Genomic DNA, 112547 nt, shown 5'->3' on the forward strand with positions numbered 1-112547 from the left:
CTCGGCCACCGCGCGGATGTGGGCGTTGACGCCGAAGATTTCCTGCAGCAAGAGCAGGGCGGGGCCGTGGCCGCTGCGCGGCAGGGCCAGGAAGGCGTCGAAGGCGCCGTCCGGGCCCTGCACCGTGACCCATTGCGTGCTGAGGTCCATGGCCTTAGCCGCCTTGCTGCGGCCGGGCCAGCGCCTGCAGGCAGGCATCGAGGTCCTGGCGCGCAAAGGCCGACACGTTCTTGGCCACTTCGGCCGTGACCAGCTTGCGGGTCTGCTTGTCCAGGCTGTCGCGCAGCAGGCCCAGGAAGCGCGGCGCGGCCACCAGGGCCAGGTGCTGGAAGCGGTCCTGGGCGGCGGCCGTATCGAGCCGGTGCCCGATTTCGCGCGCGAACTGGCGCACCTCGTGCTGCACCGGTTCTTCCACCCGCGGCGCGGTGTGGCCGCGCCCTTCGGGGCCGAAATACTGGCCGTGGCCGTCGGAAGCCAGCTGGCGGTTGTCGGCGCGTCCCAGCGGGTTGGCCAGGTCTTCGATCTCTTCGGCCGGCAACTGGCCGTCGCGCAATTGGAAGATGCGGGCGTGGCTGCTGTCAGCCACGACGATCCAGGTGTTTTCCATGGTCGCCTCCTCGTGGTGTGGGCAGCCCAGTATAGGCCGCTGCCGCAGCGCTTGGCGCGCGTGAGCCGGGCGGAAAATGTTTCCATATGGCATTAAATGGCCGACCGTGCGACAATGGTAAGCTGGCAAGGCGAAGGCAGGGACACGATGGACGATCCGATCAGCGCAGCATCACGGCAACCGTTCCGCACGCGCACGGCGGTGCTGGCGCTGCTGTGCGGCTTCGGCCTGACCGGCGTCCTGTTTGCCGGCGTCAGCCGGCTGGAGGCGCAGCGCGCGCAACTGGCTTTCGAGCAGCGCGTGCAGGCGCGCGCTTTCGTGCTGCGCGAGGGCATCGGCAGCGCCCTGGCCAGCCTGCATGCGGTCAACCAGCTGTTCGTGGCCCGCCCCGGCGCCAGCCGCGAGGAATTCCATCGCTTCGTCACGCCGCTGCTGGCGCGCCGGCCCTATGTGCTGGGCATCAGCTACCTGCGCTACATCGAGCACGCCGAACGGCCGGCCTTCGAGGCCGGGCTGCAGGCGGTGCAGCCCGGCGCCACGGTGCGCGAGCTGCGCGCTGGCGCGGCGCAGCCGGCCGCCGAGCGGCCGCGCTACCGGGTGATCGACTACATCGAACCGCTGGCCGGCAACGAAGCGGCGCTCGGCCTCGATACCCTGTTTCCCGGCCGCGACGACGGCGCGCGCCAGCGCGCCTATGCCAGCGGCGCCCCGGCGGCCGGGCCGCTGGTGCAACTGGCGCAGCGCGACGGCGCGCGCCAGCGCCTTGGCGTGGTGGTGGCGATGCCCTTGTACGCCGGCGCCGCGCCGGGCGGCACGGTGATTGGCGAGACGGCACTGACCTTGCAGCCGGGCGCAATGATCGAGAAGATCTTCGCCAGCGCCGGGCCAGACGCCGGCGCGCTCGACCTGCAGGTGTATGCCAGCGCCGAACCCGATCCGGCAGCCCTGGTGTACGATGCGGCGCCGGCCCCATCGCATGGCGGCCTGTCCCTGCCGGCCTGGCTGTACCCGGCCCGCACGGCGCCGCTGCAGCTGGCGCTCGACGTGGCGGGCTCGCGCTGGCTGATGGTGGCCACGCCCGGCGCGCGCATCCTGGCCAGCGAGCACCTGGCTTCGCTGTCCACGCTGGCGCTGGGCGTGCTGATTACCCTGATCGGCTCGGCCTTCATCGACTCGCTCAAGCGCCGCAAGCTGCTGATCCAGCAGCGCGTGGCCACGCGCACGGCGGAACTGAAGGCGGCCAACCAGGCCTTGTTGCTGCGCCAGCGCGCCATCGAGTCGAGCACCCATGCGGTGATGATCACGGCGGCCGAACCGCACAACCCAATCGTGTACGTGAACCCGGCGTATGAACGCATCACCGGCTACCGCGCGCAGGAAGCGCTGGGCCGCAGCCCGCGCGTGCTGTTTGGCGATGACCTCGACCAGCCCGGCATCGACGAGCTGCGGGCGGCGATCCGCGAGCAGCGCGACGGCCACGCGGTGCTGCGCTGTTACCGCAAGGACGGCAGCCAGTACTGGAACGACGTGGTGATGTCGCCGGTGCGCGACGAGCACGGCGTGGTGGTGAACTTCATCTCGATCCAGCACGACATCACCGCCATCAAGGCCTATGAGTCGGAGCTGGAACACCGCTCGACCCACGATGCGCTGACCGGCCTGCCCAACCGCGTGCTGCTGCAGGACCGGCTGGCGCAGACCATCCAGCACTCGGGACGCAAGGGGCATGAACTGTGGCTGGTGTCGATCGACCTTGATCGCTTCAAGTTCACCAACAGCCGCCTGGGCCACAAGGGCGGCGACCGCCTGCTGCAGATCGTGGCGGCGCGGCTGCAGGCGGCCGTGCGGCCGGTCGACACGGTGGCGCGCCTGGGCGGGGACGAGTTTGCGCTGCTGCTGTTACCGGAACGGGGCGGCCTGGCGCCGCGCGCCGAACAGCTGCAGCGCGTGCTGGACAGCCTGGCGGCGCCGCTGGTGCTCGATGGCACCGAGCTGTTCCTGACCGCCAGCGCCGGCATCGCCGTGTTCCCGACCGACAGCAAGGAACCCGGCGTGCTGGCCGAGCGGGCCGACATCGCCATGTTCCGCGCCAAGGAAATGGGCGGCAACCAGTACCAGTTCTACACCGCGGCCCTGAACGAGCGCCTGGGCGAGCGGCTGCGCATCGAAAGCGCGCTGCGCACGGCGCTGGAGCGGCGCGAGTTCGAGCTGCATTACCAGCCCCAGGTCGACTGCGCCAGCGGCCGCATCATGGGCATGGAGGCGCTGATCCGCTGGCGCCATCCGGAAATGGGCATGGTGGCGCCCAACCGCTTCATCCCGCTGGCGGAGGAGACCGGCCAGATCCTGGCCGTCGGCCACTGGGTGCTGCGCACCGCCTGCCGCCAGCTGCGCGACTGGCAGCGCGACGGGCGCAAGCACTTGCGCATCGCCGTCAACGTCTCGGCGCGCCAGCTGGCAGAGCCGGACTTCGTGCAGGGCGTGGCGGAGGTGCTGGCCGATACCGGCCTGGCGCCGCACTGCCTGGAGCTGGAACTGACCGAGAGCGCCGTGATGAACGACGTGGCGCACGCCATGGCCGTCATGCACGCATTGAAGAAGCTGGGCGTGAAGCTGGCGATCGACGACTTCGGCACCGGCTATTCCTCGCTGGCGCACCTGAAGCGCTTCGAGATCGACGTGCTGAAGATCGACCAGACCTTCGTGCGCGACCTGACGGTCGATCCCGACGATGCCGCCATCGTCACCACCATCATCGCGCTGGCCCGCAACCTGGGGCTGGAACTGATCTCGGAAGGGGTGGAGACGCAGGAACAGCTGGACTTCCTGCGCCGCCATGGCTGCCGCCACATGCAGGGCTACTTCTTCGGCCGGCCGCTGCCGGCCGAAGGCTTCCTCGCCCTGCTGCAGCAGGATGAAGCGGCGGCTAGCGCTTCACAAAGCTGAACGGGTCGCCTTTCTTCCAGGCCGGCATGGCCTTGCCGTTGGCGACTTCATAGCCCAGGTTCAGGGTGAACTGGGCTTGCTGCACCATGCCCGACAAATCCCAGCTGGCATGGTATTCGTCCTTGACGCTGTGGTAGTCGCGCTTGAAGGCGACGATGCTGGCGGCCGAGGCATCGTGCGCATGCTCGAACTCGAAGTGGCCGTCGCCGGAGAACACGGCGGAACCGACGTTAAAGGCCGGCACGCCCGCCTTGGCGAACTGGAAGTGGTCGGCGCGGAAGTAGGCGCCCGACAGGTCGGGGATCGGCGGCGCCAGTTTCAGGCCCATCTGCCTGGCCACCTTGGCCGCGCTGTCATGCAGCGAGCTGCGCTCGGCGCCGGCCACGCCGATGTCCCTGGTGCGGCCGGCAAAATTCATCGAATCGAGGTTCAGGTCGGCCAGCGTGCGCTTGAGCGGGAAGGCCGGGTTGGCGACGTAGGCCTGCGCGCCGTGCATGCCCACTTCCTCGGCGGCCGGCCACAGGAAGACTTGCGAGCGCTTGGCCGGTTTCTGCACCGCGGCGGCAGCCATCGCCAGCAGGGCGGCGGCGCCGGAACCGTTGTCGATGGCGCCGTTGTAGATGCGGTCCGTGCCGTCGGCCTTGCCCAGATGGTCCCAGTGCGCGGAATAGACCACCGCCTGGTCCCTCAGTGTCGGGTCGCTGCCGGGCACGATGCCGACCACGTTGAACTGCTCGACCTGGCGCACGCTGGAGCGGATTTCGCTGTGGGCGCTGATGTTCAGGACCACCGGGCGGAAGTCGCGGCGTTCGGCGGCGGCGCGCAGGGCGTCCAGCTCGAAGCCGGCAGCCCTGAACAGGGTGCGCGTGTAGTCTTCGGACAGCCAGCCTTCAACCAGGTTGCCGCCGCCGGGCGCATGGAAGCGTTCCAGCGAGAAGCTGGTGGCGGGGACGTTCCAGCCATAGGCGGCCGATGGCGTGGTGTGGATCAGCAGCGCGCCGGCGGCGCCGCGGCGCACCGCTTCTTCGTACTTGTACATCCAGCGGCCGTAATAGGTGTAGCCTTTGCCGGCAAAGCGGTTCGGTTCTTCGGCGGTGGGCTGCGGGTCGTTGACCATCATGACCAGGATCTTGCCCTTGACGTCGGCGTCCTTGTAGTCGTTCCAGTTTTCCTCCGGCGCGATGGCGCCGTAGCCGACGAACACCAGCGGCGCATCGAATATCACTTCGGCGCGGCCGCTGCCGGTGCCGATCAGGACGTCCTCGCCCAGGCGCGGCTTCAGGGTGCTGGCGCCGGCAGAGAATGTGATCGAACTGCCGGGCTGCAGGCGGGTGCCCTGGAACCTCACCGGCTGGCGATAGGAGCCGTCGGCCAGCGGCTGCAGGCCGATGGCCGCGGCCTGGGTCTCCAGGTAGCGCACTGCCAGGTCGCCGCCGCGCTGGCCGGTGCCGCGGCCCTCGAGCAGGTCGTCGGCGAGGAAGGAAAGGTGGGCGCGCAGCGGCGCTTCCTTGACGGTTGGCGCTTGCTGCGCTGCGGCAGAAGCGGCCGCCAGCAGCAGGCTGGCAGGGATCAGGTACTTGGTATGCATGGCGGGGATCTTACCCCATAATGGAGCGCATTCCCGGCGTCGAAACAAAGGAGATACATGGAAGTCATTATCATCACCGGCGCATCCGACGGCATCGGAGCAGAAATGGCGCGCCAGCTGGCGCGCACGCGCGGCAAGGATGTGGCACTGGTGCTGGCCGCGCGCAACGAGGCCGCCCTGCAGGCGGTGGCTGCCGACTGCGGCGGCGCCGGCGCGGCAACGCTGGTGGCGGCCACCGACGTGGCGCAGCAGGACCAGTGCCGCCACCTGGTAGCTGCCGCGGTGGAACGCTTCGGCCGCATCGACGCCCTGGTCAACAACGCCGGCCGCTCGGCCCACGCCCTGTTCGAGGACGTGACGGACCTGGGCTGGTATGAAGACCTGATGAAAGTGAACCTGTGGGGCGCCATCTGGTGCACCCACGCCGCGCTGCCATACCTGAAGGCGTCGCAGGGCAGGATCGTGGCCGTGTCGTCGCTGGCCGGGCTGGTTGGCGTGCCGGGGCGCACGGCCTACGGCGCCACCAAATTCGCCATGGCGGGCTTCTTCGAGGCACTGCGGGCGGAAATGAAGCAGCATGGCGTCAGCGTGACCACCGCCTATCCGGGCGTGGTGGATACCCAGATCCGTTATCGAGGTTATAACGCTGCCGGCGGGGAACTGGGCAGGAGCAGCCTGCGCGAGGACGATGCGATGCCGGTGGCTGAATGCGCGCAGCTGATTATCGATGGGATGGCGGGCCGCCGGCGCGAGGTGGTGATGACGGCCAAGGGCAAGCTGGGACGCTGGCTCAAGCTGCTGGCGCCGGGGCTGATCGAGAAAATGGCCCTGAATGCGCTGAAGGATGATGTGAAGCCGCACACCTGAAAACCGGCAAAGCGGTGTCTGACCCGCAGGGTCAGACACCTGGCCTGCGGCGGCCGCGTGTTGGTGTCTGACCCTGTGGGTCGGACACCGGGGTGCCGGTTTAAAAGGGTAAAATAGCGCTTTCCGTCGCATCAGGCGATACAACAATAACCTCACGAGTGCCGCCATGTCTGACACCCTGTTTACCGATTTGAACCTCAGCGCCCCCATTTTGAAGGCGCTGAAAGAAGTAGGCTACGAGACCCCGTCTCCGATCCAGGCCTCCACCATCCCGTACCTGCTGGAAAACCGCGACGTGCTGGGCACCGCGCAAACCGGCACCGGCAAGACCGCCGCTTTTGCGCTGCCGATCTTGTCGCGGATCGACATCAAGCAGGCCGCGCCGCAGGCGCTGGTGCTGGCGCCGACCCGCGAACTGGCGATCCAGGTAGCCGAAGCCTTCCAGCGCTACGCCACCCACATCCCGAAATTCCACGTGCTGCCGATCTACGGCGGCCAGTCCTACGGCCCGCAGTTGCAGGCGCTGCGCCGCGGCGTGCACGTGGTGGTCGGCACCCCTGGCCGCGTCATCGACCACCTGGAAAAGGGCTCGCTCGACCTGTCGCAGCTGAAAACCCTGGTGCTGGACGAAGCGGACGAGATGCTGCGCATGGGCTTCATCGAGGACGTCGAGCGCATCCTGCAGGAGACCCCTGAATCGCGCCAGACCGCGCTGTTCTCGGCCACCATGCCGGCCCAGGTCAAACGCATCGCCACCACCTACCTGAACGACCCGGCCGAAGTGATGGTGGCGGCCAAGACCACCACCAACACCAATATCCGCCAGCGCTACTGGCTGGTGTCCGGCATGCACAAGCTGGACGCGTTGACCCGCATCCTGGAAGCGGAGCCGTTCGACGGCATGATCATCTTCTCGCGCACCAAGATCGGCACCGAGGAACTGGCTGAGCGCCTGCAGGCGCGCGGCTTCTCGGCCGGCGCCATCAACGGCGACATGCAGCAGGCGGCGCGCGAGCGCATCATCGGCCAGCTCAAGGACGGCAAGATCGACATCCTGGTCGCCACCGACGTTGCCGCGCGCGGCCTGGACGTGGAGCGCATTTCGCACGTGGTCAACTACGACGTGCCGTACGACCCGGAAAGCTACACCCACCGCATCGGCCGCACCGGCCGCGCGGGCCGCAGCGGCGAGGCGATCCTGTTCATCACGCCGCGCGAGCGCAACCTGTTGAAACTGATCGAGCGCACGACGCGCCAGCCGGTCACGCCGATGACGTTGCCGACGCTGCAGGCGGTCAACGACGTCCGCATCAGCAAGTTCAAGGACCAGATCACCGACACCCTGGCGCAGGAAGGCCTGTCCTTCTTCGAAAACCTGGTGCGCGAATATGAGGCAGAACACAATATCCCGGCGGTGGAGGTGGCAGCCGCGCTGGCAATGATGGCCTGCGGTGGCAAGCCGTTGCTGCTGGACAAGTCGCGCGAAAAAGGCTGGCATGAAGACGGCGCGCCACGCCAGGAAGGCCAGGGCCAGGGCCGCGAGCCGCGTGAACCGCGTGAGCCACGTGAGCCGCGTCCGAAGAAGGAGCGCATCGAGCGCGAGCCGGAGCAGGGCATGGCGACCTACCGCGTGGAAGTGGGCTACCAGCACGGCGTCAAGCCGGGCAACATCGTCGGCGCCATCGCCAACGAAGGCGGCATCGATTCCAAGTTCATCGGCCGCATTGAAATCTACGACGACTACTCGCTGCTGGACATGCCGGCCGACCTGCTGCCGGGCGACATCGATGCGATTGCCGCGCTGCGCGTTGCAGGCCAGGCATTGCGCATTCACCGCGACGGCGAAACGCCGCCACCGGCGCCAGCCGCCAAGGCGCCACGCGCAGCCAAGCCTGAGCGCGCCGAGCGCCCGGAACGCGCCGCGCCACCGCTGTCCGAACGCGCCGATGACGACGAGCCGATGTTCGAGGAAGCACCCAAGCGCAAGAAGAAGGACAAGGCCGCGGCAGGCGAGGGTGCGCCAATGCCAATGCGCGCCTACCGCGTGGAAGTCGGTTCGGGGGATGGCGTCAATGCCGGCAATCTGGTTGGCGCCATCGCCAATGAGAGCGGCCTCGAGTCGCGCTTCATCGGTCGCATCGAAATCCTCGAAGACCATGCCTTCGTCGAGATGCCGGACGGCATGCCGGACGACATCTTCAAGCACCTGCGCAAAGTCTGGGTCGGCGGCAAGCAGCTGAAAATGTCGCTGGCCGACGCCATGCCGCCGATGTCAGGCAAGCACACCCCGCCGAAAAAGCCGGTAGCCAAGCCGAAGCGCTGATCCACGTCGAAACGACCGGGCCTGGCGAGTCGCCTGGCCCCCTTCTCTGGAGCCCCTGAACCGCGCCGACAATAGCGGCGTCAACCAGGCTTGTTGCCGAATTGGCCATCCACAAGCTATGCTGCTGGCTGTTCCGGACTTCACCGAGATAGCCATGCACAAACTGATCCGCCATTCCCTGTGCGCCGCCGTGGGTGCCGCCGCTGTCGGTGCGTCCGCTGCGCCGGCCGACGCCGTGGTCACCAAGCCCATGGACTTGCAGGATTACCTCGCGCTGAAGGGGCCCGCGCCGGACAAGCGAGTTATGTACGGCCCCTCGCCAAGCCAGTACGTTGAGCTGTTCAAGCCGGCAGGCCCCGGCCCGCACCCCGTCGTCGTACTGATCCACGGTGGCTGCTGGACTGTGCACTTCGGCGGCATCGAGCAGATGCGCAATATGGCGGGCGCGCTGACCCGGCAAGGCATCGCGGTCTGGAACGTGGAATACCGCCGCTACGATGAAGACGGCGGCGGCTATCCCGGCATGTACCAGGACGTGGCCACCGCTGTGGACTTGCTGAAGCACGAAGCCAAGTCCAGTGCCCTGGACCTGAGCCGCATCGTCGCAGTCGGCCATTCCGCCGGCGGCCACCTTGCACAGTGGGCGGTCTCACGCCACAAGCTGCCCGAGTGGAGCCCTGCCTGGGCGCCGCAGCCGCTGAAGATCAACACCGTCATCAGCCTCGGCGGCCTGGCCGACCTGCGCAACGAAGCCGCCCTGATCCGGCGCACCTGCGATCGCGAGACCGCTCAGATTGCCGGCCTGCCGAGCGCTTCGCGCCCCGACGTTTTCGCCGACACCTCGCCGGCTGAAATGCTTCCGGCCGGAGTGAACACGATCCTGATCCACGGCGAGCATGACGATATTTCGCCGGCCGTTACTGGAGAAAACTACGCCCGTCGCGCCAAGGCTGCGGGCGACTCAGCGGAGGTGCTGGTTCTGCCAGGCGGCAGCCACTACGACGAAGTCTCGGCCGACTCGAAAGCCTGGGGAATCGTCAATGCACAGATCCGCAAGGCGCTGGGATTCTGATGGAAGCGATCATGTTTGTCGGCATCCAGGCCTCCGGCAAATCGACCTTTTATAAAGAGCACTTCTTCAATTCCCACGTCCGCATCAGTAACGATTTGCTGAAAACGAAGAACAGGGAAAAACTGATGTTCGCGCTTTGCTTCGATACTGGAATGCCGCTGGTGATCGATAACACGAATGTCAGCAGGGAAGTGCGGGCGCGCTATATCGCGATGCTGAAGGAGCACGGCTATTGCATCAGGTGTTATTACTTCAAGAGCGACCTTGACCGGTCGCTTGAATGGAACGGCCAGCGACAAGGGGCCGAATGCATACCGCAGGTCGGCATCTTCAGCACTCACAAGCGGCTGGAAATCCCGGCGCGCGAGGAAGGCATTGATGAACTGTTCTACGTCGACTGGATTAACGGAGAACGTGTTGTAAAGGAATGGATTAGTGAAGTTTGATGAACTCGACGAATCAATGCGGGTGTATGAAACCGCGCATGACCAGTGCGTCCTGCCGGGCATCTATATGGTCGCGAGGATCGACGGCCGCAGTTTTACGCGCCTGACCAAGGAGCTTGCCGGCTTTGAGGCCCCGTTCGATGTCCGCTTCCGCGACTTGATGATCGAAACCACCAGGCATTTGATGAACTGCGGTTTCAAGGTCATCTACGGTTACACCGAGAGCGACGAAATCTCCCTGCTGTTCGACCCGGACATCAATGTCTTCGGCCGCAAGACCCGGAAATACAACTCTATCCTCGCCGGTGAAGCGTCCGCCAAATTCAGCCTGATGCTGGGGCAGTTGGGCGCCTTCGATTGCCGGATTTCGGAACTGCCCACCAAGCGCCTGGTGGTCGACTACTTCCGCTGGCGTAACGAAGATGCGCACCGCAACGCATTGAACGCCCACTGCTATTGGATGCTGCGCAAGGAAGGCGTGGAGCCGAACAGCGCCGCCGCAACGATTGCCGGCAAATCGCTCGCGGACAAAAACGAGCTGCTGTTTAGCCGCGGGATCAATTTCAACGAACTGCCGAACTGGCAGAAGCGCGGCGTAGGCCTGTATTGGGGCGTCGAAGAGAAAGCGGGTTTCAACCCGAAGGACAATGTGCCGGTCGTGTCGCACCGCCGCGCAATTGTGACGGACCTTGAACTCCCGATGCGCGACGAGTACAGCGCCTTCGTCGCAAACCTGATTGAAGGCGCATGATCCGCCAGCCTGGCATTTTTTGAGCTCAGGCGGAACTTCCGCCGCCCCCTCGGTTCTAAGCCCTTGCGAACAATCGGACGACTCTGATGGGCTCCTCTCAATTCCGAGGCCGGTCAACTTTGTTCGCAAAGCAGCTCAATGCTGCTTATCGCTGCTCATTCATTGCTCAAAGTTGCTCGTTCAATGCACGTTTTAGCTCGTTCGCTGCATATTTTTGCTCGTTTGCTGCTCGTTTTTGCTCTGAGTGCCGTCGAGTCATCTTGAGCACGATTAAGCGGCACTGGCGCAGTCAATGCGCGAGTAGCCGCTGTAGTCGCTGTGGCCGGTCAACTCTTTGGCGTTGGGTACTTAATGGCATTGAGCTCGATCTTTTCCAACGCCGCCGCGTGCAGGTCGACATCGAGCTTGTCGGCGATCTGCACCAGGTAAAGCAGCACGTCGGCCAGCTCATGGCGGATCGCCTCATGCTGGCCATCGGCCAGTTCGCCGGCGCGGCCGGTTGGCAGCCACTGGAAATGTTCGGCTAGTTCTGCCACTTCCACCGACAGCGCCATCGCCAGGTTCTTTGGCGTGTGGTACTGCTCCCAGTCGCGCGCAGCGGCAAAGGCACGGGTGCGCTCGCGCAGGTCCTGCAACGAGTCGCTCACGCCGTTTTCTCCATGAACACGCTCAAAGGATCGTCGCGGTAATCGCCATATGGCCCGCGCACACGGTAGCCCAGGCGCTCATACAAACCGATCGCTTCCGGCTGCGAAGGCCCGGTCTCCAGCATGAACTGGCGGCAGCCGCGCGCCAGCGCTTCCGTTTCCAGCATCCCGAGCAGGCGCTGCGCCACGCCCTGGCCGCGCGCGGACGGATGCACGAACATGCGCTTTACTTCCCCGTACTCCGGCGTCACCACGATGGCGCCGCAGCCCACCGCAGCGCCGTCGAGATTGCGCGCCACGGCAAACAGCACATTCGGCTGCAGCAGCGAATTCATGTCGAGCGCATACACGCTTTCCGGTGGATACAGCGACAGCTGGTAAGCATCCAGCAGGTCGATCAGGGCCACGACTTCGGGCTGGTTGGGGGTCTCGAGTTTGATGTCCATCGCCCAATGGTATCATCCCTGCGCCACCTGACCGGGGTCGGTCCGGGGCGAGACATGTCTAAGGATAACCATGAAATCGCTAGTTCCTCATGCCATTACACTGGCAGTCAGTGCTCTTGTCGCCACCAGCGGCATCGCGGCCGACAATAGCGCCATTACCCCGCGCGCTGAAAACCCTTACCTGAGCCAGGTCGATGCTGCCGCCCGCTCGGCGCGCGTGTCCAATGTCGCTTATGTCCTCGACTTCACGCTGACCGGCCAGGAAAGCTTCAGCAACACCACCACCGTCGCTTTCGACCTCAAAGACAACGCGCAGCCGCTGACGCTGGACCTGGACAAGGCCACCATCAAGCGCCTGGTGGTCAATGGCAAGCAGGTCGCCGCGCCGCAGTACAACAACTGGTTCATCACGCTGGCCGCCGCCGACCTGAAGGCAGGCCGCAACAGCGTTACCGTGGAATTCGAGCGCAAGCACAGCACCAATGGCGAGGGCCTGCACCGCATGGTCGACCCGGTCGATGGCCGCGTCTACACCTACTCGCACTTTGAACCGGCCGCCGCGCACCAGATGTTCGCGCTGTTCGACCAGCCGGACCTGAAGGCCACCTACCAGGTCAACGTCACCGCGCCTGCCGACTGGACCGTGGTGTCCACCACGCGCGAATCCAAAGTGGAAGACGTAGCCAACGGCAAGCGCTGGACCTTCCCTGTCTCCAAGATCCTCAGCCCTTACAACTTCTCCATGCACGCCGGTCCGTACAAGGTGTGGGAAGACGCTACCAGCGCCAAGTACCCGATGCGCCTGTTCGCGCGCCAGTCGGTGGCCGACCAGGTCGACCCGGCGCCGTGGTTCGAATACACGAAACAAGGCCTGGCCTGGTTTGACGACTACTTCGGCATTCCTTACCAGTACGGAAAATATGACCAGCTGCTGGTGCCGGACTTCCTGTATGGGGCGATGGAAAACGCCGGCGCGGTCACCTTCGCCGAACACTCCTTCCTGCACAAGGACAAGATGACCAGCGCCGAGAAGCACGACCTGGCCAGCGTCATCATGCACGAAATGGCGCACCAGTGGTTCGGCGACCTGGTCACCATGCAGTGGTGGAACGGCCTGTGGCTGAACGAGAGCTTCGCTTCCTTCATGGGCACCCTGGCTACCGCCGAAGCCACCGAATACAAGGACTCCGCCTGGCAGTATTTCTATTCGCAGGGCAAGTCGGACGCCTACGTGCAGGACCAGCGCGTCACCACCCACCCGATCGAAACCCCGGTGCCGTCGACCGCCAACGCCTTCGACAACATCGACGCCATCACCTACTCGAAAGGCGCTTCGACCCTGAAGCAGTTGCGCCACCTGCTGGGCGAAGAGACCTTCCGCAAGGGCGTGCATAACTACCTGGTCAAGTACCAGTTCAGTAACGCCAGACTGGATGACTTCATCGGCAGCCTGGCCGAAGCGGCCGGCCGCGACCTGGGCCAGTGGACCCAGGACTGGCTGTACCAGCCGGGCGTGAACACCATCACCGCCAACTACAGCTGCAAGGCCGGCAAGATCGACGCCTTCAGCCTGCAGCAAACGGCCGTGGCGCAATTCCCGACCCTGCGTGAACAGCGCGTGCAACTGGCCCTGATGCAGAAGCAGGGCAAGCAGCTGGATATTGCCAAGGTGCTGCCGGTGACCTACAAGGGCGCCAAGACGGACGTGCCGGAGCTGAAGGGCGCGGCTTGCCCGGACCTGGTCTACCCGAACTACCAGGACTGGGGCTTTGTGAAAGCCAAGCTCGATACCCGCTCCTTTGCCACCGCGCGCCAGGACGTGAGCAAGGTGGAAGACAAGCTGCTGCGCACCATGCTGTGGCACAGCATGTGGGACAACGTGCGCGACGGCGCGCTGCCGCTCAACGAATTCCTCGACACGGTGCTGGTCAACGCGCCGCAGGAAAAGGACTACGTGCTGCTGGGCGACGTGCTGGGCAAGATGGCCCAGTCGATCCGCTACCTGCGCACCATGTCGGCCGACGGCGCCTACACGCGCACCGTGGTAGGGCGCCTGGAAAAGATGGCGTGGCTGCAGGCCAAGGCCAGCAAGGGCGACTTCCAGCGCCGCTGGTTCGGCGCCTACCTTGGCACTGCCGGCAGCAAGGATTCGCTGGAGCGCATCGCCGCCATGCTGGACGGCCGCGAAAAGCTGGCCGGCCTGACCCTGAGCCAGGACCTGCGCTGGGACATGATCGCTGTCCTGAACCGCAAGGATTATCCGGGCGCCGAGGCGCGCATCGCCGCCGAGCAGGCCAAGGACAAATCCGACAGCGGCGAGCTGGCTGCCGTGGCAGCCCAGGCCGCACGCCCGGATGCCAAGGTGAAGCAGGAATGGCTGGCCAGGATCGGCGACACGCAGACCAAGCTGCCGTTCTCGCGCATCCGCACCGCGATGCATGCGCTGTATCCTTCCTCGCAGGTGGCGCTCAATGAGCAGAGCGCTGCGGCGCGCCTGGCCCAGTTGCCCGTGCTGGACAAGTCGGCCGGCCCGGTCTTCATGCGCGACTATGCAGGTGCCATGATCCCGGCCACCTGCACGGCGCAAAGCGTGCAGCGCCTGTCCGATACCGCAGCTGCCAACCCCGGCCTGAGCGCCGGCACCCGCCGCTCGCTGCTGGTGGCGCACCAGGAAGACCAGCGCTGCGTGGCGATCCGCAAGGCCCTGACGGTGAAGCTCAACTAGACGGCAGCCCCGGTGGAGAGCGCGGCCTGCGCAGCCAGCAGGTCGAGCAGCGCCGGCAGCGGCGCCGGACGGCCCAGCAGGTAGCCTTGCAGTGCATGGCAGCCGTGGGCCGCCAGGAAGTCGGCCTGGGCCTGCGTCTCCACCCCTTCCGCCACTACCCGCAAGCCCATCTGGCCGGCCATGGCCAGGATGGTCTGCACGATCACCACGTCGCTGGCGTCGTCCGGCATGTCCATGATGAAGCTGCGGTCGATCTTCAGCTCATACAGCGGCATGCGCTTCAGGTAGGCCAGGCTGGAATAGCCGGTGCCGAAATCGTCGATGGAAAAGCGCACCCCGAGCTCGGCCAGCTCGTTCATGCGCGCCACGATTTCATCCATTTTCTCCACCAGCAGGCCTTCCGTCACCTCCAGGATCAATAGCGCCGGTTCCATGCCGTGCTCCTGCAAGATCGTGCGCACCTGCTGCACGAAGTCGGCCTGGCGGAACTGCTGCGGGCTGACGTTGACCGACAGCGGCAAGGACAGGCCCAGCACCGACATGCGCTGCTGCGCCAGGCAGGCCTGCTTCAAGGCCCATAGCCCGAGAGGCACGATCAGGCCCGCTTCTTCCGCCAGTGGGATGAAGATGGCCGGCGACACCATGCCGCCCTCGTCGCGCTCCCAGCGCATCAGCAATTCGGCGCCGTGCAGCCGCCCCTGGCAATCGAACTGCGGCTGGAACACCACGTGCAGGCGGTCCTGCTCGATGGCCTGGCCCAGCTCGCGCTCCAGCGTCAGGCGCCGCTCGACTTCGGCCTGCATGGCCGCTTCGAAGAAGGCAATGCCGTTGCGGCCGGCGCCCTTGGCGCGGTACATCGCGGTATCGGCCTCGCGCAGCAGGTCGTCGGCCTGCTGGCCGTACCGTGGCAGCAGCGTGACGCCGATGCTGGCCGAGCAGCCGTAGCCCTGGCCGGCAATCTCGAACTCCTGCGCCAGCGCGGCGCGGATCTTTTCCGCTACCGCTTGCGCCGCATTGCCGGCCGCGGCCAGGTCGGGCGCCAGGTGCGCCAGCAGCACCACGAATTCGTCGCCGCCGATGCGCGCCACGGTGTCGCTCTTGCGCACCGCTTCCGACAGGCGCTGCGCGGCCAGCCGCAGCAAATGGTCGCCGGTGGCATGGCCGCGCGCATCGTTGATGGTCTTGAAGCGGTCGAGGTCGACAAACATCACGGCGCTGAACACCTGCTGGCGCTCGGAACTGGCCAACAGCCCGGCCAGGCGGTCCAGCAACAGGCGCCGGTTCGGCAGCCCGGTCAGCGGGTCGTAGAACGCCAGTTGCTCGCCTTCGGCCAGCGAGCGCGCCAGGTGGCGCAGCAGCACGCCGCAGCTCAGGGTGAGGATGCCGGCAATGAACAGGTAATTGAGCGCCACGATCGAAGCGCGCAAGGCGGCGTCGTCGGACAGGCCGACGGCTGCCGGATCGGGCGGCGGCGCAAAGCCGGTCAGCACGATGGCGACGGCGCCGGCCAGCAGCAGCCAGATGGCCGGCTTCAGGCCCACCAGCAGCGCGGCCAGGCAGGGCACCGCCAGCAGGTAGGTGTGCGCCACGGGACCGACCTGCAGCATCAGCGCCACGCCGACCGCGAAGGTAATCAGCAGGAACTGCATGGCGCGCACCGGGTAGGACACTACTTCCTGCAGCCGCCACAGGGCAGTCAGCCAGGACAGCGCAACCGCGTCGACCACCACCACGCCCCACAGCCCTTCGCGCAGCGATTGCACGATGCTTGGAATGGCCGTGGCCAGGCCCAGTACCAGCACAATCTGGACCAGGCGGGCAAAGATTTTTTCGCGCCAGTGGGTGATCTGGTCGGGGGCAGCCATGGGCTAGCTTCCTTGCTCTTCGGAACCTTGATGGTACGCCCAATGGCGGCTTGTGTCACGGCAGCCTCAGCGTGACTATTTGATAGTTTTTCTGGCATGCCTTTCTTATAAAATCGGCCGTTTCATCCAAAAATTAGGGGATCTACGTATGAAGACCAAACTGTTCGCGGCCGTGGCGGCCCTGGCGCTGGCCGGTTGTGCCGGCACCCAACCAACCCTCGGCGGCGGCAGTACCGTGGCCACCGGCAGCGCCGGCGGCGCCACCGCCGCCAATGCCAACACCCAGCTGGAAAAATGCGACCGGCCGCTGGGCACCCTGTCGGTGGTGGAAGACCGCAGCATGCCGTGGTTCCAGCAACTGAGCCAGTACAAGCTGGGCTCCACCACGCCGGTGCTGCGCATGATGATCCAGCAGTCGAACTGCTTCGTGGTGGTGGAGCGCGGCGCCGCCATGGACCACATGATGGGCGAGCGCGCGCTGGAAAAATCGGGCGAGATGCGCGCCAACAGCAACTACGGCAAGGGCCAGATCGCCGCTGCCGACTACACCATGAGCCCGACCATCACCTTCAGCCAGAAAGGCACTTCGGGCGTGGGCGGCGCACTGGGCGGCTTTGGCCTGATCGGCAGCGTGGCCGGCATGGTGGCCGGCAATATGAAGACCAATGAAGCGTCGACCATGCTGCTGATGATCGACAACCGTTCCGGCGTGCAGCTGGCGGCAGCCGAGGGCAGCGCCAAGAACACCGACTTCGGCGCGTTCGGCGCCCTGTTCGGCGGCGGCGCCGCGGCCGGCGCCAGCGGCTACACCAACACCCCGGAAGGCAAGATCCTGGTGGCGGCCTTCATGGATTCGTACAACAACGTGGTGCGCGCGGTGCGCAACTACAAGCAGCAGGAAGTCGCCGGCGGCCTGGGCACCGGCGGCGCGCTGGGCGTGCAGGGCGGCACCACCGCCGCTTCGCAGCAGCCGGTGGCCGCGCAGTCGCAGGTGCAGGCGCCTGCTGCCAAAGCCAAGGCCAAGAAGAAGTAATTCCACCCGTTTGCCGGGCGTACAGCACGCCCGGCAAATTGCCAGTCCCGCCATCCGTTGTTATAGTTCCCCTTGCAGTCTTGCGCGGAGCTATACCTTGAACACCCAGACCATTCCAGACACCGCCGCGCCAATCCGGGTGCTGCTGGTGGACGACCATCCCATGCTGCGCGCCGGCCTGGCCGATGCGATTGCCGGCCAGCCCGACATGCAGGTGGCGGCCGAAGCCGGCGACGGCCGCGAAGCCGTTGCCGCCTGGGCCTCCGTGCGCCCCGACCTGGCCATCATGGACCTCGCCATGCCCGGCATGTGCGGCCTTGAGGCGCTGCAGGCCATTCGCGCCCAGTTCCCGGCGGCGCGCATCGTGATGCTGACCACCTTCGGCGGCGACGCCCAGGTGCGGCGCGCGCTGGAGGCCGGCGCCAGCGGCTTCCTGCTCAAGAGCAGCTTGCGCAAGGAGCTGGTGGGCATGATCCGTGCCGTGCACGGCGGCCAGCGCTACATCTCGCCGGAAATCGCGCAGCAGCTGGCCAGCCACCTGGGCGCCGCCCTGCTCAGCGAACGCGAGGCCGAGGTGCTGCAATGCGCGGCAGCCGGCAACGCCAACAAGCGCATCGCCAGCCAGCTGGCGATTTCGGAAGAAACCGTGAAGGCGCACATGCGCAGCATCCTGGCCAAGCTCGGCGCCAACGACCGCACGCACGCCGTCACCATTGCCTTAAAGCGCGGCATTATCGGGCTTTGATGGCTGCTGCCCGGCCAGCGCCGCCATTGCCAGCAGCAGCGCCACGGCCGGAAGCAGGCCGACGCCCATGCCCCAGCGCGATGCCAGCGCGCCCGCCACGCAGCCCGCCGCAAAGGCCAGCACGCCGCCGCCCAGCGCCGCCAGCGCGGGCCGTTCTGCGCCGCCCACGCGGTCCAGGCAGTCGATCACCAGTTGCGTGACATTGCCGGTCATGACCGTGCTGGCCGGCAGTTTCGCCAGCAGCAGCTTGCCGTAGCCGTTCTGCGCTCCCATGGCGGCAGCGCACAGCAGGCCGGCAGCCATGTCCCAGCGCGCGCTGGCCGCTGCCGCCAGCATCAGCGCCGCCTGCAGCAGGTGGGCCGGCCGCAGCGCCTCCCTGCCGCCGCCCTGGCAGCGCCGCACCAGGGCCCGCACTGCCACCACGCCGCCGACGAAAGCAGGGAAGGCGAGCAGCTTGAGCAGCACGTCATTACCCGGCGACACCACCTCCCGTCCGAGCAGGACGAAGTTGCCCGTCACGTGGGCCGTGAACAGGCCATGCAAGGCCACGAAGCCAAGGGTGTCGACGTAGCCGGCCAGGAAACTCAGGGTCGTTCCGCGTGCCATCTGCCCTCCTTGCGTGTCAGGTCGTGCCAGGCCACCAGCAGGAAGCCGCCAGCCAGGCCGAGGTGCTCGTAAAAGCTGTTGGCCGCCATGAAGCGTTCCATACCCGCCATTTCCCAGTAGCGGTTGGCAATGAAGCTGGCTGCCACCGTGAACAAGGCCAGCCAGGCGGCGCCCAGCCAGCGCAGGCGGCCGCTCAGGATCATCGCCGCCGCACCCAGCTCGCCGGCGATGACCAAGATCGCCAGCGGCGCCGCCGGCTGCAGCCCGAAGTGCTGCATTTCGCCGACCGCGCTGCCGAAGTCGAGCAGCTTGTTCAAGCCGCCCTGCAGGTATGCTGCGCACAGCAGGAGCAGGGCCAGCCAGTGCAGGGCGCGGATGCCCGCGCCGGGCCTGTGCGGCGCCATGTCACACCGCCCAGCAGGAGCAGCCCAGCGCGCCCCAGAACGACTTCAGGTCCGCAATCGGCAGGGAGCGGGTCCAGGCCGTCGCGTGCTGGTGGCCGTGCATGCCGCATTGGCTGGAGCAGCCGCAGGCCGCCGCCGCTGCCATGGCGGCAGTCCTGGCGTGGCCTGCCGCGCCACCCTGCGCGCCGCGCGCCACGGCGCCCGGCATGGCGCCCCAGGCGCCGTAGCCGCCGTACTGGCGCACCGGCGACCAGTCCGGCATGGCGGGCGGGGTCGGCGGATCGTACTGGCCGAACGGGCCGGCGCCGTACACCACCTTGCCGCCGACCACGGTGAGCAGGGACGTGGTGTCGGCAATCTCGTCCTCCGGACAGCGCAGGAAGTCACGGTCCGGCACCATCAGGTCGGCCAGCTGGCCGACGGCGATGCGCCCCTTCTTGCCTTCCTCGTTGGAGAACCAGGTCACGTTCTCGGTCCACATGCGCAGCGCCGCTTCGCGGTCCAGCAGGTTGCGCTGCGGGTAGAGCCGCATGCCGCCCACGGTGCGACCGGTGGTCAGCCAGGACAGCGAGACCCAGGGGTTGTAGGAAGCCACGCGCGTCGCGTCCGTGCCGGCCGACACCTTGACGCCGGACTCGAGCAGGTACTTCACGGGTGGCGTCGCTTCCGCCGCTGCCGCACCGTAGCGCTCGACGAAATACTCGCCCTGGTAGGCCATGCGGTGCTGCACCGCCACGCCGCCGCCCAGCGCTGCGATGCGGTCGATCGATTGCGGTGAAATGGTTTCCGCATGGTCAAAGAACCAGTGCAGGCCATCGAGCGGCATGTCGCGGTTCACCTTTTCGAACACGTCCAGCGCGCGCGAAATCGTTTCGTCATAGGTCGCATGCATGCGCCATGGCCAGCGGTTCTGCACCAGGATGCGGATCACGCCTTCCAGGTCGTCTTCCATATTGGCCGGCATATCGGGGCGCGGCTGGCGGAAGTCCTCGAAATCGGCGGCCGAGAAGGTCAGCATCTCGCCCGCGCCGTTGTGGCGGAAGTAATCGTCGCCCTGCTGGTACTTGCTGCTGGCCGCCCAGTGCAGGAAATCGTCCTTTTCCTGTTTCGGTTTTTGCGTGAACAGGTTGTAGGCCAGGCGGATGGTCAGTTCGCCGGCATCGGCCAGTTGCTGGATCACCTGGTAGTCCTCGGGGTAGTTCTGGTTGCCGCCGCCCGCGTCCAGCGCGCCGGTCACGCCGAGGCGATTCAGCTCGCGCATGAAATGGCGGGTCGAGTTGAGCTGGTATTCCGGCGGCAGCTTGGGGCCCTTGGCCAGCGTGGCGTACAGGATGGATGCATTCGGTTTGGCCAGCAGCAGCCCGGTGGGGTTGCCGGCGCTGTCGCGCAGGATCTGGCCGCCCGGCGGCTCCGGCGTGTTGCGGTCGTAGCCTACAGCGCGCAGCGCGGCGCCGTTCAGCAGGGCGCGGTCGTACAGGTGCAGGATGAATACCGGCGTGTCAGGCGCCACGGCATTCAGTTCCTCGATGGTCGGCAGGCGCTTTTCCACGAACTGGTGTTCGGTGAAGCCGCCCACCACGCGCACCCATTGCGGCGCCGGGGTGATGGCCACCTGGGCGCGCAGCATGGCCATGGCGTCGGCCAGCGAGCGCACGCCGTCCCAGCGCAACTCCATATTGAAGTTCAGGCCGCCGCGGATCAGGTGCAGGTGGTTGTCGATCAGGCCGGGCAGCACGCGCCGGCCCTGCAGGTCGATCACGCGCGTTTGCGCTCCCGCCAGCGGCAGGATCTCGCGCGCCTCGCCCACACGGGTAAAACGGCCGCCGGTGACGGCAACCGCATCGGCCTCGGGCTGGCTCTTGTCCAGCGTCGTGAAGCGGCCGTTGTGGAGTATCAGCTCCGGAGCAGTCATTGCTTCTCCTCGTTCTTTGCAGCGCAAGGCAGTTCGCCGAAACAGTGCGGCTTAACGTGTTCTTGCAGCCATGATAACTGCTGTTCCTTCGGCGCCAGCCACTGGCGGACCAGCGGCGGCACCTGTTCTCCCAGCAGTATGCCGAGCAGCCCCACCAGCGCCACCACGGGCGGCGCCGGCGAGCGCACGTTCAGCACGCCGTACAGGATGCCGGCCAGCAGGCCGGCACCCAGCGAGAGAAGATAAATCTTCACTGGCCTTCCTTGGCGTGGAACATGGTCTGGGCGTAGATGATGCCCAGGCCGTAGGCGCCGCCGAATTTCTTGGCGATGCCGGTGGTCAGTTCATAGGTGTCGGTGCGGGCCCAGTCGCGCTGCAGTTCCAGCAGGTATTGCAGCGAGGTCATTGGGCGGGCGCCGGCCTGCACCATGCGGTCCATGGCGCGCTCGTGCGCTTCGGTGGACACGTCGCCGCAAGCGTCGGCGATCACGTACACCTCGAAGCCCTGGTCCAGCGCCGACAGTGCCGGGCCGACGATGCAGACGCCGGTCCACAGGCCGGCCAGCACGATGCGCTTCTTGCCGATGGCGTTGACGCGGCGGATCACGTTCTCGTCTTCCCAGGTGTTCATGGAAGTGCGGTCGGTGATTTCCGCGCCCGGGAAGGCGTCCTTGATCTCGTCGAAGACCGGGCCGGAGAAGCTTTTCTCGGCCACGGTGGTGACGATGGTCGACACGTCGAATCCGGCGGCGGCGTGCGCCACCAGGGCGGCGTTGTTGCGCAGCTGGACGGCGTCGATCGAGTGGGTGGCGAACGCCATCTGCGACTGGTGGTCGATCATGATCAGGGTGTGGTCGCGCGGCGTCAGCAGCAGGGAACCCGGGGTGGCTTTGGCGTTAATGGTCATGTTGTTTCCTTTTAAGTGAGTTACCAGAGTGGGCGCAACTTGTCGAGCGCGGCGGACACGCCGGCGCCGTAGGCTTCATCGGCCTTGTTGCAGTTTTCAATGTGGCGCTGCTGGATGTGCAGCGGCACGCCGGCCAGCGAGCGGGCCGTGTTGTCGAACAGGGCTTGGCGCTGCCGCTCGTCCATCAGGCGGAACAGGGCGCGCGGCTGGCTGTAGTAGTCATCGTCGGCGCGGTGGTTGTAATGCGCGGCGGCGCCGTCCAGGGACAGGGGCGGCTCGGCGTAGGCGGCTTGTTGCTGCCATTCGCCCTTCGAGTTCGGCTCGTAGCCGATGGTGGCGCCCTGGTTGCCGTCGACGCGCATGGCGCCGTCGCGGTGATAGCTGTGGAAGGGGCAGCGCGGCGTGTTGACCGGGATCGCGTGGTGGTTCACGCCCAGGCGGTAGCGCTGGGCGTCGCCATAGGCGAACAGGCGCGATTGCAGCATGCGGTCGGGCGAAAAGCCGATGCCCGGCACCACGTTGGCCGGCGTGAAGGCGGCCTGTTCGACGTCGGCGTGATAGTTGTCCGGGTTGCGGTTCAACTCCAGCACGCCCACTTCATGCAGCGGATAGTCCTTGTGCGGCCAGACCTTGGTCAGGTCGAAGGGATTGAAGGCTGCCTGCGCGGCCTGCTGCTCCGTCATCAGCTGCACTTTCAGCGTCCAGCGCGGGTACTCGCCGCGCTCGATCGCTTCGAACAGGTCGCGCTGGGACGATTCGCGGTCCTTTGCAATCAATTCCGCAGCCTCGGCATCGCTCAGGTTGACGATGCCTTGCTGGCTGGTGAAGTGGAACTTGACCCAGTGCCGTTCACCGCCGGCGTTGATGAAACTGAAGGTGTGGCTGCCGAAGCCGTGCATGTGGCGGTACGAGGCGGGGATGCCGCGCTCGCTCATCACGATGGTCACCTGGTGCAGCGCTTCCGGCAGCAGGGTCCAGAAGTCCCAGTTGTTCTCGGCGCTGCGCAGGTTGCTGCGCGGGTCGCGCTTGACGGCGTGGTTCAGGTCTGGGAACTTCAGCGGGTCGCGCATGAAGAACACCGGGGTGTTGTTGCCCACCACGTCCCAATTGCCCTGCTCGGTGTAGAACTTGACGGCGAAGCCGCGGATATCGCGTTCCGCGTCGGCCGCGCCCCGCTCGCCGGCCACGGTGGAAAAGCGCGCGAACACCTCGGTCTTCCTGCCCACGGCGCCGAACAGCGCGGCTTTGGTGTAGCGCGTGATGTCGTGCGTCACGGTGAAGCAGCCGAAGGCGCCCGAGCCCTTGGCGTGCATGCGCCGCTCAGGGATCACTTCGCGGTGGAAGTGCGCCAGCTTTTCCAGGTGCCACACGTCCTGCAGCAGCATGGGGCCGCGCGGGCCCGCGGTTTCCACGTTCTGGTTGTCCGCAACCGGCGCGCCGGCCGCGGTAGTGAGCTTGCGTTCCATTGCTTAGCCCTTGATGAAAGCCAGCAGGTCGGCGTTCAGCTTGTCCTTGTGGGTGTCGGTCAGGCCATGCGGCGCGCCAGGGTAGACCACCAGCTTGGCATTCTTCAGCAGCTTGGCGGCGGACTTGGCGGCAGCGTCGATCGGCACGATCTGGTCGTCGTCGCCGTGCAGCACCAGCATCGGGATGTCGATCTTTTTCAGGTCGGCGGTAAAGTCGGTTTCGGAGAAGGCCTTGATGCAGTCGTAGGTGTTCTTGTGGCCGGCCATCATGCCTTGCATCCACCAGGCGTTAATCATGCCTTGCGATGGCTTGGCGCCCGGGCGGTTGAAGTTGAAGAACGGGCCGGAAGCGATGTCCAGGTAGAGCTGCGAGCGGTCTTTCAGCGAGCCGGCGCGGATGCCGTCGAACACTTCGATCGGCAGGCCGCCCGGATTGGTGGCGGTCTTCAGCATCAGCGGCGGCACGGCGGAAATCAGGCCGGCTTTGGCGATGCGCTTGCTGCCATGGCGGCTCAGGTAGCGCGCCACTTCGCCGCCGCCGGTCGAGAAGCCGAACAGCGCTGCGTTCTTCACGTCCAGCAGGTCCAGCAGCTGTGCCAGGTCGTCGGCGTAGTGGTCCATGTCGTTGCCGTCCCAGGGCTGGCTGGAACGGCCATGGCCGCGGCGGTCGTGCGCGATGGTGCGGTAGCCACGGTCGGCCAGGAACAGCATCTGCGATTCCCAGCTGTCCGAATTCAGCGGCCAGCCATGGCTGAACACCACTACCGGGCCGTTGCGCGGGCCCCAGTCCTTGTAATAGATTTCCACGCCGTCGCGGGTGGTGAAGGTGCCGGAAGTGCGGCCGGCGGCGGCGGAGGCCCTGGCGCCGGCCGGTGCGGCGGCGGCGCTGGAAGCGGAGAGCGAGGCGCCGGCGGCGGTGGCAGCGCCCAGCAGGACGTTGCGGCGGCGGTTGCTGATAGGGGATGGCATGGTCGGTTCTTCTTTCTTCAAGTGGTTAAACAGCAATTGAAAGAATAGCCAGCCGATGCCGCAGCCGAATCGCCCATCCGGGGGCGCGCCGCCTACCTCTTTTGGGGGAGGGCCGGCAGCGCCGGCTTGTCGGGCAGCCAGCGCCACAGGCGGCGCAGCAGGCTGTCGCTGCGCCGTTCGGCATAGGCCAGCTGCGCCGGCATCTGCAGGCGCACCGCGGTGCCGCCCTGCGCCGGCGAGACGATGGTGCAGGTGGCGCCCAGCGCTGCGGCGCGTTCCTGCATGCTGACCAGGCCGAAGTGTCCGGGCAGGGCCGGATTGCTGCCGATGCCGCCGCCGTTGTCGCTGACTTCGAGCTGGAACAGGGTGGCGCCGTAGTCGATCAGCAGGTCGACCCGCGTTGCCTGGGAATGGCGCGCCGCATTGAACAGCGCCTCGCGCGCGATGACCAGCACCTCGCAGTGCACATGATCGAGCAGCGGGCGCGCCGCCTGCGTCACCGACAAGTGGAAGCGCTCGTTCAGCAGCACCGTGCCGTACTGGCGCAGCACCTGGGCCAGGTTCTCCGCCTCGCCGTCGCCGCGCAAGTCCATGATGTAGTTGCGGCCCTCGGCCATCAGCTGGTCGGCCAGCTCCAGCGTCTGCTCGATCCTGGCCTTTTCCTCGCTGTCGCGGGGCAGCAAGGCAGCCTGGCGGTCGAAGAACATGATCAGCCCCTGCACGCTTTGCAGCAGCGTGTCGTGCAAGCCGCGCGCGATGCGGGCGCGCTCGGCCAGGCGCTCCTGCTGCAGGTCGCGCATGCGTTCCGTCAGCTGGCGCACGCGCAAGGCATACAGCGCCAGCAGCGCCAGTGCCGCTGCCGCCAGCAGCAGGGCGTCGAACCAGCCGGTCTGGGTGAACGATGGCAGGATCTCCAGCTGCATGCTGGCGCCGTCTTCATTCCACACGCCGTGCTCGTTGGCCGCCGTCACGCGGAAGCGATAGCTGCCCGGCTGCAAATTGGTGTAGAAGGCCTCGCGCCGGCCTTGTACCTCCTGCCATTCCTGGTCCACGCCCTCCAGTCGGTAGCGGAAGCGCACCCGTTCCGGCATCGACAGGGTGAGCGCCGTGAAAGCGATGGCCAGGTCCTTGCTGCCCTTGGGCAGCTGTAATGCAGGCAGCGGCAGGTAGGATGCGCCGCCCGAACGCAGGCCGCGGATCTGCACCGCCGGCGCCAGCGTGTTGCGCGCGATGTTGGCGGGATCGATGCTGGCAATATTGTTGGCGGTCGAAAACCACAGCTTGCCGTCGCTGCCCTGCACCAGCGAGGGCAGGGGGCGGAACTGCTCCGCGCTGCCCAGCAGGCCGTCCTGGGCATCGAAGCGCTCGAACTGCGGCAGGTAGGCCGGGTCGGTCAGCAAGCGCGTGAGCTGCGCGGCCGACAGGCGCGAGATGCCGTCGATGCCGTGCAGCCACAGCTCGCCATGCGCCGTGCGCGCGATGCCGGAAATGCCGCGCAAGCCGGCTTCCACCGCATGGTAGCCGGCGCTGTCGAACCAGCCCAGGCCGAACTCGCCGCCGGCCCACATGCGCGGGCCGTCAGCCTGCAGCGCCAGCACGTTGCCGATGCCCACGCCCTGCTCGGGGCCGAAGATGCGCGCCCGGCCATCCTCGATGACGGCGATGCGGCTGCCCAGGTAGCCGACCCAGATGCGCCCTTGCTCGTCGCTGGCCACGGCGGGCGCCAGGCCCTGCGGCAGGCCGGCCACGCCGCCATCCTTGCGCCAGTTGTTGCCTTCGGCCATGAACAGCCCCTTGCGCGAAAGCGACAGCCACATGCGGCCCGCGCGGTCCAGCGTCATGGCCTGCACGTCGTGCTGCGCGTGTTGCGGCGGGTGCGGATAGCGGGTCAGCAGGCCGGAGGGCGCGCGGCGCCAGCGCTCGCTGTCGGTGCCGAACCAGAGCGCGCCGTCCGGGGCGCGGTAGCCGGCGGTCATGCTGCCGGCTTCGCGCCGCAGGCGCAGGCCTTCGCTGCTGTAGCTGTAGACCGCGCCCGCCATATTGCTGACCAGGATGCGGCCCTCGCTGTCGGCCAGCATGCCCGGATGGTCCAGTTCCTCGGGCGTGGCCAGCAGGCGCAGGCGGTTGCGGCGCAGCCGGTCCAGGCCGGCCGAGGTGCCGATCCAGATATTGCCTTCGCGGTCTTCGAACCAGGTCTGCGGCAGGCCGCCGCTGATGCCGCTCTCGCGCGTCAGCTGCTGCGCCGCATCGCCTTCGGCAGCGCCGTCGCCGGCCAGGCGCTCCAGCGCGTGGGCCTTGAGCAGCCACATGGTCCCGTGGCGGTCGAAGTGGATGCCGTTGGCCGCCACTTCCGCCTGCGGCGCGGCGCCGCTGGCCGGGGCCCGGTCCTGCAGGCGGTAGCCGCGGTCGTTGCCGTCCGTGGCCCACATGGTGCCGTCCGGCCCTTCGGCCAGCGACATCAGGTCGAGGTAGGGCCAGGCGCGCCGGAACTGCAACTGGCCCGCCTCGCGCCAGTAGACGCCGCCCCGCACCGACACCCACTGCCGCCCGTTGCGGCTGAACAGGATCTGGCGCGCGCCGCCGTCCGGCAGCCCGCTCTCGGGCCCGACCCGTTGGAAGCGGCCGGCGCCGGGCCTGAGCTGCGCCAGGCCGCCGCCGGCCGCGACCCAGATGGCGCCGTCCGGGCCCTCCGTCAGGCTCAGCACCGCCGATGCGGGCAAGCCTTCGGCCGGCGTGAATTCGCGCACCTTGCCGTCCACGAAGGCGGTGACGCCGCCGAAGCGGTGCCCGATCCACAAGCCGCCGTCGCGGGTGGCCAGCAAGCCCATGGTGCTGGTCGACTGCAGCCGGTGCCCGGCCAGGCTTTCGATGCGCTCGAAATGGGCGCCGTCGAAGCGGTGCAGACCGCCGGGCGAGGCGATCCACAGCCAGCCGTCGCGCGTCTGGGCGAATTTGACAACGTCGCTGGGCGCGCCCTGCAGGCGGGTCCAGGCGGTATGGGTGTAGTCGGCCAGCAGGCGCGCCGGCGCGGCCTGCGTGGCGCAGCTTGCTGCCAGAGCGAGGGCAGCGATCAGGGAGCGGAGAAACATTCCGCTAGTGTAGGTGATTCGCGCCCGCCCTATAAACGCGAAAGGTCGGGCCCGCCGCTGGGGCCCAGCCAGGTGGCGGCGAATCGCTTGTGCGCAGCGGCGGCGGCGGCCTTGTCGCCGCGTTTCTCGTACACCGCGGCCAGGCCGCGCAGGGCCCAGCCATTGCTCGGCGTTTTGGCGAACGAGGCGCGGAACGCCGCTTCCGCTTCTTCCAGCTTGCCGGCCTTGAGCAGCGCCGCCCCCAGCGACTGGCGCACCGGGTAGTACCAGTACGGCGGCTCGGTATAGGGCAGCGCATCCTGCGCCGCCACCGCCTGCGTGAACAGGGCGATCGCGCCGGGCAGCTCGCCCTTCGCCTCGGCCAGCTTGCCCGCTGCCACCAGGCGCGCGGTGCGCACGATATCGGCGCCGGGCACGCCCCAGTCCTGCAGCGGCTTGAAGTCGGCCTGTTGCTCGATGGCGGCAATGCGGTCGACCTCGCGCTGGCTGTCGTCCCACATCGCCGTGCGCGCAAAGCCGACGGCGCGCGCGTAATGCCACATCGCGCGCAGCAGCACGAATTCCTCGGCCGGAGCCGGCAGCGCCAGCAGCGTGCCGGGGCTGCTGAACTGCACGTGGGCGAAGTAGGGCGCGGCGCGCACCGGCTGCAGCGGCGGAATCGCGCGCAGCTGTTCCGGGCTGATCGACTGCTCCAGGCGTTGCGTCGCCTGCAGTGCGGCCTTGCCGTCGCCGCCCATCAGCGCCGAGACCATCGCGAAGTGGATGTTGTGCGGATAGTAGGCGCCCTTGTACATCGGGTCGCTGGCGGCGCCGCGGAAGTAGGTTTCGTCAATGGCAATGGCATCGAGATTCGCCTGCAGCGCGTCCTTGTACAGGCCGACGCGGTAGTAGATGTGCGACGGCATGTGCACGATATGGCCGGCGCCGGGCATCTGCCTGGCCAGCTGGCGCGCATGGGGCAGGGCTTTTTCGGGATGGGTCGAGGCTTCCATCGCGTGGATGTAGTAATGGATGGCGCCGGGGTGGCTGGGATTGCGCTCCAGCACCCGCTCCAGCGCATCGACCAGCTCCTGCGTGCGGCCTTTCGGGCTGGCGCCGCCCGCTTCCCAGTAATCCCAGGGCGACAGGTCCATCAGCGCTTCGGCGAACAGCACCTGCACCGTGTCCTCGTTGGGGAAGCTGCGCGCAGCGTCGGCCATGGCGGCGGCATAGGCCTGGTCCAGCGCTGCGCGGTCGGCTGGCGGCTGCGCGGCGTAGCGCCGGTTGACGGCGCGCACCAGCGCCTGTTCCACCGGGCTGGCGCTATTGGCTGCCGCCGCTGCGCGCTCGGCTGCCGCAAACGCCGGCCCCGCCATGTCGGGAAACATCGGCGCATTGATGTTCGGCCCCAGCACCAGCGCCTCGCCCCAGTGGCACATGGCGCACTGCGGGTCGGCCTGCTGCGCGGCGTGGAAGGCGCGGGCCGCTTCCGCGTGGTTGAAGGCGAACAGCAGGCGCAGGCCCTGGTCGAAGTAAGCCTGCGCGCGCGGGCTGCGCGTGGTGATCGAGAAATGCAGCTTGCCCAGGTCCTTGTACAGCGGCGGCGGACCGCCTGCCTGCGCCTGGCGCGCCTGCTGCGCCGGCTTGAAGGGCGCCGTTTCGGCCGGCGCCGCCAGCGCCAGCAACAGCGGCCGGCCGCCGGCCGGATTGGCGCATAGCGCGCCATCCAGCAGCGGATCGAAGGCCGGCTCGCGTACTGCCTGCGAGCCGGCAGGGAGGGCGCCGGCCGCCAGGCACAGCATGAAGGGCAGGGCACGGGCGGCCGGCATGTCAGCTCTCCTTGTCAGTGGTGCAAGGGCTTGCCGGCAGCCTGGCCGGTGGTGGCCGGGTGCAGGGCATGCTCCAGCTTGCTGGTGTCGTAGTAGGCGCGCAATGAAGCGACTTTATTGTCGCGCATCTTGAAGACGTGGACGAACGGATTCTCGTAGGCGATACCCGTGCTGCGGGCAATCCAGCTCGAGTCGCCGGTCACCACCACGGTATCGCCTTCCTGCACCATGGTCTTCGGTTCGAGGTAAGTGCACTGCGTGGTCTCATTCAACTTCACGAAGAATTCGGCTATCTGCTGCTTGCCTTGATAGCTGCCACCTATGGGCAGGTAGTCGGAGTCGGGATTGATCATCTCCGCATCGTCGTTATAGCGTTCGAGCAGGCCTTTCAGGTCGCCTGCCGCGAATAGCTTGTAGCCTTCACTGATGAACTTTTTGGTGTCCATGACATCCCCCAAACACCGGCACCTGCAGCGGCATGCCGCAGGCTGCCGATCAGATAAGCCTAGTACGCAGGGGGCAGATGTCAAGCTCAGCGCGGGGCGCCGAATACCTGGGTCCAGTAGGCTGCCGGGCGCTTGCCCTGGCGGATGGCGACGCCGGCGCCGAACTCGGTGAAGCGCGGGTTCATCAGGTTCAAGCAATGGCCGGGACTGTTGATCCAGCCGGCCACGGCCTCCGTCGCACTGGACTGGCCGCGCGAAATGTTTTCGCCGATATGGCGCCAGCGGTAGCCTTGCGCTTCGGCGCGCTGTGACACCTCGTTGCCCTGCTTGTTCTTATGGGCGAAGTAGCCTTGCTGCGCCATGTCCTGGCTGTGGGCCAGGGCGGCCGCTGCCAGGTCCTTGTTCCAGGCCAGCGCCGGCGCAGCGTCCATCCAGGTGTCGCCGCATTGGCGCGCCTGGGCGCGCGCCGCATTAGTCGCCCTGAAGACCTCCCGCGCTGCATCGGCCATATCGGGCAGCAGCATCAGCGGGTTCGGCGCCGGCACCGCCAGCACGATGGTCCATTCATTGCCTGAGCGGTGGGCGCCGATCTCGCGATAGCGCGCGCTGCCCAGCGTGGCGCAATACGAGTCGCGCAGGGCCTCGAAGGCGCTGCGCGCGTCTGCGGGGCCCTCCACATTGACCGCGTCGGCGACTTCCGGGTCGTAGCCGGCGCTGTCCAGCGCCGCCAGCAGGATCATGCCGGGCCGCAGCGCGATGCGCGACAGTACCGGCTTTGGCGCCAGCACCGCTACGGCGGGGCGCTGCTTGCCCTGGCAGGCGGCCGGCGCGGCACGCCAGGCGTTGACCATCGCCACAAGTTGTTCGGCATCGCCGGCATGGGCAGGCGGCAGCAGCGTGGCGAGCGCGGTTGCGAGAATAGCAAGTCTCTTCATGCAGGCACTATACGCGCTCTGCTAAACTTGCGGGCAACAAAGGAGTGTGACAATGGTTTCATTGCAAGAACAATTGATGAAGGCTGGCCTGGTCGACAAGAAGAAGGTCAACAAGGTGCAGCAGGAAAAGTCCAAGCAGCACAAGGAAGAACTGCGCAGCGGCACCAAGGCCGTGGACCAGACGCGCGAGGCGGCCCTGGAGCAGCAGCGCAAGAATGCCGAGCGTGCGCGCGAGCTGAACGCGGCGCGCGACGCGGCTGCCACCCAGAAGGCTATCCTGGCCCAGGTGGTCCAGATGGTGCAGCAGCACCGCCAGCCGAAAGGCAACGGCGATGTCGCCTACAACTTCACCATCGGCAGCAAGATCGAGCGCATTTACGTATCGGATAAGGTGCAGCAGCACCTGGTCAACGGCCGCCTGGTGATCGTGGTGCTGGACGGCGTGGCCGAACTGGTGCCGAAAGTGGTGGGCGAAAAGATCGCTGAACGCGCGCCGGAAGTGGTGGTGGCGGTCAAAAAGGCCGCCAGCGAGCAGCCGGCGGAAGACGATCCTTACGCCGACTACAAGATCCCGGACGACTTTACCTGGTAAGCAGCACCCCGGCTTCGGCGGACACGGTGAAAGGCACCGTCGCGCCGCCATAGCCGGCCCAGTTGCGCAAATCGAAGCTGCCGCCGCCCGACATGCGCTGTCCCTGCAGGTTCAGGTAGGTCAAGGGCTGCTTTGGCTTGCACACTTGCGGCAGGCCGACCGATTGCAGGAAGGTGACCGAGCCCGTGCCCACGCGCGTGCCCTTGCCGTCTTCCACCAGCAGCGCCGTTTCCACGTCCACCCCGATGCCGCGCGCCATGCCGGCCCAGCCATCATTGACGATGCGGGCGATGAAGGCCACCAGGCGACCCATGCGGTCGCGCGTGTCGAAGTGGGCGTCGGTAATCACGCTGCCCAGGTCGGGCAGCAGCAGGAAGTCGCGCTCAAGCGTCATGCGTTTGTCGTAGGGATTGGCCAGTGCTTCAGCCGAGGTGATGCTGCCGTTCAGTGCCGCAAAGCCGAAGCGCCCCATCAGGGCCAGGCCGGCGCTGGTGCCGCCGATCGGGATCTTGCGCCCGGCCAGTTCCTGGATCGCAGCCTGCACTGGCGTGCCCTGCCAGAAGTTGATGTAGTCCGACTGGTCGCCGCCGGCGATGAACAGTTCTTCCGCATTGCGGATGCGTTCGGCCACGAAGGGATCGTTGGCGGCATCGCGGCTCGGGATCACCAGCGTTTCCACCGATTGTGCCCCGCCCATGGCGAAGATATAGGGGTTGTAGGCGTCGGTGCCGCGGCTGCGGATCACCACGAAGTTGCCGCCGCCGCCTTTCTGGATCATCCAGGCAAAGACGGCATCGACGTCCGGCCCGCCACCCATCAGCACCAGGCTGGGTTTTTTAGGCTGCGGCAAGACGACGTTGGTGGGATCGCCCACCGCGTAATACTGGTAAGGCTTGCCGGCGTGGGCGGGTGCTGCCAGCGCGGCGGCCAGCAGCAGGAAGACAGCAGACAGGCGGTGGAGGCGTGGCATAGCGATGCTCCCGGGCTGGTGGAAACCTGCCCAGCCATTGTACGCCCGTCACTTGCAGGAATTTAGCTGCGGGCTGGAATATTCAGGCCGCGCGCCACAGCCGGGCGGTCGAGGAAGGCGGCCAGCACGCGGCGCACGTTGGCGAATTTCTCGAAGCCCACCAGGTCGCCGGCGCCGTAGTATTCCACCAGGTTGCGCACCCACGGGAAGATCGCAATATCGGCGATGGTGAACTGCTCGCCCATGATCCACTTGCGGCCTTGCAGGCGCTGCTCCAGCACGCCGAGCAGGCGCGCCGATTCGTTGATGTAGCGGTCGCGCGGGCGCTTGTCTTCGTATTCCTTGCCGGCGAACTTGTGGAAGAAGCCCACCTGGCCGAACATCGGGCCGATGCCGCCCATCTGGAACATCACCCACTGGATGGTTTCGTAGCGCGCGGCCGCGTCCTGCGGCATCAGCTTGCCGGTTTTCTCGGCCAGGTAAAGCAGGATGGCGCCCGATTCGAACAGCGGCAGCGGCTGGCCGCCCGGACCGTCCGGGTCGATGATGGCCGGGATCTTGTTGTTCGGGTTAAGCGACAGGAACTCCGGCGACATCTGGTCGTTGCTGTCGAAGCTGACCAGGTGCGGCTCGTAAGCGAGGCCGGTTTCTTCCAGCATGATCGATACCTTGACGCCGTTCGGCGTGGACAGGGAATACAGCTGCAGGCGTTCAGGATGTTGGGCGGGCCATTTGGCGTTGATGGGAAAGTCGGTAATGCCAGTCATGCTCAATCTCTCGCGGTTGGACAATGAACCGCGATTATGGGGCAATCCGGTTTTTCATGCCCAAGCCGGGTTATTATTGCCAAGCAATTAACTTTGCGCATACCGATAACTAGGAGACAAGATGAGACAGCATGTTTTATCCCGTATTCTGACGTTGGTCCCGTTCGCGCTGCTGGCGGCCTGCGGCAGCAGCAGCGACGATCCCCCCGCGGCGCCCACTCCCCCACCGATTACCGGCACCACCTATGTCGCATCGATCCGCTATACCTCCTACGGCGTCCCGCACGTCAAGGCGGAGACTTTCAAGGGAGCCGGCTATGGCTACGGCTACGCCTTCGCCAAGGAGAACATCTGCCTGTACGCGGAAGAACTGGTGACCCTGCACGGCGAGCGCGCGAAATACTTTGGCGGCGCCAGCGGCTATCTGGGCCAGCTGGGCGACACCTTCGGCAATATCGATTCCGACTTCTTCTACAAGCTGCAGTTCACGCCGGCGCTGGCGGCCAAAATCAAGGCCGCCTCCAGCCAGGATGCGCAAGACCTCACCGCCGGTTTCGTGGCCGGCTACAACCGCTACCTGAAGGAGACTCCGCTGGCCAGCCTGCCGGCAGCCTGCAACAGCGCCGTCTGGGTGCAGCCGATGACGGAGGATGATGCCTACCTGCGCTTTGCCCAGGCCGCGATGGCCGGCAGTTCGCTGGCCTTCATCAAGCAGATCGGTTCCGCGCAGCCGCCGAAAACCGCCACGGCCGCGCTGCTCAAGCGCAGCAAGCCGCGCCTGCTGGCCGCCTCCGATTACGCCAATTCCTCGATTGCAAAAGGCTTGCAGGCCATCCAGGAGCACACCATCGGCTCCAACGGCTTCGGGCTGGGCAAGGACGTGACGCAGTCCGGCAAGGGCATGGTGTTCGGCAACCCGCACTTCCCGTGGTGGGGCGCGTTGCGCCTGAACCAGCTGCACCTGACCGTCACCGGCAAAGGCTACGACGTGTACGGCGCCACGCTGCTTGGCGTGCCGCTGCCGCTGATCGGCTTTAACGACAAGGTGGCGTGGACCCACACCTTCTCCACCGACAACCGCTTCACGCTGCGCTACCTGGCGCTCGACCCGAGCAGCCCGACCCGCTACATCAAGGACGGCAAGCCGGTGGCGATGACGGCGGTGCCGCTGACCATCAGCGTCAAGGGCGCCGACGGCGCGCTCACCTCGCTGTCGCGCACCCTGTACACCACCGAGTTCGGCCCGATGCTGATGGACAGCTCCTTCGCCTGGGGCACAACGTCGGCGTTTGCGATCCAGGACGCGAACCTGGCCAACCATAAGCTGATCGACCAGGTCATCCTGAACGGCAAGTCCACCAGCGTGGACAGCCTGCGCACGGCGGCGGCAACCCATGTCGCCATGCCGTGGGTGAACACCATGGCCGCCGACAAGGCCGGCGATACCCTGTACGGCGACTTCTCGGTGGCGGCCAACGTGCAAGATGCCCAACTGGCCGGCTGCGTTCCCGGTGCGGCGCAAGGCGCGCCATTCCAGGACATCATGGCCACCACCGGCGTGGTGGTGATGGCGGGGACGACCTCGGCCTGCGACTGGTCGGGCGCGATCGGCGCCGCCCAGCGGCCCTGGGTCAAGCGCAGCGACTACATCCTGAACGCCAACGACAGTCACTGGTGGCCGTCCGCCAGCACCTTCCTCACCGGTTATCCGAAGATCATCGCCACCGGCCCGAATGTGGAAGGCGCGCCGCAGAACAACCGCACCCGTACCGGCCACGCCATCGTGCGTGACCGCCTGGCCAGTGCCGACGGACTGCCGGGCAACCGCTTCACCATGGCCAACCTGCAGCAGATTTACTTGCAGGCACGCTTCTTCAAGGCGCAGAAATGGCTGCCGGAATTCACCGCCGCCTGCCTGGCTTCCAGCACCGCCACGGCGGCGGCCAAGGATGCCTGCACTGTGCTGCAAGCATGGGACAAGACCCATGCGCCAGGCAGCGCCGGCGCCATCCTGTTCTTTGAGCTGTATGCAGCGCTGGGCGAACTGAATGCGGCTTCGTGGTGGAGCGTGCCGTACAACCCGGCCGACCCGCTGGAGACGCCGCGCGGCGCCGCAGGCATCGCCGCCGCCATGGCGAAGCTGGAGGCGCTGGTCGCCAGCAGCCAGTTCGATACCGCAGCCAAGCGCCGCACCCGCCCGGAAGAAGTGCAAACCCTTTCGCGCCCCGACGGCAGCCTGGCCGTGCCGGGCGGACGCTATACCTTCATGAACTGGCGCGGCGTGAAGAACCAGATCTATCCCGGCATCTGGATCTACACGGCCGATTCGAAAACCAACGCCGGCGCCTACGGCAACAGCTATATCCAGTTCGTCACCTGGGACGATAGCGGGCCGGTAGCGGAAGGCATCCTGACCTACAGCCAGTCCTCCAACCCGGACAGCCCGCATTTCAATGACGAGACCAAGCTGTACGTGAAAGGCCAGTGGATCAAGCTGCCCTATACCGAGGCCCAGATCACTTCCGACCCGGGCTACAAGCTGGTTGAGATCTCGGAGTGAATCTCTTTACCCTGATTGGCCAGGCGGCGCCCATGGATTAAAAACGGAGACGCCTGCCGCTTGGTAAGGAGCCGTATCGCGGAACGCCACAATGAAGTTGCGCGATGCGGCAATCGCAGCGATGTAGCCGACCGGCGTGGGAAATCCACGCCCGGCGGATTTTGCTGCCGCGGCCAGTTCCGCATAATGCCGGGCGGCTTCGATATCGAAGGGAAGGATGCGGCTCCTGAACAAACCACATTGGTGTCGAGGACGATCATTCGAGCGTCAATGGCTCGGCAGGTTTGCTGTCACGGGCTTGAGCTATGGTTTCGATGTCCTTGTCTGTAATGCCGATTTCGCGGCCGAGTGCAGACAAGGCTTCGCCCATGCGGATTCGCGTTTCCGGTTTTACTGCGCTGGCCAGAATTTCCCGCACTTCAGCCTCGGTGCTGCGCCCATTTCCGGCGGCACGCACCCGGAGCGCCCGGTGGACTTCATCGGGAAGGTTGCGAATTGTTAACATTGCCATCGAATCCCTCCGACAAATGCTGTGGATGCATTCATCCTAAACAGATGAATGCAAGCTAGCAAGCGCCGATTGCAATGAATTACGCGGCTCGGCGCGCGGCGCGGCAGGCTTCGAGCTGGGTGCGCAGCTCGGCGGCTTCGGCCAGGTAGTTGTCGCGCGCCGTGGTGGCGCCGACCAGCTCCATTTCCGCCGCCAGCTTGGCATCGGACAGCGTGGCCGCGATGGCGACGCTGCGTTCGAGCTGGCCGCGCAGGTCGGCGATCTGGGCATCCTTGCCTTCGATCGCCAGTTGGTCCTTGGCCTTGCCGACCAGGGCGTCCGCCGCGATATTGCGGGCGTTGCGCAATTCCCCATTCAGGCGCGTGATCTGGTCTTCGTTTTCTTCCAGCGTGGCGTGGGCGGCTGCCAATTGCGCACGCAGTTCTTCGATCTCGCTGCGCAGGGGGCTGCCCGCTTCCTGGGCGGCTTGTTGCACCCAGTTGCTCAGCGCCGCCTTGACCGATTCGGGGATTTCGAGTTGGGGGATGTCGTGCTCTGCCATGTCCGGCTCCGGTGAGGTGTCCACAATCCAGACACGATACCCCTCGATTTGCCGCAGGGCAATGGATGAAAGGAAACTGAAAGCTCCTGTTTGTTACCCTGAAATTTGCTTCTTGGTAACAAGCCAGGGCTAACAATAATAGGGAGACAATCATGGGCTGGTTCTACCACCTGAAGATCGGGAAGAAGCTACTATGCGCGTTCAGCCTGGTCATCGCCTTCACCTGCGTGATGGGGCTGTTCTCCATCGTCGAGCTGGTCAAGGTCAGCAAGTCCTCGACCGACATCGCCACCAACTGGCTGCCGGCAGTACGCTGCGTGGGGCAGGTGCAGACCTCGCTGGCCCGCTACCGCATTTCCGAGGCCAGCCACATCCTGGTGGATGAAGGCGAGGAAATGAGCACCATCGAAAAATCGATGGCCGGCCGCCTGGACACCATGCGCAAGCAACAGGAATTGCTGGCCGCGCTGGTGACCGATGCCGAAGAGTCACGCATTTACGCCGACCTGAAACAGGACATCGATGCCTACCTGGCGCAGAGCGCAAAATTGGCCGCGCTGTCGCGCGCCGGCAACAAGGAAGAGGCGCGCCTGCTGTTCCGTGGTGCTTCCAACAAGATTTACCGCAAGCTCAATGAGCAGTTCGAAGCGCTGTCGAAATATAACGACGAAGGCAGCAGCGGCGCCGAAAAAGCCGCAGCGGAACGCTTCGAGATGTCGCGCAAGCTGATCATCGGCATGCTGGCCGCGCTGCTGGTGGTGGGCGTGCTGCTGGCGCTGTGGGTGGCGCGCATCGTGGCGGCGCCTTTGAATGAGGCGGTAGCGGTGGCGCAGCGCGTAGCGGGCGGCGACCTGAGCGCCAGCATCAAGGTCGAATCGCGCGATGAGACAGGCGCGCTGATGCAATCGCTGCGCGAGATGAACGATAGCCTGGCGCACGTTGTGGGCCAGGTGCGCGGCGGCACCGATGCCATTGCCACCGCCTCGGCGCAGATCGCCAGCGGCAACCTGGACCTGTCGGCCCGCACCGAGAGCCAGGCCAGCTCGCTGGAAGAGACGGCATCGGCCATGGAGGAGCTGACCTCCACTGTGTGCCAGAACGCCGACAACGCGCGCGAAGCCAAGCAGCTCGCGCAGTCGGCATGGAACGTGGCCAGCGATGGCGGCAAGGTGGTGCAGCAGGTGATCCTGACGATGGAAAACATCAGCGCCGCCTCCGGCAAGATCGTCGACATCATCGCGGTCATCGACGGCATTGCGTTCCAGACCAACATCCTGGCTCTGAATGCGGCGGTGGAAGCGGCGCGTGCCGGCGAGCAGGGACGCGGTTTTGCCGTCGTCGCATCGGAAGTGCGCAACCTGGCCCAGCGTAGCGCCTCGGCGGCCAGGCAGATCAAGCAATTAATCGACGACTCCGCGCGCGAGGTGAATACCGGCACCCGGCTGGTGCAGCAGGCCGGCAGCACCATGGAACAGGTACTAGCCAGCGTGCGCCGCGTCAGCGACGTGGTGGCGGAGATCTCGGTCGCCAGCGCCGAGCAAAGCACCGGCATCGATGAAGTCAACCGCGCCATCGGCCAGATGGACGAAGTGACGCAGCAGAACGCCGCCCTGGTCGAACAGGCCGCTGCTGCAGCCGGAGCGCTGCAGGAGCAGGCCGACCAGCTGGCGGGCGTGGTCAGCCAGTTCCGCCTGGCCGGCATGCCGGGCCGGCAGCTGGCGCTGCGCTAGGCGCCTCCCTGCATAATGAAAACCACCTTCGGGTGGTTTTTTTTTGTTTTTCGGGAACGCAGGCGCAACGCGCGACATCCAATGTCTTGAAAACAGCCAGAAACGGGGAGCCCCATGAACGACCTAGCCGCATTCGAACAGCTGATGCGCCGCCATAACCGCGCCCTATACCGCACCGCGCGCAGCATCGTGAAGGACGATGCGGAAGCCGAGGACGTGCTGCAGGAAGCCTACCTGCTGGCTTTCCGCGCGATGGCCGACTTTCGCGGCGAAGCCAGCATGTCGACCTGGCTGACCCGCATCGTGATCAATGAAGCCATCGGCCGCACGCGCCGCCGCAGCGCCGAGATCATCCCGCTTGACGTGGAGGACACAATGGACGAACACCAGGAACGACCGGAGCAGGCCTTGCTGCGCAGCGAGGCGCGGCGCCTGATCGAGCGCAAGATCGATGGCCTGCCCGACAGCTTCCGCACGGTGTTCGTCCTGCGTGCGCTGGAGGAAATGACGGTGGAGGAAACCGCCGCCTGCCTCGCCATCCCGGAAGCCACCGTGCGCACGCGCTATTTCCGCGCCCGCGGCCTGCTGCGTGAAGCCTTGTCGCGCGAACTCGATGTCGCGCTGGAAGATGCGTTTTCCTTCGACGGCGCACGCTGCGACCGCATCGTTGCCAACGTTCTCGAACGGCTGAAAAACTGACCACCCACCACAAGGAGAAAACCATGTCCTTCCTGATTTCCCTCGACGACGCTGCACAGGGCACGCGCCGTTCCTTCCTCTCCAGATCGGGGCTGCTGCTGTCCGGCGCGGCCGTGGCGTTGCTGGCGGGCGAAGACGCCCTGGCCGCCAAAGGCGACAAATCGTCCGACGAAGACGTGCGCATCCTGAACACGGCGCTCGGCGCCGAACTGGAAGCGATTGCCGCCTACCAGCTGGGCGCGGAAAGCGGCCTGCTGCAAAAGTCGGTTCTCGACCTGGCGGTGACCTTCCAGGGCCACCACAAGGAGCATGCCGACATCCTCGCCAAAACGATCGCCAAGCTGGGAGGCAAGGCCGTTAGCGCCAAGGCGAAATATGCCTTCCCGACCGAGAACCTGACATCGCAGACGGACGTGCTGCGCTTTGCCGCGGCACTGGAGAAGGGCGCCGTCAGCGCCTACCTGGGCGCCGTGCCGCTGTTCGGCAACCGCGAGCTGGCCAAGGCGGCCGCCAGCATCCTCGGCGACGAGGCGATGCACTGGGCGGTGCTGCGCAACGCCCTCGGCGAAGCGCCGGTGCCGTCGGCCTTCATGTCATGAAAACCCCGCTTGCCGCACTGGCGCTGGCAGCGTGCAGCGCCACCACGCAGGCCGCGCCGGCTGCCAGCGTGGCCGCTGGCAAGGTGGTCTACGAGCGCTGCCTCGCTTGCCACGCGCTGGCCTACGACCGCACCGGGCCGCGCCATTGCGGCCTGTTCGGCCGCCGCGCCGGCAGCCTTGCAGGATTCCCGTATTCGCAGGCGATGCGGCGCTCGCGCATCGTCTGGAACGAGCAGACACTCAACCTGTTCCTGGCCGATCCGCTGAAGACCGTGCCCGGCACGAGCATGGGCTATGCAGGCGTCAAGGACGACGCCGAGCGCGCCGACCTGATCGCTTACCTGAAGCAGGCTTGCCGATAAACTTGTCCATGGCTTGTTTTGCGGTATCCTCGTTGGATGACCGATGCTTTAGCGCGCCTGCCGGAGCTGTTACTGGACGCCGTCTTCATGGTGGACGAGGGCGGACGCATCGTGTTCGTCAACCCGGCCTGCCGAGCGATCTTCGGCTACGCGCCGGAAGAAATGATCGGCCGCATCATCCTCGACTTCATCCATCCGGATGACAAGGACAGGACCGTGGCTGAAATGGGACATGTGCTGAACGGCCGTCCAGGCCTCGGCTTCGAGAACCGCTACCTGCGCAAGGATGGCAGCGTGGCCCACATCATGTGGACCGCGCGCTGGTCGCCCGAAGACCGCTTGCGCATCGGCGTGGCGCGCGAGATCAGCGAGCGCAAGCTTGCCGAGCAGCGCCAGGCCGGCATGCTGGCGCTGGCCACGGCCGCCCATGGCGCCGACAGCCTGCCCGAACTGTTCCGCAGCTTCGACCAGATCCTGCAAGGCTTGCTGCCCTTGCGCGGCATGGTGGCCGTGTTGCAGCCGGGCGAGCGGCTGGCCTATGCCAGCACGCCGGAACGGGCCGCGCGGCTCGACGCGACAGGCTGGCACCACGTCACCTTGTCGGGTTCCGGCATCGCGTTCGGCGAATTGCGGCTCGACCTGGGCCAGCACGGCGCGCTGTCGGCGAGGGAAATCGATCTGCTGGAATTTACTGCCGGCCAGGCCGGCGCCGTCATCGAAAGGCTGGCGCTGCATGCCGACCTGGCCCACGCCGCGCGCTACGACGAGCTGACCGGCCTGCCGAACCGGCGCCTGTTCCAGGACCGCATCCTGTCCGCCATTGCGCGCTGCCGGCGCGGCCAGTCGCGCGGTGCGCTGCTGTTCATCGACCTCGACGACTTCAAGCAGGTCAACGACCAGCATGGCCATGTGGTGGGCGACCAGCTCTTGCATGCCATTGCCCGCCGCATCACGTCCTGCGTGCGTGAATCCGATACGGTGGCGCGCATCGGCGGCGACGAATTTGTCGCCCTGCTGGAAAACGTGGCCGGCCATGCCCAGGCAGAGGCCCTGGCCAGCAAGATCCGGCAAGTGATTGCCACGCCCCTGGTGCTGGCCGGCCGCACCCTGCAGCCACACGCCAGCATTGGCATTGCCCTCTATCCCGAACACGGGGAAGTCATCGACCAGCTCATGCGCCATGCCGACCAGGCCATGTATGTGGCGAAAGCCGCGCGCAAGGCCGCGGCGGCCAGTTAGCGAAAGCACTCGCCGGCCCGTTCGGGCTGGTACAGCACTTCCAGTACGCGCACCGTTGACAACTGGCCATCGGGGCGCGGCCAGTGGATCGTATCGCCTGTTGACAGGCCCAGCAGGGCCGCGCCGATCGGTGTCAGTATGGAAATGGCGTCCGGCACCTGCGCCATGTCCCTCGGATAGGCCAGCGTCAGGCAATGCGCCTCGCCCGAGCCGTCAATGGCGAAGCGGACGGTGGAATTCATCGTCACAACGTCAGGCGGCATGTCCTCCGGTGCGCGGATATCGGCGCGTGCCAGCTCGTCCAGCAGGGCGGGACCGATGCCGGCCAGAGCTTCAATGCGCTCGGCGTCGAGTGATGAAATGGTGATATTGGGTTGCATGCGGAATTCTCCTGGTTTTCGGTTCAGCTTGTTGAGGGAATCGGAGCGGCTCGGCGGGGTGGCGGTGGCCGGAACAATCCGGTCCGGACCCGACCGAGCCTAGGAAAGCCAGGTGGTGACAGGTGTGCGCGATGCGCTCCCGTGCAGGGAAGCAGCGCTGCAGCGTCCTGGGAAGGGGGCCTTGATCATCATGTCAGCGAGTATAGCGCGTTGTGCTGGCTGAAAAGAGCATGCCCCCGCAACTGGGCTGGGTTATCATAATGGACTCGGCCGGGCGCATGAATTCAATGTCCGGCAATTTGCATTAAAGTATCTTGCTGTGCCATTAAATAAGAGTGAATTGTAATAGGGCATTTGCCGGACGCTTTTATTCACTAGAATTGCGGATGTCTGTAATTTCAATTTGTTCAGGCTGTGAAATGGAGGAAAGTTGGTGACCCAACTTTGTATGGAAAACGTTGGTGCACCGCTGGGGACGAAGCGTGTGGACCCTAAAGTGGCGATCCTGTTGGGCACCTTTTGCGGCCAACAGTATCTCGCGGAACAGCTCCGTTCATTTGAATCCCAAACCCATTCAAATTGGGAGGTCTGGACATCGGACGATGGCTCGACAGATGATACCCTGGCGATTCTCGAACGTTTCAGGGGCGCATGGCCTGCTGGGCGATTGTCGATTCATGCGGGCCCGGCTAAAGGATTTGTTTCAAACTTTCTGGCCTTAACTTGCAATGCAAAGATTCAGGCGGATTATTACGCATATTCGGACCAGGACGATATCTGGGAATTAGATAAACTCGAACGCGCCCTGCGGTGGCTTGAAGGCGTTCCGGCCAATGTTCCAGCCCTGTATTGTGCACGCACCAGGCTAATCGATTCCAATAACCGGGAAATTGGACTGTCTCCGTCATTTGGTAACCCTCGCTTTGCCAATGCATTAGTGCAAAGCATTGCCGGCGGTAATACTATGGTTTTCAATAATGCTGCCCGCTCATTGCTCATGCGGGCAGGTGCGCAACTGCCAGTAGTATTCCATGACTGGTGGGTCTATTTGGCGGTGACGGGATGCGGCGGCGAGGTTTTTTACGACCCGGTTCCTACGTTGCGTTACCGGCAACATGGGGCAAACGTGATAGGGGTAAATTCAAGCTGGGGGGCGCGCCTTCAACGCTTGCGAAAATTTTTGCAGGGGCAGCATCGGAAGTGGTACGAGGACAATATTGCAGCGCTTAGGAAGCTGGAAGACCAGCTAACGCCAGAGAACAGGAAAATATTGAGCCATTTCGCCAAAGCTCGAAAAAAAGGCTTAATTTCACGCCTGATTCACCTCAGCCACAGCGGAGTAAGGCGACAAACTTGGCTGGGCAATATTGCACTGTTTGCTGCGGTCTTCTTTAAAAAACTCTAACCTGACGGCGCAATTTAATGAACATACTCGTGACAGGCGGCGCCGGCTATATTGGATCCCATACCTGCGTGGAACTGCTGGCCGCCGGGCACACGATTGTTGTATTTGATAATTTCAGCAATAGCCATCCGGAATCCCTGACCCGCATCGAACGTATCACGGGGCAGCGCCCCATCCTGGTTGAAGGAGACATCCGCGACCAGACCGCCATTGAGCGGGCCTTGCGCCAACATCGGTGCGACGCGGTCATCCATTTTGCCGGTCTGAAGGCGGTCGGCGAATCAGTAGAAAAGCCACTTGCGTACTACGACTGCAATATTGTCGGTAGCCATCGCCTGTTGTCAGCAATGCAGGCTTGCGGAGTTCACACCCTGGTTTTCAGCTCCTCGGCGACCGTCTACGGCGAGCCCCAGCGCTTGCCGCTTACTGAAGATCATCCACTGTCCGCGACCAATCCTTACGGCCGCAGCAAGCTGTTTGTTGAAGACATGCTGCGCGACCTGTATCGTGCTGACCCGAGCTGGGGGATTGCCCTCCTGCGTTATTTTAATCCGGTCGGTGCCCATGAAAGCGGCCTGATTGGCGAGAATCCACAAGGCATCCCCAACAATCTAATGCCTTTCGTAGCCCAGGTCGCGGTGGGCAGGCGCGAATACCTGAATGTCTGGGGTAACGATTATCCGACCAGCGACGGCACCGGCGTGCGGGACTATATCCACGTGGTGGATCTTGCAATCGGGCACCTGAAAGCCTTGCAACGACTCAATACGCCCCAGTGTTTGGAAATCAACCTGGGCACAGGAAATGGTTACAGTGTCCTAGAGGTAGTACGTGCCTTCGAGCGCGCCAGTGGTCAGACCGTTCCGTATCGCATTTCTCCGCGTCGTTCGGGGGATGTAGCGGAATGCTACGCCGACCCAGCGCGGGCCGAGCGCGATCTGGGGTGGAAGGCGGAGCGTGGGCTCGAAATAATGTGCCGCGACCATTGGAACTGGCAAATGCGAAATCCGAACGGCTACGAATGAAAACGGGTAACTGCCGCGTTTAGGCGGGCAGATTCTAAAACGGTGGGCTGAAACCCAAATGCTATAATATTGGCCAATTTTTAAGTCCGCTAGAAAATTATTATTTGGATTCAAGTAATGAATCACATCAAAAAAGCTGTATTCCCAATTGCGGGGCTAGGAACCCGCTTCCTTCCCGCCACCAAGGCATCGGCTAAAGAAATGCTGCCGGTAGTTGATAAACCACTGATTCAATATGCAGTGGAGGAAGCCTATGCTGCCGGGATTCGTCACATGATTTTCGTGACAGGTCGTACCAAGCGCAGCGTGGAAGATCATTTTGATACTGCCTACGAACTGGAGAATGAGCTGGAGCTGGCGGGCAAGACCGAGCTGCTCAATACTGCCCGCAGCATCGCACCGGAGGATATGGTGTGCACCTATGTTCGTCAGCCCCGCGCCCTAGGGCTCGGCCACGCTGTGTTGTGCTCTAAAGAACTCGTCGGCCATGAACCGTTTGCAGTCCTGCTGGCCGACGACCTGATGGTGGGCAAGCCATCGATCATGGCGCAGATGGTTGAACAGTTTTCCGATTGGGGAGCCAGTATTCTCGCCGTGCAAGATGTGCCGCGGGAAGAAACGAAGCGTTACGGGATCGTTAGCGCTGAAGAGGTCACGCAAGACATCGTCAATGTGACTGGAATTGTGGAAAAGCCTAACGCGGAGGTGGCGCCAAGCACGCTCGCAGTTGCGGGGCGCTATATCCTGACGCCAGGGATTTTCAAGGAACTCGAGAATCTTCCGCGCGGGGTGGGCGGCGAGATCCAACTGACGGACGGCATCGCGAATCTCTTGCGCCGCGAAAAAGTGTTTGCCTACCGCTATAAAGGCGCACGTTACGACTGCGGCAGTAAGTTGGGATTTTTGCAAGCCACTGTTGATTTGGGTGCGAGACATGATGAAATTGGCGCCGAGTTTTCAGAGTGGCTGCAGCGGCGCAGATAGTGCCGTGCTGCTGCTGGCTAAGCGGAATTGGCTTGAACTTCTATTCAGCCGCAATTAGGGCACCCGCCTCTCCCTGGCTTCGCACAACGCCGCGATCACGACACCCTAACTCGGCCCGGTCTTGGGCATGGCCGGGTGCAATCAATATATGCAGAAGAAATTAACCCTCTCGATCGTCAGTCACGGTCATCGCGTCCACGTGGCGAACTTGTTGCAGCATTTGGCAAGACTAGGTCGGAGCGATTTTGAAGTCATCCTCACGCTGAACCTGCCTGAGCCTGTGGAACTCGACGGCCTGCCTTTCCCAGTACGGCTGATTCAGAATCCGACGCCGAAAGGCTTTGGCGCCAATCACAACGCAGCATTTCTTGAAAGCGTTGGCGCCTATTTTGTCATCCTGAATCCGGATATCGAGTTGCCGGAAGACCCTTTCGAGCCATTGCTCGAGTTGGCACAAAGGGATTCCCTGAATATCTGTGCCCCGGTAATTCTCGATGCCGAAGGCCGGGTCGAGGACAGTGCACGCAATTTTCCGACACCCTACAGTCTTTTCAAGCGCCTGTTATGTCGATTACTGGGGCGTCCAATTATTGCCGATACCCTCAGGCAGGATGAGGACACCTTGCTGCCGGATTGGGTGGCGGGTATGTTTGTGATGGTGCCACGCGACCTCTACCAACGGCTGGGCGGTTTCAATGACGCCTATTTCTTGTACTTTGAAGATGTCGACTTCGGGGCCCGGGCTCGTCTGGCAGGCTGCCATATCTTGGTATGTAAGCACGCGCGTGTGATCCACAAGGCCCAGCGCGACAGCCATCGGCGTTTGCGTTTCATGTGGTGGCACGTGCAAAGTGCTGCGAAATTCTTCACTTCCCCCGCCTATCTGCGCGTCTTATGGTGGCGCCAGGCCAAGCCTGGATAAGTTGGTAACTAAGACGTAATTTGTGTTTCAGAAGTTGCGCGATGGGTAAAACGGAAGGGCGGGTCTTACCATATGCGGTAGAATTATCGTTTGCCCGAATGGTAAGTGTTTACTTATAACTTGTTTTAGAGGAAGTTGCGATGATTTTAGTTACGGGTGGTGCGGGCTTTATCGGGGCCAATTTTGTGCTGGACTGGCTGGCGCAATCGGATGAAGCCTTGGTCAACCTCGACATCCTGAGCTACGCCGGCAACCGCGAGACGCTAGCTGCCCTGGAGGGCGATGCGCGCCACATTTTTGTGCAAGGCGACATTGGCGATGCGGCCCTAGTGGCGCGCTTGCTGGCCGAGCACCGGCCGCGCGCCATCGTGAATTTTGCCGCCGAAAGCCACGTCGACCGCTCGATCCATGGCCCGGAAGCTTTCATCCAGACCAATATCGTCGGTACTTTCCACCTGCTGGAGGCGGTACGCGCCTACTGGGGCAGCCTGGAAGGCGAGGACAAGGCCAATTTCCGATTTCTGCATGTGTCGACGGACGAGGTGTACGGTTCGCTGGGCAAACAGGATCCGGCATTCACGGAAACCAATCGTTATGAGCCGAACAGCCCGTATTCGGCCAGCAAGGCGGCCAGCGACCACCTGGTGCGCGCCTACCACCATACCTACGGCTTGCCGGTGCTGACCACGAATTGCTCGAACAATTACGGCCCTTACCACTTCCCGGAAAAGCTGATTCCACTGGTGATTCACAACGCGCTGGCTGGCAAGCCGCTGCCGATTTATGGCGATGGTCAGCAAATCCGCGACTGGCTGTACGTCAAGGACCACTGCAGCGCCATCCGCCGCGTGCTGGAAGCGGGCGTGCCGGGCGAAACGTATAACGTCGGTGGCTGGAACGAAAAAGCCAACCTGGATGTCGTACATACGCTGTGCGCCATCCTGGATGAACTGCAACCGCGCACTGACGGGCAGTCTTACCGGACCCAGGTCACCTTCGTCAAGGATCGCCCTGGCCATGACAAGCGCTACGCCATCGATGCCAGCAAGCTGGAACGTGAACTGGGCTGGCGCCCGGTCGAGACGTTCGAGAGCGGCATCCGCAAGACCGTGCAATGGTACCTGGCGAACCAGCCCTGGGTGCAGAACGTTATCAGTGGCAACTACCGCAACTGGATCGAGAAGCAATACGCATGAAGATCCTGCTGATCGGTAAAAATGGCCAGGTCGGGCAGGAATTGCAGCGAACCTTGTTGCCATTGGGTGAATTGGTAGCGTTAGGCCGCGACGGGCTTGACCTGGGCGACCTCGCGGCCGTCAGGCAAGTGCTGGCGGAGCAGGGCGCCAACGTGGTCGTCAACGCCTCGGCCTACACGGCAGTCGACCGCGCCGAGGCTGACGAAGCCGGTGCCATGGCTGTCAACGCCGCCGCTGTCGGCGCGATGGCGGCGTACGCGCGCGAGCACGGCGCCTTGCTGGTGCATTACTCGACCGACTACGTGTTCGATGGCGACAAGACCGAACCTTATGTGGAAGACGACGCCACCGCGCCGCAAAGCGCCTACGGCCGCAGCAAGCGCGCCGGCGAGGAAGCGATCCTGGCCAGCGGCTGCAAGGCCCTGGTGTTTCGTACCAGCTGGGTGTTTTCGGCCCATGGCGGCAACTTCATCAAGACCATGCTGCGCCTGGCCGGCGAGCGCAATCAATTGAACGTGGTGGCCGACCAGGTCGGCGCGCCGACCTCGGCCGAGTTGATCGCCGACGTCACGGCCCTGGCTGTCGCAGCCTATCGCCGCGGCGCCCTGGCTGACGGCATTTACCACCTGACCGCGGCCGGCGCCACCAGCTGGCACGGCCTGGCCAGCTATGCCATCGGGCGTGCCCGGGAGCGGGGCGCCGCCATCAAGGTGGATGCGTCGCAGATCTGTCCGATCCCGACGGAAGCTTATCCCTTGCCTGCCAAGCGCCCGAAGAATTCCCGCCTTGACACCAGCAAGCTGTCCGGCGCCCTCGACCTGCATCTTCCAGACTGGAAGATTCATGTCGACCGCCTTCTCGACCAACTCCCCTGAACGGAAAACCGCATGAAACGCAAAGGTATTATCCTCGCTGGCGGCTCCGGCACCCGCCTCCATCCAGCCACGCTGGCGATCAGCAAGCAATTGCTGCCGGTGTTCGACAAGCCGATGATCTACTACCCGCTCAGCACCCTGATGCTGGCAGGTATCCGCGATATCCTGGTCATCTCGACGCCGCAGGACACCCCGCGCTTCCAGCAGTTGCTGGGCAACGGCGAACAGTGGGGCTTGAACCTGCAGTACGCCGTGCAGGAATCGCCGGATGGCCTGGCGCAGGCTTTCATCATCGGCGAGCGCTTCATTGGCGACGACTTGTCGGCGCTGGTGCTGGGCGATAACATTTTTTACGGCCACGACTTCCAGGACTTGCTGGGCAATGCCATGGCGCGCGACGAAGGCGCCAGCGTCTTTGCCTACCATGTGCAGGATCCTGAGCGCTACGGCGTCGCCGAATTCGACGCGCAGCGGCGCGTGCTGTCGCTGGAAGAAAAGCCGGCCAAGCCAAAGTCGAACTACGCGGTAACTGGCCTGTACTTCTATGACAACCAGGTTGTCGAGCTGGCCAGGAGCCTGAAACCATCGCCGCGCGGCGAGCTGGAAATCACCGACCTGAACCGCCTGTACCTGGAGCGCGGCCAGCTCAATGTCGAAATCATGGGCCGCGGCTATGCCTGGCTCGATACCGGCACCCACGAGTCTTTGCTGGAAGCCAGCCAGTTCATCGCCACCCTGGAGAACCGCCAGGGCCTGAAGGTGGCCTGCCCAGAGGAAATTGCCTTCCGCCAGGACTGGATTGATACGGCAGGGCTGGAACAGTTGGCCCGGCCGCTGGCCAAGAACGGCTATGGCCAATACTTGTTGCGCATCCTGGAAGAGAAGGTGTATTGATGAATGTGACCCGCTTGCGTATCCCCGAGGTCTTGCTGCTGGAACCGAAAGTGTTCGGCGACGAGCGCGGTTTTTTCTACGAGAGCTTCAACCAGGCCCGCTTCGACGAAGCGGTGGGCAGGTGCGTGCACTTCGTGCAGGATAACCACTCGCGCTCGGCCAAGGGCGTGCTGCGCGGCCTGCATTACCAGATCCAGCAGGCGCAAGGCAAGCTGGTGCGTGTTGTCAGTGGCAGCGTGTTCGATGTGGCGGTTGACCTGCGCAAGAGCTCGCCAACCTTCGGCCAGTGGGTCGGGGAAATCCTGAGTGCCGAGAATAAGCGTCAGCTGTGGGTGCCAGAAGGCTTCGGCCATGGCTTTGTCGTGCTCAGCGACAGCGCCGAGTTCCTGTACAAGACCACCGACTACTATGCGCCGCAGTATGAGCGCAGCATCGCCTGGAATGATGCCGAGCTGGCGATCGACTGGCAGTTCGACGGCAGCCCGGTGCTGTCGGCCAAGGATGCCCAGGGCACGCCCTTGCGTGAAGCCGAGGTCTTTGCCTGATGCAGAATTTCTCGATCGCGCCGGCCGAGATGGCCGGCAGCGTGTGGCGTCACCGCACCTTGCTGCGTTCGCTGGTCCAGCGTGAAGTGGTAGGCCGCTACCGCGGCTCGTTCATGGGGATCCTGTGGTCGTTTTTCAATCCGGTGTTCATGCTGCTGGTGTACACCTTCGTCTTCAGCGTGGTGTTCAAGGCGCGCTGGCAGGCCGGCAGCGCCTCGAAGACGGAATTTGCGCTGGTGCTGTTTGCCGGCCTGATCGTGTTCAACCTGTTTGCTGAGTGCGTCAACCGGGCGCCGGGACTGGTGCTGGCTAACGTCAACTACGTCAAGAAAGTGGTGTTCCCGCTGGAGATCCTGCCGTGGGTCGGGCTGGGATCGGCCCTGTTCCATGCGGCGATCAGCCTGGCCGTGTGGCTGCTGGCCTATGCACTGCTGTTTGGCGTACCGCACGCGACAGTGTTGCTGCTGCCACTGGTGCTGCTGCCGCTGCTGCTGCTGATTATCGGGCTGGGCCTGGCGCTGGCATCGCTCGGGGTCTACCTGCGCGACGTGGCGCAATTCATCGGCATCGTCACCACGGTGCTGATGTTCCTGTCGCCGATTTTCTATCCGGCCAGTGCGTTGCCCGAAGAGTACCGCCACCTGCTGCTGCTCAATCCCCTGACCCTGGTCATCGAGCAGGCGCGCGACGTGCTGTTCTGGGGCCGGGTGCCGGACCTGGCGACCTGGGCCGTATACCTGCTGTGTTCGTCGGTGCTGGCCTGGCTGGGCTTTGCCTGGTTCCAGAAGACGAGAAAGGGATTTGCCGATGTCCTCTGATATCGCCATCAAGGTCGAGAACCTGAGCAAGTGCTTCCAGATCTATGACAAACCGCATGACCGCCTGAAGCAGGCTATTCTTCCGCGCCTGCACCGCCTGGCCGGTGGTCACGGCGGCCAACAGTATTTCCGCGAATTCTGGGCCCTAAAGGGACTGAGCTTTGAGGTCGGGCGCGGTGAGACAGTCGGCATCATCGGTCGCAACGGCAGCGGTAAATCGACGCTGCTGCAAATGATTTGCGGCACGCTCAACCCGACTGGCGGCACGATCAGTACGCACGGCCGCATCGCGGCCCTACTGGAACTGGGTTCCGGCTTCAATCCCGAATTCACCGGACGTGAGAACGTCTATATGAACGCTGCCGTCCTGGGGCTGAGCCACAACGAAACGGAGGCACGCTTCGACGCCATCTTGGCGTTTGCCGACATCGGCGAGTTTATCGAACAGCCGGTCAAGACCTACTCAAGCGGCATGCTGGTGCGGCTGGCCTTTGCCGTGATCGCACACGTCGATGCCGACATCCTAGTGGTGGATGAAGCCTTGTCGGTGGGCGACGCCTTCTTCACGCAGAAATGCATGCGTTTCCTGCGCAACTTCATGAAGACCGGCACCGTGCTGTTCGTCAGCCACGATACCGCTGCCGTGACCAACCTGTGCACGCGCGCCATCCTGCTCGAAGATGGAGCCGTCGCCATGCAGGGCCATCCCAAGGATGTCATCGAGCGCTACTTGGCATCATTATATGAAACGGCACAGGATGACTCCCCAGCCGGAGCCGAGGCACCGACCAAGCCGGATGCGGCAGTGGCCACCGACTACCGTGACATGCGGACGGCGCTGTTCAACGGCTCGACCTTGCGCAACGATATCGAGGTGTTCCAGTTTGAGCCTGACGAGCAGCAGGCCGGATTCGGCAGCGGGGCCGCCGCAATCACCTCGGTTCGCCTGCTCGACGAGAGCGCCGCTCCACTGTCATGGGTCGTGGGCGGCGAAAATGTCATCCTCGAGATCTGCTGCCGGGCTAGCCGAGCGGTACGCCCGATTATCGGCTTCGTGGTGCGCGACCGTCTGGGCCAGGTCGTTTTTGCTGACAATACCTATTTGGCCTACCAATTCGATGCGCCGCTGGTGGGACCAGGCGAAGACGTGGTGGCGCGTTTTGAGTTCCGCATGCCGGTATTGCCGTCGGGAGACTACAGTTTTTCTCCCGCCATCGCCGAAGGTACCCAGGACGAACATGTGCAGCATCATTGGGTCCACGACGCGCTGATGGTGCGCGTGCACGCTAGCTCTGTCTGCCTTGGTCTGATGGGCGTCCCCATGCGCAATATGACCTTATCTGTTTTACCGACTACTGAGACTTTATGAAATTTACAGGGGAACGCTTTATCCCGGAATCAAGTGTGGACGGCGAGTTGGAACATATCCACCGTTACTTGCTGGCCCGCGAGCTGGTGGCGGGCAAACGTGTGCTTGACATCGCTTGCGGCGAAGGCTACGGCTCGCAACTGCTGGCTGAGCGCGCCGCACAGGTGTCGGGCGTCGACATTGCCGCTGAAACCGTCGATCATGCGCGCGCGACTTACGGCGCGGGCAACCTGGAATTCCTGCTCGGCGACTGCGCCGCCATTCCCTTCGAGGCAGGCACTTTTGACGTGGTGGTGAGCTTCGAGACCATCGAACACCATGACCAGCACGAAAAGATGATCAGCGAGATCCGGCGCGTCCTGAAGCCGGACGGGATCCTGGTGATCTCCAGTCCCGATAAGCGCTACTACTCTGATGAGCGCGGCTACGTCAACCAGTTCCACGTCAAGGAGCTGTACCGCGATGAGTTCGTGGGCCTGCTGCGCAATAGTTTTGCCAATGTTGAACTGTATTCACAGCGCCTGCTGTATGGTTCCGCCATCCTGGCCGAAACTGTGGCCCAGCCGGGGCGCACTTACGGTAGGGCGGACGGCGACTTCAGCGTTGCCGACGGCGTGCGCGCGCCACTGTACCTGATTGCCGTGGCCGGGGCGGGTGCCTTGCCGGCCCTGCCGCATGGCGTGTACGAGACCCCGATCGAAAGCAGCGATGCGTTCAAGGAAATGCTGCGCAGTGCAGCAGAACGCGACGGCATGCTGGAGGCTACCAAGGCAGCGTTTGACGACCGCGACGGCCGGCTGGCGCAAGCCACTAGCGAAATTGAGCGCCTGTCGAGCCTGATTTCGGAGGTCAGCGGAACGCTGGTGGCTGTCGTGGCGGACCGCGATTTCCAGCGTGACGGACTGGCGAAACTGGTGGGCGAGCGCGATGCGTTCGCACAGCGGCTGACCGCCGTGCAGGCTGAGCGGGAAGAGCAGGCGCGTGAAATGGCCGCCACACTGGCCGCTGTGGAAGAGCGTACACGGCAACTGGCCGACTCGCTCGGCGAGCGCGATGGTCAGCTGCGGCAGCTGGCTGCCACGGTCGGTGAACGCGACAGTCAGCTGCGCCAGTTGAACGAGCAACTTGGCGATCGGCACAGCCATCTGCTGCAGGCCAACACGGCGCTGGGCGAGCGCGAGGGCCAGTTGCGGCAGGCCGAAGCAGCCTTGGGTGAGCGCGATGCCCGATTGCGTCAAGCACACGAGGCTCTCGATGCGTGCAACAGCCAGCTCAGGCAGGCGGCCGAAATGCTCGGCGAGCGTGACCAGCAGTTGCGCCAGTTGACCGTCGAACTGGCCGAGCGCGCCAGCCAGATCGGTCAGGTGGAGATGGCGCGCAGTGTCGTGGCGCTCGAATCGGAGACCCGGCGCGCCAGCATGGAGCAACTACAAGCACGGATCGCGCAACTCGACAGCGAGCGCGCTAGCGATATGGTGGCGATGGAGGCCAAATTGAAGGAGCGCGATGCGATGAATGACAAACTGGCGGCGGCCATGGCCGACCTGTACCGATCCAAGTCCTGGCGCGTGACGGCACCATTGCGCGCGATGACGCGCCTGTTGGGTAAGGTCAAGCGTCGCGCCAACCTGGCCCGCCAGGCGGCGCCCTCGGCAAGCGCGGCCGCAGCGGTGCCGCTGGCGGCGAACCCGGCCGGCGCAGAAAACAAGCCCTTCCGCATCCTGCTGGTTAGCTATTACTGCCCGACCCGCGCCCACGCAGGCGGCTTGCGCATTCTCGACATGTACGCCCTGATCCGGCAAAAGTGCCCGCATGTGCAGATCGACCTGCTGACCCATCACCGCCCATCGATTGATTGGTCGATCGATGACTTGCCGAAGATCTTCCATAACGTGTATCTGTCGCCGGTCGAGGACTTGACACCGCTCGGACTGGCGGCTTTGCGCGGCTCGGTACTCCCTTACGACGTGGTGGACCTTCAATTCCACCAGAGCGGCTACCATATCGATGCTTTCCGCGCGATTGGCGGCAAAATCCTGTTTACGCCAATGGAAGCCCAGACCAAGGTGCTGTTGCTCGACCTGCGCGCCAAATTCAGCCAGAGTTACGGCATGCGCCTGCTGAAATTCGCATCGGCCATCCGCACTGCGGCGGTTGAGATTGGCTTCACGCAGAAGGCTGACGACGTGGTCTGCGTTTCGCGCGCCGACGCCGCCTTCCTGCGTGCGGTGACTGGCTCGCACCATATCCGCTGGGTCGACACTGGCGTTTCGTCGTTCGAGTTTGCCGAAGCGCTGACGCCTGGCTTCGTCCCGCCCCCGGCTGCCGAGCGCACCTGCCGCGTGCTATATGTCGCCTATTTCGGCTCCGAGACCAACGTCAATGCCTTGCGCTGGTACCTTGACCATGTCCATCCGCAGATCAAGGCCAGCGTTCCCGGCTATGTGCTGACGGTGGTCGGCCGTGGCGATATGACGCCGTTTGCTGCCTATCACGATGAGAGCATCGAGTTCGTCGGCGAGGTGCCGGCGATTGCGCCACATATCGCCGATGCGCGGGTCTGTATCGCACCGGCCCTGAGCGGCTCCGGCTTCCGCGGCAAGGTCAACCAGTACGCGGTACTGGGCTGCCCGAGCGTGGTCTCGCCGATTGCCGCCAAGGGCCTGGCCTACCAGGACGGCATCGATGTTTTCATCGCCGAGACCCCGCAGGCATTTGCGCAACGCTGCGTGCAATTGCTGACCGATATGGAGCTGAACGACCGCATGGGACAGGCTGCGCGCAAGCTGTGCATGGAGCGTTATTCATGGGAATCGAAGTGGCCGGTAATCCGCCGCCTTTATCAATTGGAGAATCAGGCATGAACATGGCGCAGCCCAAAGTAAGCGTGCTGGTGCCGTCGTATAACCACGGCAAGTATATTCGCGAACGCATCGAGTCGATCGTCAACCAGACTTATGGCAATGTCGAGCTGATCGTGATCGACGATTGTTCGGAAGACGACTCGGACCGCGTGATCCGGGAACTTCAGGCAGCCCACGGCTTTCGCTACCTGCCTAACGAACGCAACTCCGGCACACCTTTTGCCGCGTGGGAGCGGATCTGCACGCTGGCTAGCGGCGAGTACATCTGGGTGTGTGAAAGCGATGACGTCGCCGAGCCGACCTTCCTCGAAACCGCAGTCGCGGCCTTGCAGGCGGAACCGGCAGCGGCCCTGTTTTACAGCAGTTCGCTGGTCATCAACGAAGCCAGTGAAACCATTGGTCACACCGACAGCTATTTCCACGAAGTCTGGAAAGACACGCGTTGGGATGCCGATTTCCATACCGACGGCCTGCGCGAGCTGGTGCAATACCAGTTGCGCGGCCAGACCGTTCCCAATATGAGCTCGGCGCTGTTTACTGCGGCCTCGTTCCGCGCCGCGTTCACGCCGTTCCTGCGCCGCCTGCGCCTAACTGGTGATTGGTTGTTTGTCGGCGATGTGATGAAGCACGGCAAGGTGGTGTTCCATCATGGAGCGCTGAGCCGCTTCCGCAAGCATGCCGTGACGTCGCGCGTGCGGGTCAAGTCGGCCCGTTCGCAAGCCGAATTCATCTTGACCAAATACCGCCTGTTCCGAGGCAGTGGCCAGCCGCTGGCTGCCTTTGCGCCACTGATTGGTACCGATGTGGTGCGTTTCCTGTACGAGCCGGCCAGTTGGTTCGACGTGCTCAAGGCATTGCTGCAAGTGTCGTGGCGCGACACATTCGCCGCCGGCGGCTTGCTGTTGCTGTCGACGAGTAAGAACAAGAGTTACCTGAACAAATTCAAAGAACGTTATATTCACGCCAAGAAATGGAGAACTGATGAACAATCCCATCACGATTAACCCTGACGCAAGCATCCTGATTACCGGCGGCACCGGCTTGGTTGGCCGGGCATTGGTGCGGGCGCTGCAGGAGGAAGGTTTCAGCAAGATTACTGCGATCGGCAGCCGCGATTGCGACCTGCGCGATGTGGCAGCAGTGACGCGCTTGATGGAGCAGGTGAAGCCCGAATACGTGTTCCACCTGGCGGCGCGCGTGCATGGACTGGGTGGCAACCTGCGCTACAAGTCGGACATTCTGGTGGACAACGTCCTGATCAATACGAACGTGGTGGAACAGGCGCGCCGCGCCGGCGTGAAAAAGATTGTGGCCATGGGGTCGGGCTGCGTTTATCCCGAGCTCAAGGGCCAGCAGGAATTGTTCGAGAACCAGGTATGGATCGGTCCTCCGCATGGGTCCGAAGATTCCTATGCCCATTCCAAGCGGCTGATGATGGCGCAGCTGGAAGCGGCCCGTGAACAGTACGGCCTGTCGTCGGCCTTTGTCATCAGCGGCAACCTGTACGGCCCGCACGACAGCTTCAATATCGAAGAAGGTCATGTGACGCCTTCGCTGGTGGCGAAGTTCTTTGCTGCCCGTCGCGCCGGCACCGCCGTGCGCGTGTGGGGCAGCGGCGTGGCGATCCGCGACTTCTCGTACTGCGATGACACGGCGGCGGCGCTGATCGCCATCTGGCGCAATCTGGAGGGCGCGGTGAACCTCGGTAGTGGCCAACGCCATCCGATTCGCGACATCGTCGACACCCTGCACGAACTGACTGGCGTGCCGGTCGAATGGGATGCTAGCAAGCCGGATGGCCAGCTGGTGCGTTTCTACAACCTGGACCGCTTGCATGGCACCGGCTTCAAGGCCAAGGTGGCGCTGGCTGATGGCGTGCGCCGCACTTACGAATGGTACGAACAGAACTGGGAAACCGCACGCAAATGAAGACTATGACTACTAAGATGAAATATGCAGCCCTGCTGGTGGCTGGCGTGTTGCTGGCGGCCTGCCAGGACAAGCCGGCGCCGGCTCCCGCCAGCGCCGCTGCTCCCGCCAGCGCCGCTGCTCCCGCCAGCGCCCCAGCCGCGCCAGCGGCCGAAGACTTCAGCAAGATTACCAATCGCCTGGAAGGCGTCGCCTTTGGCGGCGTCGATGCGATCAACGGCGCAGTCCTGAAAGCTGGCGCAACGGTGTCCGTCAAGGGCGACAAGATTGAAATTGCCGGCAACTATGTCGACGCGGTGAAGGGTGAGGCGGCAGCGGGCGTAGTAGTTATGATCGGCGGCAAGCCGTTTACCGCCATCTACGGTGGCGAACGTCCCGACATCGCTAAAGCCCACAGCAATCCCAAGTACCTGAAAAGCCAGTTCTACCTCGAGGTTCCGGCCTCGGCCATTGACAAGGGAACGCAAGAGTTGTCGGTGCACGTGATTGCCAGCGACCGCTCGGGCTATTACGACAGCGGCGTAGTCGCCAAGATCGACTTGCAATAAGCGATTGTGCGACACGGCGGCCTTGGTGGGCCGCCGTTTGTTTGCTATCATTATTCGTTAATTTTCTTACCAACACACTGAATTTAGAGGCGCCAACATGACCAAGAAACGAGTATTTATCACGGGAATTACCGGCATGGTCGGCTCCCATCTGGTCGATTTCCTGCTCGAGGAAACCGATTGGGAAATCTTTGGCCTGACGCGCTGGCGCAGCCCGCTGGACAATATTTCCCACCTGCTGCCACGCATTAATGCCAACGACCGCGTGCACCTGCTGTACGGCGACCTGCGCGACTACTTGTCGATCCACGAAGCGGTCAAAAAAGCCAAGCCGGACTATGTCTTCCACCTGGCTGCGCAAAGCTATCCGAAAACCAGCTTCGATTCGCCGCTGGACACGCTGGAAACCAACGTGCAAGGCACTGCCAATGTGCTGGAAGCGCTGCGCAAGAACGATATCAAGGCCGTTACCCACGTGTGCGCCTCGTCCGAAGTGTTCGGCCGCGTGCCAAAAGAGAAGCTGCCTATCGACGAGGAGTGCACCTTCCACCCGGCATCGCCCTATGCGATTTCGAAAGTGGGCACCGACCTGATCGGCCGCTACTACGCCGAAGCCTACGACATGACTGTGATGACAACCCGCATGTTCACGCACACCGGCCCGCGCCGTGGCGATGTCTTCGCTGAGTCGACCTTCGCCAAGCAGATCGCCATGATCGAAGCTGGCCTGATCCCACCGGTAGTCAAGACCGGTAACCTCGATTCGCTGCGCACCTTCGCGGACGTGCGTGACGCCGTGCGCGCCTACTACATGCTGGTCACGATCAACCCGACCCCGGCAGCCTACTACAATATCGGCGGCACTTATACCTGCAGCATTGCCGACATGCTGAAGACGCTGATTTCGATGTCGACCGTCAAGGATATCCGCGTCGAAACCGATCCGGAACGCCTGCGCCCGATCGACGCTGACCTGCAAGTGCCGAACTGCGCCAAGTTCAAGGCCCACACTGGATGGGAACCGCAGATTTCGTTCGAACAGACCATGCGCGACCTGCTTGAATACTGGCGCGCGCGCATCAAGTCCGGCCAGGGCTATCTGACTCGTTGAGGACGCTATGACTGTTATCCGTGCCCGCGCCCCGCTGCGCCTCGGCTTGGCCGGTGGCGGCACCGATGTCGCCCCGTATTGTGACCTGTACGGCGGCCACGTGCTGAATGCAACCATCGACCGCTACGCCTATGCAGTCATCAAGACGCTTGACGAGCCGGTCGTGCGCTTCTCGGCGACCGACCAGCAAGCCGAGAAATTGCTGGCCGTGTCACATCCGCTGGAGCTCAATGGCAAGCTCGATTTGCACAAGGCGGTGTACAACGAGATGATCCGCGTTTACAACAATGGCGTGCCGATCGCGCTGGAGCTGAGCACGTTCTGCGACGCCCCGGCCGGTTCCGGCCTGGGCTCCTCGTCGACCCTGGTCGTAACGATGATCCGCGCCTTCGTTGAACTGCTCAACCTGCCGCTTGACGACTACACGATCGCCAGCATGGCGTACAAGATCGAACGCGTCGATTGCGGTTTGCAGGGCGGGCGCCAGGACCAGTACTCGGCCACTTTCGGCGGCTTCAACTTCATGGAGTTCTACGCCGACCGCACGGTCGTCAATCCGCTGCGTATCAAGCCTTGGATCCTGTGCGAGCTCGAGGCGTCGCTTGTGCTGTTCTACACCGGGGTGTCGCGCGAATCGGCCAAGATCATCGCTGACCAGAGCCGCAACGTGGAAGCAGGTCTGGTCGACCGCACGGAAGCGATGCACGGCATCAAGCGCGAAGCGCTGGTCATGAAGGAATGTCTGCTGCGCGGCGATTTCGACGGGATCGTCGAGTCGATGCGTGAAGGCTGGGAGAACAAGAAGCGTTCCGCCAACACGGTCTCGAACTCGCATATCGAAGAAATCTACAACGCTGCGATCGGGGCTGGCGCACTGGCGGGCAAGGTGTCGGGCGCCGGCGGCGGCGGATTCATGATGTTCTTCGTGCCGCCGGATAAGCGCATGGACGTCATCCGCACCCTGAAACAATTCGATGGTCAGGTAAGCAACTGCCATTTCACCAAACACGCAGCACAAGCATGGAGAGTGTAATGAAGGAATATATCAGCGCCCAGATCGCCGAAGCGCAACGCGTGATGGCCGCCATGCTGGCCGACCAGGCCTTGCAGCAAACTATGGCCGCAGCCGCCGAGACTTGCATCGCCTGTATGAAAAATGGCGGCAAGCTGCTGCTGGCTGGTAACGGCGGCAGCGCCGCTGACGCCCAGCACATCGCGGGCGAGTTTGTCAGCCGCTTTGCCTTCGACCGTCCAGGCCTGCCAGCCATCGCGCTGACCACGGACACCTCGATCTTGACCGCCATTGGCAATGATTACGGCTATGAAAAGCTGTTCACGCGCCAGGTGCAGGCACACGGAGACAAGGGTGACGTTTTCATCGCCTATTCCACTTCTGGCAAGTCGCCCAACATCCTGGCAGCGCTGGTCGAGGCCCGCAGCCGCGGCCTGATCTGCATTGGCCTGACCGGCAATCGCGGCGGCCCGATGCGTGAACTGTGCGACCACCTGTTCGAAGTGCCGTCGTCGGATACGCCGAAAATCCAGGAAGGCCACCTGGTGCTGGGCCACATCCTGTGTGGCCTGATTGAAAACGCCTTGTTCACCCCACCGCAGTAATGGAAGCAATCGTCCTCGCAGGCGGGTTTGGCACCCGCCTGAGGCAAGCGGTCCCCGACTTGCCGAAACCGATGGCGCCGATTGCCGGCCGTCCTTTCCTCGACATCCTGCTGCGCTCCCTGGCCGACAAGGACTTCAGCCGCGTGGTGCTGTCGCTTGGCTACATGTCGGAGAAAATCATCGCGCATTTCGGCCCCAGCCATGCCGGCATGGAACTGGTGTACACGGTCGAGCAGTCGCCGCTGGGCACCGGCGGCGCAGTGCGCCTGGCAATGGCGAAATGCCAGCAGGATCATGTCTTCGTGTTCAATGGCGACACCTATCTTGACTTGGAAATCGATGCCGTGGAAAGCCAATGGCAAATCCGGCGTGAACCGATCATCGTCGGGCGCGCCGTGCCGGATACCGCACGCTATGGCCGCCTCGCGACCGACGGCGCCCGGGTCACCGGTTTTGCCGAAAAAGGCGCCGGCGGACCAGGCCTGATCAATGGCGGCACGTATGTGTTGAACCGCGGGCAGTTGGACGGGTTCGCTCTGGAGCAGGCGTTTTCGCTGGAAACCGACTATCTGATGCCGGAACTGGCGCGCAGGCCCTTCGACTTGTTCGTCACGGCCGGGCACTTCATCGATATTGGTGTGCCGGACGATTTTGCCCGCGCACAGACCGAACTGGCAGGACTCTGAGCGATGGCGCGTCCTGCCCTGTTCCTGGATCGCGATGGCGTGATCAATGTCGATCACACCTACGTGTATCAGAAGGAGAACTTCGATTTCATCGAAGGCATTTTTGAACTGGTCGCCGCCGCCAAGCGCGCCGGTTATCTGGTGGTGGTCGTCACCAACCAGGCCGGCATTGGCCGCGGCTATTACACGCCGGAAGATTTTCACCTGCTGATGGACTGGGTGGGGGAGCAGTTTGCCCAACGGGGCGGCACCTTGGATGGCGTCTACTTCTGTCCGCACCACCCGGAACACGGCATCGGAACCTACAAACAGGATAGCCAGGACCGCAAGCCGGGGCCGGGCATGCTGCTGCGCGCCGCGCGCGAACTCGATATCGACCTGGCGCGTTCGCTGATGGTGGGCGACAAGGCGTCCGACGCCCAGGCCGGCCAGGCAGCCGGTTTGACCAGGCTATATTATTTCGGCAACGATGGCGACCATGGTCCTGCTGAGCCGATTGCCCGCCTCGCCGACCTGATTCCATATCTGGAAAAAACATGCGATATCTAGATGGCGCGCTTTCTTCGCGCCAGAATAACTTTGACCTGATCCGGTTGCTCGCTGCGGCACTAGTTATCTACGGACACACGTTCACCTTTGTGGCCAACTCCGGCGCACGCGATATTATCCGTGTACTGACTGGCTTCGATTCCGGCGATCTGGCCGTGAAAAGCTTCTTCTTCCTGAGCGGGCTGCTGGTCACCAATTCGATCATCGAGGGCAAGTCGCTCAAGAAATACGTGGTGTCGCGCTTGTTCAGGATCATGCCGGCGCTGCTGTTCATGCTGCTAATCGTCACGTTCTGCATCGGGACGGCGCTTACCACGCTGCCACTTGGCGACTATTTGGTCCACTCCGACACTTACCGTTTCTTCGTCAAGATGTCCTTGTTTGGCGGCTGGGGCGCAGTGGGCGGCGGCTACCATCAGTTGCCGGGGGTGTTTGAAGCTAGCCCTGCTTCCGGCAGCGTCAACGTGCCGCTCTGGACCCTGACGGTCGAAGTATTTTCCTATGCGCTGATCTTGGCTCTGTTCGCGCTCGGCCTGCTCCAGAAACGCGTAACCCTGGTGCTGGCCCTGGTGATCATTGGCGATTCGATGCTTGGCAAACCGGTGCTGTTCTACTTCTTGCCCGATACCTTGGATCATCGTTTCACGCCATTCTGCTTCGCGCTGGGTGGACTGTGCGCGGTGTACAAGCAGGAGGTTTCGGTATCCTTCCTGATGCCGTTTGGTTTTGGATTGCTGTACGTTCTCTTCAGGGGGGCGGTGTGGGATGACTATGTCTTCTATGCGGCCGTGTTCTCGACCATCCTGGCGGTCGCCTGCGCCCCGCAGGTGGTCAAGCTCAAGGGCGATATTTCCTACGGCCTGTATCTGTGGGGCTGGCCATTGCAGCAATTGGTGTTGTTCATGTGGCCGGGCATTTCGTTTGCTATGCACTTGCTGCTGTCCCTGGTGTCAGCCACGCTGATGGCAATCGTTTCCTGGAAGCTGGTTGAAAGGCCGGCGATGGATCTGGCGCGCAAACTACTGAACCTTTCCATGACACGGTCAGCGGCCGGCGTACCGGAGCCGGCAATCAAGAAGGTCGGCTGAACCGATTCGCCCTGCGCCATCGGCCAATAGCCACGCTGGCCGCTGGTCGGCATGGCTTTTTGGCGGGGCGTCGCTTGGGAGATGTCTGGCTGTGACCGGCAGTTTCTTCCCAAAGATGAAAGGTTGACACGGTTGAAGCAGTTTTGTTGCGCTTGAGTCAAAATGTTAGAATGTTGGCCGAATTTAGGCGATGCAAACGGAATGCTTGCGGTGCTTCAATGGCGACAATTTTAAGATCTGACCCTATGGCTATTTTGGTAACCGGCGGCGCAGACTTCATTGCCAGCAATTTTGTGCAGGACTGGCTGGCGCAATCGGATGAAGCCTTGCTCAACCTCGACATCCTGAGCTACGCCGGCTACCGCAACTGGATTGAGAAGCAATACGCATGAAGATTCTGCTGATCGGTAAAAATGGCCAGGTCGGGCAGGAATTGCAGCGAACCTTGTTGCCATTGGGTGAATTGGTAGCGTTAGGCCGCGACGGGCTTGACCTGGGCGACCTCGCGGCCGTCAGGCAAGTGCTGGCGGAGCAGGGCGCCAACGTGGTCGTCAACGCCTCGGCCTACACGGCAGTCGACCGCGCCGAGGCTGACGAAGCCGGTGCCATGGCTGTCAACGCCGCCGCTGTCGGCGCGATGGCGGCGTACGCGCGCGAGCACGGCGCCTTGCTGGTGCATTACTCGACCGACTACGTGTTCGATGGCGACAAGACCGAACCTTATGTGGAAGACGACGCCACCGCGCCGCAAAGCGCCTACGGCCGCAGCAAGCGCGCCGGCGAGGAAGCGATCCTGGCCAGCGGCTGCAAGGCCCTGGTGTTTCGTACCAGCTGGGTGTTTTCGGCCCATGGCGGCAACTTCATCAAGACCATGCTGCGCCTGGCCGGCGAGCGCAATCAATTGAACGTGGTGGCCGACCAGGTCGGCGCGCCGACCTCGGCCGAGTTGATCGCCGACGTCACGGCCCTGGCTGTCGCAGCCTATCGCCGCGGCGCCCTGGCTGACGGCATTTACCACCTGACCGCGGCCGGCGCCACCAGCTGGCACGGCCTGGCCAGCTATGCCATCGGGCGTGCCCGGGAGCGGGGCGCCGCCATCAAGGTGGATGCGTCGCAGATCTGTCCGATCCCGACGGAAGCTTATCCCTTGCCTGCCAAGCGCCCGAAGAATTCCCGCCTTGACACCAGCAAGCTGTCCGGTGCCCTCGACCTGCATCTTCCAGACTGGAAGATTCATGTCGACCGCCTTCTCGACCAACTCCCCTGAACGGAAAACCGCATGAAACGCAAAGGTATTATCCTCGCTGGCGGCTCCGGCACCCGCCTCCATCCAGCCACGCTGGCGATCAGCAAGCAATTGCTGCCGGTGTTCGACAAGCCGATGATCTACTACCCGCTCAGCACCCTGATGCTGGCAGGTATCCGCGATATCCTGGTCATCTCGACGCCGCAGGACACCCCGCGCTTCCAGCAGTTGCTGGGCAACGGCGAACAGTGGGGCTTGAACCTGCAGTACGCCGTGCAGGAATCGCCGGATGGCCTGGCGCAGGCTTTCATCATCGGCGAGCGCTTCATTGGCGACGACTTGTCGGCGCTGGTGCTGGGCGATAACATTTTTTACGGCCACGACTTCCAGGACTTGCTGGGCAATGCCATGGCGCGCGACGAAGGCGCCAGCGTCTTTGCCTACCATGTGCAGGATCCTGAGCGCTACGGCGTCGCCGAATTCGACGCGCAGCGGCGCGTGCTGTCGCTGGAAGAAAAGCCGGCCAAGCCAAAGTCGAACTACGCGGTAACTGGCCTGTACTTCTATGACAACCAGGTTGTCGAGCTGGCCAGGAGCCTGAAACCATCGCCGCGCGGCGAGCTGGAAATCACCGACCTGAACCGCCTGTACCTGGAGCGCGGCCAGCTCAATGTCGAAATCATGGGCCGCGGCTATGCCTGGCTCGATACCGGCACCCACGAGTCTTTGCTGGAAGCCAGCCAGTTCATCGCCACCCTGGAGAACCGCCAGGGCCTGAAGGTGGCCTGCCCAGAGGAAATTGCCTTCCGCCAGGACTGGATTGATACGGCAGGGCTGGAACAGTTGGCCCGGCCGCTGGCCAAGAACGGCTATGGCCAATACTTGTTGCGCATCCTGGAAGAGAAGGTGTATTGATGAATGTGACCCGCTTGCGTATCCCCGAGGTCTTGCTGCTGGAACCGAAAGTGTTCGGCGACGAGCGCGGTTTTTTCTACGAGAGCTTCAACCAGGCCCGCTTCGACGAAGCGGTGGGCAGGTGCGTGCACTTCGTGCAGGATAACCACTCGCGCTCGGCCAAGGGCGTGCTGCGCGGCCTGCATTACCAGATCCAGCAGGCGCAAGGCAAGCTGGTGCGTGTTGTCAGTGGCAGCGTGTTCGATGTGGCGGTTGACCTGCGCAAGAGCTCGCCAACCTTCGGCCAGTGGGTCGGGGAAATCCTGAGTGCCGAGAATAAGCGTCAGCTGTGGGTGCCAGAAGGCTTCGGCCATGGCTTTGTCGTGCTCAGCGACAGCGCCGAGTTCCTGTACAAGACCACCGACTACTATGCGCCGCAGTATGAGCGCAGCATCGCCTGGAATGATGCCGAGCTGGCGATCGACTGGCAGTTCGACGGCAGCCCGGTGCTGTCGGCCAAGGATGCCCAGGGCACGCCCTTGCGTGAAGCCGAGGTCTTTGCCTGATGCAGAATTTCTCGATCGCGCCGGCCGAGATGGCCGGCAGCGTGTGGCGTCACCGCACCTTGCTGCGTTCGCTGGTCCAGCGTGAAGTGGTAGGCCGCTACCGCGGCTCGTTCATGGGGATCCTGTGGTCGTTTTTCAATCCGGTGTTCATGCTGCTGGTGTACACCTTCGTCTTCAGCGTGGTGTTCAAGGCGCGCTGGCAGGCCGGCAGCGCCTCGAAGACGGAATTTGCGCTGGTGCTGTTTGCCGGCCTGATCGTGTTCAACCTGTTTGCTGAGTGCGTCAACCGGGCGCCGGGACTGGTGCTGGCTAACGTCAACTACGTCAAGAAAGTGGTGTTCCCGCTGGAGATCCTGCCGTGGGTCGGGCTGGGATCGGCCCTGTTCCATGCGGCGATCAGCCTGGCCGTGTGGCTGCTGGCCTATGCACTGCTGTTTGGCGTACCGCACGTGACAGTGTTGCTGCTGCCACTGGTGCTGCTGCCGCTGCTGCTGCTGATTATCGGGCTGGGCCTGGCGCTGGCATCGCTCGGGGTCTACCTGCGCGACGTGGCGCAATTCATCGGCATCGTCACCACGGTGCTGATGTTCCTGTCGCCGATTTTCTATCCGGCCAGTGCGTTGCCCGAAGAGTACCGCCACCTGCTGCTGCTCAATCCCCTGACCCTGGTCATCGAGCAGGCGCGCGACGTGCTGTTCTGGGGCCGGGTGCCGGACCTGGCGACCTGGGCCGTATACCTGCTGTGTTCGTCGGTGCTGGCCTGGCTGGGCTTTGCCTGGTTCCAGAAGACGAGAAAGGGATTTGCCGATGTCCTCTGATATCGCCATCAAGGTCGAGAACCTGAGCAAGTGCTTCCAGATCTATGACAAACCGCGTGACCGCCTGCTGCAAATGCTGGTGCGCAACCGCAAGCAATACTTCCGCGAATTCTGGGCGGTCCGCGATGTGTCGTTTGAGATCAAGCGTGGTGAAACGGTCGGTATCGTTGGCCGCAACGGCAGCGGCAAATCGACGCTGCTGCAGATTATCTGCGGCACGCTGAATCCGACGCGAGGCAGCGTGCAGACCTCGGGACGCATCGCAGCGCTGCTGGAACTGGGTTCCGGCTTCAATCCCGAATTCACCGGACGTGAAAACGTGTACATGAATGCGGCCGTGCTCGGATTGACCCGGGCCGAGATCGAGGCGCGCTTCGATGATATCCTGGCGTTTGCCGACATCGGCGAGTTTATCGAACAGCCGGTTAAGACCTACTCGAGTGGCATGATGGTGCGCCTGGCCTTTGCGGTGGCAATCAATGTCGACCCGGAGATCTTGATCGTCGATGAAGCGCTGTCGGTGGGGGACGAGCTGTTCCAGCGCAAGTGCTTCTCGCGCATCGAGGCGATCCGAGCTAAGGGAGCGACCATCTTGTTCGTGTCGCACGCCGGCAGTACCGTAGTCGAGCTCTGCGACCAAGCGATCCTGATGGATGCCGGCGAAAAACTGGCAGTGGGCAAACCCAAGCAGATCGTTGGGCGCTACCAGAAGCTGTTGTATGCACCAGCGGACAAGCAGGCTGCAATCCGTGAACAGATCCGGCAGGCGGACTTGCTGCTCGAGGCCTCGGCCAGCCATGTCGCCGACCCGGTTCCCGGGCCGGCCGCGGCGGCAGCCTTCGACGATCGCGAAGAAGAAAGTTTTGATCCGTCTTTGAAGCCGTCCAGCACCATCGCATATGAAATGCGCGGCGCGGAGATTTGTGAACCGAAGATCGTCACCATCGGCGGCAGACAGGTGAACCACCTACGGCGGGGTCGGACCTATCGTTATGTGTACACTGCCAGGTTCGACAGCGACGCACGCAACGTTCGCTTCGGCATGTTGATCAAGACCCTGAGCGGTGTCGAGCTGGGCGGCAGTGTCAGTGCCAACGGTGTCTTTGATCGCATCCCGTTCATTGCCGCAGGGACCGAATTCAAGGTTGAATTCAGGTTCAATTGCAGCCTGAATCCGGGCGTCTATTTCTTGAACGCTGGATTGCAGGGGGAAGTCGACGGTGTTGAAACTTACCTACATCGGCTAATTGATATTGCAATGTTCAGGGTGGCGCCTGAAGTGGACGACCTGGCGACTGGCACCATTGATTTTGCCTGCAGTCCAGACGTCGAACCAATGAATCGAGCGAACTGAAAGGTTAATCATGCCAGATAGCAAAGTTACCAGGCTGTTCATTGTTTTAGGGATGCATCGGAGCGGCACTAGTGCCATCACGCGCGGCTTGTCCGTGCTGGGCGTCGACCTCGGCGACCGCTTGCTTCCGGCGGTGGAGGGCAATAATGCTAAGGGTTTCTGGGAAGATATCGATCTGAATGCCCTCAATATCGAGATGCTGAAATTCCTCGGGCGCGACTGGTCGCACCTGGCGATGATCAGGCCGGCGGAGATCGACAGCTTGCGCCAGCAGGAGTTCTTCCTGCGCGCTGTTGAGCTGGTGCGCAAGAAGATCGGCGGCGCACGCCATTTTGGCTTCAAGGATCCCCGTGTCGCCACCTTGCTGCCGTTTTGGCGCGCGGTGTTTGCCCACTGTGGCTTTGAAGTCAGCTATGTCTTTGCTATGCGCAACCCTTTAAGCGTTGTGCGTTCGCTGGGCAAGCGCGATGGCATTGAAAGCGAACAGAGCTATCTGTTGTGGCTGGCCCATGTCGTGTCCGGCCTCAGTCATAGCACGGGTAGCCCTTGCGTGGTGGTCGATTACGATCGCCTGATGCAGGCACCGGAAGCCGAACTCGCGCGCCTGGCGCGCGCGCTGAAGCTGGAAGTTGATGCCGCGGCCCTGCAACTCTACAAAGAGGATTTCCTGGATGAGAATTTGCGGCACACGCAGTATGTTGCCGAAGATTTGCTGATCGACCCGGCTTGTCCGCAACTGGTACATGAAGTCTATCTGGCCTTGCTTGAAGTTGCCGCCGACCGCCTGACGCTGCAAGATACCGCGCTGCAAACGAAAATCCGCTTGTGGTTCCAGCGATATGAACAGCTGCAGCCCTCTTTGCGCCTTAATGATAAATTACTGGACCAGAAAGCTGCGGCACTGGCCCATAGCTTGCAGCAGGAAGCGCGCATGCGCCAGCTGCAACAGGCGAGCGACGAGCGTTTTGCCGCGCAAGACGCGGCATTGAATGAGCGTGAAGTACGGCTGGCGGCCTTCGATCAGCACCTCAAATCGCTGGATGCGGAAATTGTCGAGCTTCGGCAGGCGCTGGCCGCGCGCGACGGGCAAGTTGCCCAGGCGACGCAGCTCACCGCAGAGCATAGCGACCGAGCCGACGAGATGGCTGCCCTGGTGGCGCTACGCAGCGAAGAGTTGCTGGCGGCGAATGCCGCCGCCGTTGAACGCGACCGCCTGATCGAGGGCTTGCGTGCCGCGCACGCTGACTGTGAGCAGCGTCTGGCGATATTGCATGCAGCGCAGGACGAGCGCGAGACACAATTGAACCAATTGCGTGCCACATTGGCCCAGCGCGAGTCCGATTTGGGCGACCTGCGCACCGCGTTAGCCGCACGCGACACTCAGCTGGAGGCGTTGCGCATCGCAGCGGGTGAACGCGAGCACGCGCTGGAGCAGGCGCGCACTGCCTTGGGTGAAGGGGCGGTTCAACTAGCCGCCACGCGCACGGCCTCGGCCGAATGCCGGGCACAGCTCGAGGCTACCGCCCGCGAAATGGCGCAGTGCGACGAAGCATTGAGCCACAGCAAGGCTGAGCTGGCAAAACTGCAGGACGCCGTAGTCGAGCGGGAACGCCAGATCGCAAGCCTGCGTCAAACCGTACAGTCACTGCTCAGCTCGACCAGTTGGCGTGTGAGTGCGCCGGTGCGCTGGCTGGGCAGCGTGGCGCGCGTCCTCGGCCGGTCTTGAGCGGCCAGACGTTATGCCAAACCCAGCTTCAATAGTTGTGCGACGCAGTCATCGAGGGTGAGCTGGCCGCTATCAAGCGTGATATGGGGAGCCAGCGGCGCCTCATAAGGACTGCCGATTCCTGACATGTTCGGCAGTTGGCCTGCGCGCGCTTTCTTGTACAGGCCCTTGGGATCGCGTCCTTCACACACCTCGAGAGGCGCGTTCATGTAGACTTCCACGAAGTTTGCTTCGCCGATCAGCGCGCGCGCCATTTCACGCTCTTGCCGGAATGGCGAGATGAAGGCCGTAATGACGACCAGCCCGGCATCGAGCATAAGCCTGGCTACTTCAGCGACACGACGGATATTCTCAACCCGGTCGGCATCGGTGAAGCCGAGGTCGCGGTTCAGGCCTTGCCGCACATTGTCGCCATCGAGCAGGTAGGTGCGCTTACCCTCCGCATGCAATGCCATCTCCAGCGCATTGGCAACAGTTGATTTGCCGGAACCGGACAGGCCGGTCAGCCAGATCACCTTCGCCGCGTGGCCATTCAGTTTTTCGCGGGCCGCCCGGTTGATCGACAATGCCTGTTTGTGCACGTTTTGGGCACGCCGCAAATTGTGCTGCACTATGCCGATTGCCACGGTGGCGTTGGTGTAGCGGTCGATCAGGATAAAGCTGCCAAGCGGTTTCGATTTCTCGTAATTGTCGAAGACCAGGGGTTTGCTCAGCGCGAGCGTACAGACCGTGATGCTATTGAGCGTCAAATGCTTGCTGGCATGATGCGCAAGCGTATTGACGTCGATCTCATGTTTGATCTTGGTGATGGATGCGGCGGCATCCTGGGTCGCAAGCTTGATCTGGTAGCTGCGGCCGACCAGGCCGGGTTCGGCATCGGTCCAGATCAGGGTCGCTTCCAGCTGGTCGGTCAACTCCAGCGGCATCTTGGCGAGCGACAGGATGTCGCCACGCGAAGCGTCGATCTCGGAGGCCAGCCGCAGGGTAACTGCATCGCCGTGCACGGCGCGCTGGAGCGAGCCATCCATGGTGACGATTTCGGCAATGCTGCTGGTCTGGCCCGATGCGCTGACGCGAATTTCATCGCCGACACTGAACGCGCCCTGCGCTACCGTCCCACTGAAGCCACGGAACGCAGAGTCCGGGCGGTTGACCCACTGCACCGGGAAAACCGGAGCGCTGCCGACCGGCTCAGCCTGCCTTACGGTTTCCAGGCAGCCCAACAGGGTTGGACCGAAATACCACGGCATGTTTAGCGAACGCTGACCCAGGTTATCGCCCTTGAGGGCGCTGAGCGGAATGGCGGTCACGGAGGAAAACTTGAAAGTGGCGGCGAACGCGGCGAATTCCTCGTGGATCTTGGTATAGGCTGCGGCGGAGTATGCCACCAGGTCCATCTTGTTGATGGCCAGCACGACGTGGCGCACTCCCATCAGCGAAGCAAGGAATGCGTGGCGCCGGGTCTGCGTCTGCATGCCGTTGCGGGCGTCCACCAGTAACACGGCAACGTCGGCTGTTGAGGCTGCAGTGACCATATTGCGCGTATATTGCTGATGGCCGGGCGTATCGGCAATGATGAAGCGGCGCAGGGTGGTGCCAAAGAAGCGGTACGCGATGTCGATCGTAATGCCTTGCTCGCGTTCTGCGGCCAGGCCATCGACCAGCAGCGCAAAGTCAATCTCGCCACCCTGCGTGCCATACTTCTTCGATTCTTTCTGCAACGCGTCCAGTTGGTCGTCGAATAGTTGCTGCGACTCCCACAGCAAGCGTCCGATCAGCGTGCTCTTGCCGTCGTCGACACTGCCGCAGGTGATCACGCGCAGCAAATCCTGGCTGTCCTGCTGCCGCTGCAGCGTCTCCAGCGAGGCTAGGGAGGCGGGCCCGCGCAGGGGCTGGCTCGGCGCCGGCGAGGTCTTTTTGGAGCGAGGCATTAAAAGTATCCTTCTTGTTTCTTTTTTTCCATGCTGGCGGCAGCATCGTTGTCGATCGCCCGGCCCTGTCGCTCAGAGTTGCGGGCCTGTGCCAGTTCCATGATTATTTCCGGCAAGGAATTGGCTGTCGATTCGATTGCGCCGGTGAGAGGGTAGCAACCGAGGGTGCGAAACCGGACTGTCTTCTTGAAGATCTGTTCCTCCGGACCGATCGGCATACGGGCGTCATCCACCATGAGCCACATGCCGTCGCGCCGGACCACCGGGCGCTCTTTGGCGAAGTACAAGGGAACCACGGCGATGCCCTCCTGGTGGATGTACTGCCAGATATCGAGTTCAGTCCAGTTTGACAAAGGGAAGACGCGCACGCTTTCGCCTTTGTTGCGACGGGTGTTGTACAGGTTCCAGGGTTCGGGGCGCTGGTTTTTCGGATCCCAGCGATGGCTGGCCGAGCGGAAGGAAAAGATACGTTCCTTGGCGCGCGACTTTTCTTCATCGCGGCGCGCGCCGCCAAACACCACGTCAAACTGGTGCTGGTCGAGTGCCTGCTTAAGGCCGATGGTCTTGGTGATGTCGGTATGCAGGCTAGAGCCATGGTCGAAAGGATTGATATTCTTTTCGATCGCCTCTGGATTAGTGTGGACCAGGATTTCCATGCCGCTCTCACGCACCATTGCATCACGGAAGTCATACATTTCCTGGAACTTCCAGCGCGTGTCGACATGCAGCAGCGGGAACGGCGGCTGGGAAGGATAGAATGCCTTGCGCGCGAGGTGCAGCATGACTGAACTGTCTTTGCCAAGGGAATAGAGCATGCAGGGATTGCCGCCGGCCGCGACTGCTTCCCGCAGGATTTCGATGCTCTCTGCTTCGAGCCGCTTCAGGTGCGGCGATATGCCTAGCACGGGACCGCGGCTGACATTTGGCGGCGCCGCCCTATAGCTGAGCAAGCTGAACTGGATCTCCTTACTGGAACATAAGTCCCGGCAGAAGCCGGCCAGACGGCCGTGTGGGAACAGGGCCAGCGGTTTGCCGATATGCGTTTGAAGCCTGGCCAAGCCACTTGCCACCAACGCCGCATCAACGTCCGCCGTCGCTAATGGCAACCAATAGCGGGCGCCGCGTGCATCGTTCAAGTGCAAGCAGGCCTGATTGCCAGGCAGCTTGCCTAACTGGGCGAAAACGATCAGAGTGCGCTTGCTGCGTGCCTGGCGGATGTCCCAGTCCAGCACGGATGGGGTGGGCTGCCGCCCATGCTCGTCCCGCAGCGCCGATGCCTCAAGCGCCTCAGGCAGCAGATCCAGTCTGTGCAGCAGCCGCTCTGCGGTGCGCTTGCTGTCGGCCATGCCTAGCTCCTGCAAGTGCAGGTAGGCGCTTTCAGTATCCCAAGGGCCAGCGCGATCCAGGTTGAACAAGGCGGAAGGGGGCAATGTCATGCATTCCTCGTTGTGTCGCAATTTGTATTTGACTTGGTTTTTATTTGTAATTCTTGTGATTGATGATAGCATGCTCAAAACAAAATCACGAATGATGCATAATGCGACAAGAGCTGGGCAAGGAACTGGTGGCGGCTGTGATCGCCCTGGCACAAGATGCGGGGGAGGCCATCATGGAGGTTTACCGGGCCGGCGAAGTGAGCTGGACCGTCAAGGGAGACGCCAGCCCGGTTTGCGCGGCCGACTTGCGAGCGCATGAGGTGCTTATCGCTGGGCTGACCGCACTGACGCCTGGCATGCCCATCGTGTCGGAAGAAGGGGGGCAAGCAGTCGCCGTGCGGCAGATCGGCGGTCAGTTCTGGCTGCTCGATCCGCTCGACGGGACTAAGGAATTCATTTCACGCAACGATGAATTCACCGTCAATGTCGCCTTGGTCGAGGATGGTTGCCCGGTGTTCGGCGTGGTTGTCGCACCGGCGCTGGGCCAGACTTTCTGGGGCGCGCGCGGCATGGGCGCCTGCCGCATTGACGCCGGCGGCGTCCGCTCGATCCGGACCGTGCCGCCGGGCGCGGGGCCACTGCGGGTGGTGGCCAGCAAGAGCCACATGAACGAAGCGACGCAGGCGTTCATTGCCCGCCTCGGCGCCTGCACGCTGGTACAGGCCGGCAGCTCGCTGAAAATTTGCCGGGTTGCCGAAGGTGCGGCTGATCTTTACCCGCGACTGGGGCCGACCTGTGAATGGGACACAGCGGCAGCCCATGCCGTACTAGAGGCGGCGGGCGGAGTGCTGTGCACCGAGTCGGGGCAGGCACTGCGTTATGGCAAGCCCGAGGTCTTGAATCCGTTCTTTATCGCATCGGCACCGAGCGGCTATCCACCAAAGGAGATTTGAACATGGAAAAGCAACAGATCCACATCCGTTTCAACAACCGCAACGATAACGATAACCCTTTGCCGTGGCGTGTCTTGACCAAGTGCGACGAAGTGGACGGCGTGCTCCAGTTCACGCAGCAATTTGCGGCGGAAGTCCGCTTCCATGCGCCGGTCGTCACCTCAGAAGACCAAGTGGAGGCTGGCGTTTTCAAATGGCACATCCGTTCCAGCGGCTACGTATCCTGGTGTGGGGATGTGTGCTATGTAAGCGAGCGGGAAGACTTCACACCTGGGTAAGCAGGATTCCCGAAACAATCAGAGAAGCTCCTATCCAAAAGCGCGGCTGCAGGTGCTCGCCGAACAGTTGGCGGCTGCCTAGGGGAACGAGTAGATAGGCTCCAGCCGCAAACGGAACCAATTGCGAGATGGGGAGGGTTTGGAGTGCCAAGACGACCAGACCTACCGACAACAATTGAAGGCCGCCCGCTACAACAAAGCAGGTCAGCCGCCTGATTGGTTTGCCTGGTATTGCTGCCCCCTTCATGCATAACTGCGAGATGCTGCTGCAGGTAAGCGAGGCTAGGCACAATCCGAGTTCCGCCGGGCTCATCGCTGCGCTACTCCGCGGCTGGTCAGTAACACCCCCAAGAGGATGAGTACGATCCCGACAGCATAGCTTGCGCTGAGCAATTCAGCGAAGCACCAGGCGCCTACCAGCGGCGTGATGACATAGATCAATGCTGTCCAGGGATAGGCCACTGCCAGCGGTAGCTGGCGCAGCGTCAGCAGCCAGCAGCAAATGCCGCCGGCAGAACAGGTCACGGCGGTCCATAGCCATGGATTGCGAATGAACCCCGGCAGCGCGCCGACATGGACTACTGAATGCAGGGCGGCGAACTTAAGGAAGACCTGAGACGCGGTCATGCATAGGATCATTCCTGCTAGGGAGGCGACCTTCTTCATCGCTTGGCGACGATAATGCTCTGGCCGCAAGCGATGTCTCTTAGCAGGGGAATGCGTTCGACCAACGGTTCGGCTGCCCGAAGGAACTTGGCAAAGGGATCTGGGCAGAAGAATGGCACCAGGTTCAGCAAGCGACAGCTACGCACGGTCAGGCCAGCTGCGCCCAACCAGGCACCGATCAAGCGGGGACGGAACGAGCGTTCTTCATGCTCGATGTGGTAGCGCGAGAAGCGCTCTAGCAGCTTGAGTACTGGATTATTGCCGTTGGGCTCTAGCACAACCACCGTGCCTTCGAATGTTGCCAGGCCGGCCAAGGCGCGCGCCGGATCGGGCAGGTGGTGCAACACCCCCCTGATCACGATGCAGTCGAATTGGCCAGGACTGAGGTATTGGTCCAGATCATAAATATTGCCAACTTCGAAGCTAACTGTGCCGGCCACGCCCAAGGCGTGAGCGCGGGTGCGGGCTGCCTCGATCGCGACAGCGGCCGGATCCAGTCCGATCACCTGGCGCACGCCAAGGCCAGCGAATTCGACTGTGTAGGCACCGTCTCCGCAACCGAGGTCGAGCACGGATGCATCCTGGAAGTCAAAGGATTCGGCAATGCTACGGCTAATCCGGCCATTGGCGAGCCGGGCAGACAGGCGCTCGCCAGTGTAGGCGTAGGAGCCTTGTTTGCGAACGTCTTCGTCAAAGCGGCGGACATTTTGCTTGAAATCAGACTGGGTCATTTCGAGGGTTCAGGTTTGTAGCCAACAGCGAGCATATTACCTACGTTCATGGCGATTTGGCGATCCGCCAGACCGCTGCGTTCGAGCAGGCGAAGGAGTAACCGCTTGGCGCTGGCAGGCAAAGGGGTGAGCCGCAGCCAATAGCGTAAGGGATAGGCGTTGCGGATGGGCTTGAGTGCGATGTGCTCGAAGCCTGTGCGCGCAAGGAGCTCATGCAGTGCTCGGGGACTGAAAAGCTGCAGGTGCTCGACGTCGATAATTGGCGAACGCGGGCCGAGCAGGCGATTCAGCGGGGCGCGCCAATTGTGCACCACGACCGCAATTGCTCCCCCGGGTTCCAGCAGGCCATGCGCGGTGGAGACGAATTCACCCGGGTCGCGAAGGTGTTCGAGAGTCATGAACGATGTGATCAGGGAGAGGGTCTCGCCTTCCAGCATTGCCGCCGAGAACATGCCTTCCCGCAGCAGTGGTCGTGCTGCTGGCGGAGCGGCCTCGATTGCCGCGCGCGATGGCTCGATCCCGATCACCGGAAAAAAACCTTGCTCCTGGAGGAAGGGGAGCAGTGGCCCGCTACCGGCGCCGACGTCGACTGCGGCATTGCGGCGTGCTAGTCCCGGCAGGTGGACCCGCAGGGCGTCGGCATAGGTTTGGGCTGCTGCCAACGCTTCGGGGCCGGAATCGAAATCCGCGTCGGAATAGGCTGCATGGAGGAAATCCTCGGCAGGGGGGGTCGGCGCATAGACCAGGTCGCAGTCTTTGCAGCGTACCAAGCGAAGGCACATGAATTCCGGTGGCTTGCGCGATGCGTAAGTCAACGCGCCGACGCGTGCCGGATCAATACGCTCATCGGTGAAATGCGCATAGCTGCGGCCGAGGCAGACGGGGCATGGGCGCTCGCTGCTCACACCTGTCCCCGTGGGTCGGCCGGACGAATTGCGCCGCGCACAATCAGGTTGCGGCGAATAAAGGCTGGTCGAGCCTTGGTTTCCTCGAAGATCTTGCCAATGTACTCCCCCAGCAAGCCGATGCCGAGCAGGGTGAAAGAACCAAAGAACATGACCAACAGCGACAGGAAAGTAACACCCCTCGGGACGGAATCGGCTTCGAATAGCCGCACAAAAATGGTAAAGATTGCCAGCAGAACCGTGCCAAAGCTTGCGATGCCGCCCACCGCGGTGAGCAGGTGAAGGGGCATGCGCGAGAAGGAGAATATGCCTTTCTTAGCCCAGCCGATATTCTTGATCCAGTTGTTAGTGCTGACGCCAAACATGCGTTCTGGCCGCACGTAGTCCACACCTTCCTGGCGGAAGCCTACATAAGCGCGCAGCCCACGCAAAAAGGAGTCGCGCTCCTGGCACTGCAGTAGCCAGTACACGACGCTGCGATCGATCAAGGAAAAGTCGCCCGCATCCTTGGGCACCGGCACTTCACTCATGATTGCAAAGACGCGGTAGAAGGCCCGGTAACATGCCTCGATCAGTACCGGCATCTCTCGCTTGATGCGCCGACCATAAATGACGTCTGCTCCAGCGCGCCAGCGTTCGACGAACGCTTCGATCAGCTCTGGCGGATCCTGAAGATCGCCGTCCATTAGCACTACGGCTTCCTTGCTCGCCAATTCCATGCCGCTGCGAAAGGCTGCTTGCGAGCCGAAATTGCGCGAGTGGGTAATGCCGATCACATGAGGATCCTGGGCACTGATTTCGCGTATCGTTTCGGCCGAGTTGTCCGGTGAATTATCGTTGACGAAGATGATCTCGTAATCGAGTCCGAGGCGTTGGAATACCGCTACCAGCCTCTCGTGCATGATAGGAATCGCTTGGCCGTCACGATAACAGGCGATCACGGCGGATATGGAGTTCTTTTCCTGGCGTGATTGAGTCCGCTTAGTCAGCCGTTCAAATTCCGCATGGACGAGATGGGCCTGCCACCAAGCGCGCGTTTGTTGCAGGCCAGCCGCGAGGCTGGTCTTGGGAGACCAGCCGAGCAGGTGTTTTGCCTTTCCAATATCGGCAAACCAGTTGTCGGTATCCCATGCGCGGCCCGCGGCGGGATTGAATCGCGGTTCAGCGGCGAGACCAAAAGACTGGATCGCAATGTCGGCCAATGCTGCAAGTGTAGTTGGCTGGCCACTGCCTATGTTGATGGATTCGCCAGCGATGTCGGGACTCATCATCTGGGCGGCATCGGCAAAGGCTTCGATCACGTCGTCAACGTGCACGAAGTCGCGGCTTACCTCGGCGCGGGCCAGCATCGGCAGTTCACCTTTCAAGCTGGCTTCGCACAAGGCAGGAATCAATCGCGAGCTATCCTCAAATGGGCCGTAAACAGCGTACAGGCGCAGGTTGGCAACCGGAATGCCGCGCACTTTGCCAAAGTAGGCAATGGCAGCGCTCGCCGCAACCTTGCTGACTGCATAATGGCTGTTTGGCAGTAAAGTAGCGTCTTCCACAGGGCCTGCTGAATTGAGGCCATATTCGGACGAACTGCCGGCATGGATAAATGCCGCCAGCTTCAAGTCGGCAACTTCTTCCATCAAGCGGATAAAACTGAGATAGTTCGTAGCATGGACGCGCTCAAAGTCCTGCTCGAAGGAATAGGCGCCAAAGGACGAGCAATCAAAAATGGTCTTGGGGGCGACGCGGTGCAGCACCGACCGGACGCTGACCGGATCCTGTAGATTCAGGAATGCGACATGGGTCGATGAAATGCCGTCGAGGCGCCAGGTATCGCCGGCGAAAACAGTGCCGATAACGTCACTGCGTACAGCCAGCAGGCGGCGCAGTAAGTTGGCCCCAATGAAACCGCTGGCGCCGAGTACCAACACTGGGCCGGCGAGGCTTTTAAGCTTGTCTTCTAAGTTCATTTTCCCTCAGTGACCATATTGCGGATGGAAACCGCATCGAGCCCGCACTGCTTGCGGTGAAAAGCCTGGGAGCCGAAGCGGCCGCCGGGGTAACCGAGTGCCGGTCGGTGAACGAAGCGCCCGGCCGTTAGGCCACGCTTTGCTAGTTCAAAGGCCAGGTGCATGCCAAGACCTCCGTGGGCAACGTGTTCTTCCAGGACGTACAGCGGACCGCGTCTTATTTGGTCCAGGAAACTGGCTGGTATGGCGGCGCCATTGAACTCGCACACCGCCCAAACCGATGGCCTGGCGTCGATGTCGAGACCTGCCAAGGCATGCCATGCAAGCCCAGCCATCGGTCCCAGCGCTGCCAACGCGCCGCTGTTGCCAGGTAGGACTTCGCGCCAAGGGGCATACCCGGGCACGCTCTCGCCGGCCGGCCTGACGTCATAACCAAGTCGAAGGTAGGTAGGCATTTCCAAATGGGCGAGAAGGACCGAAAGGTCGTCGTCGAAAGCCGGAGCCAGGACGCGCACACCTAGGGCGTTCATCGCGGCGCAGTCTTCCAAGGCGTGATGGGTAGGCCCCATATGGCCATATGCATATCCGCCGCCGTTGCCGACTAGACAAACGGGTAGCTTGCCCAGGCACAGGTCGTTGCGGATCTGCTCGAAAGGCCGCGCGTAGCAGAATGGCGCAATACTGTAAACGATAACGCGCAGCTCTTCTCGCGCGAGCCCCGCCGCCACGCCAACCATGTTTTGTTCCGCCACACCGGCATTGACAAAACGATTGCCAAACGCAGTCTGGACCTCTTCCAGAGCCATGAAGCCTAGATCGCCAGTCAGGAAGAACCAGTCCTCGCGATTGCACTGAGTTAAGACGGCTTCTGCAAACGCTTTCCTCATCGGCGACCCTCCTGTTCCACGGCGTTTCGCGCTACATAATAATTGGCATCTGACAGGGGCAGGTAGTGGGACTCAAGCTGATCCGCAAAATGCAGGCCGTGACCTTTGACTGTCTGGAGGGTTAGCACTCTCGGAGCACCAGCGACGGGTGAACTTAGTGCTTCGCAAATTGCATCCGGATCGTGGCCATTGACGTGCTGCACGCTGGCGCCGAACGCAGACAAACGCGGCGTCAGGTCCTCGCAGGAAATCACGTCGGCAGTACGGCCGAATCCTTGGAGCCCATTCTGGTCAATCAGTATGGTCAGGTTATCGAGGCGCTGATGGACGGCAAAATTGAGCGCCTCCCAGCAGCTTCCTTCCTGCCACTCGCCATCAGAACACAGGCAATAGATGTGGTGAGCAAGACCTCTATGGCGTGCCGCGAGCGCGAGACCGGCAGCGAGCGAGGGACCGTGACCGAGGGACCCGGTTGAAAACATCAGTCCTGGAATGCCGGCACCGCTGGGGTGACCCGGGAGTAAAGAATCATCGCGGGCGAAGCTTTCCAGTTCAGCATCCGAGAGTTGGCCCAGGCTCCACTGTGTGACGTAGAGGGCGCCCGCAGAGTGCCCTTTGGAGAGGATAAATCGGTCGCATGGTCTCATCACTTGATGGTGCAGGGTCATCAGCGCTTCGATACACGAGAAGTTGCCTCCGATATGCCCGCTGTTCGCATCTCGGTGAAGTTGGAGGAGCCGCAATTTGGTCTTGCGCAGGAGGTCGCGGAAGTGCGGATCAGGCTTGCCCATCATTCAGTATCTTTCGATTTGAAAATTCTATACGCCGCATTTCCAGCAAACGGCACTGGCAAATAATTCTGCGCTATATATTGTTGAATCAATGGATGTGTATTTTTAAAGCGCAGATCGTCGCGCCCATCGAGTGGCAGATCAATTACGAGGGCAAAGCCAGGCTCGGCCGCCTTGATGCGCTCGATCTCTTTTTCCTCAAAGGCGGCCGGGCGCGGAAGGATTGCATAAATTTCCCACATAGGCGACTTGCGCTCCAGTAAGGCATATGCACCAGGCCAGACCGGCGTTGCAATAAATGTTTTGCCACCTTGAGCGTATTGCCGGCTCAGCTCTCGCAACAGAGCCACATCGTGGGCGGTACTAGAATCCACTTCAAGGTCTTTCCCAGAAACCTCAATAGTGACGCACTGGGTACTCGCGTGGCATTGCCAACCGGGGTGGTATACGTGCATGACCCAAAAGCTGGCGCTAACCAGTGTTAGGGCAAGCGGCCATTTGACCTGGCTTCGCGCTGAGGAGAAGAGCAGCATGCATCCCACCAGCAGTGGGAAAATGCCCTGAGCCAAGTGGCCTATATCCGCACGTGAGAATGCAAAATGCGCGTACGGTAAAGCAAGAAACGCCGATGCCACGAATGCTGGCGCGACAGGTTTCGCCTTGACCTTGCAGTAGGTGACCCAAGCAATCGCTGCAATCGCATAGATCAGAACAGCCATGAAGAAAAGACCGACCAGGACGCTTCGAGCAGTTTCGCCGGCCGGGGCTCCAGTGAAGTCAACCAACCATGGCCAAGGAACAGGCAAGGGTAAATTGGTCGACTTTGTTTCCAGTAAAAAGCGAATACTTTCCCAAAATGCCTTGGAAAAACCCGGGACAACTAGAATCATCAATATGACAGGGAGAAAACCGACTACAACCCCGCCTGCCCAGAGCAGGCTAGCCTGGACGAGGCCTGAACCAGAGCGACTGTTGATTGAAAACCAGGCAAAGACTCCAAGGCAAGCAATAGCGCCATACATGCCGTGGTTGCGGCCAAATATCGCCGCTACGCCCACGCAAACGCCTGCGATAAAATAGCGACGAGCAGTAGGATTCTTGATGAGGTAAGTAAGTGCGCCAATCAAGAATAGCGAAATCGAGATATCGAAAAGCTTATGGCGCGGAAACATCCAAACCATGAAAGTGGCTGCTGCTATCAGCCAAAGTATGAATTCAGTCCGTGGCTTGTTATGCTCAGAGCTTGTAATTAACAGCATTCCCACGAATAACCCGTAGGCCTGGAAGACTGCTACTGCAGCGCGTAGACTCATGATGCCGGCGTCGCCGAAAATGCTCATAATCGTCGCGGACCAGTAATACCTTCCTGGGTCGTAGGCCAGGAAATCGCGAATCGGGATTTCGTTATTGAGTACACGCTGTGCGCCGTACCAGAGATATCCTTCATCCCACAGATTAAGTCCCTTATTGCCTTGCCACATGAAAGAAAGAAAGACAGCTAAACAGGAAATTGCCAGTGTCTTGAGGACGATATAGTCATTCTTTCTTATGACGTCGTGCATGCGGGCATCATTTTGTGAGAAAAATGACATTCTAAACTGTAGGGGGAGGGACGTCACCTTCTTTGCTGGAACCGCTTCCGAAGGGGCAATCTGGGCCGCGAAGTGGACGCGTCAAGCGGGCGCTGAAACAAAAACGCCGACCTGCAAGGGTCGGCGTTTTCATTTTTATTCTTGGTGGCCCGGGGCGGAATCGAACCACCGACACAAGGATTTTCAGTCCTCTGCTCTACCAACTGAGCTACCAGGCCAAGGCGCGCAATTATAGCAGACGGATTTTCCTTTTGCCAAGGCTTCAGGCCAGTACGATAGAATGTTGTCATGAGTGCAGCAAACCTCGATCCCGGACAGATTGCGTTCATGCGCGGAGGCGTGTCGATCAGCGTGGCCAGTTGCGACCGCAACGGCTTGCCCCAGCTTGTGCGCGCCATCGGCTGCCGCGTCAGCGACGACGGCCGCCGGGTCACGGTCTTCGTGCCGGAAGCGAAGTCGCAGGCGGTGCAGCGCGACATCTTTGCCAGCGGCGCCATTGCCGTCGCCTTCACCCAGCCTTCCACCCACCGTACCATGCAGCTGAAGAGCCGCGATGCGCGGGTGGCGGCGCTGCAGCCGGACGACGTGCAACTGGTCGAGGCTTACCGCGACGCCTTCGTGGCGGAGGTGGGCGCGATCGGCTTCCACGAAAAGATGGTGCGCACCCTGCTATCGTGCCCGCCCGAGGAACTGGTGGCGCTGAGCTTCTGTCCCAGCGAGGCCTACAGCCAGACGCCGGGGCCCAACGCCGGCAAGAAGCTGGAGGCAGGCGAATGAGCGCGATCATGCTCGACACCATCCGCGAGTGCTTCGAGGGCGTCATCCCGGCTGTGCTGGGCACGGCCGACCTGGCCGGCATGCCGAACGCCTCCTACCTGTCGCAAGTGCAGTACATGGACCGCGACCACGTGGCGCTGTCCTACCAGTTCTTCAACAAGACGCGCGCCAATATCCTGGCCAATCCGCATGCCAGGCTGACGGTGGTCAATCCCTATACCGGAGCCCAGTATTCGCTGGCGCTGCAATACCTGCGCACCGAGACTTCCGGCCAACTGTTCGAAAGCATGAAGGCCAAGCTGGCCGGCCTAGCCTCGCATGTCGGCATGACGGGCGTATTCAGGCTGCTTGGCTCCGACGTGTTCCGTGTCACCGAGATCGTCTGCGTCGACCGCGACGTGGCGCCGCCGCCCCCGCCGCCGCGCAACACCCTGGCCGCGCTGCGCCTGTGTTCCGAGCGCCTGCTGGCCTGCCGCGACCTGGCGCAACTGTTCGACGAAACCATGGCTTGCCTGAACGAGAAGATGGGCATCAGCCACGCCATGCTGCTGCTGCACGATCCGCAGGCGGCCTGCCTGTACACGGTGGCCAGCCAAGGTTACGAGCAATCGGGCGTGGGCTCCGAAATTCCGCTGGGGCAGGGCGTGATCGGGGTCGCGGCGCGCGAAGGCACGGCAATCCGCATCAGCCACATGACGGCCGAATACAGCTACAGCCGCGCGATCCGGCAGCAGGCGGAAGGTACAGGGCTGGGACATGCACTGCAGACCGAGATTCCCTTTCCCGGGCTGGCCGCATCGCGCAGCCAGCTCGCCGTGCCGATCCAGGGCTGCGAGCGCCTGATCGGCGTGCTGTACGTGGAAAGCACGCAAGACCTGCGCTTTAGCTACGATGACGAAGATGCGCTGGTGACCTTGTGCGGCCAGCTGGCGATGGCCATGCACATCATGCAGAACGTGCCGGTTCCCGAGCCTGAGCCCGAAATGGAGGCGCTGCCCGATGTGCAGGGGATGCCATTGGCGGTGCGCCACTTCGGCGACAACGATTCTGTCTTCTTCGGCAACGACTACATGATCAAGGGCGTGGCGGGAGCCGTGCTGTGGGCCTTGCTGCAGGACTTTGTTGCGCATGGCAAGACCGCCTTCAGCAATCGCGAACTGCGGCTGGACCAGCGCGTGCGCCTGCCGGACATCAGCGACAACCTGGAAGCGCGCCTGGTCCTGCTGGCGCGGCGCCTGTGCGAACGCGAGGCGCCGGTGCGCATCGAGAAAACAGGACGCGGCCATTTCCGCTTGTGCGTCCAGCGCCCCTTGCGGTTGACGGAAGCCTGAGCCTGCGGCGCTTCATGCGGCGATCGGCTGCGGCGCTGCCAGTACTGCTTCCAGCTTCTGCATGTCGCGTGCGCTGACCAGGCTGCGCGTGAGTGACAGTATGCCTTCGAACAGCGGCGGCGGCATGCCGGCGCGCATGCCCAGCAGCATGCCGGCGCGTTCGGCCGGGCTCACGGCCGGGATCATCCAGCGCATGGTTGCCTGCATTTCCTCCGGCGTAATGGCAGCAATGATGCGCTCGTGGATCTGGTGCAGTTCCTCGTCGGAGTAGCAGGTCCACAGCACGGCATTGTGCTCGGTTTCCTCCAGGTTCATATGCACCAGGTTCTCGCCGATGAAGACCGACAGTTGCAAGTGCAGGTGCTCCAGGTGCTGGAAGCGGGCGCCGCCGACCGCAGTGGCACAGTGGTCGCACAGCGCCAGCAGCTTGTCGATGGCCCAGTCGTGGTGATCATGGTCGCCTTCGGCCAGCTGCGCCGAGCCGGGACGGCGCGCGTTCATTGCAGGATGCACGAAATCGCGCTCGTGTTGCAGGTGCTTGCGCATCATGGCCAGCAGTTCGCGCACCTGCGCCAGGCTGCCCTGCAGGTCTTCGTTATCGGCGGCGTCGGTGCGGGACAGGCGGCTTTCCGTGTCGCTCATGAAGTGGCGCAGCGCCTTGTGGATGCCGGAGTACATATTGATTCGCGGTTTGCTCATGTCATTCGTCCTCGGGTGGGTACGAAGAGAATGGTAGTCATGAAGACATCGCCGCGTTCTTAAAAACTCCCTCAGCAAACCTTAAAAACTTCTTAAGCAAAAGTCGGGGTCAGGTCTGGCAATCCGCCATTTTGGCGGATTGCCAGACCTGACCCCGACTTTCATGGTGCACGTTGGCGCGACTTCAGCGTGGCGCCGTCGAGGGCGAACAGCAGCACATGCTCGCCCATGCGCGGGCGGCCGTCGGGGCCGGGCTCCAGGGGGATGGGTGGCGTGGACTGGTACAGCCAGACTTCGCGGCCGCTGCCGAAGCGCAGGCTGAGCTGGGGCGGGCCCAGTGCGGCACGCGTTGCCGTACGGTCGCGCGGGGCGGCCGGGCTGGCGGGTGGCGGGTCGTCCATGTATTCGAAGCCCAGCAGGGTGTCGTCCGGCCAGCTGCGGTCCCATATCGGGGCGAAGTAACTGCGGTCGAGCAGCACTTGGCAGTCGCAGTAGGGCATTTCAGCAGCGGGCGGATTGCCCGCATACAGCGCGTGGAAGGGCAGGGTGGCGTGCCGCTCGCCTGCCTGCAGGGTAACGGAGAATAACGGTTTTTCCGTAAAGAACATATAGTTGCCGTGCGGGTCGCTGCATACCTTGTCCGGACTGCGCAGGAACTCATCGAGCCAGGCAAACAGGTGGGCGTTGTTGGACACCAGCCCGGCCTCCATGCCGACCAGGCATTCCAGCCGCAGGTCGCCCAGGCGCCGCATGCCTGCCGGTACGCCCGGGCTGCGCACTTCGGCGCGCCATGTCATGGACAGGGTCTTGCGGTTGGCAAGAACCGCGCTGTCTTCGCGCCACAGTTGTTCGTTGTAGTCCAGCGTGAAGCTGTTGTCGGCGCCGACCGGCACCGACATGCTGGTGGTATCGCCCACCACCTTCAGCCTGATGCCTTGCATATCGGTGCCCGGCTGGCGCGGCAGGAGGCGGAAGCGCAGCGTGGCCTGCGGCGCCAGCGCGCGCTCGCGCTTGAAACGCTCCACGCCCTGCAGCATCTTGCGGTAGGACTTGTCCACCGGTGAACGGGTGCCGGGCACCTCCACCGTGGGCAGCGCCAAGGCCGAGGCCAGCGCCAGCAACAATGTCGTTTTCCACATAATTACAGATTGTGGCATCCTGCTGAAATCCTCGCACAATGAATGCGCGCAGCAGTGCGCGCCCGCTACTGATGATCAATGAAGCCCCGGCGCTTGAGAGTCTGTCAACCAGGTATGAACTCTTGGTATCCAGCATCAGCGACTACGCGATCTACATGATGGACACGGAAGGCCGCATCAGTAGCTGGAATGCGGGCGCCCAGCGTTTCAACGGTTTCAGCGAAAGCGAAGTGCTCGGCATGCATTTCTCGCGCTTCCATACGCCGGAAGACCAGCAGGCCGGCCTGGCGCAGCGCGCCCTCGCAACAGCGCTGCGCGAAGGCCGTTTTGAAAGCGAGGGCTGGCGGGTGCGCAAGGATGGCTCGCAGTTCTGGGCCAGCGTGGTGATTGACCCAATCTATACTCCGGACGGCGAGCACGTCGGCTTTGCCAACGTCACTCGCGATATCACGGAGCGCAAGCGCGTCATGGAAGCGCTGCGCGAAAGCGAACGGAGTTTCCGCCTGCTGGTGCAGGGCGTGATCGACTACGCGATCTACATGTTGTCGCCGCAAGGCCTGATCACCAACTGGAACCTGGGCGCGCAACGCATCAAGGGCTATGCGCCGGAGGAGGTGCTGGGCACCCACTATCGGCGCTTCTTTACTGAAGATGACAAGGCGGCAGGCGTGCCGGATCGCGCGCTGGAAGTTGCGGCGCGGGCGGGCCGCTACGAAAGCGAAGGCTGGCGCGTGCGCAAGGACGGCACGCGCTTCTGGGCCCACGCCGTGATTGATGCGCTGTACGATGATGACGGCGAGTTGCTCGGCTTTGCCAAAGTCACGCGCGACAACACCGAGCAGCGCCAGGCGCAGGAATCGCTGGAGCAGGCGCGCGCGGCCCTGTTCCAGGCGCAGAAGATGGAATCGATCGGGCAATTGACGGGCGGCGTGGCGCACGACTTCAACAACCTGCTGGCTGTGGTATCGAACGGCATCGACATCCTGCGCACCGCGCCGCCGGAAGCTGCCGGTGCGCGCGTGCTGGACAGCATGCGCCGCGCGGTCGACCGGGGCGCCGCGTTGACGCAGCAACTGCTGGCCTTTGCGCGCCAGCAGCCGCTGGCGCCCAGCGTGCAGCAGCTGAACCGCCTGGTGCTTGGCTTCGAAGGCGTGCTGCGGCGCGCGGCCGGCCCGCTGATGCGCTTTGAAATGGACCTTGACCCCAAACTGCGCCAGGCCTCGATTGACGAAGCGCGCTTCGAGGCAGCCCTGCTTAACCTGGTGGTCAATGCGCGCGATGCCATGCCCGAAGGCGGCACGCTGGAAGTCACCACGCGCAACGTCAGCCTCGAAGCCAACCAGGAGGGAGCCCTGCCTGCCGGCGACTATGTGCGGGTCAGCGTTGCCGACACCGGCACCGGCATGAGCGAGGAAGTGCGCCGGCGCGCCTTTGAACCGTTTTATACCACCAAGGAAGTCGGCAAGGGTTCCGGCCTGGGATTGAGCCAGGTGTACGGCTTTATCGTGCAATCCGGCGGCGGTGTGACAATCGACACCGAGGAAGGCAAGGGTACATGCATCAATCTCTTCCTGCCGGCCCTGGAGGAGGCGGTGCCGGAAACGCCGGCGCCGCGCGCGGCGCGCGAGGAACGCGTGCTGATCGTGGACGACGACCCGCTGGTGATGGAATCGGCGCGCGAACTGTTCCAGTCCATGGGCTACGCCACCTTGCATGCCAACGATGCGGCGGCTGCCTTGCGCGCACTGCAGCGCGACAGCGAAGTCGACGTGCTGTTCAGCGACGTGATGATGCCGAACGGAATGACCGGCCTGGAACTGGCGCGCGAAGTGCGCCAGCGCTACCCGCGCATCAAGATCATCCTGTCTTCCGGCTTCCCGCAGTCGGACCAGGAGTTTGCCGTCGTCGGCAAGCCGTATCGCCTGGCCGACCTGGCCCGCCAGTTGCGCACCGCCTGAGTTACACTCTACGGCTTTGGCACAAGCCGCGGAGGGGACATGAAAAAAATCGTACTGGGAGGATTGGCCATGCTGATGGCTGGCAGCGCCATGGCAGCGTCGGTGCAGGACGTGGCGGAACGCTACCGCAAGCTGGTGCTGGCCATCGGCCAGCATGACAGCAGCTACGTCGATGCGTATTACGGCCCGCCGGAACTGGAACAGCAGGCGGCGCAGGACAAGCAAAGCCTGGCATCGATCAAGGCCGGCGTGGTGGCGGCACAGCGCGACATCGCACAGCAGAAGGCCGCTGGCGCCGACGAAGCGCTGCGCATCGAGTTCCTTGCCAAGCAGCTCAAGGCCATGCAGGCCCGTGTCGACATGCTGGAAGGCCGCAAGTTCAGCTTCGACGAGGAGACCGCGCTGCTGTACGATGCCGTCACTCCGCACCACGATCGCGCCTATTACATGACGCTGGTGGCGCAGGTCGACAAGCTGCTGCCGGGCGAGGGGTCGCTGCCGGAGCGCCTGAAAGCCTTCCGCGCAAAGTTCGCGATCCCCAAGGACAGGCTGAAGCCCGTCTTCGATGCTTCCATCGCCGCCTGCCGCGAGCGCACCGCCGCCTTCATGGCCTTGCCGCAGAAGGAAAGCTTCGTGCTGGAGTTCGTCAGCAACAAGCCGTGGTCCGGCTATAACTGGTACAAGGGCAATGCGCATAGCCTGATCCAGATTAATACCGAGTTCCCGATCTACATCGAGCGCGCGGTGGACCTGGGCTGCCACGAAGGCTATCCGGGCCATCACGTCTACAACGCCTTGCTGGAACAGGCGCTGGTCAAGCAGCGCGACTGGGTGGAGTTCAGCGTGTATCCGCTGTTCTCGCCAATGTCGCTGATTGCCGAGGGCAGCGCGAACTACGGCATCGAAATGGCGTTCACCGATGACGAGCGCCTGGCCTTCGAGCAGAAGGTGCTGTACCCCTTGGCGGGATTGGACCCCGCCCTGGCGCCGCAATACGCGCAGCTCATGAAATTGCTCGGCAAGCTGAGCTACGCCGACAACGACGCGGCGCAGGCTTACCTGGAAGGGAAGTGGACGCGCGAGCAGACCATCGAATGGCTGGTGAACGTGGCCTTGTACCCGCCGGAGAAATCGGCGCAGCGCCTGTCCTTCTATGACGCCAACCGCGGCTACGTCATCAACTACAACCTGGGCAAGGACCTGGTCAAGGCCTGGGTGGAAAAACATGTGACGGCCACCGATCCGGTGGCCGCCCGCAAGCAGCGCTGGGAAGCGTTCAAGACTTTGCTGTCGTCGCCGCGCCTGGCCAGCGGCCTACGCTGATGAGCTGATCAGGCGGCTTTTTTCGCGCTCAGGCATTCTTTCATGAAGGCCTTGCGCTCATCGCCCTTCTTCCCTGCCGCGTCTGCGTTGCAGGTCTTCATCTTGTCCTGCTGCGTCGCCGGCGCGGCTGGTTTCGCACTCAGGCATTCCTTCATGAATGCCTTGCGTTCGTCACCCTTCTTGCCTTCGGCTTCCTTATTGCAGGTCGTCATTTTGGATTGCTGGGAGTTCTTTGCCGGCGCCGGGTCCGCGGCGAAAGCGGCGGAACAAGACAGGGCCAGGGCGGCAATGATCAGTTTTTTCATGAGGGGTTCCTTCTAACAGTTGAGTTGGTCTTGCGGTAGTAACTATACATAGATTTTTTGTCGATGTGACCTATTCTCAAAGGACGCCGATGAGTTCAAACGGTCGTTTCTACTGGGGAGTGAACATGGACAAGAACTTGAAAGGGGCAAGCTATGCCGGCCTGGCGCTGCTGTTGCTGTCGGCCTGCGCGGGCACGGATCCAAAACTGGGCGGGGCGCCAACCATGGCCACCGGTTCCGCGGGCGGCGCCACGGCGTCGAATGCGAATACCCAGTTGGAAAAATGTGACAAGCCGCTCGGTACGCTCGGCGTGGTGGAAGATACGGCTGCGCCGTGGTACCACCACCTGTCGCAATACAAGCTCGGCTCAACCGTGCCAGTGCTGCGCATGATGATCCAGCAATCGAATTGCTTCGTCGTCGTCGAACGGGGTGCGGCAATGGGCAAGCTGATGCAGGAACGGGCGCTGGCTTCGTCCGGTGAAATGCGGGCCGGCAGCAACTACGGCAAAGGCCAGATGGTCGCGGCCGATTACACCATGAGCCCGAGCATCACCTTCAGCCAGAAAGGCACGCAGGGTGTCGGCGGCGCGCTGGGCGGCCTGGGACTGCTGGGTAGCGTGGCGGGCGTTGTCGCTGGCGGGCTGAAGGCGAACGAGGCCTCGACCACCTTGCTGATGGTGGACAACCGTTCCGGCATCCAGCTGGCGGCGGCGGAGGGCAGCGCCAAGAACTATGACTTCAACGTTGGCGGCGCGCTGTTCGGCGGCGGCGGCTTCGGCGCGGCCGGTGGCTATTCCAACACGCCGGAGGGCAAGATCCTGATCGCCTCCTTCATGGATTCGTACAACCAGCTGGTGAAGGCGGTGCGCAACTATAAGGCGCAGGAGGTTGCCGGCGGCATGGGCACGGGCGGCGCGCTGGGTGTGCAGGGCGGATCGACGCCGGCATCCAAAGAGCTCGAGAAGAAGGCCGGCAAGAAGAAAAACTGAGTTCCATTGCGGGCCAGGCGAACTATAGTGTAAGTAGCTCTTCGGAAGGGAGGCCGCCATGACCCGCAAATATATCGACTGCCGCGAATTCCCCAGCGATGCGCAATGCAGCGTCGCGATATCGGCAGACAACGAAGACGAGCTGCTGGAAGTGGCCGTCCAGCACGCCGTCTCGGTCCACAAGCATGCGGACAGTCCTGAACTGCGCAGCGCCATCCGCGGCATGATCCATGAAGGCATGCCGCCGGAACATGCGATGCCGCCAGGCGCCACGACAGGCGCGCCGGAAGGCGTCAGGCCGCACTAGGCGGCTTGCTCCGAGGGCCGGGTTTCCAGGTGGCGCAGCAGGTCGCGCCCGAGCACGCGCAGGCGCGCTGTCTCGACCTGGCGTTTCTTGTAGGCGTCATGGCTGGCTGGGCCTTCCAGCGTGCGGCCATGGCTGGCCTTGTCCATCAACTGGATCTCGTACTCGAAGAAGAAGCCGATGTCGTAGTCGGGGCCGCCGCTTGCCGGGTCGTCCGGCGGCAGGTGGATCATCTTGCGGACCGTAACCTGGATGCTGTTGAAGCCGGCGCCGCTGTGCGGGTTGTCGGCCCGCGTTTGCGGCGACGAGATGGCCATCAGCTCCGCATCCATCTTTTCCAGTAATTCAGCCGGGTAGCCGTCGGCCGCTTCCAGCAGGCAGCGGTACTGGCTGAACACTTCCTTCGCGGCCTCCATGTCGAGCAGGGTGTTGCGGGTACGCTGGGAGTCGACATTGGTGACCGATATCAGGTGGGCGCGCTGCAGCGTGCGCAAGGCAAGCAGGCATTCGAAGCGCGTGTTGAACACCAGCCGCACGCCGAGGTGGTCGAAGATGTCGGCAGCCAGGTAGGCGGCCTTTTGCAGCAGCTTCAGCAGGATACTGCCGCGGCTCTTGTTGTTCTTGCGGTCAAAGTGCAGCAAGGGCAGGCAGGTTTCGCCATCGCTCAGGTAGAACTGGCCGTCCTCTTCGCGGATCACTTCGTCCAGGCTAGCAAACACTTGCTGGCGAATGGTGTTGAAGTAGCGCAGCTTGAGGTTGTTATCGATGTAGAAAATGCCGTGCATGACCTTCAGCACGGCGCAAGACCACATGCGGCGCAGCTCGACTTGCTCATTGCCGTGCAGGGAAGCGAATACCAGCAAGTCCAGCGGATCTTCCGGCGCCCTCACTTCAGGCGGGACCAGGGCGGCCTGCACTGGGGCAAGGAAGCTGGTGCAGATGAAATCCAGCGCTTCAGCGTGGGCACGGGCGATCACTGCGCGCGCATGCGGGTTGTCGATGTCGAAGCCGTACTCGCGCACGAACTGGCGCGCGTCATGCTGGTTGCGCAGGGCCAGGCCGCCGAGGTCGATGGCCGACACGCCGGAGGCGATGGCATTCAGGTAGGTCCAGTTCAGGGAAAACTTGCCCTGGCACTTGAGTGAGGGATGCATGGCGGCGTTCGTGAATTGGTGCAACCGTCCAGTCTTTAAAGAAAGTATCGCAGTCGCCGGTGCAAGCCGCAAGCGCGGTGTTGTATCGAGATCGGCCCTGCGTCTTGGCGGGCTGCGCACGATTGAAAATCGCATTTACAACGACGTTATTATTTTAATAATATAGTGTCGGCCGAAAATTATTCTCCTGAAATAACAGTGATTCCATCCATTCCCAGCCTGCGATTTGATAACCGTACCGAGTTCGACGCGCTGCACTTCGATACCCTCGACCAGAACGGCGTTGCGTTTCACGTGATCGTCGCCAAGACAGGATACCGCATGGCGCCGGGTGAAACCGCTGGCATGGCCAGGCTCATTCCAACCGATGAGCCGCTGCCGCTGTACGACAAGGACCAACACTATGATGACGATCTGGAAAAGAGCGTACGGGTAGAAAGCGACCTGGCGCCGTATAAACCGCTCTGCGATGTCGTGGTTATCGGCGAAGCCCATCCACCAGCCAACGTTAAGGTGCCGCATTTCCATGTCGGGCTGCGGCTGAATCATCCTGATGCGCCGGCGCCGACCCCCGAGCGGCCGCGCCCACTCAATCCCATGCAGGCTTTGTCGCCCGCTGTTTTCGAGGAATGGCAGCGGCAGTTGGAAATCGCGGAGCGAACACGCCTACCCGGCAAGGTCCTGGTCGATAAGACCTTGAACGTGACGGGGAAGCGCTATCTGCGTCGCCGTGCCGCGCCTGTTCGATGGCTGGGGGGCTTGCTGCGTGCCGCGCCGTGGCGACTGACATCCGCAGAGCCGGCAACGGCTGTCCCGCTGCGCTACGAGTCGGCTTTTGGCGGCGAGTGCCGCGTGGAGCGCGCCAGTGGCCTGACGAAACGGATTCCAAAGAAGCACCGCCTGAAAGATGGGCAGGCCGCCAATTATCCAACGCCGCCTGGCGCCCCGGACGCGCACGACAGCAGCCAGCAAAACCCGGCAGGCTGTGGTTTCAGCAGGAAGTGGTACCTGGACGCGACCCGGACTTCCGAACTGCCAGCGCCCTGCATTGAGTATCCGGCGCGGCCGTTCAGTGCGGACTTGTTCTGGAAGGTAGCCCAAGGACAAACCGACCTGGAAACTGCCGGCATGGGATATGTGGGGCGTGGGTGGCTGCCCCGCCGCACGCTGGTCGGTACGGTCGAAGAAAAGTCCGACTGGCAGGAAAACGAGATACCGCTTCTGCCCAAGGATTTCGACTTCCGCTATTGGAATGGTGCCCCGGATGACCAGCAGTGTCCGCACCTGGTTGGCGGCGAGCAGTTCCGGCTGACCAACTTGTCGCATCCTTCATCGACCCTGGCGCAGCTTGACCAAGCGGGCAACCGTCACCTGGCCTTCGCCTTGCCGCAGCAGTCGCTGTTTGTCATGGGCGCAACGGAGGCGGGAGGGATTGCGGTCCTGCCGCTGGCGATCGACACTGTCGTGATCGATATGGAAGCCGAACGGCTTGAATTGGTGTGGCGGCTTGCCATTGTCGCCGACGGAGAATTCGAGGACGTTCGCCTGATGCACGCTACCGAACCCGAGCAGCTGGCACGCCTGAACGAATGGCCGTCCGCCCAGCCTGGACCCGCTCCCCTGGCCGCCTGATACACCACACAACCCGCAACAAGAATCGCCATGGCTCACGAAACAGTCACCAAATCGAAACGCTTCTACTGCGTAAGCCTCAGTCCGGACTTCTGCAAGACGCCAGTGGGAAGCAGCGTTGTCGTACTCCCTTACAACATCAAGGGGGAATTCAAGGACGCGGCCGACGCCTCAAGAAATGTCAAGACCCAGGGCGAACCAGTCCTGCTGCACAACAAGAGCTTCATCCCGAACATCACAGGTGATGAACGAGGCACCTTGGGTGGCATCAAGAGCCAGACCTACCTCAAGCGCGCGCAGCCAATGGAGTTCAGTTCGACCAAGGGATCGAATGGCGCGCAGACGATACAGGAATCGCGCCTGATCTACATGAACGACAAGAATACGATCGGACGTATTCACGAACGCCAGGTGCAAGCGCCGCGTCCGCGGCTGACAATTCTGGGTGTCGAACTGCCGACGTTGAAAGAGGCTGCACAGGAATACAAGGATAAGTACTCCGAACCGATGCACCAGTTCGGCGGCAAGGCAATGGATGTCGGCGGCAAGATCGGCATGGGCAGCGCCGCGCTGGGCGGCGCTGGACTTGCGGTCGGCGCCACCGGCGTCGGCTTGCCGGCAGCGGCTGTGATGGAGACTGGCGCTGCAGCCGGTGCTACTGTTGGCGGCGGCGTGGCTGCTACGGGGCTTGCCGTTGATTCGACGGCTACTGCACTTGATAATGCCGCCAACTTCGTCCTCACCGGAAAGGCGCCTGACGTGATGGGCATGGCCGGCGATATGGCATGGAACGCTGCGGAAAACCTCGCTCTGAAAAAGCTGCCCTTCGTCGGCGGTTGGATCAAGAAACTGGCAGCCAAGAAGAATGCCGTACCAGGCAAGACCCCGACACCGCCCAAGAAAGCGCCGCCAGAACCCAAGAAAGCGGATGGTGGCAAAGGCGACAAGGAAGGGCATGATGGTGGGAAGACCAAGAAGCCCAAGGGAGAAAAAGCGGACAAACCGTCCGACTGCTGCCCCAAAAATGGCGCGCCGGGCGGCAAACCCGTGAAAAGCAAACGCCCTGTGCACTTTGGCACTGGGGAAGAAATCCTGCAACAAACGGACTTTGTATTGGAAGGACCGACACCCCTGGAGTGGGTCCGGACGTATCGATCCGGTTCCGAAACGGAAGACTGGGGCGTATTGGGCGCGCGTTGGGCGACGCCTTTCACGAGCTCAATCTCAGTTTGCGCCCAAGGCATTGTCTATCATGACGACAGCGGGCGTGCACTGCGCTTGCCCATGCTCGCCATCGGCCAGGAGCACGATAGCAGAGCCGAAGGTTTTACCTTGCGCCGCGACAGCGAAAATCAGATCACGCTGGTTTGGCGCGATGGGGCGAACGATACCTACCTCTCAGGACCGGATGGCTGGCTGCCGCATGGTTACCAAGGCGTCAACGCAATGCTGGCGCCACGTGCCCCGGTGCGTGCCCAACGGTACTATCTGGGCCGGCACGCTGGTCGTGATGGGAACGGCATCCAGATCGAGCGCATCCATGAGGCCAAACCAGGAGAAGCGCTGCTGCGTATTCGCACTGACGACGGACTGATGCTCGAAGCGCTGCGTGACGGCTATCTGCCAGAAGAGGTGGCTGACGATGCGCCAGTAGCAATGCCACGTATTGGCCGCGTTGAACGAGTCGATGTCGATGGCAGCCGCCAGTGCCTCGTTCGCTACAGGTACGAAGCCAGCCTTATTGACGCCAGCGATCCTCTCACCACATTCCCACTGCGCTGTGATCTGGTAGAGCAAACTGACCTGGTCGGCCAATCGCGTACCTACAGTTATCAACATCACCTGCTTAGGCTATACACCACTTACACAGGGTTCGCGCACGGGCTGGAATGGGTCAGCCTGGCCTTTCTGCGTGAACGCTGGGCTGGCTCCCTACTCGGAGCCCCACAACTCGCTGAACGCCATCCGATCAACTTCAACAACAGCTATCAGGCGCGCGCCATACGCACCAACACGTCCGACGGAAATGGCGAAGTACAGATAGACTATGTTGATGCCGACACTACCCGCGTCACTGAAGCTGACGGCGGTGTACTGGAATACAGTTTCAACGCCAACTGGCTTGCGACATGCGTGCTCCGCATTGGACCTGACGGCAATGCACGCGTACTGGGACGGCGGGAATGGGACCGTGACGGCATGCTGCTGGCCGAAATCGATGCCGAACACAATGCCACGCGATACGAGTACGACCTTGCTGGCAACCTGACGTCGATCACCGATGCCCAAGGCAATACGACCCATATCGAATATGATGGTCACAACCAGCCCATCGCCGTCACCGATGCGCTGGGCCATACCACTCGTAGCCGTTATGACGAGGCTGGACGCATCGTCGAACGCATCGATGCATTGGGTCACAGCACCGGCTATGCCTACGATGCACACGGTCGCATGTCGCTGCTGACAGATGCACGCGGCGGCACCAAGCGCCTTGTATATGACCAGGGCGGTCGGCTGGCTGCGTACACCGATTGTTCCGGCTTTACCACGCGCTACAACTATGATCGGAATAGCCGCCTGGCCGAGCATATCGACGCCGCCGGCAATACCAGCCATTACGCCTACAATGCGCATGGCCAGCTCGCAGCCGTGACGCGCCCCGATCAAACGACAGAGCAATTTGAATACGACGCCGAAGGGCAACTGCTTGCCTATACGGACGGCAAAGGCCAGGTCACGCGCTATCGCTACAATGGGCATGGCCAGCCAATCGAACGCATCGACGCCAAAGGTCAGACACTAAGCTATGTCTACGACAAGGCGCTCCGCTTGATCGAACTGATCAACGGTAATGGCGAGTCATATCGCTTTGCTTATGACGCCGAAAGCCGGCTGGTCGGCGAAACCGGATTCGATGGCAAGACCACGAGCTACACGTACAACCAGGCGGGCCAGCTGATTGGGACTGCCTGCAATGGCGTACAAACCGAATTTGCCCGCGACGCGCTGGGCCAACTGCTGGCGAAAAGCAGCCCCGATGGCGCGGTGCGCTACGCCTACGATGCGCTCGGCCGTTTGATTGCGGTGACGTCGCCGCAGGCCGAGAATCGCTTTGAGTATGATGCGTTAGGCCAATTGGTTGATGAACGTGTCGCTTATGCGTTGGCCGCCCCACGCCTACCTGACACCCCAAGAGAGTATGTGGCGGCCTTTACGATGACCCACGCCTACGATGAGCTGGGCAATCGTATTCAGACTATCCTGCCCAACGGCCGCCGTATCGACACGCTGCGCTACGGTTCTGGCCATTGGCATGGCACGTTATGGCAAGGTAAATCACTGGTCGATTTGGAGCGCGACCAGCTGCATCGAGAAACTGCGCGTCAGCTTGGGGGCGAACGGGAACGCCTGACGGAGAGCCGAAGCTACGACCCGCAATCGCGCCTGCGCACCTTCACGTTGAGTAAAGGAGCTGAGCGCCTGCATGAGCGACGTTACGAATACGACGCTGCGAGCAATCTGACGCTAATCGACGACCTCTCAAGCGGCAGTACACGCTACACCTATGATCCGCTAGGCCAGCTGCTCTCAGCAACGCAACGCGACTTGAAGGAAACGTTTGCCTTCGATCCTGCCGGCAATTTACTGGATCCAGATGCGAGTGGGAATCCTGTTCAAATCGACACCCGCAAGGTCCTGCGTGAACTGGATGCGCAGCCAACCAATATAGCGGCCATTCCGCCAAAGCTGGCCAAAGTCACGCATAACCTGCTGCGACAATACATGGGGTATGTGTATGAATACGATGTGCAGGGGAACACCATCAGCAAGCGCTTGCGCGTGGCAGCAAGTGCCAATGACGAGGGCGTCCTTGAATTTTCCTACGATACAGAAAACAGACTGACGACTGCAACTCGCACTTTTGCCAATTCTCGGCAAATTGCACGCTACAGCTACGATGCATTTGGAAGGCGCATTGCCAAGCAGTTGACCTCACAACGCTGGGACGCCCCGAATGCCGCGCCGTCCGCCGAGGTTACCGATACGGACAGTCTCACGCTCTTCGTCTGGGATGGCGATACCTTGTTGCAAGAAGTGTGGCCGGACAAAACAATCACATATCTCTACGAACCGAACAGTTTTGTGCCCCTCGCCCGAATCGACTCGGGGGAAGGGGCTGCTTGTTATAAGCCGGCCAATAGTCATCTATGTCGCATAGAGGAATGGGCGCTACCCGGCGTCAAAAATGATCCGGATGCACATGTCGAGATTTGGCAGGTGCAGCAGGAATTCAATAAGGCGCAGGTCCATCGTGCAGAATCGATGCAACGGTTCGAGCAGGCCGACGGCAACTCCAGCGCTGACCACGTGCTTCATTATCGGTGCGATCACCTTGGTACGCCACTTGAGTTGATTGATTGCCACGGAGAGATTTTTTGGTCGGCGCGCTATCGAGCCTGGGGCGGGGTCCTGCGCTATGGCGTGGCGAATGTGGTACAGGCGCTGCGATTTCAGGGACAGTACTATGACGAAGAGACGGGACTCCATTACAACCGGCATCGCTATTACGACCCCAGTATAGGGCGTTTCCTGTCGCAGGATCCTATTGGACTCAGCGGCGGCGAAAACCCCTACATTTATGGACCGAACCCGACGAGGTGGACCGATCCTAACGGGTTGAAGCGCACTCCTCACGTTGGAAATTGTGCCGATGACGTGGCCCGTAGTGCACTGGACGCCGCGAATGCCAAAGCAATTAAAAACAACAAAGAGTATGGAGGTTTGATTTATGAAAAGGGTGGCAAATATTACGCGACAATACCGGTTCCTGGAACCGGTCGTACATTCAAGCCAATTTTTGCTTTACCGCAAGTTCCGAGCGGGGCGACAGTGGTTGGAGACTATCATACGCATGGTGATTATTCTCTCGAAGGCAAGAATGGGAGTGTAATTCGAACAAGCGATCCGTTGCGGGATAGCTTCAAGAGCGACAATTTTTCTGACTCGGATAGGCGGACACACATGTTCGCATCGCAAAAAAATAAGTGCCACAAGTCATATCTAGGTACCCCAAGTGGCAAGTACAAGGTCTTACAGGGAGGGATTGAGCATGAATTTTGATGGAGGACAGATGTGGGAATTAGATCACTATCCGAAAGACTTTAATCTCCCTGGGAAAGTTATAAGGGCGGCAAGTCTTGCGTACGAGGAGTTCATGTCTTTTTCTAAGGGAGAATGGTCACTTGATAATTATGAGATCTGTCTCAGCATCACTAAAGATCTTCAGTTCTTATCATTTTCGTTTATGCCGGACCCTGCTTACGAAATAAACGGCTTACCTTTTGAAATTTCGGCAAATGGCATGTACAAAAACGGTAGAGGCGTGGTGTACGTTTTTCGAATCGAGGATTACGCACTGATAAATAGAACATTTATGAGATAAGCGTAAATACATGCTTAAATGCGGATGCAAAGTGCTTTGGTGTCTTCTTGCGAGGAAATAATGAAGAGTGGTAGTGAGGCGTGGGATTACTTGACAACAAATTATCCGGGAGACTTTTTGTTTCGCGGTAAAGTTTTGAAAATTATGAGCCTTGCTTATAGGGAGCTTTCGAAAAAGCCAAGTGCGGATGAGTCATTAAATAGTTGTGATGTGCAAATTGAAATCGAAGACAATTTGCAGCGCTGTTATATTACATTCAATTTCGCCGCGGATGAAAATTCCGGGAGTCGTGGTGAGGGTGTTGCTGAAATAATAAGATACGAATATGATCTAAATAATTTGCAATTAGTGGACGTAATTCGAATTCATTGAGATTTAACTTGGCTCGTCGTATATTACTGGATGAAGATATTGGTGGTGATGCTATACCGGAAATGGCGCGTGATCAAACAGCCTCACCGTCGGGCACCTCGAATGACTGACAATCTGAGTGTCGGCGTCGAAGAATAGCCGCATAAACGGCGGCGCCGTCGACCCCCGCAGTTTTCATGCCATTTCACTACCCGAATCCTTTGATTTAGGCGGTTCAGACGGACTTCGCGCCTCAGAGGCCGAAATTGTGGCCTCTGCCAGATAGCAAAGGCTCCGCAAGCCGTAGCGGCAGCCTTCCTGTTCAGATGGATTGTGGCGCGGGCCAAGCAGCTTAAGCGCGGCATTTTGCCGCCCAGTAGCGCTTCGGACAGCGGCTTAACTTTGCTGCCTTTGCGCTAAATGTGCATGCGGTAGCCTTAATTGGGCCGCTATTACCTCAGTAGGAAATGGCGGCTGTCCACTGTGTTCGGGGCCAGTTCGCGGCGCCAATTTATCGACCGACACAGGCATAGCCGCGAAATCGACATGTCGCTCAAGCATCGGAGCGCGTCGCCAAGCTTGGTCATTTTTCTTGGTACCTCAAGTGGTAAATATGAGGCTCTACAAGGAGGTATTGAAAGTGAGTTCTTATAACGATAAGTTGCTGGGTTTGGATAATCTCTTCCAGCGGAGCTTTATCTTTTCTGGCGAAGTCGTTAAGGCAGCGAATCTAGCTTACGCAGAGTTTATGCGGTTATCAAAGGGCGCATGGTCTCTGGAAAGTTATTCAATATGTTTTAGTGTTACGGATGACAATAGGTATACTTCCTTGGCATTTATGCCAGACCCAGCTTATGAAGTAAATGGAATACCGTTTGAAGTGGCGGATAGAGGGATGTACAAAAATGGAATGGGGGTGGTGTACATCTATCGGTTGGTGGACTATTCGTTGGTTAATACAACCTACATGCGATAAGAATCGCCGCTAGAGATGCTTAGTGCAGAAATGATGAAATTACTTAGAGCGGTGAACTATGACGGAGAATAATGGTGAATGGGCTAAATTAAAATCGAATTTTCCCGGTAATGCGCTGTATAGAGGCAAGATATTAAAGATTATTAGTCTTGCATATGAGAAATATCTGGAGCGCGGAGGGGACGATGCGTCATTGAAGTATTACGATGTTGTTGTTGTTGTTGAAATAAACGAATCCGGTGAGACTGTTGAAATTTTGTTTTCCTTAAGAAATTTAGTTGAACCTATAGATCCAACGGCTGATCTTATTGAAATTTTTGGTTTTACCTTTAATTTTGAAGACTGTGGATTAGTTGATGTTGCAACGGTACGGTAGAGATAATCATAGTAGTAGAGGAACGGGGCGTGACGGCACCGCCGCTTTCTATGCGGCTATTTGAAGTGTCGCAGGGCGGACTTAATAAAATTGAGAGTTAATGAGTACACCAACTACCGAACAATTTTATGTGCTGGAAGATGCGATCGCTGCCTTTTTCCTTTTAGGGAGATACTTCCTTCCATTGAGCCAGAGTTTGTTTATTATTTCAATAGGGCAATCTTTGCGGAAAGGCGAGAGCATTCGTTCGCTCACAAGAAAAAATAACCGCCGTCGATGATATATGGTGATTAAATGGATGATATGCTAGGAATAAAAAAAGATGCCCTGTTCAGCTCTTTCGCTTCCCTGAATTGGATTGATGTAAATTTATTTCGGCTCGGAACGAACATGGGAGAAATGAATTTGACGAAGCAGGAATCTGCTGAATTGCTTTTGGATTTTTTTGTGAAAAACGATATTGGAAACAAAATTGCGGACATAAAACAAACGCTGCGTGAGGAGATCGAGCAATATTTGGATTTTGATGAGTCTGGAATAACCGATCTTGATCGGATTTGCCAGAGGAAACTTAGCGAATGTCCTCCAGTGTAAGGAGATTCGACTAGCGGGCGCCTCGAATGGCTGACAATCCGAGCGTTGGCGTCGAGGAATAGCCGCATAAACGGCGGCGCCGTCATCCACGCTATTTTCATGCCATTTCATTATCCGAACCCGTTGAATTAGGCGGTTCAGACGGACTTCGCGCCTCAGAGGCTGAAATCATGGTCTCCTCTAAGTAGCATAGGCGCCGCAAGTAGTAGCGGCAGCCTTCCGGTTCAGATGGAGTGTGGTGCGGGCCATGCCGGTCGAGCGCAGCATTTTGCCGCCCAGTTGCACTTCGGACAGCGGCTTATCTTTGATGCCTTTGCGCTAAGCTAAATGTGCATGCGGTAGGCTTCATTGGGCAGTCGATCTTGGCGCTTTGTGATTCACATAGCCATAGATACCCCGGCTGGTGTTGGTCGGCTCGCTCTTGAAAGTCCAAATCGTTGTGCGGCCTCGAATCTGACTCGAGTCGCGCAGTCCGGCGAAGCGGTGGAAGCTGAAGCAATTGAGCAGTTGGAACTCCATCTGTTCGTTCGTCCGGCAATTTATTGAACAGTTGCTGGATCAGCAGAATCCGCACTATTACCTAAGTAGGGAATGGCGGCCATCCACCGCGTTCGCGGACAGTTCGCGGCGCCGATTTATCGACCGACACAGGCATAGCCGCGCGCATGCCAACACATCAATATCGAGCGCAGGGACGGGAAAAAGTGCTTATCAATATTACCGGCGAAGAGATGATTGATGAAAAATTCAATGCGCTTATCGAGCGCGGGAAACAAGTAGGAAGCTCATTTAGCTTTCCTCGCGGAGGTGAAACGTTTTGGATAACGCTTGCTGTCCAAAAAGTCGGAGCTGAATATTTTGCTCACATTGCGCTAATCAAAGAAAAGAACATGGACCGCGAGAAATTCGAACTGTACGAAACATGGGCCTTTCCAACTCTTGAAAAGGCTATTGACTATCTTCAAATGCATAGCCCCAGCCCATTCGCGATAACCAGTCTTTCAACGTTTAAAGGACAGAAAGGATTCAACCCGAAGGCTGAGGATATTCTTCGTGAGGTACCTTAACTGTATTGCAATCGCCACCGTTATTACGACACCGATACTTAGCCCGCGCCATGCTGCAGCTGAACTTGAAGGCGGCGGCCTGCAAGTTGTGCCGCCTCTGCTCTCAGAAAGAAGGGAAGTTCCCGACGTCCTGCCGCCGCGCCCCGTCTGACCGCCGGCTCCCACGCGCTCACGTTGGAAGACGCTGTTTATCACTGCCTCGCCCCAGATCGGCCAAAATTCCAGGTCACATTAGTAAAAAAATAATGTAAAATTTTCTCGGTAGTAACTCTAATAACGATTCAATACCCCTTTAGGAGCAACCGTGAGTAATCCATATTCGATGCCGCAAGCGCCGCTGGTCGAACGCCTCAACAGCGACGAGACCTACATGCCGAAGTTCTTTTCCCTCAGTGGCCGCATTGGCCGTGTGCGTTACCTTGCATACGGTTTCGGTGCCGGCCTGTTGATGATGCCGATTGTGTTCCTGTTGGCGGGGCTGGGAGCACTGACTGGTTCCAGCGCCAATGGTGCCGGCGCGGCGGGCGCAATTGGCGGCCTGCTGGGCTACGCCCTGTATCTGGTCGCCATCCTGAGCCAGGTGCGCCGCCGCCTGCATGACCTGGGCAAGTCCGGCTGGATGGGCCTGCTGATGATTGTCCCGCTGGTCAATATCATCTTTGGCCTGTGGCTGTTGTTCGGCTCGGGCGATGAGGGCGCAAACGAATACGGCCCGGCGCCAGCACCGAACACAACTGGCGTGATCATCCTGGCGTGGATTCTGCCGATCATCATGATCGTCGGTATGATGGCTGCGATTGCGATTCCTGCTTACAGCGATTACTCCGCCAAGGCGCGCGCCGCGCAGATGCAAGACAGCCAGTAATGCATGCATAACCCTTACGCCGCGCCCCAGGCAGGGCTGGAGCTGCCGTTTGCCCCTGTCGGCGAGGCGCGGCTGTTTTCCTGGAATAGCCGCATCGGGCGCTGGCGTTTTGTGGCGTACTGCATGCTGGGCGCTCCGGTTGCGCTCTTGTACGCCCTCGCATTAGGCACGGCCTTCGGCACAGCGTGGGTGCAACAATACATTCCCCTGCAATCCGGGCTCCACGATGCCTTGAGTTTTTCAGTCCCACTGGTTTTCCTGCTGGCGATCGTGCTGGCGACCCGTCGGCGGCTGCACGATTTCGATGTCAGCAGCTGGTGGGCGCTGTTGCTGCTGTTCCCATTCTTGCAGATCATCTTCCTGATCTACCTGCTCATCGCACCCGGTACACCGGAGGCCAACCGTTTCGGCGCGGTGCCGGCGCCGGCCGATCTGGGCGTGAAGCTTGGCGTGGCGCTCGGTTGCGCCTTGCCGCTGGCCTTTACAGCGCTCCGCTTTCTTTGATATCGAGGTAGCGGTTCAGCAGGGCGCCGGCCAGTTGCTCCGGCGCGACGTCGACCAGGTGGCCTGAGCGCAGGCCGAGGCGGCGGATCGCTTCCTGGCGCTGCTGCAGGTAATGCTCGCTGGCCGCCAGCCGCAGGGCGTCGTCGAAATCCTGCACCGGCGCCACGCTGGCGGCGTCCAGCGCGCGCTCGCGCAGGCTGGCGCACAGCACCAGGTGGCGCGAGGACAGCAGGTCGACCGCCTGGCGCAGCGCCACGTCGTCTTCATCGCGCACATTGGTCACCAGCACCACGAAGGCGCGCCGGTTCAGGCGGTTCAGCAAGTCGTTGGCGGCGCGCAGGTAATCGGGCGCGGCTTCGCCTGGCTGCAGGTCGTAGACCCCGGCCAGCATGCGGTCCAGGCCAATGCGGCCCTTGGCCGGCGCCAGCCAGCGATGGTCGACGCCAAAACTCATCAGCCCCACCGCGTCGCCCTGCTTGCCCGCCACGAAAGCCAGGGTCAGCACGGCATACAGTGCGTGGTCGAAGTGGCTGGTGTCGTCGTCGCGCGCCAGCATGCGGCGGCCGGTATCGAGCAGGAATACTACCTGCTGGTCGCGTTCGAGCTGGTATTCGCGGCTGATCGGCTTGCGGTGGCGCGCGGTGGCTTTCCAGTCGATCGAGCGCAGGCTGTCGCCGCGCCGGTATTCGCGCAGTTGGCGGAAGTCGGTGCCTTCGCCGCGTTGGCGCTTGACCAGCGAGCCGGCGGTCGGCGCCTGGCGGTCGGTGGCGCGCAGGGCCTGGCCCAGCAGGCGCGCCACGTCGGGAAATACCTTGGTGGTCTGCTGCGGCCCGATGCGGTGTGTGGCCTGCCACAGGCCCAGCGGTCCGGCCACGCGCAGCCATGGCGTGCCGAAATTGCCGTCGCCGCGGTCCAGCGGGCGCACGCGGTAGGTGAGTGTGGAAAACGTACCGGGCGCCAGGCGTGTCGCATGCGGCATTCCTTCCAGTTCCCAAGCTGCTGGGTAATCGTCAAACACCTCAAGCTGCAGCGCGGCCTTGCCCTCGTTGTGCAGGGTCAGGCGCACTTCGTGCCAGGCGCCGACCGGGAGGACACCGGCCATGCTGCGTTCCGCGCGCAGGGCAGGCCGACGCCGTGCCTGCAAGGCATCGGCGCCGGCGGCCAGCAGCAGGGCGCCGCCGAGCACTTGCCATGGCGCCTGCAGCAGCGGCCAGACGCTGGCCGGCACGCCGAGCGCGGTCAGGCCCATCAGGGCCAGGAACATACGGCGGGTTGGCTTCATCAGTTGCGCGGCGCGGCGACGGAATCGATCAGCGCAGCCAGCACGTCGTCGGCGCCCAGGCCATCGAGCTCGCTTTCCGGAGACAGCGCGATGCGGTGGCGCAGCACCGGCAGGCTGGCCTGCTTGATGTCGTCAGGGGTGGCGTAATCGCGGCCCGCCATCAGGGCCATGGCGCGCGCCAGGCGGACCAGGGCAATGCTGCCGCGCGGGCCGGCGCCGACTGCCACGCCGGGCCACTGGCGCGTTGCGCGCACCATGCGCACGGCGTAGTTGGCGACTGCCTCGTCGACGCGGATGCGGGCCACCAGCTGCTGCAGTGCGACCAGGATCTCCGGCTTGATCAGGGTGCGCACCTGTGCCACTTCAAGCGCGTCGCCGACGCGGTCCTGGGTCACCGCCAGCAGCATCGCGGTTTCTTCCTGCTCACCTGGGTAGGCGATGCGCGCCTTGATCAGGAAGCGGTCAAGCTGGGCTTCCGGCAGCGGGTAGGTGCCTTCGCTTTCCAGCGGGTTCTGGGTGGCCAGCACCATGAAGGGCGCTTCCAGCGTGTGCGCTTCGCCTTCGATGGTGACCTGGCGCTCCTGCATGGCTTCCAGCAGAGCGGACTGGGTCTTGGCCGGCGCGCGGTTGATTTCGTCGGCCAGCAGCAGGTGGGTGAAGACCGGACCTTTGCGGATGCTGAAGGTCTGCTGGCGCTGGTCGAAGACGGCATGGCCCATCACGTCGGCCGGCATCAGGTCGGGCGTGAACTGGATGCGCGAGAATTCGCCGGCAAAGGTCTTGGCCAGGGCCTTGACCAGCAAGGTCTTGCCCAGGCCCGGCACGCCTTCCAGCAGCACGTGGCCGCCGGCCAGGCAGCAGGCCAGCACCTGTTCGACCACCGTTTGCTGGCCGACGATGGCGCGGCCGATTTCCTCGCGCAGGCGTTGCACGATGTCGATCGCCTGTGCCAGGCGGTCGGCCGGAATGGCGTTGTTGGTGGAGGCGGACATGCTATCGCTCATGATGGGCTCGCAATTGTTGGAGTATTGAAATTTGTCGTGTGAAGTCGGCGGCGCGGCTGGCCGGGGCGCCAAGCAAAGCATCGCTCACTTGCGCTTCCGGCAGCTTGGCCAGGCGCGCCAGGCGGCGCGCGCGTTCGGCCGGACCGAGGGCGTGCAGTTCCGGCAGGCGCCGCAGCAGCTGCTTCTCGGTCCCCTTGCGCACGGCCTGCAGCAGCAGGGCGCGCCCTTGCGGCAGGCGCCACAGCCAGCGGCCGCTGGCTTCGATATGCTCGATCAGGGCGCGGCGCGCAGTGGCTGCTTCCGGCAGCATGGGGCCGAAGCGGCGCGAGGCGCTCCAGGTCCACAGCAGCAGCAGGGCGGCCAGGCCCAGCACGACCAGGCGGGCGTGCTGCCACAGCCAAGCCGCCCAGCCGACCGGCTCGTTGTGCTGCACCAGCATCACCTGGGCATTGGGCCCGCTCTGCCCGGCCAGCAACAGCAGCAGCTCGCCGTGGTCGAACTGGCGCAGCGCGTCGTTGTCGAAATAGCTGTCGGCGGCATCGACCGCCACCATGGCGACTTTGCCGCGACCTTCGCCGTACACCAGCACGGCCAGCTCGTAGGTGTCGCCCCACAGCGGTTTCGGGCCCTTGCCTTCGATGCGTTGCAGGGTATCGGAAGGGCGCGCCAGCTCGATGGTGTTGGCGGCGCCCGGCGCGTTGAGGCACACCAGGCGCGGCGGGCCGGCGGGCTCTTTCGCGGCCGCCGTTTCTTCTTCGCCTGTCTCGCTTTCCTCGTCTTCCTCGTCCTCGGCGCCTTGTTGCCCGGCCTTGGCGGCAGCGCGCTTCTCGCGGCGGCTGGCCTCCAGCGGATCGATGCGGCAAGTGTCGTCCATGCGGGTGCGGCCCGACATTGCCACGCCAAAGTGCTTGCCCAATGGGTCGGTCGACTGATCGGGGGCGCCATCCGGACCGGCCTCGTCGGCGTCGGTGTCGTCAACCCAGTCGGGGGTCATGATCAGGGTGTTGCCGCGGCGGACCCAGTCCAGCAGCAGCCTGGCCTGGCGTTCGTCCGGCGGGCGTGCATAGCGCGACAGCAGCATGACGCCGTCCGGCAACTGGTTCAGCAACTGGTAGCTGAGCACGGGCTCCACGCGCACCTTGTGGCCGCGCGCTTCCAGCAGCCGCGTGGCCGCCAGCATCGGGTTCTTTGCCTGCGCTTCGGAAATGTGGTGCTGGCCGCGCCACACCTTGTGGAAGTACAAGTGCCATAACTCGTAGCCGGCGCCGGCCAGCAGCACGGCAACGATGGCGATGATGATCGAATAGCTCCGCTTCATGCTGCCTCGCGGTCGAAGTGTGCTTGCCAGCGTGAGCACAGCGCCGCCACCGTTTCAGCGGCCGGCCAGCGCGCGCCATAGGCCGCGTTCAGCCAAAGCGTGGTGGCCTGGTCGGCCAGTGTCAGGCTGGCGCTATCGAGCGTGCCGGCGGCGTTGGCGCTGCGCGCCTGCGCCAGGCATTCGCCTTCCGTCGCGCCGTGGTGCAGCTTGAGCGACTGGCGGCTGACCAGGCGAGACAGCGTGGCGCGGTACAGCAGCGCCAGCGCGGCACGCTGCTGGCCTTGCTGCCACAAGGCGCGCACGGCGCCGGCCACATCGGCCGGCAGGCTCTCTTCTCGGATATCGAGGCCGCCCACCTCCGTGGCCAGCCTGGGCTCGGGCGCTGCCGCAAGGCTGAAGCGCAGCGGTGCGGCATAGCGCCACAGCAGCCAGGACACCAGGGCAATCGCACCGGCGATCAGGGCAAACTTGAACACGCCGGCCAGGATGGCGGCCAGCCAGCGCGGCACCAGCGGCGGGGCCTTCGGCTTTACCTGTTCCTTTTCCGGCGGAACGCGCAGCTCCCATTGTTCGCCGCAGCGGTAGCCGCGCAGGTCTTCGTGCGCGAAAACCTCGTCGAGCTGGCGGCGCACTGCGGCTTGTTGCGGCGACAGGTCGGGCCCGCGGCCGCTGTCCTGTTTCCTGAGGCCGTCGGGCGGCTCGCATGCGGGAACCACGGGAACCACGGGCGGCGCGCTGGCGGCCGGCGCGGCTGCCTGCACCGGCGGCGGCATGCCGAGCAAGGCCATGGCCAGCAGCGGGGCTGCCATCAGCACGCCGGCGACGTGGCGCGCCGCGGCCGGCCGTGCCGGAGGACGCAGCTGGCGCAGCACGATTTCGATATCCCAGGCTTCCAGCGTGGCGCGGCGGTTCAGGTACAGGGTAAAGGTGCAGGCTGTGTAGACCGGGCCGATGATGGCACAGGCCAGGCACCATGCCGCCGTGCCCAGCACCGCCTGCAGGGAGCCCTGGTCGGTCAAGCCGAACAGGGCGAAGGGATTGGGCGACTCGCCCGGCATGAACAGGCCGATCAGGGCCAGCACGCCCATCATCAGCACGAATTCGAAGGTGGCGCAGGTGCTGCCGAACATCAGGGCGGCGCCGCCGGTGCCGTTGCGGGCAATGGTGGCGCGGCGCGCGGTGGCGACCTTGCCGCGGGCGCGTTCCAGCACCCATACCGGCTGGTGCAGGCCGCGCCCGGCCATGAAGGGGCGCCACCAGGTCAGCATGCGGAACCAGCCGCCGCCCAGCTCGCGCGGCCAGGCGCGCAGGGCATCGCGCCAGCTGGTCTGTTCGCCGAAGACCTGGCGTGCCAGCACATGCAGCGGCGCACGTTCCAGCAGGGGACGCAGCCACCATGGCAGCAGCCAGCCCAGGGCCAGGTCAGGGTAGTACCAGCTGATCAGCACGGCCAGCGCCGACAGCGGCAGCCACAGGGCCAGCCAGGCGCGCCATACGTCGGCGCCGCCGGCATGCAGCAGGGCGAAACCAAGGTCCAGGCCTTGCGCATTGCTGCGCGGGCGCAAATCAAGGCGCAGCTTATCGAGTTGCATGCACGCCTTTCTCGCGGCCGGCGAAACCGAAGAACAGGAAAACCAGGGCCCAGCACACTGCGCCGACGCTGTATTTGACGGCCGGGGCAAAGGCGCTGGCCGACCAGAAGGCCTCGAAGAAGGCTGCCAGCACGGTGAGCAGGGCGGCGCCGGCCACCACCGGATACATCTGGACGCTGGCTTCCTGCAGGGCGCGGCGGCGGCTCAGGCGGCCCGGCTTGACCAGCGCCATGCCAAGGCGGGCGCCGGCCACGCCGGACAGCACCAGGCCTGTCAGTTCAAAGCTGGAGTGGGTCACCACGAAGGACCAGAAATTACTCCGGGTGGCCGGATCGAGGCTGAGCCAGGCGGCCACCACCCCCATTTTCATGCCGTTGAACAGGACGCTCAGCAAGGCGGGCACGCCGCCGAAGATGCCGCTGGCGAAAGTACGGAAGCCGATCGAGACATTGTTCCAGATGTAGTGGCCGAACATCTGCAGGTCGCCTTCGCTGCCGCCGCGGCCAGTCTTCATGCTGGAGGGGGCGTACATCTGGTGCATGCGCGTCAGTTCGTCCGGCGAGGCGAACATGAAGGCGTTGTGCGAGTCGTGCCATACCAGCGCGCCGATGGCGATGGCCGGCCCGAGCAGGCAAAACAGCACCAGCAGCAGCAGCCTCCATTCGGCGCGTACGCGGCGCGGCAGGTCGGCGCGCAGCCATTGCAGCAGCACGGTCGGGCGTTCGGCCGCCACCCCGTACAGGGCGTGGTGGCAGCGCGCCACCAGTCCGTGCAGGTAGGACACCAGCTGCGGCGAGTAGCCGCGCTGGCCAGCCAGGGCCAGGCATTGGCACAGGCGGCGATATTGTTCGGGCAGGGCTTCGCGGCCTTTGGCGCGCTTGGCCAGCAGGGTATCGATCTCGCTCCACAGGGGACCGTAAGTTGCCTCAAACTGCGCTTGCTTCATCGGACCAATCCTGCGGCCATGCCGCGCAAGCGTTCCAGCGAAGCGTCGCCCTCGCGGCCGGTCAGCGGCTCAGCGATATCGGCCAGTTCCAGCATGCGCGCGTGCGGCAGCCGGCTTTCGCGGGCAAACAGGTCGGCCAGCGCACGCTGCTGCTCCGGCGTCAGCGGAAAGGGCAGCGGCAGCGGTGCCGCATCGGGCACTGCAACGCGCTTGGGCGGCTTGTCGCGGTACACCACCTGGGTACCGGCCACGATGTCGCCCAGGCGGCGGAAATGGCGGTCGCACAGCATGGCCAGCAGGCCGGCGGCGTACAGCAGCGGCAGGAAGTCGGCCACCATCAGCAGGTTGCGCAGCACCGACTCGCGCCAGCGCACCGGCAGGCCGTTGGCGCGCAGCACCTGCAGGCCGACGATGTGCTTGCCCAGTGTGCGGCCGCCGGCGTATACCTCGCACAACACCGGGTAGGCCCAGTAGGCAAGGAAGAACACGATCGCCGTCACGCCGTTTAACAGTTTTTCGGAAGGGATGACCGCGCCCAGGATCGAGATGAGGAAGCTTGCCCCCATGCCCCAGGCAACGAAGTCGATGGCCCATGCGTAGCCGCGTGCCACCGGACCGGCAGGAACAAGCAGCAAACGCACGCCTTCGGGGGTGGTCAAGGACAGGCGTCCGTCGAGAAGGGAATTCATGCCATTTATTTAACCATAAAATTTCCTCCTTGGAAATATTAATGGAAATGTTTTATGCCTGCCGCCTCTTCGATTTGCCGGTAATCGCGTGCCTGGCGCACGCTGCCGATGGCTTGCCAGATGGCCTCGATCCGTTGCGGATCGCGCTGGTAGGCGCCGCGTCCCACCATCAGGTACAGGTTGACAGTGGAATAGGGCAACTCGGCCTGCTGGACCTTCCCCTTGAAGCGGGGATCTTCGTGCACCAGCTTGCTCGCTTCCAGTCCCTGCAGGATGGCGACGTCGAAGCTGCCCGTGGTCAGCATGCGCAGGGCGTCGGCAGCCGACTTCACGGTGTCATGGGGAATATAGCCGCGTTCACGCAACTGCTGCCCGACCAGGTAGCCGGTCTGCACGATCACGACCTTGCCGGGCGCCAGCAATTCGTGGCCGTCCCAGCTGCCTTTGCCGCCCACGCGCAGGAAGACCAGGGCGGCGTCCTCAAACAAGGCCCGGCCAGGATCTTCGCGCCCGTCGGGCAATTGGGGAATGCGCGACCATGCGCGGCGGTCAATTGCATCCGCTGCACCGACTACTGCATCCACCTGGCCAAGTTTTAATTCATTTAGGCAACGCTTCCAAGGTTTCGGTGAATAAATAAACTGTTCATTCAGGAGTAATTCAACTCGCTTCAATAATTCAAAATTCAGGCCTTTTCCAGCGGGCGTGCTCCATGGCCTCTGGTCGACATCTTCGTAGCAAAGGCGCAGCGGCGGGCCTTTCGCGGCATGGGCAGCCATGCCGGTCAGCAGCGCCAGCAGCACGCAGAGGCTTTTGTAGCTCATGCCATAAAGATTATCACGGCATTTTTATGTTCCAGGCGACTTCATAAAAAAGATCCATACATGTTGTATTTGTGCATGTAAAACGGGAAATAATAGACGGATGAAAATGTTGCATATAAATTCTTCCCTAGTTTTTTTAAATCTGTATGGAAGAGAGAAATACATGAATAAACATTTTCCGATTGCAGCATTAATGTTGTCCGCCAGCCCGTTTGTGCTGCTGGGCCAAGCCTACGCACAAGCACAGGATGCTGCCCCTATCCAGGCGCAGCAGGCTGCCGACAGCACCACCGACGAGATCCAGAAGGTGGTCATTGTTTCGACCGGTAGCCGCGGCTCGCAGCGCACCATGGTGGATACCCCGGTCCCGGTTGACGTGCTGAGCTCGCGCGAACTGACCAAGACCGGCCAAGTCACCCTCGACAAGTCGATGCAGTTCCGCGTCCCTTCCTTCAATACCGTACAGACCCCGGTCAATGACGCGACCTCGCTGCTGGACCCGTACGAAATCCGTAACATGGGCCCGAGCCGCGTGCTGATCCTGATCAACGGCAAGCGCAAGAATATGAGCTCGCTGGTCTACACCCAGACCTCGCCAGGCCGCGGCGAATCCGGCTCCGATATTTCGGCCATCCCTGCCGATGCGATCAAGCGCATCGAAGTGCTGCGCGACGGCGCCTCGGCACAATACGGCTCCGACGCGATCGCCGGCGTGGTCAACATCATCCTGAAGGACAATGCCGAAGGTGGCTCCGTCACGGCGCGTGCCGGCATCACCCACGAACACGATGGCGGCATGGGAGGCCTGAGTGTCAACCAGGGCTTCGCGCTGGGCGGCGACCGCGGCTTCTTCAACTACACCATCGATGCGTCGCGCGTGAACCTGTCCAGCCGCTCCGGCGCGGTAAGCGCAGCCGGCGAATCGAGCGACTTCGGCGCGCCGCTGTCGGAAGTGCAGGCCTTCCTGTCGAAATATCCTGACGCCCGCAACATCAACGGCTCGCCGAAGACCAAGGCCTACAAGGGCCTGTTCAATACCCGCTACGATATCGGCGAAGGCGTCGCGATCTACGCCAACGCGGCGTATGTGAACAAGAAGATCAACTCCTTCGCGAACTACCGTACTCCTTACTGGCGTCCGACCGATTACGGCTTGTTGCACCCTGCAGGAACCCCGTACGAGGGCTATCAGCCAACCTTCGACGGCACGCTGGACGACTACAATGCCACCGGCGGCGTGAAGATGGACTTGGCCGGCTGGAATGCAGACTTCAGCCTGACCTACGGCGGCAACAAGCAGAAGTACGACGTCGACCACTCCGTCAACCGCAGCATGGAAGACGCCGTCCTGGCGGGTACCAGCACCGAGCACTCGCCGACCCACTTCTATGCTGGCGGCGTGGAGTTCCAGCACTACGTGTTCAACGGCGACATCTCCCGGCAGCTGACCGATACCGTCAACTTCTACGCCGGTACTGAACTGCGCCACGAGAAGTTCGAGGTGAAGGCGGGCGAACGCGCATCGTGGCAGGGCAGCGGGGCGGACTCCTTCGCGGGCAACCATCCGGACAACTCTTTCCCATCGTCGCGCTCCAACTACGGCGTGTATGCCGGATCGACCTGGGACATCAGCAAGGACCTGCTGGTTGATGGTACCGGCCGCTGGGAAAAATATACCGACTTCGGTTCCGCGTTCGTGTGGAAGCTGTCTACCCGCTACAAGGCAAACGATTGGGTGACGCTGCGCGCATCGGCCTCGAAGGGCTTCCGCGCGCCGTCGCTGGCTCAGATCTACACGCAGAAGGCGCAGTACTCCTTCGTGCCTGGCGGCGGCATCCAGGTGTCTGGCCTGGTGAACAACGTGTCGGCGCAAGCCGCTGCGCTGGGCGTGCCTAAGCTGAAGGCGGAGAAGTCCGACAACATCACGCTGGGCCTGGGTCTGAAACCGGATGAAAACACCAGCGCCACCCTGGACTACTACAACATCAAGGTGAAGGACCGCATCGTGCTGGGCAAGGAAATCGTGCCGACCGGCGATCCTTCCCAGCAGCTGGACCAGATCCTGGCGGCAAATGGCATCGTTTCCGTCAGCTTCTTCGTCAACGCAGTGAAGACCCGGACCGAGGGTCTGGATTACGTGCTGTCGCGCAAGAATATCCCGCTGGCGGACGGCAAGCTGACCCTGAACCTGTCCGGCAACTACACGCACAAGAACGAGCGTGACGGCGCGGTCAAGAATCCTACGATTGTGGCGAACGCCGGGCAGTCCGTGCTCGATGCGACCCAGGAAGCGCTGATGTTCACTTCGCGTCCGAAGTTCAAGACCATCCTCGGCGCCGACTGGGACTACAAGAAGCTGAACCTGTCGGTCAACAATACCGTGTTCGGCCCGACCCGTTTCCGCCAGGCTGGCCTGGACAGCAACCTGGAAACGAAGTTCAAGACC

104 protein-coding genes, 1 tRNA gene and 1 pseudogene (2 of these 106 cut by a window edge) are annotated in these 112547 nt (G+C 62.5%); 62 read left to right on the forward strand and 44 right to left on the reverse strand.

Annotation, left to right across the window (positions count from 1 at the left end):
- Together ACN9MY_RS05180 and ACN9MY_RS05185 are read right to left on the reverse strand one after the other, a co-directional pair.
- Window positions 1-150, reverse strand: the start of a protein-coding gene (locus ACN9MY_RS05180; RefSeq protein ID WP_426320926.1) for a dienelactone hydrolase family protein. Its footprint begins 549 nt before the window's first position; 150 of the gene's 699 nt are visible here — the first part of the coding sequence; the start codon lies at window positions 148-150; the stop codon falls past the left edge of the window.
- 4 nt (window positions 151-154) lie between these two features.
- Window positions 155-607 carry a host attachment protein gene (locus ACN9MY_RS05185; RefSeq protein WP_426168112.1) on the reverse strand — a complete coding sequence of 151 codons (453 nt, stop codon included), beginning with the start codon at window positions 605-607 and terminating at the stop codon, window positions 155-157.
- Window positions 608-721: 114 nt separating this feature from the next.
- Between ACN9MY_RS05185 and ACN9MY_RS05190 the strand changes: the two genes are divergently transcribed.
- The gene (locus tag ACN9MY_RS05190) at window positions 722-3553 is read left to right on the forward strand and encodes a bifunctional diguanylate cyclase/phosphodiesterase (protein ID WP_426336921.1); all 2832 of its coding nucleotides are present in this window, start codon (window positions 722-724) and stop codon (window positions 3551-3553) included.
- Here ACN9MY_RS05190 and ACN9MY_RS05195 read toward each other — a convergent pair.
- The gene (locus ACN9MY_RS05195) at window positions 3534-5141 is read right to left on the reverse strand and encodes a M28 family peptidase (RefSeq protein WP_426336922.1); all 1608 of its coding nucleotides are present in this window, start codon (window positions 5139-5141) and stop codon (window positions 3534-3536) included. The two genes, ACN9MY_RS05190 and ACN9MY_RS05195, sit on opposite strands and share 20 nt — an antisense overlap.
- Before the next feature lie 57 nt (window positions 5142-5198).
- On the opposite strand from ACN9MY_RS05195, the gene ACN9MY_RS05200 reads away from it, so the two are divergent.
- From ACN9MY_RS05200 to ACN9MY_RS05220, 5 genes are all read left to right on the forward strand, one after another.
- Window positions 5199-6008, forward strand: coding sequence for an SDR family oxidoreductase (locus tag ACN9MY_RS05200; RefSeq protein WP_426168118.1), 810 nt, complete (start codon window positions 5199-5201; stop codon window positions 6006-6008).
- A gap of 166 nt (window positions 6009-6174) precedes the next feature.
- Entirely contained in the window at window positions 6175-8331 is a 2157-nt protein-coding gene (locus ACN9MY_RS05205) for a DEAD/DEAH box helicase (RefSeq protein ID WP_426168120.1), read from the forward strand.
- A 154-nt stretch (window positions 8332-8485) separates the two neighbouring features.
- Window positions 8486-9403, forward strand: a complete 918-nt coding sequence (locus tag ACN9MY_RS05210; protein ID WP_426168123.1) for an alpha/beta hydrolase — start codon at window positions 8486-8488, stop codon at window positions 9401-9403.
- Entirely contained in the window at window positions 9403-9849 is a 447-nt protein-coding gene (locus tag ACN9MY_RS05215; protein WP_426336923.1) for an AAA family ATPase, read from the forward strand. The genes ACN9MY_RS05210 and ACN9MY_RS05215 overlap by 1 nt, the downstream gene beginning before the upstream one ends.
- Window positions 9839-10600 (forward strand): tRNA(His) guanylyltransferase Thg1 family protein, encoded by a 762-nt coding sequence (locus ACN9MY_RS05220; RefSeq protein WP_426168127.1) that lies wholly within the window; start codon window positions 9839-9841, stop codon window positions 10598-10600. The genes ACN9MY_RS05215 and ACN9MY_RS05220 overlap by 11 nt, the downstream gene beginning before the upstream one ends.
- A gap of 326 nt (window positions 10601-10926) precedes the next feature.
- On the opposite strand, the gene ACN9MY_RS05225 is transcribed toward ACN9MY_RS05220, so the two are convergent.
- Both ACN9MY_RS05225 and ACN9MY_RS05230 read right to left on the reverse strand, forming a co-directional pair.
- The gene (locus tag ACN9MY_RS05225) at window positions 10927-11247 is read right to left on the reverse strand and encodes a nucleotide pyrophosphohydrolase (RefSeq protein ID WP_426320934.1); all 321 of its coding nucleotides are present in this window, start codon (window positions 11245-11247) and stop codon (window positions 10927-10929) included.
- The gene (locus ACN9MY_RS05230; protein ID WP_426168131.1) at window positions 11244-11693 is read right to left on the reverse strand and encodes a GNAT family N-acetyltransferase; all 450 of its coding nucleotides are present in this window, start codon (window positions 11691-11693) and stop codon (window positions 11244-11246) included. The genes ACN9MY_RS05225 and ACN9MY_RS05230 overlap by 4 nt, the downstream gene beginning before the upstream one ends.
- A 70-nt stretch (window positions 11694-11763) precedes the next feature.
- Here ACN9MY_RS05230 and pepN point away from each other — a divergent pair, with 70 nt between their 5' ends.
- A complete protein-coding gene (gene pepN / locus ACN9MY_RS05235; protein ID WP_426336924.1) occupies window positions 11764-14418 on the forward strand; it encodes an aminopeptidase N in 2655 nt (884 codons plus the stop codon).
- Here pepN and ACN9MY_RS05240 read toward each other — a convergent pair.
- Window positions 14415-16283 carry a putative bifunctional diguanylate cyclase/phosphodiesterase gene (locus ACN9MY_RS05240; RefSeq protein WP_426336925.1) on the reverse strand — a complete coding sequence of 623 codons (1869 nt, stop codon included), beginning with the start codon at window positions 16281-16283 and terminating at the stop codon, window positions 14415-14417. The two genes, pepN and ACN9MY_RS05240, sit on opposite strands and share 4 nt — an antisense overlap.
- Before the next feature lie 148 nt (window positions 16284-16431).
- Here ACN9MY_RS05240 and ACN9MY_RS05245 point away from each other — a divergent pair, with 148 nt between their 5' ends.
- Window positions 16432-17316: a CsgG/HfaB family protein gene (locus ACN9MY_RS05245; RefSeq protein ID WP_426320940.1), complete on the forward strand. Its 885-nt coding sequence runs from the start codon at window positions 16432-16434 to the stop codon at window positions 17314-17316.
- A 97-nt stretch (window positions 17317-17413) separates the two neighbouring features.
- Window positions 17414-18061: a response regulator gene (locus ACN9MY_RS05250; protein WP_426168142.1), complete on the forward strand. Its 648-nt coding sequence runs from the start codon at window positions 17414-17416 to the stop codon at window positions 18059-18061.
- Here ACN9MY_RS05250 and ACN9MY_RS05255 read toward each other — a convergent pair.
- From ACN9MY_RS05255 to ACN9MY_RS05305, 11 genes are all read right to left on the reverse strand, one after another.
- Window positions 18035-18667, reverse strand: a complete 633-nt coding sequence (locus tag ACN9MY_RS05255) for a YoaK family protein (protein WP_426320942.1) — start codon at window positions 18665-18667, stop codon at window positions 18035-18037. The two genes, ACN9MY_RS05250 and ACN9MY_RS05255, sit on opposite strands and share 27 nt — an antisense overlap.
- Window positions 18646-19071, reverse strand: coding sequence for a DoxX family protein (locus ACN9MY_RS05260; RefSeq protein WP_426336926.1), 426 nt, complete (start codon window positions 19069-19071; stop codon window positions 18646-18648). Before ACN9MY_RS05260 ends, ACN9MY_RS05255 begins: the two co-directional genes overlap by 22 nt.
- Window position 19072: 1 nt before the next feature.
- On the reverse strand, window positions 19073-20983 hold the full coding sequence (locus ACN9MY_RS05265; RefSeq protein ID WP_426336927.1) for an amidohydrolase: 1911 nt from the start codon (window positions 20981-20983) through the stop codon (window positions 19073-19075).
- The gene (locus ACN9MY_RS05270; protein ID WP_426168153.1) at window positions 20980-21237 is read right to left on the reverse strand and encodes a DUF1427 family protein; all 258 of its coding nucleotides are present in this window, start codon (window positions 21235-21237) and stop codon (window positions 20980-20982) included. Before ACN9MY_RS05270 ends, ACN9MY_RS05265 begins: the two co-directional genes overlap by 4 nt.
- On the reverse strand, window positions 21234-21890 hold the full coding sequence (locus ACN9MY_RS05275; RefSeq protein ID WP_426168155.1) for a hydrolase: 657 nt from the start codon (window positions 21888-21890) through the stop codon (window positions 21234-21236). The genes ACN9MY_RS05270 and ACN9MY_RS05275 overlap by 4 nt, the downstream gene beginning before the upstream one ends.
- 20 nt (window positions 21891-21910) lie before the next feature.
- Entirely contained in the window at window positions 21911-23356 is a 1446-nt protein-coding gene (locus ACN9MY_RS05280; RefSeq protein ID WP_426336928.1) for a catalase, read from the reverse strand.
- 3 nt (window positions 23357-23359) lie between these two features.
- Entirely contained in the window at window positions 23360-24325 is a 966-nt protein-coding gene (locus ACN9MY_RS05285) for an alpha/beta fold hydrolase (RefSeq protein ID WP_426336929.1), read from the reverse strand.
- Between the two features lie 92 nt (window positions 24326-24417).
- The gene (locus ACN9MY_RS05290; protein WP_426336930.1) at window positions 24418-27414 is read right to left on the reverse strand and encodes a sensor histidine kinase; all 2997 of its coding nucleotides are present in this window, start codon (window positions 27412-27414) and stop codon (window positions 24418-24420) included.
- Between the two features lie 29 nt (window positions 27415-27443).
- Window positions 27444-29222, reverse strand: a complete 1779-nt coding sequence (locus tag ACN9MY_RS05295; protein WP_426320951.1) for a tetratricopeptide repeat protein — start codon at window positions 29220-29222, stop codon at window positions 27444-27446.
- Window positions 29223-29236: 14 nt separating this feature from the next.
- Entirely contained in the window at window positions 29237-29668 is a 432-nt protein-coding gene (locus ACN9MY_RS05300) for a nuclear transport factor 2 family protein (protein ID WP_426168168.1), read from the reverse strand.
- Between the two features lie 86 nt (window positions 29669-29754).
- Window positions 29755-30603 (reverse strand): CAP domain-containing protein, encoded by an 849-nt coding sequence (locus ACN9MY_RS05305; protein ID WP_426168171.1) that lies wholly within the window; start codon window positions 30601-30603, stop codon window positions 29755-29757.
- A gap of 52 nt (window positions 30604-30655) precedes the next feature.
- On the opposite strand from ACN9MY_RS05305, the gene ACN9MY_RS05310 reads away from it, so the two are divergent.
- Window positions 30656-31195 carry a DUF2058 domain-containing protein gene (locus tag ACN9MY_RS05310; RefSeq protein WP_426168174.1) on the forward strand — a complete coding sequence of 180 codons (540 nt, stop codon included), beginning with the start codon at window positions 30656-30658 and terminating at the stop codon, window positions 31193-31195.
- Here ACN9MY_RS05310 and ACN9MY_RS05315 read toward each other — a convergent pair.
- The gene (locus ACN9MY_RS05315) at window positions 31185-32165 is read right to left on the reverse strand and encodes a cyanophycinase (protein ID WP_426320954.1); all 981 of its coding nucleotides are present in this window, start codon (window positions 32163-32165) and stop codon (window positions 31185-31187) included. The two genes, ACN9MY_RS05310 and ACN9MY_RS05315, sit on opposite strands and share 11 nt — an antisense overlap.
- Window positions 32166-32227: 62 nt before the next feature.
- Window positions 32228-32932, reverse strand: a complete 705-nt coding sequence (locus ACN9MY_RS05320) for a glutathione S-transferase N-terminal domain-containing protein (RefSeq protein ID WP_426336931.1) — start codon at window positions 32930-32932, stop codon at window positions 32228-32230.
- A gap of 121 nt (window positions 32933-33053) precedes the next feature.
- On the opposite strand from ACN9MY_RS05320, the gene ACN9MY_RS05325 reads away from it, so the two are divergent.
- Window positions 33054-35492 (forward strand): penicillin acylase family protein, encoded by a 2439-nt coding sequence (locus tag ACN9MY_RS05325; protein ID WP_426336932.1) that lies wholly within the window; start codon window positions 33054-33056, stop codon window positions 35490-35492.
- A 6-nt stretch (window positions 35493-35498) separates the two neighbouring features.
- On the opposite strand, the pseudogene ACN9MY_RS05330 reads toward ACN9MY_RS05325, so the two are convergent.
- The 3 genes and pseudogenes from ACN9MY_RS05330 to ACN9MY_RS05340 all read right to left on the reverse strand — a co-directional run.
- A pseudogene (locus tag ACN9MY_RS05330) lies at window positions 35499-35729 on the reverse strand (VapC toxin family PIN domain ribonuclease); the annotation flags it as partial.
- A 19-nt stretch (window positions 35730-35748) separates the two neighbouring features.
- Window positions 35749-36003 (reverse strand): FitA-like ribbon-helix-helix domain-containing protein, encoded by a 255-nt coding sequence (locus ACN9MY_RS05335; protein ID WP_426336933.1) that lies wholly within the window; start codon window positions 36001-36003, stop codon window positions 35749-35751.
- 79 nt (window positions 36004-36082) lie between these two features.
- Entirely contained in the window at window positions 36083-36544 is a 462-nt protein-coding gene (locus tag ACN9MY_RS05340) for a hypothetical protein (RefSeq protein WP_426336934.1), read from the reverse strand.
- 152 nt (window positions 36545-36696) lie between these two features.
- On the opposite strand from ACN9MY_RS05340, the gene ACN9MY_RS05345 reads away from it, so the two are divergent.
- From ACN9MY_RS05345 to ACN9MY_RS05365, 5 genes are all read left to right on the forward strand, one after another.
- Entirely contained in the window at window positions 36697-38274 is a 1578-nt protein-coding gene (locus ACN9MY_RS05345) for a methyl-accepting chemotaxis protein (protein ID WP_426336935.1), read from the forward strand.
- Between the two features lie 114 nt (window positions 38275-38388).
- Window positions 38389-38973 carry an RNA polymerase sigma factor gene (locus ACN9MY_RS05350; protein WP_426168194.1) on the forward strand — a complete coding sequence of 195 codons (585 nt, stop codon included), beginning with the start codon at window positions 38389-38391 and terminating at the stop codon, window positions 38971-38973.
- A 23-nt stretch (window positions 38974-38996) separates the two neighbouring features.
- Window positions 38997-39572, forward strand: a complete 576-nt coding sequence (locus tag ACN9MY_RS05355; protein WP_426168197.1) for a ferritin-like domain-containing protein — start codon at window positions 38997-38999, stop codon at window positions 39570-39572.
- Window positions 39569-39934 (forward strand): c-type cytochrome, encoded by a 366-nt coding sequence (locus ACN9MY_RS05360; protein WP_426168201.1) that lies wholly within the window; start codon window positions 39569-39571, stop codon window positions 39932-39934. The genes ACN9MY_RS05355 and ACN9MY_RS05360 overlap by 4 nt, the downstream gene beginning before the upstream one ends.
- 36 nt (window positions 39935-39970) lie before the next feature.
- Window positions 39971-41173, forward strand: a complete 1203-nt coding sequence (locus tag ACN9MY_RS05365) for a diguanylate cyclase domain-containing protein (RefSeq protein WP_426336936.1) — start codon at window positions 39971-39973, stop codon at window positions 41171-41173.
- On the opposite strand, the gene rnk is transcribed toward ACN9MY_RS05365, so the two are convergent.
- Entirely contained in the window at window positions 41170-41553 is a 384-nt protein-coding gene (rnk, locus tag ACN9MY_RS05370; RefSeq protein ID WP_426336937.1) for a nucleoside diphosphate kinase regulator, read from the reverse strand. The genes ACN9MY_RS05365 and rnk overlap by 4 nt on opposite strands.
- Before the next feature lie 448 nt (window positions 41554-42001).
- On the opposite strand from rnk, the gene ACN9MY_RS05375 reads away from it, so the two are divergent.
- The 27 genes from ACN9MY_RS05375 to ACN9MY_RS05505 all read left to right on the forward strand — a co-directional run bounded on the left by ACN9MY_RS05375 (window position 42002) and on the right by ACN9MY_RS05505 (window position 68582).
- A complete protein-coding gene (locus tag ACN9MY_RS05375; RefSeq protein ID WP_426320970.1) occupies window positions 42002-42958 on the forward strand; it encodes a glycosyltransferase family 2 protein in 957 nt (318 codons plus the stop codon).
- A gap of 17 nt (window positions 42959-42975) precedes the next feature.
- On the forward strand, window positions 42976-43983 hold the full coding sequence (gene galE, locus ACN9MY_RS05380) for a UDP-glucose 4-epimerase GalE (protein ID WP_426320972.1): 1008 nt from the start codon (window positions 42976-42978) through the stop codon (window positions 43981-43983).
- A 117-nt stretch (window positions 43984-44100) separates the two neighbouring features.
- The gene (gene galU, locus ACN9MY_RS05385) at window positions 44101-44967 is read left to right on the forward strand and encodes a UTP--glucose-1-phosphate uridylyltransferase GalU (RefSeq protein WP_426320974.1); all 867 of its coding nucleotides are present in this window, start codon (window positions 44101-44103) and stop codon (window positions 44965-44967) included.
- Window positions 44968-45115: 148 nt separating this feature from the next.
- Window positions 45116-45889, forward strand: coding sequence for a glycosyltransferase family 2 protein (locus tag ACN9MY_RS05390; protein ID WP_426320976.1), 774 nt, complete (start codon window positions 45116-45118; stop codon window positions 45887-45889).
- Between the two features lie 140 nt (window positions 45890-46029).
- Entirely contained in the window at window positions 46030-47085 is a 1056-nt protein-coding gene (gene rfbB / locus ACN9MY_RS05395) for a dTDP-glucose 4,6-dehydratase (RefSeq protein WP_426320978.1), read from the forward strand.
- Window positions 47082-47960, forward strand: a complete 879-nt coding sequence (gene rfbD, locus ACN9MY_RS05400; RefSeq protein ID WP_426320980.1) for a dTDP-4-dehydrorhamnose reductase — start codon at window positions 47082-47084, stop codon at window positions 47958-47960. The genes rfbB and rfbD (ACN9MY_RS05400) overlap by 4 nt, the downstream gene beginning before the upstream one ends.
- Window positions 47961-47972: 12 nt before the next feature.
- The gene (gene rfbA, locus ACN9MY_RS05405; protein WP_426320982.1) at window positions 47973-48854 is read left to right on the forward strand and encodes a glucose-1-phosphate thymidylyltransferase RfbA; all 882 of its coding nucleotides are present in this window, start codon (window positions 47973-47975) and stop codon (window positions 48852-48854) included.
- Window positions 48854-49399, forward strand: coding sequence for a dTDP-4-dehydrorhamnose 3,5-epimerase (gene rfbC / locus ACN9MY_RS05410; protein ID WP_426320984.1), 546 nt, complete (start codon window positions 48854-48856; stop codon window positions 49397-49399). The genes rfbA (ACN9MY_RS05405) and rfbC (ACN9MY_RS05410) overlap by 1 nt, the downstream gene beginning before the upstream one ends.
- Window positions 49399-50217 (forward strand): ABC transporter permease, encoded by an 819-nt coding sequence (locus ACN9MY_RS05415; RefSeq protein ID WP_426336938.1) that lies wholly within the window; start codon window positions 49399-49401, stop codon window positions 50215-50217. Before rfbC (ACN9MY_RS05410) ends, ACN9MY_RS05415 begins: the two co-directional genes overlap by 1 nt.
- Window positions 50207-51586 carry an ABC transporter ATP-binding protein gene (locus ACN9MY_RS05420; protein WP_426320988.1) on the forward strand — a complete coding sequence of 460 codons (1380 nt, stop codon included), beginning with the start codon at window positions 50207-50209 and terminating at the stop codon, window positions 51584-51586. Before ACN9MY_RS05415 ends, ACN9MY_RS05420 begins: the two co-directional genes overlap by 11 nt.
- Window positions 51583-54450 carry a methyltransferase domain-containing protein gene (locus ACN9MY_RS05425; protein ID WP_426320990.1) on the forward strand — a complete coding sequence of 956 codons (2868 nt, stop codon included), beginning with the start codon at window positions 51583-51585 and terminating at the stop codon, window positions 54448-54450. The genes ACN9MY_RS05420 and ACN9MY_RS05425 overlap by 4 nt, the downstream gene beginning before the upstream one ends.
- A complete protein-coding gene (locus tag ACN9MY_RS05430; RefSeq protein ID WP_426320992.1) occupies window positions 54447-55454 on the forward strand; it encodes a glycosyltransferase family 2 protein in 1008 nt (335 codons plus the stop codon). The genes ACN9MY_RS05425 and ACN9MY_RS05430 overlap by 4 nt, the downstream gene beginning before the upstream one ends.
- The gene (locus tag ACN9MY_RS05435) at window positions 55432-56379 is read left to right on the forward strand and encodes an NAD-dependent epimerase/dehydratase family protein (RefSeq protein WP_426320994.1); all 948 of its coding nucleotides are present in this window, start codon (window positions 55432-55434) and stop codon (window positions 56377-56379) included. Before ACN9MY_RS05430 ends, ACN9MY_RS05435 begins: the two co-directional genes overlap by 23 nt.
- A 5-nt stretch (window positions 56380-56384) precedes the next feature.
- Window positions 56385-56927: a hypothetical protein gene (locus ACN9MY_RS05440; protein WP_426336939.1), complete on the forward strand. Its 543-nt coding sequence runs from the start codon at window positions 56385-56387 to the stop codon at window positions 56925-56927.
- Between the two features lie 97 nt (window positions 56928-57024).
- Complete coding sequence (locus ACN9MY_RS05445) at window positions 57025-58038, forward strand: GDP-mannose 4,6-dehydratase (RefSeq protein ID WP_426320998.1); 1014 nt, start codon at window positions 57025-57027, stop codon at window positions 58036-58038.
- Window positions 58039-58045: 7 nt separating this feature from the next.
- Window positions 58046-59071 carry a dehydrogenase gene (locus tag ACN9MY_RS05450; RefSeq protein ID WP_426321000.1) on the forward strand — a complete coding sequence of 342 codons (1026 nt, stop codon included), beginning with the start codon at window positions 58046-58048 and terminating at the stop codon, window positions 59069-59071.
- Window positions 59071-59655, forward strand: a complete 585-nt coding sequence (locus tag ACN9MY_RS05455; protein ID WP_426321002.1) for a D-sedoheptulose 7-phosphate isomerase — start codon at window positions 59071-59073, stop codon at window positions 59653-59655. The genes ACN9MY_RS05450 and ACN9MY_RS05455 overlap by 1 nt, the downstream gene beginning before the upstream one ends.
- Window positions 59655-60341, forward strand: a complete 687-nt coding sequence (locus tag ACN9MY_RS05460) for a nucleotidyltransferase family protein (RefSeq protein WP_426321004.1) — start codon at window positions 59655-59657, stop codon at window positions 60339-60341. Before ACN9MY_RS05455 ends, ACN9MY_RS05460 begins: the two co-directional genes overlap by 1 nt.
- A gap of 3 nt (window positions 60342-60344) precedes the next feature.
- Window positions 60345-60890 carry a D-glycero-alpha-D-manno-heptose-1,7-bisphosphate 7-phosphatase gene (locus ACN9MY_RS05465; protein WP_426321006.1) on the forward strand — a complete coding sequence of 182 codons (546 nt, stop codon included), beginning with the start codon at window positions 60345-60347 and terminating at the stop codon, window positions 60888-60890.
- Window positions 60878-61978: an acyltransferase family protein gene (locus ACN9MY_RS05470; RefSeq protein WP_426336940.1), complete on the forward strand. Its 1101-nt coding sequence runs from the start codon at window positions 60878-60880 to the stop codon at window positions 61976-61978. The genes ACN9MY_RS05465 and ACN9MY_RS05470 overlap by 13 nt, the downstream gene beginning before the upstream one ends.
- A 245-nt stretch (window positions 61979-62223) precedes the next feature.
- Window positions 62224-62370, forward strand: coding sequence for a hypothetical protein (locus ACN9MY_RS05475; RefSeq protein WP_426336941.1), 147 nt, complete (start codon window positions 62224-62226; stop codon window positions 62368-62370).
- Entirely contained in the window at window positions 62367-63245 is an 879-nt protein-coding gene (gene rfbD, locus ACN9MY_RS05480) for a dTDP-4-dehydrorhamnose reductase (protein WP_426320980.1), read from the forward strand. The genes ACN9MY_RS05475 and rfbD (ACN9MY_RS05480) overlap by 4 nt, the downstream gene beginning before the upstream one ends.
- Window positions 63246-63257: 12 nt before the next feature.
- Window positions 63258-64139, forward strand: coding sequence for a glucose-1-phosphate thymidylyltransferase RfbA (gene rfbA / locus ACN9MY_RS05485; RefSeq protein ID WP_426320982.1), 882 nt, complete (start codon window positions 63258-63260; stop codon window positions 64137-64139).
- Window positions 64139-64684 (forward strand): dTDP-4-dehydrorhamnose 3,5-epimerase, encoded by a 546-nt coding sequence (rfbC, locus tag ACN9MY_RS05490; protein ID WP_426320984.1) that lies wholly within the window; start codon window positions 64139-64141, stop codon window positions 64682-64684. The genes rfbA (ACN9MY_RS05485) and rfbC (ACN9MY_RS05490) overlap by 1 nt, the downstream gene beginning before the upstream one ends.
- The gene (locus ACN9MY_RS05495) at window positions 64684-65502 is read left to right on the forward strand and encodes an ABC transporter permease (RefSeq protein WP_426320986.1); all 819 of its coding nucleotides are present in this window, start codon (window positions 64684-64686) and stop codon (window positions 65500-65502) included. The genes rfbC (ACN9MY_RS05490) and ACN9MY_RS05495 overlap by 1 nt, the downstream gene beginning before the upstream one ends.
- The gene (locus ACN9MY_RS05500) at window positions 65492-66856 is read left to right on the forward strand and encodes an ABC transporter ATP-binding protein (RefSeq protein ID WP_426321010.1); all 1365 of its coding nucleotides are present in this window, start codon (window positions 65492-65494) and stop codon (window positions 66854-66856) included. The genes ACN9MY_RS05495 and ACN9MY_RS05500 overlap by 11 nt, the downstream gene beginning before the upstream one ends.
- Before the next feature lie 52 nt (window positions 66857-66908).
- Window positions 66909-68582, forward strand: coding sequence for a hypothetical protein (locus ACN9MY_RS05505; RefSeq protein WP_426323686.1), 1674 nt, complete (start codon window positions 66909-66911; stop codon window positions 68580-68582).
- A gap of 11 nt (window positions 68583-68593) precedes the next feature.
- On the opposite strand, the gene cysN is transcribed toward ACN9MY_RS05505, so the two are convergent.
- Both cysN and cysD read right to left on the reverse strand, forming a co-directional pair.
- Window positions 68594-70513, reverse strand: a complete 1920-nt coding sequence (gene cysN, locus ACN9MY_RS05510; RefSeq protein ID WP_426336942.1) for a sulfate adenylyltransferase subunit CysN — start codon at window positions 70511-70513, stop codon at window positions 68594-68596.
- Window positions 70513-71409, reverse strand: a complete 897-nt coding sequence (gene cysD, locus ACN9MY_RS05515) for a sulfate adenylyltransferase subunit CysD (RefSeq protein ID WP_426323688.1) — start codon at window positions 71407-71409, stop codon at window positions 70513-70515. Before cysD ends, cysN begins: the two co-directional genes overlap by 1 nt.
- 641 nt (window positions 71410-72050) lie before the next feature.
- Between cysD and cysQ the strand changes: the two genes are divergently transcribed.
- The gene (cysQ, locus tag ACN9MY_RS05520) at window positions 72051-72842 is read left to right on the forward strand and encodes a 3'(2'),5'-bisphosphate nucleotidase CysQ (RefSeq protein ID WP_426321014.1); all 792 of its coding nucleotides are present in this window, start codon (window positions 72051-72053) and stop codon (window positions 72840-72842) included.
- Between the two features lie 2 nt (window positions 72843-72844).
- On the forward strand, window positions 72845-73120 hold the full coding sequence (locus tag ACN9MY_RS05525) for a hypothetical protein (protein WP_426321016.1): 276 nt from the start codon (window positions 72845-72847) through the stop codon (window positions 73118-73120).
- 309 nt (window positions 73121-73429) lie between these two features.
- Here ACN9MY_RS05525 and ACN9MY_RS05530 read toward each other — a convergent pair whose 3' ends face one another.
- The 8 genes from ACN9MY_RS05530 to ACN9MY_RS05565 form a co-directional block, all read right to left on the reverse strand.
- A complete protein-coding gene (locus tag ACN9MY_RS05530) occupies window positions 73430-73786 on the reverse strand; it encodes a hypothetical protein (RefSeq protein WP_426321018.1) in 357 nt (118 codons plus the stop codon).
- Window positions 73783-74517: a class I SAM-dependent methyltransferase gene (locus ACN9MY_RS05535; RefSeq protein ID WP_426321020.1), complete on the reverse strand. Its 735-nt coding sequence runs from the start codon at window positions 74515-74517 to the stop codon at window positions 73783-73785. The genes ACN9MY_RS05530 and ACN9MY_RS05535 overlap by 4 nt, the downstream gene beginning before the upstream one ends.
- A complete protein-coding gene (locus ACN9MY_RS05540; protein ID WP_426321022.1) occupies window positions 74514-75422 on the reverse strand; it encodes a class I SAM-dependent methyltransferase in 909 nt (302 codons plus the stop codon). Before ACN9MY_RS05540 ends, ACN9MY_RS05535 begins: the two co-directional genes overlap by 4 nt.
- On the reverse strand, window positions 75419-77383 hold the full coding sequence (locus ACN9MY_RS05545) for an NAD-dependent epimerase/dehydratase family protein (RefSeq protein ID WP_426321024.1): 1965 nt from the start codon (window positions 77381-77383) through the stop codon (window positions 75419-75421). Before ACN9MY_RS05545 ends, ACN9MY_RS05540 begins: the two co-directional genes overlap by 4 nt.
- Window positions 77380-78270, reverse strand: coding sequence for a transketolase family protein (locus ACN9MY_RS05550; RefSeq protein WP_426321026.1), 891 nt, complete (start codon window positions 78268-78270; stop codon window positions 77380-77382). Before ACN9MY_RS05550 ends, ACN9MY_RS05545 begins: the two co-directional genes overlap by 4 nt.
- The gene (locus ACN9MY_RS05555; protein ID WP_426321028.1) at window positions 78267-79064 is read right to left on the reverse strand and encodes a 1-deoxy-D-xylulose-5-phosphate synthase N-terminal domain-containing protein; all 798 of its coding nucleotides are present in this window, start codon (window positions 79062-79064) and stop codon (window positions 78267-78269) included. Before ACN9MY_RS05555 ends, ACN9MY_RS05550 begins: the two co-directional genes overlap by 4 nt.
- Entirely contained in the window at window positions 79061-80623 is a 1563-nt protein-coding gene (locus ACN9MY_RS05560) for a hypothetical protein (RefSeq protein ID WP_426321030.1), read from the reverse strand. Before ACN9MY_RS05560 ends, ACN9MY_RS05555 begins: the two co-directional genes overlap by 4 nt.
- 172 nt (window positions 80624-80795) lie before the next feature.
- Window positions 80796-80871 (reverse strand) — tRNA-Phe (locus ACN9MY_RS05565).
- A gap of 70 nt (window positions 80872-80941) precedes the next feature.
- On the opposite strand from ACN9MY_RS05565, the gene ACN9MY_RS05570 reads away from it, so the two are divergent.
- The gene (locus ACN9MY_RS05570) at window positions 80942-81430 is read left to right on the forward strand and encodes a hypothetical protein (RefSeq protein WP_426168282.1); all 489 of its coding nucleotides are present in this window, start codon (window positions 80942-80944) and stop codon (window positions 81428-81430) included.
- Entirely contained in the window at window positions 81427-82761 is a 1335-nt protein-coding gene (locus ACN9MY_RS05575) for a GAF domain-containing protein (protein WP_426336943.1), read from the forward strand. Before ACN9MY_RS05570 ends, ACN9MY_RS05575 begins: the two co-directional genes overlap by 4 nt.
- A 12-nt stretch (window positions 82762-82773) precedes the next feature.
- Here the strand turns inward: ACN9MY_RS05575 and ACN9MY_RS05580 are convergent, their stop codons facing one another.
- Window positions 82774-83460: a hypothetical protein gene (locus tag ACN9MY_RS05580; RefSeq protein WP_426336944.1), complete on the reverse strand. Its 687-nt coding sequence runs from the start codon at window positions 83458-83460 to the stop codon at window positions 82774-82776.
- Between the two features lie 161 nt (window positions 83461-83621).
- Entirely contained in the window at window positions 83622-84617 is a 996-nt protein-coding gene (locus ACN9MY_RS05585) for a hypothetical protein (protein ID WP_426336945.1), read from the reverse strand.
- A gap of 53 nt (window positions 84618-84670) precedes the next feature.
- On the opposite strand from ACN9MY_RS05585, the gene ACN9MY_RS05590 reads away from it, so the two are divergent.
- Both ACN9MY_RS05590 and ACN9MY_RS05595 read left to right on the forward strand, forming a co-directional pair.
- Window positions 84671-86557: a PAS domain S-box protein gene (locus tag ACN9MY_RS05590; protein WP_426337623.1), complete on the forward strand. Its 1887-nt coding sequence runs from the start codon at window positions 84671-84673 to the stop codon at window positions 86555-86557.
- A gap of 39 nt (window positions 86558-86596) precedes the next feature.
- Window positions 86597-87880 (forward strand): hypothetical protein, encoded by a 1284-nt coding sequence (locus tag ACN9MY_RS05595; protein ID WP_426336946.1) that lies wholly within the window; start codon window positions 86597-86599, stop codon window positions 87878-87880.
- A gap of 8 nt (window positions 87881-87888) precedes the next feature.
- Here the strand turns inward: ACN9MY_RS05595 and ACN9MY_RS05600 are convergent, their stop codons facing one another.
- Window positions 87889-88185, reverse strand: coding sequence for a PsiF family protein (locus ACN9MY_RS05600; RefSeq protein ID WP_426168298.1), 297 nt, complete (start codon window positions 88183-88185; stop codon window positions 87889-87891).
- Between the two features lie 125 nt (window positions 88186-88310).
- Here ACN9MY_RS05600 and ACN9MY_RS05605 point away from each other — a divergent pair, with 125 nt between their 5' ends.
- Both ACN9MY_RS05605 and ACN9MY_RS05610 read left to right on the forward strand, forming a co-directional pair.
- On the forward strand, window positions 88311-89177 hold the full coding sequence (locus tag ACN9MY_RS05605; protein ID WP_426168301.1) for a CsgG/HfaB family protein: 867 nt from the start codon (window positions 88311-88313) through the stop codon (window positions 89175-89177).
- Between the two features lie 58 nt (window positions 89178-89235).
- Window positions 89236-89484 carry a DUF1059 domain-containing protein gene (locus ACN9MY_RS05610; RefSeq protein WP_426168303.1) on the forward strand — a complete coding sequence of 83 codons (249 nt, stop codon included), beginning with the start codon at window positions 89236-89238 and terminating at the stop codon, window positions 89482-89484.
- On the opposite strand, the gene ACN9MY_RS05615 is transcribed toward ACN9MY_RS05610, so the two are convergent.
- Window positions 89481-90635, reverse strand: coding sequence for a TIGR04552 family protein (locus tag ACN9MY_RS05615; protein WP_426336947.1), 1155 nt, complete (start codon window positions 90633-90635; stop codon window positions 89481-89483). The genes ACN9MY_RS05610 and ACN9MY_RS05615 overlap by 4 nt on opposite strands.
- A gap of 198 nt (window positions 90636-90833) precedes the next feature.
- Here ACN9MY_RS05615 and ACN9MY_RS05620 point away from each other — a divergent pair, with 198 nt between their 5' ends.
- The 10 genes from ACN9MY_RS05620 (at window position 90834) to ACN9MY_RS05665 (ending at window position 102446) form a co-directional block, all read left to right on the forward strand.
- The gene (locus ACN9MY_RS05620) at window positions 90834-92267 is read left to right on the forward strand and encodes a DUF2169 family type VI secretion system accessory protein (RefSeq protein WP_426336948.1); all 1434 of its coding nucleotides are present in this window, start codon (window positions 90834-90836) and stop codon (window positions 92265-92267) included.
- A 30-nt stretch (window positions 92268-92297) separates the two neighbouring features.
- Window positions 92298-97391, forward strand: a complete 5094-nt coding sequence (locus ACN9MY_RS05625) for an RHS repeat-associated core domain-containing protein (protein ID WP_426336949.1) — start codon at window positions 92298-92300, stop codon at window positions 97389-97391.
- 382 nt (window positions 97392-97773) lie between these two features.
- Window positions 97774-98085 (forward strand): hypothetical protein, encoded by a 312-nt coding sequence (locus ACN9MY_RS05630; protein ID WP_426336950.1) that lies wholly within the window; start codon window positions 97774-97776, stop codon window positions 98083-98085.
- A 619-nt stretch (window positions 98086-98704) separates the two neighbouring features.
- Window positions 98705-99040 carry a hypothetical protein gene (locus tag ACN9MY_RS05635; RefSeq protein ID WP_426336951.1) on the forward strand — a complete coding sequence of 112 codons (336 nt, stop codon included), beginning with the start codon at window positions 98705-98707 and terminating at the stop codon, window positions 99038-99040.
- A 58-nt stretch (window positions 99041-99098) separates the two neighbouring features.
- On the forward strand, window positions 99099-99416 hold the full coding sequence (locus ACN9MY_RS05640) for a hypothetical protein (protein ID WP_426336952.1): 318 nt from the start codon (window positions 99099-99101) through the stop codon (window positions 99414-99416).
- Between the two features lie 100 nt (window positions 99417-99516).
- The gene (locus ACN9MY_RS05645) at window positions 99517-99696 is read left to right on the forward strand and encodes a hypothetical protein (protein ID WP_426336953.1); all 180 of its coding nucleotides are present in this window, start codon (window positions 99517-99519) and stop codon (window positions 99694-99696) included.
- A gap of 14 nt (window positions 99697-99710) precedes the next feature.
- A complete protein-coding gene (locus ACN9MY_RS05650; RefSeq protein ID WP_426168320.1) occupies window positions 99711-100010 on the forward strand; it encodes a hypothetical protein in 300 nt (99 codons plus the stop codon).
- Between the two features lie 665 nt (window positions 100011-100675).
- Window positions 100676-101077 (forward strand): hypothetical protein, encoded by a 402-nt coding sequence (locus tag ACN9MY_RS05655; protein WP_426168323.1) that lies wholly within the window; start codon window positions 100676-100678, stop codon window positions 101075-101077.
- Window positions 101078-101381: 304 nt separating this feature from the next.
- Window positions 101382-101942, forward strand: coding sequence for a DUF805 domain-containing protein (locus tag ACN9MY_RS05660; protein WP_426336954.1), 561 nt, complete (start codon window positions 101382-101384; stop codon window positions 101940-101942).
- Window positions 101943-101945: 3 nt separating this feature from the next.
- The gene (locus tag ACN9MY_RS05665; protein ID WP_426336955.1) at window positions 101946-102446 is read left to right on the forward strand and encodes a DUF805 domain-containing protein; all 501 of its coding nucleotides are present in this window, start codon (window positions 101946-101948) and stop codon (window positions 102444-102446) included.
- Here the strand turns inward: ACN9MY_RS05665 and ACN9MY_RS05670 are convergent.
- The 7 genes from ACN9MY_RS05670 to ACN9MY_RS05700 are packed head-to-tail and all read right to left on the reverse strand — an operon-like array spanning window position 102424 to window position 110101.
- Entirely contained in the window at window positions 102424-103728 is a 1305-nt protein-coding gene (locus tag ACN9MY_RS05670; protein ID WP_426321053.1) for a DUF58 domain-containing protein, read from the reverse strand. The genes ACN9MY_RS05665 and ACN9MY_RS05670 overlap by 23 nt on opposite strands.
- Window positions 103728-104732, reverse strand: a complete 1005-nt coding sequence (locus tag ACN9MY_RS05675; protein ID WP_426336956.1) for an AAA family ATPase — start codon at window positions 104730-104732, stop codon at window positions 103728-103730. Before ACN9MY_RS05675 ends, ACN9MY_RS05670 begins: the two co-directional genes overlap by 1 nt.
- Window positions 104722-106050, reverse strand: a complete 1329-nt coding sequence (locus ACN9MY_RS05680; RefSeq protein WP_426336957.1) for a DUF4350 domain-containing protein — start codon at window positions 106048-106050, stop codon at window positions 104722-104724. The genes ACN9MY_RS05675 and ACN9MY_RS05680 overlap by 11 nt, the downstream gene beginning before the upstream one ends.
- Window positions 106047-107642 (reverse strand): hypothetical protein, encoded by a 1596-nt coding sequence (locus ACN9MY_RS05685; RefSeq protein ID WP_426336958.1) that lies wholly within the window; start codon window positions 107640-107642, stop codon window positions 106047-106049. The genes ACN9MY_RS05680 and ACN9MY_RS05685 overlap by 4 nt, the downstream gene beginning before the upstream one ends.
- The gene (locus ACN9MY_RS05690; RefSeq protein WP_426321061.1) at window positions 107629-108588 is read right to left on the reverse strand and encodes a stage II sporulation protein M; all 960 of its coding nucleotides are present in this window, start codon (window positions 108586-108588) and stop codon (window positions 107629-107631) included. Before ACN9MY_RS05690 ends, ACN9MY_RS05685 begins: the two co-directional genes overlap by 14 nt.
- The gene (locus ACN9MY_RS05695) at window positions 108585-109277 is read right to left on the reverse strand and encodes an RDD family protein (protein ID WP_426321063.1); all 693 of its coding nucleotides are present in this window, start codon (window positions 109275-109277) and stop codon (window positions 108585-108587) included. The genes ACN9MY_RS05690 and ACN9MY_RS05695 overlap by 4 nt, the downstream gene beginning before the upstream one ends.
- A 38-nt stretch (window positions 109278-109315) precedes the next feature.
- On the reverse strand, window positions 109316-110101 hold the full coding sequence (locus ACN9MY_RS05700; RefSeq protein ID WP_426321065.1) for a substrate-binding periplasmic protein: 786 nt from the start codon (window positions 110099-110101) through the stop codon (window positions 109316-109318).
- Between the two features lie 163 nt (window positions 110102-110264).
- On the opposite strand from ACN9MY_RS05700, the gene ACN9MY_RS05705 reads away from it, so the two are divergent.
- Window positions 110265-112547 carry the 5' portion of a TonB-dependent receptor plug domain-containing protein gene (locus tag ACN9MY_RS05705; RefSeq protein WP_426321067.1) on the forward strand. It continues 270 nt past the right edge of the window, so 2283 of the gene's 2553 nt are visible here — the first part of the coding sequence; it begins with the start codon at window positions 110265-110267; its stop codon lies off the right edge, out of view.

It is taken from the genome of Pseudoduganella sp. R-31 (assembly GCF_049913235.1).
Taxonomy (GTDB): domain Bacteria; phylum Pseudomonadota; class Gammaproteobacteria; order Burkholderiales; family Burkholderiaceae_D; genus Rugamonas.

What these genes read in the sequence shown, in the direction of transcription:
- ACN9MY_RS05185 (WP_426168112.1), bottom strand. Translation starts at nt 607, where the DNA reads ATGGAAAACACCTGGATCGTCGTGGCTGACAGCAGCCACGCCCGCATC.
- ACN9MY_RS05190 (WP_426336921.1), top strand. Translation starts at nt 722, where the DNA reads ATGGTAAGCTGGCAAGGCGAAGGCAGGGACACGATGGACGATCCGATC.
- ACN9MY_RS05195 (WP_426336922.1), bottom strand. Translation starts at nt 5,141, where the DNA reads ATGCATACCAAGTACCTGATCCCTGCCAGCCTGCTGCTGGCGGCCGCT.
- ACN9MY_RS05200 (WP_426168118.1), top strand. Translation starts at nt 5,199, where the DNA reads ATGGAAGTCATTATCATCACCGGCGCATCCGACGGCATCGGAGCAGAA.
- ACN9MY_RS05205 (WP_426168120.1), top strand. Translation starts at nt 6,175, where the DNA reads ATGTCTGACACCCTGTTTACCGATTTGAACCTCAGCGCCCCCATTTTG.
- ACN9MY_RS05210 (WP_426168123.1), top strand. Translation starts at nt 8,486, where the DNA reads ATGCACAAACTGATCCGCCATTCCCTGTGCGCCGCCGTGGGTGCCGCC.
- ACN9MY_RS05215 (WP_426336923.1), top strand. Translation starts at nt 9,403, where the DNA reads ATGGAAGCGATCATGTTTGTCGGCATCCAGGCCTCCGGCAAATCGACC.
- ACN9MY_RS05230 (WP_426168131.1), bottom strand. Translation starts at nt 11,693, where the DNA reads ATGGACATCAAACTCGAGACCCCCAACCAGCCCGAAGTCGTGGCCCTG.
- pepN (WP_426336924.1), top strand. Translation starts at nt 11,764, where the DNA reads ATGAAATCGCTAGTTCCTCATGCCATTACACTGGCAGTCAGTGCTCTT.
- ACN9MY_RS05240 (WP_426336925.1), bottom strand. Translation starts at nt 16,283, where the DNA reads ATGGCTGCCCCCGACCAGATCACCCACTGGCGCGAAAAAATCTTTGCC.
- ACN9MY_RS05245 (WP_426320940.1), top strand. Translation starts at nt 16,432, where the DNA reads ATGAAGACCAAACTGTTCGCGGCCGTGGCGGCCCTGGCGCTGGCCGGT.
- ACN9MY_RS05255 (WP_426320942.1), bottom strand. Translation starts at nt 18,667, where the DNA reads ATGGCACGCGGAACGACCCTGAGTTTCCTGGCCGGCTACGTCGACACC.
- ACN9MY_RS05260 (WP_426336926.1), bottom strand. Translation starts at nt 19,071, where the DNA reads ATGGCGCCGCACAGGCCCGGCGCGGGCATCCGCGCCCTGCACTGGCTG.
- ACN9MY_RS05265 (WP_426336927.1), bottom strand. Translation starts at nt 20,983, where the DNA reads ATGACTGCTCCGGAGCTGATACTCCACAACGGCCGCTTCACGACGCTG.
- ACN9MY_RS05275 (WP_426168155.1), bottom strand. Translation starts at nt 21,890, where the DNA reads ATGACCATTAACGCCAAAGCCACCCCGGGTTCCCTGCTGCTGACGCCG.
- ACN9MY_RS05280 (WP_426336928.1), bottom strand. Translation starts at nt 23,356, where the DNA reads ATGGAACGCAAGCTCACTACCGCGGCCGGCGCGCCGGTTGCGGACAAC.
- ACN9MY_RS05285 (WP_426336929.1), bottom strand. Translation starts at nt 24,325, where the DNA reads ATGCCATCCCCTATCAGCAACCGCCGCCGCAACGTCCTGCTGGGCGCT.
- ACN9MY_RS05290 (WP_426336930.1), bottom strand. Translation starts at nt 27,414, where the DNA reads ATGTTTCTCCGCTCCCTGATCGCTGCCCTCGCTCTGGCAGCAAGCTGC.
- ACN9MY_RS05295 (WP_426320951.1), bottom strand. Translation starts at nt 29,222, where the DNA reads ATGCCGGCCGCCCGTGCCCTGCCCTTCATGCTGTGCCTGGCGGCCGGC.
- ACN9MY_RS05300 (WP_426168168.1), bottom strand. Translation starts at nt 29,668, where the DNA reads ATGGACACCAAAAAGTTCATCAGTGAAGGCTACAAGCTATTCGCGGCA.
- ACN9MY_RS05305 (WP_426168171.1), bottom strand. Translation starts at nt 30,603, where the DNA reads ATGAAGAGACTTGCTATTCTCGCAACCGCGCTCGCCACGCTGCTGCCG.
- ACN9MY_RS05310 (WP_426168174.1), top strand. Translation starts at nt 30,656, where the DNA reads ATGGTTTCATTGCAAGAACAATTGATGAAGGCTGGCCTGGTCGACAAG.
- ACN9MY_RS05315 (WP_426320954.1), bottom strand. Translation starts at nt 32,165, where the DNA reads ATGCCACGCCTCCACCGCCTGTCTGCTGTCTTCCTGCTGCTGGCCGCC.
- ACN9MY_RS05320 (WP_426336931.1), bottom strand. Translation starts at nt 32,932, where the DNA reads ATGACTGGCATTACCGACTTTCCCATCAACGCCAAATGGCCCGCCCAA.
- ACN9MY_RS05325 (WP_426336932.1), top strand. Translation starts at nt 33,054, where the DNA reads ATGAGACAGCATGTTTTATCCCGTATTCTGACGTTGGTCCCGTTCGCG.
- ACN9MY_RS05335 (WP_426336933.1), bottom strand. Translation starts at nt 36,003, where the DNA reads ATGGCAATGTTAACAATTCGCAACCTTCCCGATGAAGTCCACCGGGCG.
- ACN9MY_RS05340 (WP_426336934.1), bottom strand. Translation starts at nt 36,544, where the DNA reads ATGGCAGAGCACGACATCCCCCAACTCGAAATCCCCGAATCGGTCAAG.
- ACN9MY_RS05345 (WP_426336935.1), top strand. Translation starts at nt 36,697, where the DNA reads ATGGGCTGGTTCTACCACCTGAAGATCGGGAAGAAGCTACTATGCGCG.
- ACN9MY_RS05350 (WP_426168194.1), top strand. Translation starts at nt 38,389, where the DNA reads ATGAACGACCTAGCCGCATTCGAACAGCTGATGCGCCGCCATAACCGC.
- ACN9MY_RS05355 (WP_426168197.1), top strand. Translation starts at nt 38,997, where the DNA reads ATGTCCTTCCTGATTTCCCTCGACGACGCTGCACAGGGCACGCGCCGT.
- ACN9MY_RS05360 (WP_426168201.1), top strand. Translation starts at nt 39,569, where the DNA reads ATGAAAACCCCGCTTGCCGCACTGGCGCTGGCAGCGTGCAGCGCCACC.
- ACN9MY_RS05365 (WP_426336936.1), top strand. Translation starts at nt 39,971, where the DNA reads ATGACCGATGCTTTAGCGCGCCTGCCGGAGCTGTTACTGGACGCCGTC.
- rnk (WP_426336937.1), bottom strand. Translation starts at nt 41,553, where the DNA reads ATGCAACCCAATATCACCATTTCATCACTCGACGCCGAGCGCATTGAA.
- ACN9MY_RS05375 (WP_426320970.1), top strand. Translation starts at nt 42,002, where the DNA reads ATGGAAAACGTTGGTGCACCGCTGGGGACGAAGCGTGTGGACCCTAAA.
- galE (WP_426320972.1), top strand. Translation starts at nt 42,976, where the DNA reads ATGAACATACTCGTGACAGGCGGCGCCGGCTATATTGGATCCCATACC.
- galU (WP_426320974.1), top strand. Translation starts at nt 44,101, where the DNA reads ATGAATCACATCAAAAAAGCTGTATTCCCAATTGCGGGGCTAGGAACC.
- ACN9MY_RS05390 (WP_426320976.1), top strand. Translation starts at nt 45,116, where the DNA reads ATGCAGAAGAAATTAACCCTCTCGATCGTCAGTCACGGTCATCGCGTC.
- rfbB (WP_426320978.1), top strand. Translation starts at nt 46,030, where the DNA reads ATGATTTTAGTTACGGGTGGTGCGGGCTTTATCGGGGCCAATTTTGTG.
- rfbD (WP_426320980.1), top strand. Translation starts at nt 47,082, where the DNA reads ATGAAGATCCTGCTGATCGGTAAAAATGGCCAGGTCGGGCAGGAATTG.
- rfbA (WP_426320982.1), top strand. Translation starts at nt 47,973, where the DNA reads ATGAAACGCAAAGGTATTATCCTCGCTGGCGGCTCCGGCACCCGCCTC.
- rfbC (WP_426320984.1), top strand. Translation starts at nt 48,854, where the DNA reads ATGAATGTGACCCGCTTGCGTATCCCCGAGGTCTTGCTGCTGGAACCG.
- ACN9MY_RS05415 (WP_426336938.1), top strand. Translation starts at nt 49,399, where the DNA reads ATGCAGAATTTCTCGATCGCGCCGGCCGAGATGGCCGGCAGCGTGTGG.
- ACN9MY_RS05420 (WP_426320988.1), top strand. Translation starts at nt 50,207, where the DNA reads ATGTCCTCTGATATCGCCATCAAGGTCGAGAACCTGAGCAAGTGCTTC.
- ACN9MY_RS05425 (WP_426320990.1), top strand. Translation starts at nt 51,583, where the DNA reads ATGAAATTTACAGGGGAACGCTTTATCCCGGAATCAAGTGTGGACGGC.
- ACN9MY_RS05430 (WP_426320992.1), top strand. Translation starts at nt 54,447, where the DNA reads ATGAACATGGCGCAGCCCAAAGTAAGCGTGCTGGTGCCGTCGTATAAC.
- ACN9MY_RS05435 (WP_426320994.1), top strand. Translation starts at nt 55,432, where the DNA reads ATGAACAATCCCATCACGATTAACCCTGACGCAAGCATCCTGATTACC.
- ACN9MY_RS05440 (WP_426336939.1), top strand. Translation starts at nt 56,385, where the DNA reads ATGACTACTAAGATGAAATATGCAGCCCTGCTGGTGGCTGGCGTGTTG.
- ACN9MY_RS05445 (WP_426320998.1), top strand. Translation starts at nt 57,025, where the DNA reads ATGACCAAGAAACGAGTATTTATCACGGGAATTACCGGCATGGTCGGC.
- ACN9MY_RS05450 (WP_426321000.1), top strand. Translation starts at nt 58,046, where the DNA reads ATGACTGTTATCCGTGCCCGCGCCCCGCTGCGCCTCGGCTTGGCCGGT.
- ACN9MY_RS05455 (WP_426321002.1), top strand. Translation starts at nt 59,071, where the DNA reads ATGAAGGAATATATCAGCGCCCAGATCGCCGAAGCGCAACGCGTGATG.
- ACN9MY_RS05460 (WP_426321004.1), top strand. Translation starts at nt 59,655, where the DNA reads ATGGAAGCAATCGTCCTCGCAGGCGGGTTTGGCACCCGCCTGAGGCAA.
- ACN9MY_RS05465 (WP_426321006.1), top strand. Translation starts at nt 60,345, where the DNA reads ATGGCGCGTCCTGCCCTGTTCCTGGATCGCGATGGCGTGATCAATGTC.
- ACN9MY_RS05470 (WP_426336940.1), top strand. Translation starts at nt 60,878, where the DNA reads ATGCGATATCTAGATGGCGCGCTTTCTTCGCGCCAGAATAACTTTGAC.
- ACN9MY_RS05475 (WP_426336941.1), top strand. Translation starts at nt 62,224, where the DNA reads ATGGCTATTTTGGTAACCGGCGGCGCAGACTTCATTGCCAGCAATTTT.
- rfbD (WP_426320980.1), top strand. Translation starts at nt 62,367, where the DNA reads ATGAAGATTCTGCTGATCGGTAAAAATGGCCAGGTCGGGCAGGAATTG.
- rfbA (WP_426320982.1), top strand. Translation starts at nt 63,258, where the DNA reads ATGAAACGCAAAGGTATTATCCTCGCTGGCGGCTCCGGCACCCGCCTC.
- rfbC (WP_426320984.1), top strand. Translation starts at nt 64,139, where the DNA reads ATGAATGTGACCCGCTTGCGTATCCCCGAGGTCTTGCTGCTGGAACCG.
- ACN9MY_RS05495 (WP_426320986.1), top strand. Translation starts at nt 64,684, where the DNA reads ATGCAGAATTTCTCGATCGCGCCGGCCGAGATGGCCGGCAGCGTGTGG.
- ACN9MY_RS05500 (WP_426321010.1), top strand. Translation starts at nt 65,492, where the DNA reads ATGTCCTCTGATATCGCCATCAAGGTCGAGAACCTGAGCAAGTGCTTC.
- ACN9MY_RS05505 (WP_426323686.1), top strand. Translation starts at nt 66,909, where the DNA reads ATGCATCGGAGCGGCACTAGTGCCATCACGCGCGGCTTGTCCGTGCTG.
- cysN (WP_426336942.1), bottom strand. Translation starts at nt 70,513, where the DNA reads ATGCCTCGCTCCAAAAAGACCTCGCCGGCGCCGAGCCAGCCCCTGCGC.
- cysQ (WP_426321014.1), top strand. Translation starts at nt 72,051, where the DNA reads ATGCGACAAGAGCTGGGCAAGGAACTGGTGGCGGCTGTGATCGCCCTG.
- ACN9MY_RS05525 (WP_426321016.1), top strand. Translation starts at nt 72,845, where the DNA reads ATGGAAAAGCAACAGATCCACATCCGTTTCAACAACCGCAACGATAAC.
- ACN9MY_RS05530 (WP_426321018.1), bottom strand. Translation starts at nt 73,786, where the DNA reads ATGAAGAAGGTCGCCTCCCTAGCAGGAATGATCCTATGCATGACCGCG.
- ACN9MY_RS05535 (WP_426321020.1), bottom strand. Translation starts at nt 74,517, where the DNA reads ATGACCCAGTCTGATTTCAAGCAAAATGTCCGCCGCTTTGACGAAGAC.
- ACN9MY_RS05545 (WP_426321024.1), bottom strand. Translation starts at nt 77,383, where the DNA reads ATGAACTTAGAAGACAAGCTTAAAAGCCTCGCCGGCCCAGTGTTGGTA.
- ACN9MY_RS05550 (WP_426321026.1), bottom strand. Translation starts at nt 78,270, where the DNA reads ATGAGGAAAGCGTTTGCAGAAGCCGTCTTAACTCAGTGCAATCGCGAG.
- ACN9MY_RS05555 (WP_426321028.1), bottom strand. Translation starts at nt 79,064, where the DNA reads ATGATGGGCAAGCCTGATCCGCACTTCCGCGACCTCCTGCGCAAGACC.
- ACN9MY_RS05560 (WP_426321030.1), bottom strand. Translation starts at nt 80,623, where the DNA reads ATGCACGACGTCATAAGAAAGAATGACTATATCGTCCTCAAGACACTG.
- ACN9MY_RS05570 (WP_426168282.1), top strand. Translation starts at nt 80,942, where the DNA reads ATGAGTGCAGCAAACCTCGATCCCGGACAGATTGCGTTCATGCGCGGA.
- ACN9MY_RS05575 (WP_426336943.1), top strand. Translation starts at nt 81,427, where the DNA reads ATGAGCGCGATCATGCTCGACACCATCCGCGAGTGCTTCGAGGGCGTC.
- ACN9MY_RS05580 (WP_426336944.1), bottom strand. Translation starts at nt 83,460, where the DNA reads ATGAGCAAACCGCGAATCAATATGTACTCCGGCATCCACAAGGCGCTG.
- ACN9MY_RS05585 (WP_426336945.1), bottom strand. Translation starts at nt 84,617, where the DNA reads ATGCCACAATCTGTAATTATGTGGAAAACGACATTGTTGCTGGCGCTG.
- ACN9MY_RS05590 (WP_426337623.1), top strand. Translation starts at nt 84,671, where the DNA reads ATGATCAATGAAGCCCCGGCGCTTGAGAGTCTGTCAACCAGGTATGAA.
- ACN9MY_RS05595 (WP_426336946.1), top strand. Translation starts at nt 86,597, where the DNA reads ATGAAAAAAATCGTACTGGGAGGATTGGCCATGCTGATGGCTGGCAGC.
- ACN9MY_RS05600 (WP_426168298.1), bottom strand. Translation starts at nt 88,185, where the DNA reads ATGAAAAAACTGATCATTGCCGCCCTGGCCCTGTCTTGTTCCGCCGCT.
- ACN9MY_RS05605 (WP_426168301.1), top strand. Translation starts at nt 88,311, where the DNA reads ATGGACAAGAACTTGAAAGGGGCAAGCTATGCCGGCCTGGCGCTGCTG.
- ACN9MY_RS05610 (WP_426168303.1), top strand. Translation starts at nt 89,236, where the DNA reads ATGACCCGCAAATATATCGACTGCCGCGAATTCCCCAGCGATGCGCAA.
- ACN9MY_RS05615 (WP_426336947.1), bottom strand. Translation starts at nt 90,635, where the DNA reads ATGCATCCCTCACTCAAGTGCCAGGGCAAGTTTTCCCTGAACTGGACC.
- ACN9MY_RS05625 (WP_426336949.1), top strand. Translation starts at nt 92,298, where the DNA reads ATGGCTCACGAAACAGTCACCAAATCGAAACGCTTCTACTGCGTAAGC.
- ACN9MY_RS05630 (WP_426336950.1), top strand. Translation starts at nt 97,774, where the DNA reads ATGAAGAGTGGTAGTGAGGCGTGGGATTACTTGACAACAAATTATCCG.
- ACN9MY_RS05640 (WP_426336952.1), top strand. Translation starts at nt 99,099, where the DNA reads ATGACGGAGAATAATGGTGAATGGGCTAAATTAAAATCGAATTTTCCC.
- ACN9MY_RS05645 (WP_426336953.1), top strand. Translation starts at nt 99,517, where the DNA reads ATGAGTACACCAACTACCGAACAATTTTATGTGCTGGAAGATGCGATC.
- ACN9MY_RS05650 (WP_426168320.1), top strand. Translation starts at nt 99,711, where the DNA reads ATGGATGATATGCTAGGAATAAAAAAAGATGCCCTGTTCAGCTCTTTC.
- ACN9MY_RS05655 (WP_426168323.1), top strand. Translation starts at nt 100,676, where the DNA reads ATGCCAACACATCAATATCGAGCGCAGGGACGGGAAAAAGTGCTTATC.
- ACN9MY_RS05665 (WP_426336955.1), top strand. Translation starts at nt 101,946, where the DNA reads ATGCATAACCCTTACGCCGCGCCCCAGGCAGGGCTGGAGCTGCCGTTT.
- ACN9MY_RS05670 (WP_426321053.1), bottom strand. Translation starts at nt 103,728, where the DNA reads ATGAAGCCAACCCGCCGTATGTTCCTGGCCCTGATGGGCCTGACCGCG.
- ACN9MY_RS05675 (WP_426336956.1), bottom strand. Translation starts at nt 104,732, where the DNA reads ATGAGCGATAGCATGTCCGCCTCCACCAACAACGCCATTCCGGCCGAC.
- ACN9MY_RS05680 (WP_426336957.1), bottom strand. Translation starts at nt 106,050, where the DNA reads ATGAAGCGGAGCTATTCGATCATCATCGCCATCGTTGCCGTGCTGCTG.
- ACN9MY_RS05685 (WP_426336958.1), bottom strand. Translation starts at nt 107,642, where the DNA reads ATGCAACTCGATAAGCTGCGCCTTGATTTGCGCCCGCGCAGCAATGCG.
- ACN9MY_RS05690 (WP_426321061.1), bottom strand. Translation starts at nt 108,588, where the DNA reads ATGAAGCAAGCGCAGTTTGAGGCAACTTACGGTCCCCTGTGGAGCGAG.
- ACN9MY_RS05695 (WP_426321063.1), bottom strand. Translation starts at nt 109,277, where the DNA reads ATGAATTCCCTTCTCGACGGACGCCTGTCCTTGACCACCCCCGAAGGC.
- ACN9MY_RS05700 (WP_426321065.1), bottom strand. Translation starts at nt 110,101, where the DNA reads ATGAGCTACAAAAGCCTCTGCGTGCTGCTGGCGCTGCTGACCGGCATG.